This is a genomic window from Afifella sp. H1R, from assembly GCF_021462425.1.
Taxonomy (GTDB): domain Bacteria; phylum Pseudomonadota; class Alphaproteobacteria; order Rhizobiales; family Afifellaceae; genus Afifella; species Afifella aestuarii.
The window spans coordinates 1865912-1980574 of the sequence record NZ_JAKEDY010000001.1; the positions used below are offsets into that span (position 1 = coordinate 1865912).

At 63.5% G+C, this 114663-nt stretch carries 103 protein-coding genes (2 of these 103 only partly in view); 41 read left to right on the top strand and 62 right to left on the bottom strand.

Going from position 1 to position 114663, the window contains the following annotated elements; translation table 11 throughout:
- From L0F51_RS08920 to L0F51_RS08980, 13 genes are all read right to left on the bottom strand, one after another.
- Positions 1–1133 carry the 5' portion of a glycerophosphodiester phosphodiesterase family protein gene (locus L0F51_RS08920; protein ID WP_234628838.1) on the bottom strand. 136 nt of this gene lie to the left of the window's left edge, so the window shows 1133 of its 1269 coding nt (coding positions 1–1133); it begins with the start codon at positions 1131–1133; the stop codon falls past the left edge of the window.
- 141 nt (positions 1134–1274) lie between these two features.
- On the bottom strand, positions 1275–1577 hold the full coding sequence (locus L0F51_RS08925) for a cytochrome C oxidase subunit IV family protein (RefSeq protein ID WP_234628839.1): 303 nt from the start codon (positions 1575–1577) through the stop codon (positions 1275–1277).
- On the bottom strand, positions 1574–2218 hold the full coding sequence (locus L0F51_RS08930; RefSeq protein ID WP_234628840.1) for a cytochrome c oxidase subunit 3: 645 nt from the start codon (positions 2216–2218) through the stop codon (positions 1574–1576). The genes L0F51_RS08925 and L0F51_RS08930 overlap by 4 nt, the downstream gene beginning before the upstream one ends.
- Positions 2211–3872, bottom strand: coding sequence for a cytochrome c oxidase subunit I (ctaD, locus tag L0F51_RS08935; protein WP_234628841.1), 1662 nt, complete (start codon positions 3870–3872; stop codon positions 2211–2213). Before ctaD ends, L0F51_RS08930 begins: the two co-directional genes overlap by 8 nt.
- Positions 3865–4812: a cytochrome c oxidase subunit II gene (gene coxB / locus L0F51_RS08940; protein WP_234628842.1), complete on the bottom strand. Its 948-nt coding sequence runs from the start codon at positions 4810–4812 to the stop codon at positions 3865–3867. The genes ctaD and coxB overlap by 8 nt, the downstream gene beginning before the upstream one ends.
- Entirely contained in the window at positions 4809–5603 is a 795-nt protein-coding gene (locus tag L0F51_RS08945; RefSeq protein WP_234628843.1) for a hypothetical protein, read from the bottom strand. The genes coxB and L0F51_RS08945 overlap by 4 nt, the downstream gene beginning before the upstream one ends.
- A complete protein-coding gene (locus L0F51_RS08950; protein WP_234628844.1) occupies positions 5600–5950 on the bottom strand; it encodes a hypothetical protein in 351 nt (116 codons plus the stop codon). Before L0F51_RS08950 ends, L0F51_RS08945 begins: the two co-directional genes overlap by 4 nt.
- Positions 5943–7001 (bottom strand): hypothetical protein, encoded by a 1059-nt coding sequence (locus L0F51_RS08955; RefSeq protein WP_234628845.1) that lies wholly within the window; start codon positions 6999–7001, stop codon positions 5943–5945. The genes L0F51_RS08950 and L0F51_RS08955 overlap by 8 nt, the downstream gene beginning before the upstream one ends.
- Positions 6998–7495: a cytochrome c gene (locus tag L0F51_RS08960; RefSeq protein ID WP_234628846.1), complete on the bottom strand. Its 498-nt coding sequence runs from the start codon at positions 7493–7495 to the stop codon at positions 6998–7000. Before L0F51_RS08960 ends, L0F51_RS08955 begins: the two co-directional genes overlap by 4 nt.
- Positions 7492–8010, bottom strand: coding sequence for a DUF3341 domain-containing protein (locus L0F51_RS08965; RefSeq protein WP_234628847.1), 519 nt, complete (start codon positions 8008–8010; stop codon positions 7492–7494). Before L0F51_RS08965 ends, L0F51_RS08960 begins: the two co-directional genes overlap by 4 nt.
- Positions 8007–9404, bottom strand: coding sequence for an NrfD/PsrC family molybdoenzyme membrane anchor subunit (gene nrfD / locus L0F51_RS08970; RefSeq protein WP_370642340.1), 1398 nt, complete (start codon positions 9402–9404; stop codon positions 8007–8009). The genes L0F51_RS08965 and nrfD overlap by 4 nt, the downstream gene beginning before the upstream one ends.
- Complete coding sequence (locus L0F51_RS08975; RefSeq protein WP_234628848.1) at positions 9401–12223, bottom strand: 4Fe-4S dicluster domain-containing protein; 2823 nt, start codon at positions 12221–12223, stop codon at positions 9401–9403. Before L0F51_RS08975 ends, nrfD begins: the two co-directional genes overlap by 4 nt.
- 176 nt (positions 12224–12399) lie before the next feature.
- Positions 12400–13053 (bottom strand): cytochrome c3 family protein, encoded by a 654-nt coding sequence (locus L0F51_RS08980; RefSeq protein WP_234628849.1) that lies wholly within the window; start codon positions 13051–13053, stop codon positions 12400–12402.
- 308 nt (positions 13054–13361) lie between these two features.
- On the opposite strand from L0F51_RS08980, the gene L0F51_RS08985 reads away from it, so the two are divergent.
- Together L0F51_RS08985 and galE are read left to right on the top strand one after the other, a co-directional pair.
- Positions 13362–14369, top strand: coding sequence for an SDR family oxidoreductase (locus L0F51_RS08985; protein WP_234628850.1), 1008 nt, complete (start codon positions 13362–13364; stop codon positions 14367–14369).
- Positions 14370–14493: 124 nt separating this feature from the next.
- A complete protein-coding gene (galE, locus tag L0F51_RS08990; protein WP_234628851.1) occupies positions 14494–15531 on the top strand; it encodes a UDP-glucose 4-epimerase GalE in 1038 nt (345 codons plus the stop codon).
- Between the two features lie 19 nt (positions 15532–15550).
- Here galE and L0F51_RS08995 read toward each other — a convergent pair whose 3' ends face one another.
- The 7 genes from L0F51_RS08995 to L0F51_RS09025 all read right to left on the bottom strand — a co-directional run bounded on the left by L0F51_RS08995 (position 15551) and on the right by L0F51_RS09025 (position 22956).
- Positions 15551–16450 (bottom strand): CehA/McbA family metallohydrolase, encoded by a 900-nt coding sequence (locus L0F51_RS08995; protein WP_234628852.1) that lies wholly within the window; start codon positions 16448–16450, stop codon positions 15551–15553.
- 113 nt (positions 16451–16563) lie between these two features.
- On the bottom strand, positions 16564–17397 hold the full coding sequence (locus L0F51_RS09000) for an IclR family transcriptional regulator (protein ID WP_234628853.1): 834 nt from the start codon (positions 17395–17397) through the stop codon (positions 16564–16566).
- A 281-nt stretch (positions 17398–17678) separates the two neighbouring features.
- Complete coding sequence (locus tag L0F51_RS09005; RefSeq protein ID WP_234628854.1) at positions 17679–18587, bottom strand: LysR family transcriptional regulator; 909 nt, start codon at positions 18585–18587, stop codon at positions 17679–17681.
- Positions 18588–18683: 96 nt separating this feature from the next.
- The gene (locus L0F51_RS09010; protein WP_234628855.1) at positions 18684–19802 is read right to left on the bottom strand and encodes an ABC transporter ATP-binding protein; all 1119 of its coding nucleotides are present in this window, start codon (positions 19800–19802) and stop codon (positions 18684–18686) included.
- A 2-nt stretch (positions 19803–19804) separates the two neighbouring features.
- Positions 19805–20689, bottom strand: a complete 885-nt coding sequence (locus tag L0F51_RS09015) for a carbohydrate ABC transporter permease (protein WP_092810207.1) — start codon at positions 20687–20689, stop codon at positions 19805–19807.
- Positions 20686–21585, bottom strand: coding sequence for a carbohydrate ABC transporter permease (locus tag L0F51_RS09020; RefSeq protein ID WP_234629386.1), 900 nt, complete (start codon positions 21583–21585; stop codon positions 20686–20688). The genes L0F51_RS09015 and L0F51_RS09020 overlap by 4 nt, the downstream gene beginning before the upstream one ends.
- A 108-nt stretch (positions 21586–21693) precedes the next feature.
- Positions 21694–22956 carry an ABC transporter substrate-binding protein gene (locus L0F51_RS09025; protein WP_234628856.1) on the bottom strand — a complete coding sequence of 421 codons (1263 nt, stop codon included), beginning with the start codon at positions 22954–22956 and terminating at the stop codon, positions 21694–21696.
- A 178-nt stretch (positions 22957–23134) separates the two neighbouring features.
- Here L0F51_RS09025 and L0F51_RS09030 point away from each other — a divergent pair, with 178 nt between their 5' ends.
- On the top strand, positions 23135–24217 hold the full coding sequence (locus L0F51_RS09030) for a LacI family transcriptional regulator (RefSeq protein WP_170130501.1): 1083 nt from the start codon (positions 23135–23137) through the stop codon (positions 24215–24217).
- Positions 24218–24247: 30 nt separating this feature from the next.
- The gene (locus L0F51_RS09035) at positions 24248–24964 is read left to right on the top strand and encodes a D-lyxose/D-mannose family sugar isomerase (RefSeq protein ID WP_234628857.1); all 717 of its coding nucleotides are present in this window, start codon (positions 24248–24250) and stop codon (positions 24962–24964) included.
- Positions 24965–24974: 10 nt separating this feature from the next.
- Here the strand turns inward: L0F51_RS09035 and mgrA are convergent, their stop codons facing one another.
- Positions 24975–26012 (bottom strand): L-glyceraldehyde 3-phosphate reductase, encoded by a 1038-nt coding sequence (gene mgrA / locus L0F51_RS09040; RefSeq protein ID WP_234628858.1) that lies wholly within the window; start codon positions 26010–26012, stop codon positions 24975–24977.
- A 259-nt stretch (positions 26013–26271) separates the two neighbouring features.
- Between mgrA and L0F51_RS09045 the strand changes: the two genes are divergently transcribed.
- Positions 26272–27843, top strand: a complete 1572-nt coding sequence (locus tag L0F51_RS09045) for a bifunctional aminoglycoside phosphotransferase/ATP-binding protein (protein ID WP_234628859.1) — start codon at positions 26272–26274, stop codon at positions 27841–27843.
- A gap of 8 nt (positions 27844–27851) precedes the next feature.
- Here L0F51_RS09045 and L0F51_RS09050 read toward each other — a convergent pair whose 3' ends face one another.
- The gene (locus L0F51_RS09050) at positions 27852–28835 is read right to left on the bottom strand and encodes a zinc-dependent alcohol dehydrogenase family protein (protein ID WP_234629387.1); all 984 of its coding nucleotides are present in this window, start codon (positions 28833–28835) and stop codon (positions 27852–27854) included.
- A gap of 149 nt (positions 28836–28984) precedes the next feature.
- Between L0F51_RS09050 and L0F51_RS09055 the strand changes: the two genes are divergently transcribed.
- Positions 28985–31744, top strand: a complete 2760-nt coding sequence (locus L0F51_RS09055; protein ID WP_234628860.1) for a bifunctional acetate--CoA ligase family protein/GNAT family N-acetyltransferase — start codon at positions 28985–28987, stop codon at positions 31742–31744.
- A gap of 97 nt (positions 31745–31841) precedes the next feature.
- On the opposite strand, the gene bchJ is transcribed toward L0F51_RS09055, so the two are convergent.
- Both bchJ and bchE read right to left on the bottom strand, forming a co-directional pair.
- Entirely contained in the window at positions 31842–32462 is a 621-nt protein-coding gene (gene bchJ / locus L0F51_RS09060; protein ID WP_234628861.1) for a bacteriochlorophyll 4-vinyl reductase, read from the bottom strand.
- A 57-nt stretch (positions 32463–32519) separates the two neighbouring features.
- Positions 32520–34289, bottom strand: coding sequence for a magnesium-protoporphyrin IX monomethyl ester anaerobic oxidative cyclase (bchE, locus tag L0F51_RS09065; protein ID WP_234628862.1), 1770 nt, complete (start codon positions 34287–34289; stop codon positions 32520–32522).
- 393 nt (positions 34290–34682) lie between these two features.
- Here bchE and L0F51_RS09070 point away from each other — a divergent pair, with 393 nt between their 5' ends.
- Positions 34683–35693: an NAD-dependent epimerase gene (locus L0F51_RS09070; protein WP_234628863.1), complete on the top strand. Its 1011-nt coding sequence runs from the start codon at positions 34683–34685 to the stop codon at positions 35691–35693.
- Positions 35694–35702: 9 nt separating this feature from the next.
- Here the strand turns inward: L0F51_RS09070 and L0F51_RS09075 are convergent, their stop codons facing one another.
- Complete coding sequence (locus tag L0F51_RS09075) at positions 35703–36419, bottom strand: fumarylacetoacetate hydrolase family protein (RefSeq protein ID WP_234628864.1); 717 nt, start codon at positions 36417–36419, stop codon at positions 35703–35705.
- 162 nt (positions 36420–36581) lie between these two features.
- Between L0F51_RS09075 and L0F51_RS09080 the strand changes: the two genes are divergently transcribed.
- The 4 genes from L0F51_RS09080 to L0F51_RS09095 all read left to right on the top strand — a co-directional run bounded on the left by L0F51_RS09080 (position 36582) and on the right by L0F51_RS09095 (position 42020).
- Positions 36582–38168, top strand: a complete 1587-nt coding sequence (locus L0F51_RS09080) for a peptide ABC transporter substrate-binding protein (protein ID WP_234628865.1) — start codon at positions 36582–36584, stop codon at positions 38166–38168.
- A 126-nt stretch (positions 38169–38294) separates the two neighbouring features.
- Positions 38295–39218: an oligopeptide ABC transporter permease OppB gene (oppB, locus tag L0F51_RS09085; RefSeq protein WP_234628866.1), complete on the top strand. Its 924-nt coding sequence runs from the start codon at positions 38295–38297 to the stop codon at positions 39216–39218.
- 8 nt (positions 39219–39226) lie between these two features.
- The gene (locus L0F51_RS09090; protein ID WP_128291136.1) at positions 39227–40360 is read left to right on the top strand and encodes an ABC transporter permease; all 1134 of its coding nucleotides are present in this window, start codon (positions 39227–39229) and stop codon (positions 40358–40360) included.
- 1 nt (position 40361) lies between these two features.
- Complete coding sequence (locus L0F51_RS09095) at positions 40362–42020, top strand: ABC transporter ATP-binding protein (RefSeq protein WP_234628867.1); 1659 nt, start codon at positions 40362–40364, stop codon at positions 42018–42020.
- A gap of 64 nt (positions 42021–42084) precedes the next feature.
- Here the strand turns inward: L0F51_RS09095 and L0F51_RS09100 are convergent, their stop codons facing one another.
- Complete coding sequence (locus L0F51_RS09100) at positions 42085–42756, bottom strand: class II aldolase/adducin family protein (RefSeq protein WP_128291134.1); 672 nt, start codon at positions 42754–42756, stop codon at positions 42085–42087.
- A gap of 141 nt (positions 42757–42897) precedes the next feature.
- Here L0F51_RS09100 and mtnA point away from each other — a divergent pair, with 141 nt between their 5' ends.
- A complete protein-coding gene (gene mtnA, locus L0F51_RS09105) occupies positions 42898–44004 on the top strand; it encodes an S-methyl-5-thioribose-1-phosphate isomerase (RefSeq protein ID WP_234628868.1) in 1107 nt (368 codons plus the stop codon).
- A 15-nt stretch (positions 44005–44019) separates the two neighbouring features.
- Here mtnA and L0F51_RS09110 read toward each other — a convergent pair whose 3' ends face one another.
- Positions 44020–44493 carry a MarR family winged helix-turn-helix transcriptional regulator gene (locus tag L0F51_RS09110; RefSeq protein WP_234628869.1) on the bottom strand — a complete coding sequence of 158 codons (474 nt, stop codon included), beginning with the start codon at positions 44491–44493 and terminating at the stop codon, positions 44020–44022.
- 69 nt (positions 44494–44562) lie between these two features.
- Between L0F51_RS09110 and L0F51_RS09115 the strand changes: the two genes are divergently transcribed.
- Entirely contained in the window at positions 44563–45294 is a 732-nt protein-coding gene (locus L0F51_RS09115; RefSeq protein ID WP_255701297.1) for an NAD(P)-dependent oxidoreductase, read from the top strand.
- A 136-nt stretch (positions 45295–45430) separates the two neighbouring features.
- Positions 45431–45796 (top strand): cupin domain-containing protein, encoded by a 366-nt coding sequence (locus L0F51_RS09120; RefSeq protein ID WP_234628871.1) that lies wholly within the window; start codon positions 45431–45433, stop codon positions 45794–45796.
- Positions 45797–45922: 126 nt separating this feature from the next.
- Here the strand turns inward: L0F51_RS09120 and mtnK are convergent, their stop codons facing one another.
- The 11 genes from mtnK to ccoN form a co-directional block, all read right to left on the bottom strand.
- Positions 45923–47218: an S-methyl-5-thioribose kinase gene (gene mtnK / locus L0F51_RS09125; protein WP_234628872.1), complete on the bottom strand. Its 1296-nt coding sequence runs from the start codon at positions 47216–47218 to the stop codon at positions 45923–45925.
- 92 nt (positions 47219–47310) lie between these two features.
- Entirely contained in the window at positions 47311–48003 is a 693-nt protein-coding gene (locus tag L0F51_RS09130; protein ID WP_234628873.1) for a glutathione S-transferase N-terminal domain-containing protein, read from the bottom strand.
- 138 nt (positions 48004–48141) lie between these two features.
- Entirely contained in the window at positions 48142–48573 is a 432-nt protein-coding gene (locus tag L0F51_RS09135; protein ID WP_234628874.1) for a hypothetical protein, read from the bottom strand.
- Positions 48566–48766, bottom strand: coding sequence for a cbb3-type cytochrome oxidase assembly protein CcoS (gene ccoS / locus L0F51_RS09140; RefSeq protein WP_128291128.1), 201 nt, complete (start codon positions 48764–48766; stop codon positions 48566–48568). Before ccoS ends, L0F51_RS09135 begins: the two co-directional genes overlap by 8 nt.
- Positions 48763–51069, bottom strand: coding sequence for a heavy metal translocating P-type ATPase (locus L0F51_RS09145; RefSeq protein ID WP_234628875.1), 2307 nt, complete (start codon positions 51067–51069; stop codon positions 48763–48765). Before L0F51_RS09145 ends, ccoS begins: the two co-directional genes overlap by 4 nt.
- Entirely contained in the window at positions 51066–51563 is a 498-nt protein-coding gene (locus L0F51_RS09150; RefSeq protein ID WP_234628876.1) for a FixH family protein, read from the bottom strand. Before L0F51_RS09150 ends, L0F51_RS09145 begins: the two co-directional genes overlap by 4 nt.
- Positions 51564–51571: 8 nt before the next feature.
- Positions 51572–53104, bottom strand: a complete 1533-nt coding sequence (gene ccoG / locus L0F51_RS09155; protein ID WP_234628877.1) for a cytochrome c oxidase accessory protein CcoG — start codon at positions 53102–53104, stop codon at positions 51572–51574.
- 355 nt (positions 53105–53459) lie between these two features.
- Complete coding sequence (gene ccoP / locus L0F51_RS09160; protein ID WP_234628878.1) at positions 53460–54392, bottom strand: cytochrome-c oxidase, cbb3-type subunit III; 933 nt, start codon at positions 54390–54392, stop codon at positions 53460–53462.
- A gap of 2 nt (positions 54393–54394) precedes the next feature.
- Positions 54395–54601, bottom strand: a complete 207-nt coding sequence (locus tag L0F51_RS09165) for a cbb3-type cytochrome c oxidase subunit 3 (protein ID WP_370642341.1) — start codon at positions 54599–54601, stop codon at positions 54395–54397.
- Positions 54602–54605: 4 nt separating this feature from the next.
- Positions 54606–55337, bottom strand: a complete 732-nt coding sequence (ccoO, locus tag L0F51_RS09170; protein WP_234629388.1) for a cytochrome-c oxidase, cbb3-type subunit II — start codon at positions 55335–55337, stop codon at positions 54606–54608.
- 37 nt (positions 55338–55374) lie between these two features.
- Positions 55375–56976 carry a cytochrome-c oxidase, cbb3-type subunit I gene (ccoN, locus tag L0F51_RS09175; RefSeq protein ID WP_234629389.1) on the bottom strand — a complete coding sequence of 534 codons (1602 nt, stop codon included), beginning with the start codon at positions 56974–56976 and terminating at the stop codon, positions 55375–55377.
- 175 nt (positions 56977–57151) lie between these two features.
- On the opposite strand from ccoN, the gene L0F51_RS09180 reads away from it, so the two are divergent.
- On the top strand, positions 57152–57808 hold the full coding sequence (locus L0F51_RS09180; RefSeq protein WP_234628879.1) for a hemerythrin domain-containing protein: 657 nt from the start codon (positions 57152–57154) through the stop codon (positions 57806–57808).
- Between the two features lie 158 nt (positions 57809–57966).
- On the opposite strand, the gene L0F51_RS09185 is transcribed toward L0F51_RS09180, so the two are convergent.
- A complete protein-coding gene (locus L0F51_RS09185; RefSeq protein WP_234628880.1) occupies positions 57967–58692 on the bottom strand; it encodes a Crp/Fnr family transcriptional regulator in 726 nt (241 codons plus the stop codon).
- A gap of 184 nt (positions 58693–58876) precedes the next feature.
- On the opposite strand from L0F51_RS09185, the gene L0F51_RS09190 reads away from it, so the two are divergent.
- The gene (locus L0F51_RS09190) at positions 58877–59686 is read left to right on the top strand and encodes a universal stress protein (protein WP_234628881.1); all 810 of its coding nucleotides are present in this window, start codon (positions 58877–58879) and stop codon (positions 59684–59686) included.
- 102 nt (positions 59687–59788) lie between these two features.
- Here the strand turns inward: L0F51_RS09190 and L0F51_RS09195 are convergent, their stop codons facing one another.
- From L0F51_RS09195 to L0F51_RS09210, 4 genes are all read right to left on the bottom strand, one after another.
- Positions 59789–62131, bottom strand: a complete 2343-nt coding sequence (locus tag L0F51_RS09195; protein ID WP_234628882.1) for a heavy metal translocating P-type ATPase — start codon at positions 62129–62131, stop codon at positions 59789–59791.
- A 559-nt stretch (positions 62132–62690) separates the two neighbouring features.
- Positions 62691–63845 carry an osmoprotectant NAGGN system M42 family peptidase gene (locus L0F51_RS09200; RefSeq protein ID WP_128291823.1) on the bottom strand — a complete coding sequence of 385 codons (1155 nt, stop codon included), beginning with the start codon at positions 63843–63845 and terminating at the stop codon, positions 62691–62693.
- Entirely contained in the window at positions 63845–65635 is a 1791-nt protein-coding gene (gene ngg, locus L0F51_RS09205) for an N-acetylglutaminylglutamine synthetase (RefSeq protein ID WP_234628883.1), read from the bottom strand. Before ngg ends, L0F51_RS09200 begins: the two co-directional genes overlap by 1 nt.
- A 13-nt stretch (positions 65636–65648) precedes the next feature.
- Entirely contained in the window at positions 65649–67424 is a 1776-nt protein-coding gene (locus L0F51_RS09210) for an N-acetylglutaminylglutamine amidotransferase (RefSeq protein WP_234628884.1), read from the bottom strand.
- 505 nt (positions 67425–67929) lie between these two features.
- Here L0F51_RS09210 and L0F51_RS09215 point away from each other — a divergent pair.
- A complete protein-coding gene (locus L0F51_RS09215; protein WP_234628885.1) occupies positions 67930–69084 on the top strand; it encodes a PQQ-dependent sugar dehydrogenase in 1155 nt (384 codons plus the stop codon).
- 101 nt (positions 69085–69185) lie between these two features.
- On the opposite strand, the gene L0F51_RS09220 is transcribed toward L0F51_RS09215, so the two are convergent.
- Positions 69186–69578, bottom strand: a complete 393-nt coding sequence (locus L0F51_RS09220) for a response regulator (protein WP_234628886.1) — start codon at positions 69576–69578, stop codon at positions 69186–69188.
- Between the two features lie 146 nt (positions 69579–69724).
- Positions 69725–71935: an HWE histidine kinase domain-containing protein gene (locus L0F51_RS09225; RefSeq protein WP_234628887.1), complete on the bottom strand. Its 2211-nt coding sequence runs from the start codon at positions 71933–71935 to the stop codon at positions 69725–69727.
- Between the two features lie 247 nt (positions 71936–72182).
- On the opposite strand from L0F51_RS09225, the gene L0F51_RS09230 reads away from it, so the two are divergent.
- The 3 genes from L0F51_RS09230 (at position 72183) to L0F51_RS09240 (ending at position 74141) form a co-directional block, all read left to right on the top strand.
- On the top strand, positions 72183–72917 hold the full coding sequence (locus tag L0F51_RS09230) for a Crp/Fnr family transcriptional regulator (protein ID WP_234628888.1): 735 nt from the start codon (positions 72183–72185) through the stop codon (positions 72915–72917).
- A gap of 102 nt (positions 72918–73019) precedes the next feature.
- Positions 73020–73529 carry a MarR family winged helix-turn-helix transcriptional regulator gene (locus L0F51_RS09235; protein ID WP_234628889.1) on the top strand — a complete coding sequence of 170 codons (510 nt, stop codon included), beginning with the start codon at positions 73020–73022 and terminating at the stop codon, positions 73527–73529.
- 135 nt (positions 73530–73664) lie between these two features.
- Positions 73665–74141, top strand: a complete 477-nt coding sequence (locus L0F51_RS09240) for an Rrf2 family transcriptional regulator (RefSeq protein ID WP_234628890.1) — start codon at positions 73665–73667, stop codon at positions 74139–74141.
- Positions 74142–74179: 38 nt separating this feature from the next.
- Here L0F51_RS09240 and L0F51_RS09245 read toward each other — a convergent pair whose 3' ends face one another.
- Positions 74180–77272, bottom strand: coding sequence for an efflux RND transporter permease subunit (locus L0F51_RS09245; protein ID WP_234628891.1), 3093 nt, complete (start codon positions 77270–77272; stop codon positions 74180–74182).
- Positions 77269–78369 (bottom strand): efflux RND transporter periplasmic adaptor subunit, encoded by a 1101-nt coding sequence (locus tag L0F51_RS09250; RefSeq protein ID WP_234629390.1) that lies wholly within the window; start codon positions 78367–78369, stop codon positions 77269–77271. Before L0F51_RS09250 ends, L0F51_RS09245 begins: the two co-directional genes overlap by 4 nt.
- Positions 78370–78638: 269 nt before the next feature.
- Between L0F51_RS09250 and L0F51_RS09255 the strand changes: the two genes are divergently transcribed.
- Complete coding sequence (locus L0F51_RS09255; protein WP_234628892.1) at positions 78639–79061, top strand: DUF1289 domain-containing protein; 423 nt, start codon at positions 78639–78641, stop codon at positions 79059–79061.
- 56 nt (positions 79062–79117) lie between these two features.
- On the opposite strand, the gene L0F51_RS09260 is transcribed toward L0F51_RS09255, so the two are convergent.
- The 7 genes from L0F51_RS09260 to mnmA form a co-directional block, all read right to left on the bottom strand.
- The gene (locus L0F51_RS09260) at positions 79118–79327 is read right to left on the bottom strand and encodes a hypothetical protein (protein WP_234628893.1); all 210 of its coding nucleotides are present in this window, start codon (positions 79325–79327) and stop codon (positions 79118–79120) included.
- A 119-nt stretch (positions 79328–79446) separates the two neighbouring features.
- Positions 79447–79926: a Dps family protein gene (locus L0F51_RS09265; RefSeq protein WP_234628894.1), complete on the bottom strand. Its 480-nt coding sequence runs from the start codon at positions 79924–79926 to the stop codon at positions 79447–79449.
- A 75-nt stretch (positions 79927–80001) separates the two neighbouring features.
- Complete coding sequence (locus L0F51_RS09270; protein WP_234628895.1) at positions 80002–80502, bottom strand: hypothetical protein; 501 nt, start codon at positions 80500–80502, stop codon at positions 80002–80004.
- A 347-nt stretch (positions 80503–80849) separates the two neighbouring features.
- A complete protein-coding gene (locus L0F51_RS09275; RefSeq protein ID WP_234628896.1) occupies positions 80850–81332 on the bottom strand; it encodes a PilZ domain-containing protein in 483 nt (160 codons plus the stop codon).
- A gap of 314 nt (positions 81333–81646) precedes the next feature.
- Positions 81647–82075: a phage holin family protein gene (locus tag L0F51_RS09280; protein WP_234628897.1), complete on the bottom strand. Its 429-nt coding sequence runs from the start codon at positions 82073–82075 to the stop codon at positions 81647–81649.
- A gap of 5 nt (positions 82076–82080) precedes the next feature.
- Entirely contained in the window at positions 82081–82446 is a 366-nt protein-coding gene (locus L0F51_RS09285; RefSeq protein ID WP_234628898.1) for a YqjD family protein, read from the bottom strand.
- Positions 82447–82580: 134 nt separating this feature from the next.
- Positions 82581–83732 carry a tRNA 2-thiouridine(34) synthase MnmA gene (gene mnmA / locus L0F51_RS09290; RefSeq protein WP_234628899.1) on the bottom strand — a complete coding sequence of 384 codons (1152 nt, stop codon included), beginning with the start codon at positions 83730–83732 and terminating at the stop codon, positions 82581–82583.
- 160 nt (positions 83733–83892) lie between these two features.
- Between mnmA and L0F51_RS09295 the strand changes: the two genes are divergently transcribed.
- From L0F51_RS09295 to L0F51_RS09305, 3 genes are all read left to right on the top strand, one after another.
- Positions 83893–84168, top strand: a complete 276-nt coding sequence (locus tag L0F51_RS09295; RefSeq protein ID WP_092815821.1) for a DUF1153 domain-containing protein — start codon at positions 83893–83895, stop codon at positions 84166–84168.
- Between the two features lie 106 nt (positions 84169–84274).
- Entirely contained in the window at positions 84275–85201 is a 927-nt protein-coding gene (locus tag L0F51_RS09300; RefSeq protein ID WP_234628900.1) for an aminotransferase class IV, read from the top strand.
- 215 nt (positions 85202–85416) lie between these two features.
- Positions 85417–86154 carry a hypothetical protein gene (locus tag L0F51_RS09305; protein ID WP_234628901.1) on the top strand — a complete coding sequence of 246 codons (738 nt, stop codon included), beginning with the start codon at positions 85417–85419 and terminating at the stop codon, positions 86152–86154.
- A gap of 51 nt (positions 86155–86205) precedes the next feature.
- Here L0F51_RS09305 and L0F51_RS09310 read toward each other — a convergent pair whose 3' ends face one another.
- Positions 86206–86616: a flagellar export protein FliJ gene (locus L0F51_RS09310; RefSeq protein ID WP_205649819.1), complete on the bottom strand. Its 411-nt coding sequence runs from the start codon at positions 86614–86616 to the stop codon at positions 86206–86208.
- A gap of 354 nt (positions 86617–86970) precedes the next feature.
- Between L0F51_RS09310 and ctrA the strand changes: the two genes are divergently transcribed.
- Positions 86971–87672: a response regulator transcription factor CtrA gene (ctrA, locus tag L0F51_RS09315; RefSeq protein WP_092815812.1), complete on the top strand. Its 702-nt coding sequence runs from the start codon at positions 86971–86973 to the stop codon at positions 87670–87672.
- A 104-nt stretch (positions 87673–87776) separates the two neighbouring features.
- Here the strand turns inward: ctrA and chpT are convergent, their stop codons facing one another.
- Positions 87777–88421, bottom strand: a complete 645-nt coding sequence (gene chpT, locus L0F51_RS09320; protein WP_234628902.1) for a histidine phosphotransferase ChpT — start codon at positions 88419–88421, stop codon at positions 87777–87779.
- A gap of 182 nt (positions 88422–88603) precedes the next feature.
- On the opposite strand from chpT, the gene L0F51_RS09325 reads away from it, so the two are divergent.
- From L0F51_RS09325 to L0F51_RS09340, 4 genes are all read left to right on the top strand, one after another.
- Positions 88604–89224 (top strand): DUF1134 domain-containing protein, encoded by a 621-nt coding sequence (locus tag L0F51_RS09325; protein WP_128291101.1) that lies wholly within the window; start codon positions 88604–88606, stop codon positions 89222–89224.
- Between the two features lie 139 nt (positions 89225–89363).
- Entirely contained in the window at positions 89364–90419 is a 1056-nt protein-coding gene (locus tag L0F51_RS09330) for a hypothetical protein (protein WP_234628903.1), read from the top strand.
- Positions 90420–90585: 166 nt separating this feature from the next.
- Complete coding sequence (locus L0F51_RS09335; protein WP_234628904.1) at positions 90586–92520, top strand: nucleoside-diphosphate sugar epimerase/dehydratase; 1935 nt, start codon at positions 90586–90588, stop codon at positions 92518–92520.
- A gap of 8 nt (positions 92521–92528) precedes the next feature.
- Positions 92529–93554 carry a glycosyltransferase family 4 protein gene (locus L0F51_RS09340; RefSeq protein WP_234628905.1) on the top strand — a complete coding sequence of 342 codons (1026 nt, stop codon included), beginning with the start codon at positions 92529–92531 and terminating at the stop codon, positions 93552–93554.
- Here the strand turns inward: L0F51_RS09340 and L0F51_RS09345 are convergent.
- The gene (locus L0F51_RS09345; protein ID WP_234628906.1) at positions 93481–94776 is read right to left on the bottom strand and encodes an O-antigen ligase; all 1296 of its coding nucleotides are present in this window, start codon (positions 94774–94776) and stop codon (positions 93481–93483) included. The genes L0F51_RS09340 and L0F51_RS09345 overlap by 74 nt on opposite strands.
- 478 nt (positions 94777–95254) lie before the next feature.
- Here L0F51_RS09345 and L0F51_RS09350 point away from each other — a divergent pair, with 478 nt between their 5' ends.
- The 5 genes from L0F51_RS09350 (at position 95255) to L0F51_RS09370 (ending at position 100089) form a co-directional block, all read left to right on the top strand.
- The gene (locus L0F51_RS09350; RefSeq protein WP_234628907.1) at positions 95255–96505 is read left to right on the top strand and encodes an NAD(P)/FAD-dependent oxidoreductase; all 1251 of its coding nucleotides are present in this window, start codon (positions 95255–95257) and stop codon (positions 96503–96505) included.
- Between the two features lie 297 nt (positions 96506–96802).
- Positions 96803–97279, top strand: coding sequence for a homoprotocatechuate degradation operon regulator HpaR (gene hpaR, locus L0F51_RS09355; RefSeq protein WP_234628908.1), 477 nt, complete (start codon positions 96803–96805; stop codon positions 97277–97279).
- 139 nt (positions 97280–97418) lie between these two features.
- Positions 97419–98345 (top strand): ABC transporter ATP-binding protein, encoded by a 927-nt coding sequence (locus tag L0F51_RS09360; protein ID WP_128291094.1) that lies wholly within the window; start codon positions 97419–97421, stop codon positions 98343–98345.
- Entirely contained in the window at positions 98342–99103 is a 762-nt protein-coding gene (locus L0F51_RS09365) for an ABC transporter permease (protein WP_128291093.1), read from the top strand. The genes L0F51_RS09360 and L0F51_RS09365 overlap by 4 nt, the downstream gene beginning before the upstream one ends.
- A gap of 224 nt (positions 99104–99327) precedes the next feature.
- Positions 99328–100089 carry an SDR family NAD(P)-dependent oxidoreductase gene (locus L0F51_RS09370; protein ID WP_234628909.1) on the top strand — a complete coding sequence of 254 codons (762 nt, stop codon included), beginning with the start codon at positions 99328–99330 and terminating at the stop codon, positions 100087–100089.
- A gap of 71 nt (positions 100090–100160) precedes the next feature.
- Here the strand turns inward: L0F51_RS09370 and L0F51_RS09375 are convergent, their stop codons facing one another.
- Genes L0F51_RS09375 through L0F51_RS09390 form a run of 4 tightly spaced genes read right to left on the bottom strand, consistent with a single transcriptional unit; the run spans position 100161 to position 104790 of the window.
- Entirely contained in the window at positions 100161–101036 is an 876-nt protein-coding gene (locus L0F51_RS09375; RefSeq protein WP_234628910.1) for a CoA ester lyase, read from the bottom strand.
- Positions 101026–102441 carry an MmgE/PrpD family protein gene (locus L0F51_RS09380; RefSeq protein WP_234628911.1) on the bottom strand — a complete coding sequence of 472 codons (1416 nt, stop codon included), beginning with the start codon at positions 102439–102441 and terminating at the stop codon, positions 101026–101028. Before L0F51_RS09380 ends, L0F51_RS09375 begins: the two co-directional genes overlap by 11 nt.
- An 8-nt stretch (positions 102442–102449) precedes the next feature.
- On the bottom strand, positions 102450–103610 hold the full coding sequence (locus L0F51_RS09385) for an acyl-CoA dehydrogenase family protein (protein ID WP_234628912.1): 1161 nt from the start codon (positions 103608–103610) through the stop codon (positions 102450–102452).
- Position 103611: 1 nt separating this feature from the next.
- A complete protein-coding gene (locus tag L0F51_RS09390) occupies positions 103612–104790 on the bottom strand; it encodes a CaiB/BaiF CoA-transferase family protein (protein WP_234628913.1) in 1179 nt (392 codons plus the stop codon).
- Between the two features lie 181 nt (positions 104791–104971).
- Here L0F51_RS09390 and L0F51_RS09395 point away from each other — a divergent pair, with 181 nt between their 5' ends.
- From L0F51_RS09395 to cydX, 7 genes are all read left to right on the top strand, one after another.
- A complete protein-coding gene (locus tag L0F51_RS09395; protein ID WP_234628914.1) occupies positions 104972–105925 on the top strand; it encodes a LysR substrate-binding domain-containing protein in 954 nt (317 codons plus the stop codon).
- A 320-nt stretch (positions 105926–106245) separates the two neighbouring features.
- Positions 106246–106770: a GbsR/MarR family transcriptional regulator gene (locus L0F51_RS09400; RefSeq protein WP_128291818.1), complete on the top strand. Its 525-nt coding sequence runs from the start codon at positions 106246–106248 to the stop codon at positions 106768–106770.
- 29 nt (positions 106771–106799) lie between these two features.
- Positions 106800–108530: a thiol reductant ABC exporter subunit CydD gene (gene cydD / locus L0F51_RS09405; RefSeq protein ID WP_234628915.1), complete on the top strand. Its 1731-nt coding sequence runs from the start codon at positions 106800–106802 to the stop codon at positions 108528–108530.
- Between the two features lie 10 nt (positions 108531–108540).
- Positions 108541–110238: an amino acid ABC transporter ATP-binding/permease protein gene (locus L0F51_RS09410; protein WP_234628916.1), complete on the top strand. Its 1698-nt coding sequence runs from the start codon at positions 108541–108543 to the stop codon at positions 110236–110238.
- Positions 110239–110319: 81 nt separating this feature from the next.
- A complete protein-coding gene (locus tag L0F51_RS09415; protein WP_234628917.1) occupies positions 110320–111897 on the top strand; it encodes a cytochrome ubiquinol oxidase subunit I in 1578 nt (525 codons plus the stop codon).
- A gap of 5 nt (positions 111898–111902) precedes the next feature.
- Positions 111903–113057 carry a cytochrome d ubiquinol oxidase subunit II gene (gene cydB / locus L0F51_RS09420; RefSeq protein WP_234628918.1) on the top strand — a complete coding sequence of 385 codons (1155 nt, stop codon included), beginning with the start codon at positions 111903–111905 and terminating at the stop codon, positions 113055–113057.
- Between the two features lie 19 nt (positions 113058–113076).
- Positions 113077–113226, top strand: coding sequence for a cytochrome bd-I oxidase subunit CydX (gene cydX / locus L0F51_RS09425; protein WP_234628919.1), 150 nt, complete (start codon positions 113077–113079; stop codon positions 113224–113226).
- Between the two features lie 153 nt (positions 113227–113379).
- Here cydX and L0F51_RS09430 read toward each other — a convergent pair whose 3' ends face one another.
- On the bottom strand, positions 113380–114663 hold the 3' portion of the coding sequence (locus L0F51_RS09430) for an HlyD family type I secretion periplasmic adaptor subunit (protein ID WP_234628920.1). It continues 60 nt past the right edge of the window; only the last 1284 of its 1344 coding nucleotides appear in the window; its start codon lies beyond the right edge, outside the window; the stop codon is at positions 113380–113382.

A 114663-nucleotide genomic window follows, 5' to 3' on the forward strand; every position in this document is an offset into this window, starting at 1 on the left:
ACCGACTGATAGTAGTAGCCGCCACCATCGGTGAGCGTGCCGGAGCGCTCGAGCGACCAGGTGATGATCTGGAGACCCGCCTCCTTCGCAGCCTTCGCATAGGCCGACGGCACGATCTCTCCCGCCTCGTCGAGGGTGAGGAGCATATGGCTCGGCGGCGCGATGATCTTCACGCCCTCGTCGGCAAGCTCCTGCATCGACGGCTCGAACGTCTCCGGATTGTTGGCATCAAAGCCTTCGAGCGTCTCGTCACGATCATCGAGGAAGACACCCTGCTTGCCGAACTCCGGATCGTTCTTGATCCAGTAGAGAATGTCGCGGAGCTGGAAGGATTGCGGATAGACGTCGCTCGGATCGATGCCCGCCTCCTTGTATTCGTCGATCATCTGCTCGGCGTAGTCATCCTGTGTGTATTCACCCTCGAACGGCATCTCCACGCTCGGCTCCTTGAGCTCGGGCGTGAACTTGACCCCGAGATCCTTGAAGAGCGCGATCGATTCCTTGTGAGACATCAACTCGCCGTTCGTGGCGTAGAGGTCGGTGCGCCAGGACGGCGTCGCATCCATGAATTCGGCAACGCTCGTCGCATCCGGATTGCCCGCATCCATTTTGCCCTTGAGCGACTTGAACTCCGCAAGCGTCAGATCGGACGTGCAGCACTTCACCTCAGCCTTCTTGTCGCCGGAGGCCGGGCTGAACGGGGTCGTGCATTTCGCAGCGAGATCGTCGTGGGCGAGAATATCGGTCGTCGTCGCGAGATCGCATTGCGAATGCCGGCAGACGAGCTCGCGATCCTTGGTGAAGGCGACGTCGCATTCGATGATGCCGGCCCCCATCGCGGCGGCCGCCTGATAGGACTGGCGGGTGTGTTCGGGAAACTGCATCGGCGCGCCGCGATGGCCGATGGAAAAAGTCGTGCGATAGAACGGCCCAGTCTCGCAGGCCTTCAGCGCATCCTTGAGCTCGCCCTCGTCTATGTCGTTGACGAGATAGAAAGGCCGCGGGCCGAGCTGCGCCTGCGGACGCGCATCCTGCGGGTGGGAATCCTGGGCGAGCGCATCGGCTGCAAAGCCGCAGACCACACCCAAAAGGGCGCCGGCCGCAAAGGCCGAACGAACGAGAACGTGCTTCATGGGCTAATCTTCCTCGATGGCAAAACGCGATGGCAAAGCGGACCGCACAGGGCCGAAACCTCGCATATACGCGGGGCGCAAACACGAAATGTCGCGCGGATGACGGGAAGATGAAGCATCGCAGGAAGAAGGGTCCCGGTGTCAGCGGGTAAGATAATCGCTGAAAGTCAGGACGAAGAGCGCGGTGAGCCACAGCCCGGAAGCGCCCGCGGCAAGGCGCAACAGCGCCCCGGATCGCGCCAGATGCATAAAGACCACTGAGGAAAGGCCAGCCATCACGACGGCGACCGCAAGATTGACGACCACCTTCCAGATGCCGATCGGCCAATAGGCGACCCACCAGGAGGCGAGGAAGAGCACCATCAGCGCCGCCCAGACGAACAACTCCGGAAAGAGAAGCTGCCGCAGGTCAGGCTCACGCCGATCGTTCCGCCCCACCATCATGATCGCCCCACGAGATAGAGAAGTGGGTAGAGAAAGATCCAGATCGTATCGACGAAGTGCCAGTAGAGGCCCACGACCTCGATTGTGCTGGTCTTGTCGGGCACGACGCGCCCGCGATGGACGAGGATCGCGACGACCGCCCAGGCCCCGAGCCCGATCGCCATATGGAGGGCATGGATGCCGGTCATCGCCCAGTAGAAGGAGACGAAGATCACGGCGTGTTCCGACAGGTCGAAAAGCGGATCGCCGGGCACGAAATGGCTCTCGATGTCGTGGTGATATTCGTAGCCCTTGAGCGCCAGGAAGAGGAGGCCGAGCGCAATCGTCGCCGCAATCAGCCTGACGACGAGGCGCGAACGCCCGAATTCCGCGGCCTTCACGGCAAGTGCGGCCGTCAGGCTCGAAATCAGGAGAATTGCCGTATTGGCACTGCCGATGAGGACGAGCGTCTCGCGTCCGGCCTCCTCGAACGCGGCCGGATAGGCCATGCGATAAAGCGTATAGCCGAGAAAGATCGCGCCGAAGAACAAGACCTCGGTGCCGAGGAAGATCCACATGCCGAACTCGGCCGCCTGCCGCTGCTGGCCACGGTCGTCGAACTGTTCGGCAACGATGCCAGCGAAGGGGCTGATCTCACGCATCCTTCGGTGTCCCCTCCGGGTGGTAATTGTAGGGATCCTCGCGGACGACCGGCGTGGAAAAGAAATTGTGCTGGGGCGGCGGAGAAGCCGTCGTCCATTCGAGCCCAGTCGCCTCCCAGGGATTGGCCGAGGCAACGCGCCCAAAGAAAAGCGACCAGCCGAGATAGAAGAGCGGCATCAGATAGGCGACGGCCAGAAGCACCGCGCCGAGCGTCGAGGCGACGTGGAACATCTGAAACTCCGGCGCATAGGCATGGTAGCGCCGCGGCATCCCGAGATAGCCGAGTATGTATTGCGGGAAAAAGGTGGTGTTGAAGCCGACGAACATCATGATCGCCGCCGCCTGCGCCCAGCGTTCCGGATAAAGCCGGCCGGTGATCTTCGGCCACCAGAAGTGCAGCCCCCCGAAGAAGGCCGAGACCATGCCGCCGACCATGATGTAGTGGAAGTGCGCCACGACGAAGTAGGTGTCGTGCACATGGAGATCGATCGGCACGGAGGCGAGAAAGAGCCCCGTCAGACCGCCCATGGTGAAGAGGCCGACGAAGCCGAGCGCATAGAGCATCGGCGCCTCGAAGGTGATGCGGCCCCGAAACAGCGTCGCCGTCCAGTTGAACACTTTGATCGCCGAGGGCACCGCCACCATGAAGGAGAGGAACGAGAAGACGAGGTTCGCATAGGACGACTGGCCCGAGACGAACATGTGGTGGCCCCAGACGAAGAAACCGATGACGGCGATCGCGAGGATCGCGAGGACCATCGCCGTGTAGCCGAAGACGCGGCGCCGCGCGAAGCAGGTGATGATCTCCGAGACGACGCCCATGCCCGGCAGGATCATGATGTAGACGGCCGGATGCGAGTAGAACCAGAAAAGATGCTGGAAGAGCAGCGGATCGCCGCCCCGCGTGGGATCGAAGATGGCAAGCCCGAACCAGCGTTCCCCCACGATCAGGAGGAGTGCCATGGCGAGCACCGGCGTCGCCAGGAGCATGATGAGGCTCGTCGCGTAATTCGCCCAAATGAAGAGCGGCAGACGGAACCAGGTGAGCCCAGGGCAGCGCATCGTATGCGTGGTGACGATGAAATTGAGCCCGGTCGCGATCGAGGAAAAGCCGGTCAGGAAGACGCCGAGGGCGGCGATCGAGACATAGGAATTGGAATAGAAGCTCGAGAACGGCGTGTAGAAGGTCCAGCCGGTATCGACACCGCCGAGGATGATCGCCGAGAGCGCCAGAAGACCGCCGCCGATGTTGAGGTACCAGGAGAAGAGATTGAGGCGCGGAAAGGCGAGATCACGCGCGCCGAGCATCAACGGTACGAGGAAATTGCCGAGCGTCGTCGGGATCACCGGCACGAGGAAGAACCAGATCATGGTAATCCCGTGCAGGGTAAAGAGCTTGTTGTAGGTGTCGTCGGCGACGAGATCGCCGGCCGGCGTCAGAAGCTCCAGGCGGATGAGCGTCGCCGCCGCCCCCCCGATGAAGAAGAACACGGTCGTCGAGATCGCATAGAGAATGGCGATCCGCTTGTGATCGATGGTGAAAAGCCACGAGGAAAGCGTCGACCCGGATTCGTTGAGATAGGAGCGCCCGAGCGCCTCATCCGTCGTTTCGGCCGTCTCCACGGCGCCGCTGTCTGCGGTCGTGTCAGTCATCACGGGCCTCTTGCTGTGGCTTCTTCTTCAGATAGGCGAGAAGCGCCAGAAGGTTCGCCTCCGAGACCCGTCCGGCAAAGCTCGGCATGATCGGCTTGAAACCGGCGACGACATCGCGCTTCGGCTGCAGGATGGAATCGCGCAAGTAAGCGTCATCCGCCTCCACGATCCGCCCGTCGGCAAGTGCCACCGGAGAGCCATAGACGTTCTCCAGTGGCGGGGCGCGGACATTGGCGCTGTTGCCGTGACACCCCGAACATCCGAGCGTCGTGAACAGCCGTTCGCCCTGGGCCGCGAGAGAATTGTCGGCCTCCTGGTGGGAAAGCCAGTCGGCGTAATCCTCTTCTTCCATGACGATGACTTTGCCGGTCATCTTGGAATGCTGCGTGCCGCAATATTCCGCGCATAAGAGCCCGTACGTGCCAGGCCTGTCGGCGACAAAGGCCATGGCTTCCGTATGGCCCGGCACCACATCCCGCTTGATGCGCAGGGCCGGCACGTAGAAGGAATGGATCACGTCCTGGGAGTTCATCGACAGGCGGATCGCCCGGTCCGCCGGCACATGCATCTCGTTGATCTCACGCTCGCCGCCGGCGTGCTCGATCTTCCACATCCACTGCTTGCCGACCACATTGATCTGCAGCGGCTCCCCCGCCGGCGTCATGGCGCCAAAACCCTGCGCCGCCGCCCAGCCAAAGATCGTCACGAAGAGAAGCAGGGTGGCGAGCGTCCAGCCGGTTTCGAACTCCCGCTGCAGCAGCGATGGCAATTCCGAGCGGTCGGCGGTGGAATTCTTCCGATAACGGATCGAAAGCCCGATAATCAGGCCAGCGACGAGAAGGATGATGAAGGCGGAGAGCGCGGTCGCCGAGAAAAACAGGAGATCGGTTTGACGCGCCCGTTCCGACGCCGCCGCGATAAAGCTGGAGAGACCATTCATGCGGCACTCTCCCGGCCCTTGCCGCGCCGCTCACGCCACAGAAGCGTCAGGACGAGCGTGGCGATCGCGGCCACGCTCAAGGCGGCAGAGATCGCGAGGATGCGGGCAATCAGAGGCGAATAGGTGCCGGTCGCAGGATTCCAGCCATAGCAGAGCAGAAACAACCGGTCGCCGAGCGATCCGACACTGCCGTCGCCGGCATCCGTTAAAGCAAGACGGAAATCGAGAGGTTCCGAGGCGAAGGGATCGACATAGCGACGGATCTCTCCGGTTTTGTCGAGCAGGACGGCAGCGGTCGGATGGGCGAACTGATCGCGCTCCTTGTCGTAGGAAATCCGGACACCCGCCGTATCGAGGAGATGCGCGATCTCACTCTTGTCGCCGCGCAGAACGCGCACCGCCTGCCAGCGCTCCGTCTTCGGGATGTGCTCCTCGGCAAAGGTTTTCGCCTCCGCCTGCCCGTCCTTTGGATCGAGACCGATGATGGAAAGATCGAAATCGTCACCAGGCTTCAGCGTCAGCCCCGACAGCCGCGACAGGAGCGCGTCGGCCGAGACGCCGCAGGAGGTCTCGCAGGTGAAATCGACGAAGAGGATGAGATCGGGCTTGTCGCCGGAAGCCGGCAGCGGCGCGGGCTCACCCTGAAGGTCGACGAGATGATCGGCCTTGAGCGGCGCGCCGATCCGCTTGGTGACGCCGACCGTGTCGATCTCGGATTTCGCGAGCCCCGCAAGAGCGACGCCTGGCATAGCGGCGAGACACAGGGAAAGAACGAGAACGAACGATCTCATCGCGTCTCCTCCGATTGTGGCCGCAGGAGTGGCGCGTAGGGGTCGACCCGCTCGACGACGGTCTTCATCGCCTCCTCGATCGGCACCGCCGCGGCGTCATTGAGGCGCCTTCCTTCGCGCGCCCGATAGGCCTGCAGATCGGCGACAGGATCGACCTGAAGAGCCGGCCCCGCCGGCCGCATCGGCCGCGGCAGGGTCTGTTCGATCGGTTGCCCGACGAAATTGAAGAGGAACGCCACGAGGCCGAGCGTAAAGACCATGAGACCGAGAAGAGCCGCGCCCGCCAGAAACACTTTCGTCCCCGGGACCTCGGCCGCTTCGTGGGCGCGCCAGCTTTGTTCAGGCATGACGCTCCTCCCCTTCGTGACGTGTGCCGAGGAGCAACACGACGATGGCGAGCCAGGCGCCGCCGAGAACAATGGTCAGCAAAAGCGCGAGCCAGGAGGCCACCGCCGGCAGTCCGGCAAGCCATGTGAGATGCAGATAGAGGCCGATGAGGCAGAAGAGGCCGGCAAGCCCCGTCCAGCGCGGGCTCTTCCGCACCGCAGAGAAGAGAAGCATCGAAAAGGGCAGGACCGAGCCGATGATGAAGGTGACGGCGACAAGCGTGGTGCCGGAGGGCGTAAGCCGTGCCACATACCATCCGACCTTCTCCGGTAGATTGCCGGACCACATGACCAGATACTGGATGAAGGCGAGATAGGTGACGCCGAGAATGGCCGCGATGAGGAGACCAGCAAAATCGCCGTTCCGAACCTCCTGACCGAAGACCGCACGCAGGACAGCGAGAAGCGCGAGCGCCGATCCTATCTGCGAGACGCTGAGGAGCGCCGGATAGGCGGTGGAGAACCATTTCGGGTCGAGCGACATCAGCCAGTCGATGCTGCCGAAACTGATGCTGAGGCCGTAAAGGAGGATGCCGACCGCTGACACAACCGGCCCGAGCGGGACGAGCGCCGCAAGGAGCGCAAGCACCGACCAGATCGCCAGAATGACGATGCTGCGCAGGAGGAAGGCGGGAACATTGAGATAGAGTTCTGCCACCGCACCATGCCGCACGGCCTCCGCATGACCGGCCCAGACATAGATATCGGGCAGCGCCAGCGCGATCGGCACGAAGGCGACGGCAAGGAGCGGCATCGTAAGCGCCATTGCTGCCAGGAAGGGCCGCGCGACAAATCCCCAATCACCGCCCGTCAGGCCGTGCGCGAGAAGAAGGACGAGACTTCCGGCCGGAAAACCGAGCAGGAACAGCCAGGCGATCAGCCAGGCACCTGAAAGCCCCGGCGGCATCAGGAAAACGGCGGCGACAACAAGCGCCACCAACACGATCGCCGCGAGGAGAAGACGCGGCATCCGCCGACGCTGCGGGCGCAGAGCGAGTGAGGGGGCTGTCATTGCCCGCCTCCTTTCTGCATCTGCGAGACCTGCAAGGCACGCAGATAAAGCGCAATCGCCCAGCGATCTTGGGGCGGGACGCGGTCGCCATAGGAATACATGACGCCATAGCCATGGGTAATGACGTCGAAGATGTGCTGCGCCGACGTCGCCCGGAGCCGGCTGGAATGAAATGATGGCGGCTGCGGGAAACCGCGCTCGACGATCATGCCGTCGCCATAACCGGCATAGCCGTGGCACGGCGCGCAGAAAATCTCGAAGCGCTCGCGCCCGCGCTGAACGAGCGCCAGCGTCGGCTTCGGCGGCGCCAGGGCCTGTTGCGGATCGACCGGATCGGAGCGCGCCACGACGCCCTCCGGCAGCGGCCTGGCGGCGCTGTGACCCGCAAAGGCCTCGGCAAAGGCATAAGTCTTCAGCTTCGGCTGCTTCGCCATTTCCTGCTCCTGACAGCCGGCGAGCAGGAGAAGAGCGGGAAAGAGGACGCGCCACCTCATGCCGGCACCTCGTCGATGACGATGGGTGAAAGCCCCTTGAGGAGATCGCGCGCGGTATCGGCGTCGCCATCCACCGTCACGCGCAGAAAGAAGAGATCATGCGAGGCACGATGGAAATTCGGCGCTGCAAAGAGCGGCTGATGAAGCTTTGTCAGCCCGGAGCGCAGGATGAAGGCCACGAAGCCGGCAACGACCGCGAACAGAACTGTGAGCTCGAAAGTCACAAGCATGAAGGCCGGCCAGGAGAACAACGGCCGTCCGCCGGAATTGATCGGGTAAGCGACCATGGCGCTCCACGCCTGCAGGCCGAAGCCGCAGGCAGCGCCGATCACGCCGGCGACGGCCATGACGAGGCGGATGCGCGTCGGGCGATGGCCGAGCACTTCGGCCACCCCCTCGATCGCAAAGGGCGAATAGGCTTCGAGATCGGAGAAGCCCGCCTCCCGCGCCTCCTTGATCGCGTCCATCAGCTCGCCGGGCTCGGCGAAACCGGCAAGCAGATGATGCCCGCTCATGCGCGCCTCCTCTGCCAGTCGAACTGCTTCACCTCATGCAGCGAGATGAAAGGAACGAGCCGCACGAAGATGAGGAAGAGAAGCGTGAAGAAGCCGAGCGTGCCGAACCACAAAGTCCAGTCCCAGATGGTCGGCGTGTAGATCTGCCAGCTCGACGGCAGATGCCCGTGCGAGGGCGTCGTCGTGGTGATCAGGATGCGTTCAAGCCACATCCCGAGATTGATGGCGAGCGCCACCGCCAGGATGAGCTTCGGCGTGCGCCGCACCGCGGGCACCCAGAGGGCGAGCGGGATGACGCAATTGCAGGCGAGCATCAGCCAGTAATAGGGCGCGTAGGCGCCGAAGAACTTGAAGAGGATGAGATCGCGCTCCGCCTCCGAGCCCGCATACCAGGCCATGAACCATTCCGTGGCGTAGGAGATGGACATGATGAGCGACAGGAAGAGGAGCATCTTGCCCATCACGTTGAGATGGCTTCGGGTGACGAGCCCCTGCAGGTTGAAGGCCCAGCGGATCGGGATTGCGAGCGTCACCACCATGGCAAAGCCTGAATAGGCCGCACCAAAGACGAAATAAGGCGGGAAGATCGTCTCCGCCCAGCCGGGTGCGAGACCGGCCGCGAAGTCGAGCCCGACGACGGAATGGACGGAGAAGACGAGCGGCACGGCCATCGCCGCCGCCGTCTTGTAAAAGCTCTCGAGCCGCAGCCAGTCGGAGGCGGAGCCCGTCCAGCCAAAGGACATGAAGCCGTAGAGCGCCCGCCGGAGCCCCGGAGCCGCCCTGTCGCGCGCGGTCGCGAGATCGGGAATGAGGCCCGTGTACCAGAAGAGCAGCGAAAAAATCAGGTAGCTCGCAATGGCGAAGAAGTCCCAGACGAGCGGGCTGCGCCATTGCGGCCAGACGCCCATCGTATTGGGATAGGGCATGAGCCAGTAGAAGAACCACGGCCGTCCGAGATGCAGGATCGGGTAGAGCCCGGCAATGGCGGCGGCGAACAAGGTCATCGCCTCGGCGAACCGGTTGACGGAGGCACGCCATCGCTGCCGCGTCAAAAGCAGCATCGAGGAGATGAGCGTGCCGGCATTGCCGATGCCGATCCACCAGACGTAATTGGCGATCGCGAAGCCCCAGATGTTCGACTGGTTGAGGCCCCACACCCCGATCCCGTTGGCGAAGAGCCAGAGGATCGACACGACCATCATCACCGTCAGCGCCAGACTGACGAGGAGCGAGATCCACCAGATGCGCCCGACCCGTGTCATCAACAGCGGGTTCATGACCTCGCTGGTGATCGCCTCATAGCTCATCGGCTCCGGCAGGTATTGGGCCGGGCCATGCAAGGGCTTTGGCCGCACTTCGGCCGTCTCCGGCGTCGTCGAGGCGCTGGCACTCATGCGCCCTCTCCCGGCCCGGATCCGGCGCTTGCCGCCTCGGCACGGATGCGCGCCAGATAAGAGGTGCGCGGCCTCGTCCCGAGCTCGCCGAGAAGGTCGTATTCATGCCGGGCGCCCTTCAGCTGCGAGACGAGACTGTCCTTGCGATTGATGTCGCCGAAGACGATCGCCTGCGTCGGGCAGGCATTCTGGCAGGCGGTGCGCACCTCCCCTTCCTGGAGCTCCCGCCCCTCTCGGTCGGCGCGCTGCTGCGCCCGGCTGATGCGCTGCACGCAATAAGTGCACTTCTCCATGACGCCGCGGCTTCTGACCGACACATCCGGATTGGCGGCCGCGTGATAGAGCGGGTCGTCGAGATTCTCGTAGGCCTGCTCGTCGCCATAGCCATAGAAGTTGAAACGACGAACCTTGTAGGGGCAGTTGGCCTGGCAGAAGCGGGTGCCGATGCAGCGATTGTAGACCTGGACATTGAGGCCTTCGCGATCGTGAACCGAGGCCTCGACCGGGCAGACCGGTTCGCAAGGCGCCTTCTCGCAATGCATGCATGGCACAGGCTGGAAGAGCACCTCCGCCGCGTCCGGATCTCCGCGGAAATAGCGGTCGATCCGGATCCAGTGCATCTCGCGGCCGCGCTCCACCTCCTCCGGCCCGACGACGGGGATGTTGTTCTCCGACTGACAGGCGGTCACGCAGGCGCTGCAGCCGATGCACACTGACTGGTCGATCACCATGCCCCAGGCTGCATCGGGATAGTCCCAATCGGGATAGAGCGAGGGCGGCGCCTCCTCGTCTTTCTCCTCCGTGCCATGCAGGAAATCGGCGAAGCTGAGATCGCGGATGATCTCGCGCCCCTCCATGTCGGAATGCTCCTGTGTGCGGATGAGACGACCCGTATCACTCGTCGCGCGAAGCTCAGCCCCGCTCGCATGCCACAACGCATCGAGGCGGCGCAGCGGATTGACGTCGACGCCGACCGCGGAACCGATGACCCCGGCCTCCGGCCGCCCGTAGCCGAGCGCGAGCCCGATCACCCCGTCCGCCTGGCCGACGGCCACCATCGCCGGCAGCATCAGCCGGCTCTCGCCGAGGCTGATGTCCAGAAGGTTCCCGTCTTCGAGCCCGAGATTGCGCGCATCGCGCGGCGAGACGAGCGCCGCATTGCCCCAGACGAGCTTGGTCACAGGATCCGGCAGTTCCTGCAGCCAGGCATTGTTGGCAACATCGCCGTCCCAGAGTTTCGCGTCGGGGCGGAAGACGAGTTCATAGCCATCGTCCTCCACCGCCGGTGCAACAGGTTTGGGCACAGCCGCCGCGCTCGGGCGCACGCTCTGCGGCGCCGAGCCTTCCACGAAGCCAGCACGCAGGCTCTTTCGCCACCAGGTCTCGAAATCGCCGGCACCGTTCGCGCGCCGCCAGTGTGCGCGCAGCACCTCGCGATCATCCGCATCGAGTTCGCCGAAGAAGGCGCCGAGCACGGAAAAGAGCGAGCGGCCACGAAACAGCGGCGTGATCAGCGGCTGGAGCAAGGTGACGGTGCCGTCGGCTGCGCGCGCATCGCTCCAGGCTTCGAGGTCGTGCAGCGCCGGCAGATGCCAGGTCGTGCGCGCCGCCGTCTCGTTGCGGTAAAGCCCGTGATGCACCGAGAACGGCACCTTGCCGAGGAGGTCGGCGAGATCGAAATCCCCCGGCGCGCTGTAGACGGGATTGGTGCCGGAGATCAGGAGGGTTTCGACGTTGCCCGCATCAATCTCTTCGACAAGCTCACGCAAGCCCAGGTGAGACGGCGCCTCATTGTCGACAGGCAGAAACTCGACCGTCTCGCCAAGGCCACCGAGCTGTGCGTTGAGCCAATGGGCGAGCGCATGCACCTCCGCCGGCTGTGCAGCCCCGGCGACGACGAGCGCCTGGCCGCGATGGGCCGAAAGCTCCCGCACCAGGCGCTCGACGAAGACCCGGGCATTTTCATCGACCCTGCCCTCCGGCAGGTTGTCCGCGCCAAACCGGGCGGCGATCATCTGCGCAAGCTCTTCGACCCGCCCGCGTCGCACGGCAAGCCGGTGATCCGCATTGGAGCCAGTGAGGCTCAGAACCGGCTCGATGACATGAAGCCGAAGGAAGCCTTCCGGCTTATCACCCCAGACCCGCCGCGCCGCGCCGAAGCGCGCCGCATTGAGCGTCTGTTCGGGCCCGGCACCAAGAAAATCCGCGTCGAGTGACAGGACGCACCGGGCGCGATCGAAGCGATAGACGGGTTTCAAGCGCCGCCCGAAGGCGAGCTCGGTCCCGGCCAGGACATTCTCCTCGCCGAGCGGTTCCCATTGATGCCAGCGCGCCTCCGGGAAGCGATCGAGCAGCGTCGAGATCTGGTCGAAAAAGGTCGGCGAGGTACTGGGGCCGGTCAGGATCCTGAGCCCCTCTCCCCGCTTGGCGCGATGGCCCTCGATGCGCGGCAGGAATTCGGCGGCAAATCCGTCCCACGAGGCGGTGTCGGCTCCCTTGCGCACCGCCTTCGAGCGATCCGGATCGTAAAGCGACAGGATCGCGGCCTGAGTAAAGGCGTCGCTGCCGGACGCGGCCGGGTGATCGACATTGGGCTCGAGCTTGGTCGGCTTTCCGTCAAATGTCTGGCCGATCACTGGCTGGGCGATGCCGGCAAGCGTCACGGCGGTCGCAAAGGCCAGTGGCTCGCCCGGCACCAGCCGCTCCGGCATGTTCACATAGGGAACGATCGCCTCCGGCTGACGGCCGCAGGCACCGGCCGAAACGGCCGCGCTCGCCGCCATCAGCTTCAGGGCGGTGCGCCGATCGACCGGGCCCATACGAATGCCATCCGGAAATTCTTTCGTGGTCTCCGCCGCCCGGTCTCCGGCCCTCTGCTCTTTAGCCACCCCCGCTGGCGAGGAGCGATCGCGCGCGGAGAGCGAACGCCACAAGCGCTCAGGCCCGCCGCCACTCCCGCAGCTGCCGCCGCAACATCCAGGATCTTGAGGCGGTTTCAGCGATGACATGTGGAGCAATCTGTCAGTTTTGCAGGATCGATGCCGTAGCGCTTCAGCCGTTCATGGCCGTGGATCTTACCGTCGGCGGAGTTCCAATTGGTGGCGAAGACATCTTCGGGGGCGCGCAGGTTCTTCGCCGGATCGCGGTGGCAGTCGAGACACCATTGCATGGTCATCGGCTCGGCCTTCTGCATGAGCGGCATCTTGTCGACAGAGCCGTGGCACGTGGTGCAGCCGACGCCGTTTTCGACATGAACGGAATGGTTGAAATAGACGTAGTCCGGCAGGTTGGTGACGCGGTTCCAGGCAATCGGCTCATCCTTGGCGAGGCTCTCGCGGATGGGGCGGAGCATCTCGGCATTGGTCCAGAGCTGCGAATGGCAGGTCATGCAGGTGTGCGTCGGCGGCACGCCGGCGAAGGCCGCCTCTTCCACCCCCGTATGGCAGTAGCGGCAATCCAGACCGAGACCGCCGACATGATGCTGGTGGCTGAACGGAACCGGCTGTTCGGGGGTGAGGCCGATGTCGTTGGTATAACGCGAGCGTGCCATCACCCCTGCAAAGACAAGAGCGGCGACAGGCACGAAAACGACAGCGACAAGCGCGACCTTGACGATGGCGTTGCTGCGACGGCGGAAAATCTGGGCCATGGATCAGCTCAGACTGACCCGGGCTGCAGAGACAATGCAACCGCAGGCGCTGAAGAAAGTCGTGGAAGGTCCCCCAGACTGCATAAAGCGCAGCCCCCTTTTATTTGACCACGTCGCGCGGTCCGGCCCCGCATTGCGCGGTGATCCGTCCCGCCGTCACCTCTGGGGACGCCGAGAAGTGGATTTCTTCGATGCGGACATGCCCCGTCACGAAGATCACCCGGAACGGAGGCCAGTTCCCGCGTCGAACCTTTTTTCTCGCGACGTGTTGAAGGTGCGGGACCAATCACGACAACGAGGAAAGAAAGTTGGCCAGAACCGAGAAGACTGTCGTCATCACGGGCGCCTCGGCCGGTGTCGGCCGCGCCGTGACGCGGCGTTTCGCACGAGATGCCGCGCGGCTCGGGCTCATCGCGCGCGACCGCCGACGTCTGGAAGAGACAGCGGAAGAGGTCCGCGCCCTCGGCGGCGAGGCGATCATCTTTCCAATCGACGTTGCGGATGCGGAGAAGGTCGACATCGCCGCGGAAGAGGTCGAGCAGCGCTTCGGTCCGATCGACATCTGGATCAACGTGGCGATGGTGACGGTTCTGGCACCGGTCGCAAGGACGACACCCGAAGAATTCCGCCGGGTGACCGAAGTCACCTATCTCGGCTGCGTGCACGGAACGCTCGCCGCCTTAAAGCGCATGCAGCCACGCAATTACGGCACCATCGTCCAGACGGGCTCTGCCCTCGCCTATCGCTCGATTCCGTTGCAGGCGCCTTATTGCGCCGCCAAGCACGCAATCGTCGGCTTCACGGATTCGCTGCGCTGCGAGCTCATCCACGACAATTCCGCGATCAAGCTCACGGTCGTGCATCTGCCCGGTTTGAACACGCCGCAATTCGACTGGGCGCGCAACAAGATGCCGCGTCGGGCGCAGCCGCTACCGCCGATTTTCCAGCCCGAAGTCGCCGCCGACGGCATCTATTTCGCTGCCCATCATCCGCGTCGCGAACTCTGGGTCGGCCGCTCCGCCTATCAGGCGATCCTGGGCCAGAAGGTGGCGCCCGGCCTTCTCGACAAGATGATGGCTGGAAAGGCCTATGACGGGCAGATGGCCGCCGAGGCAGAGATCGAGCGACCGGACAATCTCTTCGAGCCCGTCGCCGGCTCCTATGCCGCGCATGGCCGCTTCGACGTCAAAGCCCAGAACACGGCACCGGCCCTCTGGGCAACGGAGCACCGCGAGGCGATCGGCAAGGGGGCGGGCATCGCCGCCGCGGGAGCACTCGGCTGGTTCATCGGCCGAATGCTGTCGTCGAGGCGGTGACAAGTGGTGCGTCGCGCAGATGGTTCAAATGGTGCATGGCGAGCTTTAAGACGGCACGAAATGAAATTCTAAGCGTTTGCTATTAGGAAAAGCGCCGGAAGAAAAGGCTTCTGAGGGAGGGCGCATGCAGGCCACCGTTCTGGTTGCCGGCGGCAACGGCTACATCGGCAGCCATGTCGTGGTCGAGCTGGCACGGGCGGGCTATCGGCCCGTCATCGTCGACAATCTCGCCAATTCGCATCCCGAGGCTGCGCGCCGGGTCGGCCAGATCGCCGGGGCAGAGATCCCGCTCCTCGTCGGTGACATTCGCGACGCCGCCTTTCTCGACCGGGTTTTCATTGAGAACGCGATCGACGTCGTCATCCATCTCGCGGGCCTCAAGGCCGTGGGCGAGTCCGTCGAGAAGCCGCTCGCCTACTACGATGTGAATGTCGGGGGTGCCGTCTCGCTGTTTGAGGCGATGGCCCGCCACGCGGCGACACGGCTCGTCTTTTCGTCCTCGGCCACCGTCTATGGGGAACCGCAAACCGTGCCGATCGACGAGAGCTTTCCGGTGGGTGGGGTCACCAACCCCTATGGTCGAACCAAGATGATGATCGAGGAGATCATCACCGATACGGTCGCCGCCGACATGGCCTGGCAGGCGATCAGCCTGCGTTATTTCAATCCCGTCGGCGCCCATGAGAGCGCACTCATCGGCGAAGATCCGATGGGCATTCCGAACAATCTCTTTCCCTATATCGCCCAGGTCGCGGTTGGGCGGCGGGACCATCTGCGCGTCTTCGGCGGCGATTATCCGACCCACGACGGTACCGGTGTGCGCGATTACATCCATGTCGTCGATCTCGCCCGGGCTCATGTGAAGGCGACGGAAGCGCTTCTTTCCGGCGGGGTGGCGTCCGGCACGCACCGGCCGATCAATCTCGGCACCGGCCGGGGCTACAGCGTCCTCGACACCGTGAAGGCCTGGCGGCGAGCCACCAACCGGTCGATCCCTTACGAGATCGTGGAGCGCCGCGCCGGCGACATCGCCACCTGCTACGCCGACCCGAAGCTCGCAGCCGAACTTCTCGGCTGGCAGGCCGATCTCGACCTCGACGCCATGTGCCGCGATCACTGGCGGTGGCAGAGCGAGAACCCGAACGGCTACACCGGAGATTGAGCCCGAGCCTCAGAGAGCCTCAGTCGAGCCGGACCGGGTTTGACCACGCAAGACGCCCGGCCGCATCGGCAACGATGAGGCGGAACCAATCACCTTCGAAACGCTCGCTCGACAGGCGTACGCGCGTCAGGTCCCGCCCCCATTGGTTCTCCGATTTCGCGCCACGACCGACAAGGGCGACATTGACCGCCGGCGAGCATTCCACCAGCACCTCGCCATCGGCGATGGAAAACCCTTCGATCACTGGACCCTGGCTGGAATAGAAAAGGCCGGCCTTGAGCGCCTCCAAGAGCGCTTCGGGCGTGTTCTCCGCAGCCTTCACCATCACCCAGGCTGCGAGCCCTTCCTCATATTTGAAATGCGTATCGTCGGACGCAAAGGCGGAGAGCGCATAGCCTTCGTTCAGGAGCTCATCGAGAAGATAGGTCCCGTCGGCACGCGCGGTTTCGAGATCGCAGGTGTAATTGTAGATCTCGACGGAATGGGCATGCGCCGCCATCGCACGGCCGTCTTCGATCGTGAGACCGGACCATTGCGGATGGGCGATCCCGACGAAGGCGCCCGCCTCACGCGCCCGCTTCGCGAGCGCGAGCCCGTCCTCGGCCTTGCCGGTCGCCTCGAAATCTTCAGGCAGCCCGGCGGCCAGAATATGCCACAGCTCGCCATGGCTGGTCGCATCGGCATGAAGTTCGGCACCGAGAAGCGTCGTGAAGCCCGTGCTGCGAAACGGCCGCGTATCCGTGACCGGAAAATCGAAGCGGCTGAGAAAATGATCCGACAGGCAGAGAAAATCGTAGCCGGCGTCGCGGTAATGGGCGCAGACCGCCTCAGGCGACAGCCCCCCGTCCGAGCGGTCGGAATGTGTGTGAAGATTGCCGCGCCAGAAACGGCCCGGCGCCTGAAATGCCCGCATACCCATGGAGAAGCCCCTCACTCAACCGAGGAGAAGCGATATGACGCCTCCATGGCAAGGCAATGACAGAAGGAAGGATGAGCGCGCGTGCGATCGAAACTGGTTTCGACGAACGTCCTTCAGGCGGCTTCGCTCGTCAAATTCCAGCCGAGCTGGCTCGAAATCTGCCGGGCAGCCGCCATGTTGCGCTGGATGATGGCGGCGAACGCGGCACCGCGCGCATCCATGCCGGCGACCGAAACGCCGAGCCCGCCAAGCACATTGCCGCTCGCATCCCGGATCGGCGCGGCTGTGCACACCGTCGCCGGGCGAAATTCGCGGTCGTCGACGGCATAGCCCTGCACGGCAACGGCAGCGATCTCCCGGCGCAATCTCGCCTCGTCCGTGATGGTATTGTCCGTGTAGGAACGGATTTCCACTCGCGCCAGAAGCGCATCGAGAGCAGCCGGTGACAGTCCCGCGAGGAGAACCTTGCCGAGCGCGGTGCAATGGGCGGGACGATGGCTCAGAGTATGAGACGGAAGGCGGCCCTGGGGCTCGGCCTTTTCCAGATAGCAGATCTGGCCGTCGACGAGCGTCGCGATTTGGACGGTCTGGCCGATGGTGGCGCACAAATCCCGCATGATGGGACGCGCGAGGCTCGTGAGCTCGCCGCGCGATTGCGCACCGGGCTGCAGACGCGCGAGGCTCGGACCGATGCTCCAGGTGCGCGTCTTCGGCCGCCAAAGCGCATAGCCGCCATCCGCCAAACTGCGCAAAATGCGCAAAACAGTACTTTTATGCAGGCCGACGCTGCGACTGACTTCCGTCAGGGAAAGCGGTTCCTCGGCCGCGGCCAGAACTTCCAGGATGCCGAGCGAACGATGCAGCACCTGGATGGAAGATCCAGACGAAGCGCGCGCATTTCCTGCACTTTCGTCGCCATTTGGTTGATCCACCGTGACACCGCTCATCTTCTTAATCCCGACACGTGCCGCAGGAAATCGGCACCTCATAGGCCAATCATCGCGCCGTCCATGCAGTCTCGCACGACCGACTGCACCCACATTCGCCTCTGCAAAGGCAGCCACAAAGCCAAGCCACCAGCAAAGGCGAGGAGGAATGAGCCATTCTTCTGATCAAATTTCAAGTATCATATGATGAAATTGATGCAATCTGGCTTGGGCGAGGCTGACCTTAAGGTTAGATTGTCGCTCCAGCGCCGCGGCAGACGCGCGTTTTCACCCAAAATTGCTCAAACGTGCGACAAAAGAACATCCCCGTTCTGATCGGTCAATCGACCAATCAGAGCCCGCGCCGCGCTGCTGGCATAACGGTCAGGATGGCGCAGCAGGGAAAAATCCCGGCGCGGCAGATCGACGGGGACGGATTGAAGCCGGCCGGAATCGATCGCTGCCGCGACCACATGCTCGGAAATGATGGTTGCGCCGGCACCCGCCTCGACGGCCTCGCGCACGGCCTCGTTGCTCGGCAGAACGAGCGAGATCACCAGATCGTCGACTTTGATTCCGTCCCGCGAGGCGAGTTCTTCAAGCACGGCACGCGTTCCCGACCCGGCCTCCCGGATGACCCAGGACAGCGATGTGAGATCGACCCCGCCCGCCTCGCTCGCCACGGGCAGGGCGCGCCCCGCGGCAACCACGAGCACCAGCCTGTCGCGGTCGACGAGGCGACGGAGGAGCTCCGTATGTCGAATGGGTCCTTCAACGAGACCGAGATCCGCCCGCCCTTCGGCGACGGCATCCTCCACCTGGCGGGTATTGCCGATAACGACATCCAGGCCCACGCCCGGAAAAGCTTCGTGAAAGGCCGCAAGGCGGCGCGGCAGCCAGTAATTGGCGATCGTCTGGCTGGCCGCGATGGCGACGCTGCCGCGGGCGGGATCCGCGATGTCCTCGAGAACATTCTGCGCCGAGGCCACCCGCTTGAGGACAGCGCGTGCCTCCGGCAGGAAGCGCTCGCCCGTCTCCGTCAGTTCGATGCCCCGCCCCACCCGGTCGAACAGGCGGGCGCCATAGCGTTTTTCCAGCGCGGCGATCGCCGCGGAAGCGGCCGACTGTGTGAGGCCGAGCGCCGCTGCCGCCCGGGTGACGTGCCGCCGCTCGGCGACGGCCACGAAGACGCGCAATTGATCGAGGGTCATGCCGCAATGATCGACGCAAATGTTCGATCAGACAATACGCATGCGGAGGTCCGATGAATCCGAGTTTCGGCGCGCAGCGCCTCAAGCGGCTCCTTGTCAGGCGATGCGGGTACCGTCCTGCGGATCGAAAAACACGGAACGCATCATGTTGAAGGCGAGCTTCACCTGTCCGTCTTCTTCGATCGGGCTGTTGGCCCGAAGCCGCGCTGTGAACTCCTTGCCGCCGAGATGCGTGACGACATAGGTGTCGGCGCCCGTCGGCTCCACTATCTCCGCCCGGCAGGTCGCCTCCACGAGGTGGCCCGCCTTCTGGTCGGCAGCATCCGGATCCGTCACCGCTTCCGGACGGATCCCGAAAGTGATGGTGCGGCCCACCCAATCTCCGAGCTGATCGGCCAAGCCTTCCCGCACCGGCAGGAAGAGCGCGCCGTTTGAGCGCTGCTTCAACGCGACACCGATCGCCCCGTCCTGCTTCTGCACTTCGGCGGGAACGAGGTTCATCGCCGGCGAGCCCATAAAATCCGCCACGAAGAGATTGGACGGATTGTTGTAGACTTCTTCCGGCGAGCCGAATTGCTGCAACACGCCATCCTTCAGGATTGCAATCGTGCTCGCGAGTGTCATCGCCTCGATCTGATCGTGGGTCACGTAGACGATGGTGGTCCCGAGCGTCGCATGGAGCCGTTTGATCTCCATGCGCATGTCGACGCGCAGCTTGGCGTCGAGGTTCGACAGCGGCTCGTCGAACAGGAAGACCTGCGGTTTGCGCACCAGCGCCCGCCCCATGGCGACGCGCTGGCGCTGGCCGCCGGAAAGCTGGCCCGGACGGCGATTGAGAAGCTTCTCGATCTGCAGCATCTCCGCCACTTCCTGGATCGCCCGGTCCCGCTCGTCTTTGGGGACGCCCCGCATTTCCAGGCCGAAGGCAAGGTTTTTTGCCACCGACATGTTCGGGTAGAGCGCATAGGACTGGAACACCATGGCGATGTCCCGCTCCGACGGTTTGAGCTCGTTGACACGCTCGCCGGCGATGCGGATCTCGCCCTTCGTCACGCTTTCGAGCCCCGCAATCGTATTGAGGAGCGTCGACTTTCCGCAGCCGGAGGGACCGACGAGCACGAGGAAGTCCCCCTCCTCCACGGCAAGATCGATGCCCTTCAGAACGTCGGTCTGGCCGAAGGATTTATAGAGACCGTCGATTTCAAGAAACGCCATGTTCAGCCCTTCACAGCGCCGGCCATCAGCCCGCGCACGAAATAACGCCCCGACACGATGTAGACCACGAGCGTCGGCAGAGCGGCCAGCACGGCTCCGGCGAAGTGAACGTTGTATTCCTTCACGCCGGTGGACGAGCTGACGAGGTTGTTGAGCGCCACCGTCATCGGTTGCGAATCGAAGTCAGAGAACGAGGCTCCGAAGAGGAAGTCGTTCCAGATATTGGTGAATTGCCAGATGATCGTAACGACGATGATCGGCCCGGAACTCGGCAAGAGAATGCGCCAGAAGATACGGAAGAAGCCCGCCCCGTCGACCTGAGCGGAGCGGATGAGCTCCGTTGGGAACGCCGCGTAATAATTCCGGAAGAAGAGCGTCGTGAAGCCGAGCCCGTAAACCACATGCACGAGGACGAGACCCGGAACCGTGCCGGCTATGCCGAGCGTGCCGAGCACCTTCGCCATCGGAATGAGCACGATCTGGAACGGGATGAAGCAGGAGAAAAGTATCAGCCCGAAGACGATGGAATCGCCCTTGAACCGGTACTTGGTCAAGACGTAGCCGTTGATCGCACCGAGAACCATCGAGATGGTAACGGCCGGAATCACCATCAGGAACGAATTGACGAAATAGGGTTTGAGCCCGGTCGCCTGCACGCCCACCTGCGCCTCGCTCCATGCCGAAAGCCAGGGTTGAAGCGTCCAGTGCTGCGGCGGAGCGATGAGATTGCCGGAGCGGATCTCATCGAGCGGCTTGACCGAATTCAAAAGCATGATGACGAGCGGCAGGAGATAATAGACCGCAAAGACGATCAGCACCGCGTAGAGGATCGCCCGTCCGAAGACAGAGCCCGACCCCAGCTGCGGGCCTTCGGTTGCCGTGCTCATTGCTCTCGCTCCGTCGACAGCTCGCTGTAGAGGTAAGGCACGATGATGGACGCGACCATCATCAGCATCACCACCGCGGAGGCCGCACCGACGGCCATCTGGCTGCGCGTGAAGGTGTAGGAATACATGAACGTCGCAGGCAGCTCGGTCGCACGCCCTGGCCCGCCATTGGTGAGCGCGATGACGAGGTCGTAGGATTTGATCGCCATATGGGCGAGGACGACGAAGGCCGACAGAAAGGCCGGCCGCAGCATCGGAATGATGATCCTCCGATAGAGCTGCCAGGGCCCCGCCCCGTCGATCTGGGCGGCACGCATGATTTCCGTGTCGATCCCCCGAAGGCCCGCCAGGAACATCGCCATGACGAAGCCCGACGATTGCCAGACGGCCGCAATCACGACGGTGTAGATCGCCATTTCACGGTCTTTGATCCAGCCGAAATGGAAACTCGTCCAGCCGAGCGCATGCATGGTGTGGTCGAGCCCGATGCCGGGATCGAGGAACCATTTCCACGCTGTGCCGGTGACGATGAAGGAGAGCGCCATCGGATAGAGATAGATCGGCCGCAAAACGCCCTCGCCGCGGATCTTCTGGTCGAGAAGAATGGCGAGCAGCAGGCCGAGTACGCAGCAGATGACGATGTAGAGAGACCCGAAGATCGCGAGATTCTTGAGCGCGATCCACCAGTTCGGCAGGTCGAAGAGTTTGACGTAATTGCCGAGGCCGATGAAGTCGAAGCGCGGCAGAAGCGTCGAGCTCGTCATCGACAGATAGATGGTGAAGATGATGAAGCCGTAGACGAAGAGAACGATGACGGCAAAGCTCGGCGCGAGAACGATGCGCGGCAGCCAGTCCTGCAGCCCGCGCCGGAACGCGCTCGATCGGCGCGGACGCACAAGCGGCTCCGTGGCGGTGGTAGAAGTCGCGGTCACTGGGGCGCCCTCAACGCTGAAGATGATGGGAAGCCCCGGCCTGAGCCGGCCGGGGCGAAATCATCAGAAGCGTCAGCGGGCCGACGCAACGGCGTCGACGAGAGCTTGAACGGCCTCCTCGGACGTATACTCGCCGTTGAAATGTGCCGTGACGACGTCGAAGACGGCGTTCTTCACAGCAGACGGCGCGCCATAGCCATGCGCGAGCGAACCATAGAGGTGGTTGTTCTCATTGGCCTCGGCGAGCTGCTTCATGCCTTTCTGAGCGCAGGCATCGAACTCGTCCGGCGCCACGTCGGTGCGCGCCGGCACGGAACCCTTCACCTTGTTGAAGGCGATCTGGAATTCCGGCGACATGACGGCGGAAGCGAGCTTCAGCTGCGCGTCGCGCTTGTCTTCGCCCACCTTGAACATCACGAACTGGTCGGAATTGAATAGAACCGAGCCTTCCGTTCCCGGGAAGCGCTGGCAGAGGAAATCCTCACCCGGCTTCATGTCGGCGCGCAGGAACTCGCCCTTCGCCCAGTCGCCCATGAACTGCACCGCGGCCTTGCCGTTGATGACCATGGCGGTGGCGAGGTTCCAGTCGCGACCGGAGAAGTTCGGATCGACATAGTCGTGAAGCTTCGTCATCCGGTCGAAGACCTGCTTCATCGTATCGGAGCCGAGCGTCTCTTCGTCGAAATCGTTGAGCGCTTTCTTGTAGAAGTCCGGACCGCCGGTGGCGAGCACGACGGCCTCGAACACGGTCGCGTCCTGCCAGGGCTGACCGCCATAAGCCACCGGCGTGTAGCCGGCTTCCTTGATCTTATCGAGAACCTCGATCAGCTGATCCCAGTCCTTGATGTCGCCTTCGACGCCGACTTCGTCGAAGATCTTCTTGTTGGCCCACATCCAGTTCGTCGAATGCACGTCGACCGGGGCGGCGATCCACTGGCCTTCGCTGTTCTTGGAGAATTTCTGCAGAGCGGTCGGAACGACGTTGTCCCAGTTTTCCTTCGACGCGAGATCGGAAAGGTCCGCGACCACGCCCTGGTCGGCCCATTCGGTGATGTCGTAGCCAAGCATCTGCACGGCGGTCGGGGCATTGCCCGAAGTGACGCGCGAGCGCAGCACGGTCATCGCCTGGACACCCGAGCCGCCGGCCACAGGCATGTCTTCCCAGGTGACGCCTTCTTCTTCGAGCTGTTTCTTCAGAACGTTGAGCGCTGCAGCTTCACCGCCGGCGGTCCACCAATGCAGCACTTCCACGGTCTCTTGGGCCGCAGCACTTCCGACAAACAACGCCGCGCCAGTGGCAAGGCCAGCGAACGTCGATACGAATTTCTTGTACATGAGTTGGAAAACCTCCCGAATAATCCACCGTCGTGTGGCTTCCGGCCGATTGCTCGAACCGACCGCGGCGGTAGTCCAATCTGTAACGTTACAGATCGCCGCAAGTCAAACGCTACAAGCCGTTTGCAGAAGCGGGAATGCGCGGCATAGGATGCCACCCCCATCAGGAGGCGAAGACATGCCGCCGAAGCGGCCCGAGTTCCGAAAGATCAGCGATAACAAGAAACAAGACAGCTTTGCGCGCCCCACTTTGCGCACTTTGGCGGAGCTGACAGGGCTTGGTGTCACGACGGTTTCGCGCGCCTTGAAGGATGCTCCGGAACTTTCGGTTGAGACCAAAGCCAGAGTGCGCGCTCTGGCTGAGGAGATCGGCTACAGACCCGACCGGGCGGGGATCCGTCTGCGCACCGGCAAGACCCTCGTCATCGCTCTCGTCCTCGATCAAAGCGACGCGATCGCCGAGTTCGCCCGCCGCATGATCTTCGGCATTTCGGAGATTTTGCGCGACACGCCCTACCATCTCGTCGTCTTTCCACAGGTGATGGGCAGCGACCCGATGGAGCCGATCACCTATATCGCGGAGACGGCAGCCGCAGATGGCGTGATCTTCACCCATACGCGGCCGCAGGATCCGCGCGTGAAGCTCCTTTTGGAGCGCGGCATGCCTTTCGTCACGCACGGCAGGACTCGGCTCGGCCATCCGCATCCCTTCCATGATTTCGACAACGAGACTTTTGCACGGCTCGCCGTGGAGCACCTCGTCGCGCGCGGCCGCAAGCGACTTGCGCTCGTCACGCCGCGCCCGGAATTCACCTATGCGGAGTTCATGCTGAAAGGCTTCCGGGAAGCGGCAGATCGCGCCCGAGTCCAGCATGACCTGATGCCGGGTCTTGATCTCGATTCAAGGTCGCAGGCGTTCCGCAAGGCGGCAATGCGGCTTGGCGAGGCGGAGAACCCCTTCGACGGCTTCATCTGCGCCAGCGAAACCCGCTCGGTTGCGCTGATGGCGGGCCTCAACGACGCCGGCCGCGTCGTCGGGCGCGACGTCGATGTGGTCGCCAAGGAAACCTCGGATCTCCTCGACAACGTCTGGCCGCCGATCGATTCCTTTTGCGAAGACCTGGTCCTCGCCGGCAAGGAGCTTGCGAGCTTCCTGCTCGCACGCATGCGCGGAGCGCCGGTGGACACCCTCACCTCGCTTGCCACTCCGGGCTTCCGCCAGCGCACCGGCCGGCCCTGTGCCGGAAAGCACACCCTTTGATCAAAGCCTAAGCACTCCTCAGAGGCACCCATGCGACGCTCAGACATCAACGCCATCATCAGGCAGTCGGACGAATTCATCCGCTCTTTCGGCTTTCTGCTGCCGCCCTTTGCCTATTGGCGCCCGAAGGAAATGCAGGCGCGCTTGAGCGAGATCGAAGGCATCGTCTCCGGCCGGCTCGGCTGGGACATCACCGATTATGGCGGCGGCGATTTCGACAAGCTCGGGCTTTTCCTCTTCACCGTCAGAAACGGCGATACGGCCGATCTCGCCCGCGGCCGCGGCATGCTCTATGCGGAAAAGATCATGATCTCGCGGCGCGATCAGATCTCTCCGATGCATCGCCACGTGATCAAGGCGGAAGACATCATCAACCGCGGCGGCGGCACGCTGGCACTCGAGCTGTTTGCCTCCGATCCGGACGGCGACATCGACCAGGAAGCCGAAGTGCTGGTCGCCACCGACGGGCTCTGGCGACGCCTGCCGGCGGGCGGCACATTGCTGCTGCAACCGGGAGAAAGCGTCACTTTGCGGCCAGGCATGTGGCACGCCTTCTGGGCGGAAGGCAAAGACACGCTCATCGGCGAAGTCTCGACCGTCAACGACGACCTGACGGACAATATTTTTCGCGATCCCGTCAGCCGCTTTTCAACGATCGAGGAGGACGAGGAGCCGTTGCACCTCCTCGTCTCCGATTATCCGGCGTGGCTGGAAAACGCCTCGGGCCGGGCGGTCGCCGGCTCGTAAGCGCGGTCTCTCACCGCTCCGCCGAGCGCGCCCAAAGATTGACCCCGCCTTCGACGGCATAGCGGTCGATGTCGGCGAGCTCCTGCTGTGAGAATTTGCGTTTTTCGAGCGCGTCGACGAGCTCGCTCACCTGTTCGGGCCGGCTCGCGCCGATCAGCGCCGTCGTCACCCGCGGGTCGCGCAAAACCCAGGAGATCGCCATCTGCGCCAGGCTCTGGCCGCGACGCTGGGCGATCTCGTTGAGGCCGCGGATACGGCTCAGATTGTCGTCGCTCAAGAAGTCTGAGGAGAGGGTCTTGTCTTGTGCGGCACGGCTCTCCTTCGGCACCCCGCCGAGATATTTGTTGGTCAGCATGCCCTGAGCGAGCGGCGAGAAGACGATCGTACCCATGCCCTCTCCCTGCAGCGTATCGAGAAGCCCATCCTCCTCGATCCAGCGGTTGATGAGCGAGTAGCTCGGCTGATGGATGAGGCAGGGCACGCGCATCTCGCGCAGGATCGCGACAGCCTCGCGCGTTCGCTCCGAATTGTAAGAGGACAGCCCGACATAAAGCGCCTTGCCCTGCTGGACGGCCGAGGCGAGCGCTCCCATCGTTTCCTCCAGCGGCGTTTCCGGATCGAAACGGTGCGAGTAGAAGATATCGACATAGTCGAGCCCGAGGCGCTTCAGGCTCTGATCGAGGCTCGACAGAAGGTATTTGCGGCTTCCCCATTCGCCATAGGGCCCGGGCCACATGCGGTAGCCCGCCTTTGTGGAGATGATGAGCTCGTGGCGGTGCGCAGCGAAATCGCTTTTCAGCATCCGCCCGAAGAACACTTCCGCAGCACCCGGCGGCGGGCCGTAATTGTTGGCGAGGTCGAAATGGGTGATGCCCTGATCGAAGGCCGTCCGGCAGATCGCCCGCGCCACGTCCTCGCGCGCGTCTTCACCAAAATTGTGCCAAAGGCCGAGCGACAGGGCCGGCAAAAGAAGCCCGCTCTTGCCGCAGCGGTTATATGTCATGTCTTCGTAGCGGTTCGGCGCGGGCCGGTAGCTTGCGCTCGTCATCACCTCTCCCCTCGTGTCTCCAGTCGACGCGGGCCCCTGAAAAACCTCTTCGGCTTGGAGCCCCGTCGCGATCGTCGTGAAGGACATAGCGCATGGTCGGAGCGGACAACACCCGCAGCACGTCCAAGGCGCGGCCATAGCTTCCTTACGAAATTGAGACGCGAAAAGGATGACCCTGCGAAAGCCCCGCGATATGAGGGGCCGGGATGATCGGCGCCTGACGGGCTGCGCCGGCTGGAACGCAAAGAGCGGGAACGGAATGAACAAGAACAGCGACTTGCCGGCACATGTCGTGGAAGATCAAAGCGCCGTCTTCGCCTTCCTTGCCGATCCCGCGACCCACGGCCTTGAAAACGAGATCAAGCGCATCGACACGCATGGCGCGGTCGTTTTCCTTGCCGGCGACGACGTCTACAAGCTGAAGCGCGCCGTCAAATTCCCCTTCATGGATTACTCCACGCTCGCATTGCGCAAGACCGCCTGCGAGCGGGAAATCGCCGTCAACAAGGAAGCCGCACCGGACATCTATCTCGGCATCGTGGCGATCACCCGCGATGGCGACGCGCTAACGCTCGGAGGCGACGGCGAGCCCATTGAATGGGCGGTCCATATGCGCCGCTTCGACGAGACGAAGACCCTCGATCTCATCACCGAAAAGGAGGGACTCCCCCAGGAGCTGTTGAAGTCTCTCGTCAGAGAAATCCTCGCCGCCCATGAGCGCGCGCCCAGGCGCGACACCGGTCCGGCGATCGCCTCCCTCGCCTCCTATCTCGAGCAGAACAGCGAGGCCTATGCCGAAAATCCCGAGCTCTCTCCGCAGGACCGCGCCGCCGCTCTGACCGAGGCCTCGAAAATGGCTCTCGCCGCGCTCACGCCACTCCTCCAGGCACGCGGAGAGGCCGGCTTCGTGCGCCGCTGTCACGGCGATCTGCATCTGCGCAACATCGTCCTGATTGCGGACAAGCCGACGATCTTCGACGCGGTCGAATTCGACGAAGCGATCGCAACAGGCGACGTCCTCTACGACCTCGCCTTCCTCCTCATGGATTTGTGGGAGCGCGGCCTCCGCCGCGAAGCGAACACCGTCATGAACCGCTATCTGTGGGGCAGCGATGCGTCCGAGATCGACGGGCTCGCGGCCCTGCCCTTGTTTCTCTCCATCCGTGCCACCATCCGCTCCAAGGTCATCGCCGCCGCGCTTCCTCACCTCGACGGGGAGGAAAAAGCGGCAAAGGCAGCCGAAGCGCACCGGTATTTTGCTGCCGCAGAAGCATTCCTTCAGCCGGTACGGCCACGCCTCGTGGCGATCGGCGGGCTTTCAGGCTCCGGCAAAACGACGCTTGCCGCGCGCATCGCGCCGCAATTCGGCCACGCGCCGGGCGCGGTGCATCTTCGAAGCGATATCGAGCGCAAGCGCCTCGCCGGCGTCGGCGAGACGGAACGTCTGCCGGACAGCGCGTATGCGTCGGATTTCACCGCCCGCGTCTTCGACACGCTCTGGCACAAGGCGGAGCGTGCCTTGAAGGCCGGCGCGAGCGTCATCGTCGATGCCGTCCATGCGACACCGGAGGAGCGGCGACAGGTGGAGATCGTCGCCCGGGACAATGGCGCCGATTTCGCGGGCCTTTGGCTCGAGGCACCCATCGAGACCCTGATCGACCGCGTCCGCCATCGCAGCAACGACGCTTCCGACGCCACGGCCGAAATCGTCCGCCGCCAGACGGGCTACGAGATCGGCGAGATCGCCTGGCCGCGCCTCACCGTGACGGGAAGCGTGGACGATTCCGTTGCCCGAGCCCTGAAAACTCTCGGCTTCTCCGCCGATCGATGACGCGCCGCTCAAGGGATCAGGACGGCGGCCCCGGTGAGTGCCCCCGATCGTAAGTCCGCAAGAGCGTCATTGGCTCTGTCCAACGGATAGGAAACCGTCGTCGTTCGCACCGGCACTTCGGGCGCCAGCGCCAGGAATTCATCGCCGTCGGCACGTGTGAGATTGGCGACCGAGCGGACGACACGCTCGCCCCACAAGAGTTCGTAGGGAAAGCTCGGAATGTCGCTCATATGGATGCCGCCGCAGACGACGACCCCACCTTTCTTCACCGCCTTCAAGGCTGCAGGAACGAGCGCGCCAACCGGGGCGAAGATGATGGCCGCATCGAGTTCGTCCGGGGGCTGATCGGAGGAATCACCGGCCCACACGGCACCGAGCTCGCGCGCAAAAGCCTGCGCTTTGAGGTCCCCCCGTCGGGTGAAGGCATAGACCGAGCGTCCCTGGTGGCGGGCCACCTGCGCCACGATATGCGCGGCCGCGCCAAAGCCATAAAGGCCGAGACGTTCGGCCTCTCCCGCCATCCTGAGGCAGCGATGACCGATGAGCCCGGCGCACAGAAGCGGCGCCATCTCTGCATCCGCTCCCCTCTCGCCGAGAGGAAAGACGAAATGCGCATCGGCCACGCAGAACTCGGCATAACCGCCATCGATCGTGTAGCCGGTGAAGCCCGGACGGTCGCAGAGGTTCTCCTGTCCCGAACGACAATAGACGCAAGTTCCGCAGGTGTGGCCGAGCCAGGGAACACCGACGCGATCACCCTCTTTGAACCCGCTGACATTCCCCCCGCACGCCGCCACACGGCCAACGATTTCGTGACCGGGAATGAGCGTCAGTTTGGGGTTTTGGAGCTCCCCATCGACCACATGCAGATCGGTTCGGCACACCCCGCAGGCGGAAATCTCAATCAGCACCTCGCCGGGTCCTGGCCTTGGGCGGGCAAGATCCTTTAAAAGGAGAGGAGCGCCGGGCCGCTCCAAAACCATTGCGCGCATCGTCGCCGTCATGATCACCCTCCGCCATCCGGTGGAAAATGCTGCACCGCGGTAAATTTCACGTTGTTGCCACTCTCTGGCTTGACGCCGGTCAAAGCCGCGCCTCGTTAGGAGCATAGAACGGCAGCGCATCCGCAAGGAACATTTCCATGACCATCCGCAACCTGGACAAGGCCTTCGCACCGACTTCGGTCGCTCTTATCGGTGCAACGCCCCGCCCTGGCTCCGTCGGAGCCAAAGTGCTCGCCAATCTCCACAGCGCTGGCTTCAAGGGCCCGATCTGGACCGTCAATCCGAAATATCCCTCGATCGACGGCGAACGCTGCTTCCCCTCGATCAAGGATCTGCCCGACGCGCCCGACCTCGCCATCATCGCAACGCCGCCGGAGGCCGTGCCCGGCCTGATCACAGAGCTCGGCGAAAAGGGCACCCGCGCCGCCGTCGTGCTGACGGCCGGCATCGAGGAAGGCAACGGCCTGATGCAGGCCATGCTCGACGCGGCCCGGCCTTACACTCTGCGCATCATCGGCCCGAACTGCTTCGGCATCTTCCTGCCGCATATCGGGCTCAACGCCAGCTTCTCGCACATTTCGCCGCGTCCAGGCCGCCTTGCTCTATTGTCGCAATCCGGCGCCATCGCCTCCTCGATCATCGACTGGGCGGGCAACCACGCCATCGGCTTCTCGAAGATCATCACGCTCGGCAATATGGGCGACGTCGATGTCGGCGACTGCCTCAACCAGCTCGCGACGGATCGCGATACGACGGCGATCCTGATGTATCTGGAAACCGTCCCGCACGGTCGGAAATTCATGTCCGCCGCCCGCGCCGCCTCGCGCGCCAAGCCGATCGTCGTCGTCAAGGCCGGCCGCCACGCGGCCGCCGCCAAGGCTGCCCTCACCCACACCGGAGCGATCTCCGGCGCCGATGCGGTTGCCGACGCCGCCTTCCGCCGCGCCGGTCTTTTGCGGGTCGGGCAGATCGAACAGCTCTTCGACGCCGCAGAAACCCTGACGCGCCTCAAACCAACCAAGAGCCGGCGTGTCGCCATCGTCACCAATGGTGGCGGCGTGGGCGTGCTCGCCGTCGACCAGCTGATGGATGAGGGTGGCGTCCTCGCCGAATTGTCTCCGGAGACGATCGAGGAACTCGACAAGGTGATGCCGCCGACCTGGTCGCGCACCAACCCGATGGACCTGATCGGCGACGCCCCTCCCGAGCGCTATGTGGCAGCGACGGAAGCAGCACTGGCCGACCCGAACGTCGATGCGCTTCTCGTACTCAATTGCCCGACCGCACTTTCCTCCGCCGATGGCGCGGCCGAAGCCGTCATCTCGACCGTCAAAGCCGACCGTGCCCGGCATCCCTATCCCAAGCCGGTTCTGACCTGCTGGCTCGGGGGCGAGACAGTGATGAAGGCACGCGAGAGGCTGCGGGCAGCAGGTGTCGCGACCTTCCTCAGCCCCTCGGATGCGATCCGCAGCGTCGGTTACCTGACCGACTGGCACAAGGCTCAGGCCCTGTTGATGCGCACGCCGCCGAGCTTGCCTGATGATTTCACCTGGGACGCCGAGCGCGCCCGGGCCGTCATGGTGAAGGCGGCGGAAGAAGGCCGCAGCGTCCTGACTGAGCCGGAAGCCAAGGAGGTTCTCGCGGCCTTCGGCATTCCGATCGTCAAGACGGTGATCGCCCGCACGATCGAAGAGGTCGAAGAGACGGCGCGGGAGCTCCTGCGCGATCACAAGGCGGTCGTCGTGAAGCTCCTGTCTGCGGAAATCACACACAAATCCGATGTCGGCGGCGTCGTCCTCAACCTTTCGACGCCCGAAGAAGCCGTCAACGCCGTGCGCATCATCACCAAGCGGGTCGAACGCAGCCGGCCCGACGCGCATATCGAAGGCTTCACGGTGCAGCCGATGATCCGTCGCACGGCGGCCCATGAGCTGATCGTCGGCATCGGCAACGACCCGTTGTTCGGCCCGACGATCGTCTTCGGCGCTGGCGGAACGGCCGTCGAAGTCATTGCCGACAGCGCCACCGGCCTGCCACCGCTCGATCGCAACCTTGCCCGCGATCTCATCGAGCAGACCCGCATCTCGCGCCTTCTCGACGGCTACCGGGACATTCCCCCCGCCGACATGAATGCGCTGGAGCTGAGCCTCATCCGCCTCTCGCAGATGGCGGTCGACCTGCCTTCGATCACGTCGCTCGACATCAACCCGCTTCTCGCTTCGAGCGACGGGGTGGTGGCGCTCGATGCGCGCGTCGCCTTCGATCCGAAGCAGGTGCACAAATCCGGGCCCAACCGCGACATGGCGATCCGGCCGTATCCGAGCGGCTGGGACAGCACGGCGGATCTCGCCAGCGGCGCCAGCGTGATCCTGCGGCCTCTGATGCCGACGGACGTGCATCTCTACCCGGAATTCCTCGGCAAATTGTCGCCCGAGGACATCCGCATGCGCTTCCTCGCGCCGCTGAAGACGCTGCCGGAAGAGATGGTCGCAAGGCTCACCCAGATCGACTATGCGCGCGACATGGCCTTCGTCGCACTCGATCCGGAATCGGGCGAGCTTCTCGGCGTCTCGCGACTTGCCGCAGATCCCGATCATGTCGAGGCCGAATATGCGGTGACCGTCCGAAGCGACATGAAGGGCCGCGGCATCGGCTGGCTGTTGATGAAGCAGATCATCGAATATGCGGCAGCCGATGGCATCGAGCGGCTTTACGGCGTCATCCTGCCGGAGAACCACACGATGCTGTCGATGTGTCGGGAGCTTGGCTTCGTCGCCGTCTCGAGCCCCGAAGCCGACGGCCTGCGCCATGTGGTCATTCATCTTGAGGCCCCTGCCTCCGAGGAAGAGGCGGAAGCCTCCGTCGGATCGCAGCGCCCGCGGCTGATCCCGTCCTAAACGGCTTTTCAAAGCCGAACGGAAACGGGCGCCTCGAGGGGGCGCCCGTTTTCATTTTGCCCGATCGGATTTTTCCGCCCGAGGTGATCTCGGCGGCTTAGCGCCAGCGCAAGTCGAAGACGACGCGCGGCTGGAAGCCCTCGCCCTCGCGCCGCACGACAGCCCGCGTTCCGCGGTGGACGAGGCTGCGGAAAAGCTCCTGGAAACAGCCACTGTAATAGGCAAGGAGTACGGCGTCGGTCGGCGTTCCCCGCACCGGCCCGCCTGCGATCGACACAACGACCGGATGGCTCGGCACGAAGGTGACGGCACCGCTGCCGACGAAGGTCCACGCATGGCGCCGGATCGCCGCCAGGAATAGCCGTGCCCTGAGCCAGGGCGGCAGAAACGGCATGATGCGCTGGAAAGGCTTCGGAATGCGGCGCGCCAGGAGATAGGTCGCGGTCAATTCTCCGGCGCGGAAGGCGGCGTCCTCGGCCTCTTGCGGGGCGAGAACGGCGAGCGCCGCATCATGGAGGCGCATCACCTCCCGCTCATCGACCATTTCGGTCGGCTGAGCGTCGAGATAATGCAAAAGGCCCGCCTGAGCGAACACGCTCTGGCAGGCCTCTCGCCCCACAATGGCGTTCAACGCCTCATCCATGCGGATGATGGCATTGGGTCCAATTCGCGCGGCCGGTTGAGACGGGACGTGATCCGCAGCCGAAACCGCGCTCACGTCCCGCTCTCGCCCCCCGACTCGCGTCGGCTCGTCGGTCACGGCCATAGCCGCGCCCTAATGCACTGTCGCCCGCGGCTTCTCCACCTCGGCCGGAGCGGGATTGGATGAGGTGATCGCCTCATCGTAATCGTCTCCATCCTCCGGCAATCCCTTCGGAGCACCGCAAGCGCTGACGGCGGCCGGCGTCATCACCGCCTCGTCGTACTGATCGCCCTCGTCGATCTCCTCGGCATGACCGTTGGCACCATTGGCGCCGTTCACACCGTTGGCGGCAACCTCTGCAGGAACCCGCTTCTTCTTCAGTTTGCGCGGCGGCGGCGCGCTCTTCAGATCGGCAAGCTGGCGCCGATCGAGCGTGCGGGTCTCGTCGAAACCGAAATCGACTTTCTTCTTCGACTGCGGACCCCAGTAATTCACACGACCGAGATCGTAGAACTCACGCCGCATGCCCGACCGCATGAAGGCCTTCAGGCAGCCCATCATGTAACGCCGCAAGGTCTTGTCGCGGATCCACGGATAGTGGAACAGCATCTTGCGCATGTAGAAGCGGCGGTAATTGTGCATGACACGATCGAGCAGGGTCGCCCGATCCATCGCCGCCGGCTTCACGATCGGCGTGACGAAGTTGTACTTCTCGTAGTCGAAGATCTCGACCTTATCGCCGAGTTCCTGGAAAAGATCGGCAAACGGCCACGGCGTGTACATGGACCAGTTGGCCATCTCCGCGCCCCAGTCGATCACCATGCGGTAGGTCTCTTCCAGCGTCTCCGGCGTCTCGTTGTCGAGACCGACGATGAACTGCGCCTCCGCCATGATGCCGTTCTTCTTGAGAAGCTGAACGGCACGCTTGTTCTGTGCGACCGTGGTCTCCTTATTGAAGAGATCGAGCTTCAGCTGCGCAGCGGCTTCCGTGCCGAGAGACACGTGGATGAGGCCGGCCTTGCGATAGAGCGGCAGAAGCTTCTCGTCGCGGATGACGTCGGTAACGCGCGTGTTGATGCCCCACAGAACCGGCAGGTCGCGCTTCACCATCTCTTCGCAGAAGCGGATGAACTTCTTGCGGTGAATGGTGGGCTCTTCGTCGGCCAGGATGAAGAATCCGACCCCGTGGTTGCGCACCAGATCCTCGATCTCGTCGACCACCTTGAGCGGGTCGCGGACACGGTAGTTGCGCCAGAATTTCCACTGCGAGCAGAACGAGCAGGTGAAGGGGCAGCCGCGCGCAAAGTTCGGCACGGCGACGCGCGTGTTGAGCGGGATATAGATATACTTTTCCCAGTCGAGCACGCTCCAATCCGGCTTGATCGTGTCGACATCGGCGATCGGCGGCTCGGCCGGCGTCGCGACGACCTGATCGCCGTCGCTATAGGCGATGCCGAGAACCTTCGACCGCGCTTCGGTCCAGTCGCCGCTTTGAAGCGCCTTCATCACATTGACGATGACGGCCTCGCCCTCGCCCCGGATGATGGCGTCGATCCACGGCGCCTCGGTCAGGACCTGGCGATACATGAAGCTCGCATGCACGCCGCCGATGATGGTCAACGCGTTCGGATGCTCTTCCTTCGCGATCTGAAGGACACGCTCGGCCTTATAGATGGACGGCGTGATCGAGGTGGCGCCGACGACATCCGGCTTCTCCTCGCGGATGATACGTCTGAGCTCCTCATCCTCGATACGGTCGGTCATCGCATCAATGAAACGGATATCGGTAAAACCGGCCGTTTTCAGAGCGCCCGCCAGATAAGCAACCCATGCGGGTGGCCAGTTACCTGCGATCTCCGCGCCACCAGAATGGTAGTTCGGATGAATCATGAGAATGCGCATCGATTCCGTCTCCGGGAGAGGTCGCTTGACAGTTTCCATTGTAAGGTCTGCGTGACACTTCACTTTGATGTCGATCAAATGACACGCAGAGCGGGCTTTCTTGCACCCACTTGAAGGTCGGTCTGGACGTGGTCGCACGTATCTGTCGCGCGGAATTGACACTGTTTCGGCGGCGGCGCGAGAGGCGGAAGCGCCGCAGCCTTGCGGTAAGTCGCCGCGCATCGAGACCTCTTCGGACCCAGTGGCTCTTTGCCTGCCGCACGCCCGGTGTTAGGAGCCGGAGCTCCGGCACCCGCGATCGAAGACCCGTCCCATGCTTTCCTGTGCCCCGGCCCAAGGCCGCGCTTTCGCAGTTCCGCTCGCCGTCCCCGCCGTGAGACGGGGGTGTGTACGATGAAAGTGCTCGTGACCGGCGCCGCCGGCTTCATCGGCTTCCACACGGCGCAGCGTCTTCTCGCCCGCGGCGATACGGTGATCGGCGTCGACAATCTCAACGATTATTACGACGTGACCTTGAAAGAAGCGCGGCTTGCCCGGCTTGAGGCCGAGCCCGGCTTTAGCTTTTTCCGCCTCGATCTTGCCGATCGCGAAGGCAGCGCCACGCTCTTCGCCGAGGAGCAGCCGGACCGCGTCGTCCATCTGGCGGCGCAGGCGGGCGTGCGATACGGCCTCACCAATCCGCACGCCTATGCGGACGCCAATCTCGTCGGCTTCCTCAACGTCCTCGAAGGCTGCCGCCACAATGGCGTCGTCCATCTCGCCTTCGCCTCGTCGAGCTCCGTCTATGGCGCCAACACGGCGATGCCGTTCAGCGTCGCCCAGAACGTCGATCATCCGCTCAGCCTGTATGCCGCGACGAAGAAGGCGAATGAGCTGATGGCGCATTCCTATGCGCATCTCTACCGCCTGCCGGTGACCGGCTTGCGCTTCTTCACCGTCTACGGCCCATGGGGCCGCCCGGATATGTCGCTCTTCCTGTTCACGCGAAAAATCCTCGCCGGCGAGCCGATCGAGATCTTCAACAACGGCCACCATTCCCGCGATTTCACCTATATCGACGACATCGTCGAAGGCGTGGTGCGGGTGCTCGATCATGCGGCCGAGCCGGACGGGCAATGGGACGGCGCCGCGCCGAACCCCGCCTCCTCCTCGGCACCCTACCGGCTCTACAACATCGGCAACAATCAGCCGGTCGAGCTCATGGATTTCATCGCCGCGATCGAAGAGGCGCTCGGCCGCAAGGCGGAAAAGATCTTCCTGCCGATGCAGCCTGGCGATGTGCCGACCACTTACGCCGATATCGAGGCGCTCGCCGACGATCTCGGCTATCGGCCGCAGACGCCGATCAAGGAAGGCATCGCCCGCTTCATCGCCTGGTACCGGGATTTTTACGGCCAAGCCTGAGCGGCGTGGTCACTCCGCCGGCCCGATCGCGATGCTGAGCTCCTCGAGCCCCTCGATCTGAACGGACAATTTGTCGCCCGGCTTCACCGCCCCGACACCGGCGGGCGTGCCCGTATAGAGGAGATCGCCGGGCTTCAGGTGATAATAGCGTGACAGATGGGCGATCAGCTCCGGCACGCTCCAGACCATATCGGACAGTCTCGCCTGCTGCCGCACCTCGCCATTGACGCGCGTTGTGAGCGTCTGCTCGCCGATCGCACCGAAATCGGATGCAGGCGTGATCGGCGCGATCAGGGCGGAATTCTCGAACGCCTTGCCGAGATCCCAGGGGCGGCCTTTGGTCTTTGCCGCGCCCTGCAGGTCGCGCCGCGTCAAATCGATGCCGGAGGCATAGCCGAAGACGCAACCCATCGCCTCATCCGGCGAAACTTGAAAGGCAGGACCGCCGAGCGCCACCACGAACTCTCCTTCGTAATGGCAATCCTGCGTGCCCGGCGGATAGGCGATCGTCGCCCCCGACAAAGCGACCGCATCGGCCGGCTTGGTGAAATAAAACGGTGCCTCGCGATCGACCTCGGCGCCCATTTCCCGCGCATGGTCGGCATAATTGCGACCGACGCAGAAGATCCGCCGCACCGGGAAAACCGCCGCAGCTGTCGCAATCGGCACGCCGACCGTGGGCGGCGGCGGGAAGACGAAAGCAGGCTTTTCCTCCGATGAGCTCATAAGCGCGCCTCCTTTGCGCGTGCGGCGACAGGCCTGTGGACACCGCGGCACAGGATTTCGACGCTTCCGTGGCGGCAAGTTGCCATACAATCGATTCCGCGCGTAGTGTCCCCGCACGTTAGGCTGGGCTTTTGAAGTCCGCCCTCTCAAGGAGGATCAGGAATGCGCAGATTGTTGTCCAGGTTCGTTCTGGGCGCAGCGGCGGTAGCATTGATGGCCGCGAGCGCCAGCGCCGAGGTCACTTATACACGCGGCAACGACGCCGACCCCGAGACGCTCGATCAGCACAAAACGTCGACCATTTCGGAAGCGAATGTCCTACGTGACCTTTATGAAGGCCTCGTCGTCTACAGCTCTTCAGCCAAAGTCGTTCCCGGCGTCGCGGAGAGCTGGGAGACATCGGATGACGGTCTGACCTGGACCTTCCACCTGCGCGACGATGCCAAATGGTCGAACGGTGAACCTCTGACGGCGGAAGATTTCGTCTTCTCGTATCAGAGGATCATCAACCCGGAGACCGGCGCCAAATACGCCAACATCCTCTATCCGATCAAAAACGCCGAAGCGGCCAATTCCGGCAAGGTTCCGCCCGAAGAGATTGGCGTCAAGGCGCTCGACGAGCACACACTCCAGTTCACCCTGGAAAACCAGACACCGTATTTCCTCGAGCTGCTGACCCATCAGACCAGCCTGCCCGTCTATCCGCCGGCGGTGAAGGAGTTCGGCACCGATTTCGTGCAGCCGGAGAACATGGTGTCGAACGGCGCCTATACGCTCCAGGAATTCACGCCGAATTCGCGTATCGTCCTCGTCAAGAACAAGAATTTCCATGATGCCGACAACGTTGCCATCGACAAGGTGATCTACATTCCCTTCGAGGATCGCTCAGCCTGCCTGCGGCGCTTCGAGGCCGGTGAAGTGCAATCCTGCTCCGACATTCCGACCGAGCAGATGAAGTATGTGAAAGACACGCTGGGCGACGAAGTCCATATCGTTCCGTATCTTGGCACCTATTATTACGCGGTGAAGGCCGACAAGGAGAAGCTTTCCGACGTGCGCGTTCGCCAGGCCCTGTCGATGGCGATCGATCGCGAATTCATCGCGGACGAGATCTGGGCCGGCGCCATGCTGCCCGCCTATTCGCTGATCCCCCCCGGCATCGGCAATTACGGCGAGCCGGCTTATGCCGATTACAAGGACATGGATCCGCTCGACCGCGAAGACAAAGCCATCGAGCTGCTCGAAGAGGCAGGGTACGGAAAAGACAACCCGCTGAGCGTCGAGATCCGCTACAACACTGGCGAAAACCACCAGAACACAGCGACGGCGATCGCCGATATGTGGAAGAATATCGGTGTGAAGACGACTTTCGTGACGGCGGATGGCGCCACCCACTACGCCTATCTGCGCGACCAGGGCGACTTCGACATCGCGCGCGCCGGCTGGATCGGCGATTATTCCGACCCGCAGAACTTCCTGTTCCTGGTGGAAAGCAACAATCCGGGCTTCAACTACGCCAACTACGACAACCCGGAATACGACGCGCTGATGGACAAGGCCGCAGAGACCAGCGACCTCGACGAGCGCGCCGAAGTCCTGAAGCAGGCCGAGACGATCTTCATGCGCGACCTGCCCTTCATCCCGATCCTTTATTACTCCTCCCTCAGCCTGGTTTCAGACAAGCTGCAAGGTTGGGAGGACAATCTCGTCAACGTCCACGGAACGCGGTGGATGTCCCTCGAGCAGTAATCGGGCTGACGCAGAGGTTCCCGCGCACAGGATGTGCGGGAACCTTGAGCCTCCTCTGGGTTTTTCTGCAATCATAGAAGCTGCCTAACTGATGGGCAGGCTTCGCCTTCCACCGACGGAGCGGCGATGCTGAGCTATGTTTTGCGCCGGATGGCGACGGCCATTCCGACGCTCTTTGTCATCATAACGATATCGTTTTTCCTGATGCGCGTGGCACCGGGCGGACCGTTCAATCTGGAACGTCCCCTCGAAGCCAAGGTGATGGAGAATTTGAACCGCATCTATCACCTCAACGAACCGCTCTGGCGGCAATATCTGCTCTACCTGAGCAACCTGCTGCACGGCGATCTCGGACCAAGCTTCGTCTACCGTGACTTCTCCGTGGGCGATCTTTTCGCCGCTGGCCTGCCGGTGTCGATTCAGCTTGGCGCATCGGCGCTCACGCTCGCCCTCATCATCGGCACGGTTTTGGGCTCGATCGCCGCTCTGAAGCAGAATTCCACGATCGATTATCTCGTCGTCGGCGTCGCCACGTTCGGCATCACCATTCCCCCCTTCGTCATCGCACCCGTGCTGTCCTTGATTTTCGGCGTGTCGCTCGGCTGGCTCCCCGCCGGCGGTTGGGGCAACGGCGCCCTTCCCAACAAGATCCTGCCCATTGTGACGCTCGCCCTGCCGCAGATCGCCATAGTCGCGCGCCTCATCCGCGGCGCCATGATCGAGGCCTTGCGCTCGGATCATGTGCGCACGGTGCGGGCCTATGGCTTGCCGACCCGTGTCGTCGTCATGGTGCATGCCCTGCGGGCGGCCATTCTGCCGGTCGTCTCCTATCTCGGACCTGCTGCAGCCGCGCTTCTGACCGGCTCGATCGTCGTTGAAACGATCTTCGGCATTCCGGGCGTCGGTCGCTATTTCGTCCAGGCGGCACTCAATCGCGACTACACGCTCGTCATGGGCACGGTCGTGGTCGTCTCCATCTTCGTGGTCGTGTTCAACATGATCGTCGACCTTGTCTATGCGTGGCTCGATCCGCGCGTCCGCTACGATTGAGCTCGAACATGTCGATCGCTGAAGAACCCATCACCCTCGACGAGCCGACGATCTCTGGCCGCTCGCTGTGGCAGGACGCGCTGGTACGCCTCAGGCGCAACAAGGCGGCGATGACGAGCCTGTTCATTCTCGTCGTCATGGCTGTCGCCTCGCTCGTCGGGCCTCTCGTATGGCCGCATCCTTATGACCGCGTCTATTCGGAGTATGTGCGCGTGCCGGCGAGCCTTGAGGCCTATCCGCACGAAGAGCGCATCGTGCCCGAAATGGAACGCTCGCTCTCCCGCGCCCGTGTCGACGTCGCTTCCGTCGAGGTCGAAGGCGATAAAGTGCGCGCCGAGATCACCGATGACGACGAGGTCGATCCGCGTATCACGCGCTATGTCGACCGCTCCGACCTCTTCTCCAACGCCAAGATCACGGAGACGTCGGCCGATGGCCGTTCTGCCGTGCTCGAAGCGGATGTCGCGCGGCTTTATTTCATAGCCGGCACCGACGGCAACGGGCGCGATCTCCTGGCGCGAATCTTCATGGCGATCCGCATCTCGCTCGCCATCGGACTTCTGGCGACGGTCGTCGCCCTGATGATCGGGGTCGCCTACGGCGCCACTGCCGGATATCTGGGCGGGCGCGTCGACAACGTCATGATGCGCCTCGTCGACGTGCTTTATTCGCTCCCGTTCATCTTCTTCGTCATTCTGCTCGTGGTCTTCTTCGGGCGCAATTTCGTGCTGATGTTCATCGCCGTCGGCGCCATCGAATGGCTCGACATGGCGCGTATCGTGCGTGGCCAAACCTTGAGCTTGAAGCGGCGTGAATTCGTCGAGGCGGCGGAGGCGTTGGGCGTCTCCAACGCAGGGATCGTGCGCCGTCACATCATTCCGAACGTCTTGGGCCCGGTCGCCGTCTACATGACGCTTCTGGTACCGAAGGTGATCCTCCTGGAAAGTTTCCTCTCCTTCCTCGGGCTCGGCGTCCAGGAACCCCTGACGAGCCTCGGCGTGCTCATTTCTGAAGGTGCCAAGAACATGCAGGGGGCCAGCTGGCTCCTGCTTTATCCCTCCATCGCTCTCGCCCTCATCCTGTTTTCGCTGAACTTCATTGGCGATGGCCTGCGCGACGCGCTCGATCCGAAGGACCGCTGACATGAGCACCCCCGAAAACGTGCTGTCCGTCCGCGATCTCAAGGTGAGTTTCACGCTCGCCGACGGTCAGGTCGATGCGGTCCGCGGCGTCAATTTCGATGTCGCCTCCGGCGAAACCGTCGCCATCGTCGGCGAATCCGGCTCCGGCAAGAGCCAGACGGTGATGTCGCTGATGGGGCTTCTGGCCTCCAACGGCCGTGCCAGCGGCGAGGCGCTCTATCGCGGCGACGACCTTCTGCGTCTCTCTCCGCGTCGGCTCAACCGCATCCGCGGCGACAAGATCACCATGATCTTCCAGGAGCCGATGTCTTCGCTCGACCCGCTCTACAGGATCGGCCGGCAGATCGCCGAACCGATGATCCATCACGGTGGGCTGAGCCCCAAGGCAGCGCGGGCAAAGGCGCTCGAACTTCTGAAGCTCGTGCGCATCCCCAATGCCGAGCGGCGTCTCGACGCCTACCCGCATGAGATGTCCGGCGGCCAGCGCCAGCGCGTCATGATCGCCATGGCGCTCGCCAACGATCCCGACATCCTCATCGCCGACGAACCGACGACGGCCCTCGACGTGACAATCCAGGCGGAAATCCTCAGGCTCCTGAAGGATCTCCAGGACCGGCTCGGCATGGCGATCGTCTTCATCACCCACGATCTCGGCATCGTTCGCCGTTTTGCGGACCGCGTCTATGTCATGCGCGCCGGCGAAGTGGTGGAACAAGGTGCCGTCAGCGAGATCTTCGTGCGCCCGCAGCACCCCTATACGAAGATGCTTCTGGCCGCCGAGCCGGAGGGACACAAGGAGCCGGTCCCAGAGACAGCTCCCGTGCTCCTTCAGGGGCGCGGCGTCTCCGTCTCCTTCAAGATCAAAGAGGGGCTCTTCGGCAAGAATTCCTTCGAATTGAAAGCCGTCGACAACCTCTCTTTGACGCTGAGGCAAGGCCAGACGATCGGCATCGTGGGCGAATCGGGCTCCGGCAAATCGACGCTCGGGCGCGCGCTGTTGCGCCTCATTTCAAGCCGCGGCGACATCATCTTCGAAGGTCAGGATCTGACCGGTGCGGATCTTCGCCGCGATCGCCCTCTGCGCCGGCAATTGCAGATCGTCTTCCAGGATCCCTACGGGTCGCTGTCGCCGCGCCTCACGGTCGGGCAGATCATCACCGAAGGGCTTCTCGTCCACGAGCCGGAGCTCGGCCGCAAGGAACGCGACCGCCGCGCCGTGGAGGCGCTCAAGGAGGTGCAGCTCGATCCGTCGATGCGCAACCGCTATCCGCACGAATTCTCAGGCGGCCAGCGGCAGAGGATCGCGATCGCCCGTGCCATGATCTTGAAGCCGAAAGTGCTCGTCCTCGACGAGCCCACATCGGCACTCGATCGCTCCGTGCAGAAGGAGATCGTCGACCTGTTGCGCAAATTGCAGCGCGAGCACAACCTCTCCTATCTCTTCATCAGCCACGACCTCTCGGTGGTGCGGGCACTTGCCGACACCGTCATCGTCATGAAGGAAGGCAAGGTCGTGGAAGAAGGGCTGACGGAAGATGTCTTCGCCCGTCCGCAGAAGGACTACACCAAAGAGCTGATGGCCGCCGCCTTCATGAGCCAGGAGGCCCGCAGAGAGGCCGAACAGGAAGCCGCTGCAACGCAAGAGGCGGAGGCGTCCTAAGCCTCCCGCGCCCTTGGCGTGCCACCTCTGGGCCTGGTTCCGTGAGTGAAATACGCGCGGCGTCTCAGGCGTCGCGCGCCTGCTCCACGGCAAGTCCGTAGCCGGACATGAGCTCGCCGGCTTCGGCAATCTCGTGTTCAGACAAAAGCACCGGACCACCGATCAGAAGCGCCTGGTAATAGTGGCGGGCGAGCGCTTCGAGCTCGACGGCAAGCCACATCGCCCGCTCCAGATCGGCGCCGATGGCGATCATGCCGTGATTGGCGAGAAGGCAGCCTTTTCGCCCCTGAAGGGCTTCGAGCGCGACCTCGGACAATTCCTTGGAGCCGAATTTGCGATAGGGGGCGCAGCGGATCTCCGCCCCGCCGAAGGCGGTCACCATGTAATGACAGGCCGGGATCTCGCGCCGCGCGATCGCGAGCGTCGTCGCATAGGGCGCATGCGTGTGGACGGTGGCGCCGATCTCCGGCCGCGCCTTGGCGATGTCGAGATGGAAGCGCCATTCGCTCGACGGCTTGTTCGGCCCCTCATAGGCGCCGTATTCGCCATTGAGCGGCAGGGCCGCGATCATCTCCGGCTCCAGCTCGTCATAGGGAATGCCGCTCGGCGTGATCAAAAGCCGGTCTTTGTAGCGCGCGGAGATGTTGCCCGCCGTGCCCTGATTGAGGCCGCTTGAATTCATCTCGCGACAGGCGGCGATGATCGCCTTCCTCAGCGCTTTCTCTGTCTTGCTCATGGCACTTCCTCCTGCCTCGGCGCTATCACGAAGCGGCACGTTCCGCCATGCGGCGCGCAGGGATGCACCTGGCCTTTGCGTCTCATTGACAGGACGGCGCGGCGCTCCGACCATGTTCGGTGTATTCTGCAGGAGGACGAGATGCAGGTCGATGGCACGCCCTATCGCACCATCTGGCTGGGGGACGACGGTGAGACCGTCGAGATCATCGACCAGACGAAGCTGCCGCATCGTTTCGAGATCGCACGCCTTGAGACGATGGAGGACGCGGCAACCGCCATCAAGGACATGCTGGTGCGCGGTGCGCCCCTGATCGGCGCCACCGCCGCCTACGGCATGGCGCTCGCCGCCCGCAGCGACCCCTCCAACGATGCCCTGTCCGCCGCCTACGACCATCTTCACGCCACCCGCCCGACGGCCATCAATCTCCGCTGGGCGCTCGACGAGATGATGCAGGCCCTGTCGCCACTGTCGCCGAGCGAGCGACCGGCGCGCGCCTATGAGCGTGCCGCCGAAATCGCCGACGAGGATGTCGAGATCAACCGCGGTATCGGTCGCGCCGGCCTTCCCATCATCGAGGCGATCTGCGCGGGCAAGCGGCCGGGCGAGACGGTCAACATCCTCACTCATTGCAATGCCGGCTGGCTCGCGACCGTCGATTGGGGCACCGCGACGGCGCCGATTTATATGGCGCATGAGGCGGGTATTCCCGTCCATGTCTGGGTCGACGAAACGCGGCCCCGCAACCAGGGCGCCTCGCTGACCGCCTGGGAACTCGGCCATCACGGCGTGCCGCATACGGTGATTGCCGACAACACCGGCGGCCATCTCATGCAGCATGGCATGGTCGACATGGTGATCGTCGGCACAGACCGCACCACAGCTTCCGGCGACGTCTGCAACAAGATCGGCACCTATTTGAAGGCGCTCGCGGCGCGCGACAATGCCGTGCCGTTCTATGTCGGCCTGCCCTCGCCGACGATCGATTTCCGCGTCCATGACGGTGTGAAAGAAATCCCGATCGAAGAGCGCTCCGGCGACGAAGTGGCGAAAATCACCGGCCGCACTTCATCCAGAGAGATCGAAACCGTCACCATCATCCCGGACGGCTCACCGGTCGCCAATTACGCCTTCGACGTCACACCTGCCCGCCTCGTCACCGGCCTCGTGACCGAACGCGGCGTCATCGAGCCGACACCCGAAGCAATCGCCGCAGCGTTCCCGGAAAGAGTGCGGGTGGCGGCTTGAGCGGCGATCCCACCGTTAGCCCGCATTCAGCCGCGATACGGCGACCAACCAGCGGCGGATTTCGGCTGTGGTTTCCTCGCTGAAGCCTTGAGCAAGTTCCGCCTCCACCGCCTGCACGCGCGAACGGCAAGCTTGCAGTAGGTCGTTCCCAGATGGGGTCAGGTCGATCCGCAGAATCCTGCGATGCACCTCGTGCGGCCGGCGCTGGATATGTCCGGCACGCTCCAGGTTCGCCACGATCACATTCGTCGTCTGGGGCGTAAGGAGGGCCATACGCGCGATGTCGGCGTTGGACTGACCCGGATACGCTTTCACCATCGTCATCACCGCAAATTGTGGCGGCGTGACCTCAAGGTCGGCCAGGGCGCGATCCATGCGCAGGCGATGGGCCGCAGCGGCCTGTCGCAGCAGATAACCAAGATATCCGCCCTCGCCGCGTTTGCCCTCACCAATCTCGGGCAATTTCGTCTGATCGGCACTCTTGCTCATTATCAGCACCCTGATATGTTATCAGAACTATGATAAATAAAGTTCAGGTGACACGAAAGGGTGTGCGGTATGGCGGGAAAGGTTTTTGTGGCGGGAGCAAGCGGCGCGGTCGGCCGCCGACTGGTTCCGATGCTCATAGCCCAAGGTTGGCAGGTCGTCGGTCTGACACGCCATAAAGAGAAATGTGCAGAGCTTGCAGCACTTGGGGCTGAGCCTGTCGTCGGCGACGTGTTCGACGCGGCACGCCTCGAAGAAGCTGTTACGCACGCAAGACCCGACATCGTCATCCATCAACTGACCGACCTTCCGCCCGGCCTCGATCCGGCGGAGATGGAAGAGGCGACCGCACGAAATGCCCGTATCCGCGACGAGGGCACGTGCAATCTCGTCGCCGCCGCGATTGCGGGACACGTTCAGCGCTTCATCGCGCAAAGCGTGGCCTTCGCCTACGCAGATGGACCTTTGCCGCACCGGGAGGGCGATGCGCTCGCAATCGAGGCATCAGGCCGGGCGGGCATTTCCGCGCGCGGCGTGGCAAGTTTGGAAAGGCAGGTCCTCACGGGTCCGTTCGAAGGTGTGATCCTGCGCTACGGTCGGCTTTACGGACCCGGAACCGGCTTCGCCAAAGCGGCCGGGGCAGCGCCCGTGCATGTCGACGCGGCGGCATATGCGGCTGTTCTCGCCGCCAAGAGCGGCAAAGCAGGCGTCTACAACATAGCCGAGGACGACGGCACGGTTCTGAGCGAAAAGGCGAGACATGACCTCGGCTGGTCGGCCGACTGGCGGATGGTTGAACCCTGAAATGAGCCTGATGCTCCGCTCCCATCACCGCCCATGGCAGCGCTCGGCTTTGCGGCGCTGGGGCTGGGCCATACTCCTTGTCACCGCTGCGGGCACAGCCTCACTCTATCCGCCGCTCCACTCCAGATTTTACGAGATGAGCGACGCGGACGGTTCCGATGCGGCGGCACGGCCCCAAACATCGATGAGGATCTTGGCTTGCACACCGTTGCCGGACGTGGAGAGCAAGTCGATCACGACAGCGTTGGTGCACTTTCCCCCGGACGCCTTCACGCCGGAGCATCGGCACCCCGGCTCGGTCACGGCCTATGTTCTTGACGGCACCATTCGTTCCCAACTGGCCGGCGAAAGAACTGGCACCTACGTCGCCGGCGGGACTTGGTTCGAGCCGCCAGGTGCAGTCCATCTTTTCGCGGAGAATGCCAGTTCGACGGAAGCAGCCGATCTGTTGGCGATCTTTGTTGCAGACGACAATTGCGGTCCGCTGACGATTTTCAAATAGCCGCCCTTCGATGGGAAGGCGACCGGACGACCGCAATCTGCATGAAGACTGGCTCATCTGGCGCCTTCTCGAAATGGCGAGGCGAGCACAGCCAATTGGCGTGCTCGCACGTCATCGACACACGCCTTATCCCCCGAGTTTCGGCTCACAGCCGTTGAGCCGCTCGGCCTGGCCGCAGACGGCCTCGATCGAGCCATAGGCGCCCGTATTCACCATCATGTCGCGGGCGAGCCGCAGGCAGCGAGCCTCGGCGGTGGCACGCACCTTTTCGTCCGCGATCTTTTCCAGATCGATGTTGTGGGCGAGACCCAGAATGCGGCGGATCATCTTGGCGGCGGCAAAGCCGAGCGTGTCGGCGAAAAGCCGATCGAGATAGGCCTCACGCTCCGCCGCGAGACGCGTCTTCCCCGCCTCGGAGGCGAACAGCGGCGTGGGATAGGCGTCGCCCGTGCCGTTCTCTTCCCAGAGCTTTTTGAACTTGGCGCGAAAGCCGTTCCAGAACTCGGTCGTCGCCTGAAGCACCCAGGCGCGATAGGCGTCGCGTCCGCCCGGCGCGCTCTCGTGGCCCACCTGCGAGAAATAGGCGATCAGGAGGTTCGCGATCACCGCACCGGTATCGAAGCCCATCGGCCCCATGAAGGCGAATTCCGGATCGATGACGCGCGTCTCCTCCGGCGTCAGCATGACGGACCCGGTGTGGAGATCGCCATGCAGCATCGCCTCCGCATCGCACATGAACTTGAGCTTCAGGCGTGAGACCGCGACCTTGAGGTCTCCATCCTCGCGGATCGAGGCGGCGAGCGGGTCGAGATAGGGCGCCGTCCAGCGGTTGCGCTCTGCCACCATATAGGGCTCGGTAAAAATCAGGTCCTCGGTGATCTTGCAGAGCTCGGTGTTGCCGGCAAAGGCGCCGACCATCGCCTTCTTCTCCGCGGCCTTGAGCGCGAGATCGGAGGTGAAGAACAGCGTGTTGGCGGCGAAAGTGGAGAGATCGTCGGCGAATTTCGGATAGACCGTACCGGCGATCATGCCATGCCGCATGATGATATGCGGCTCCAGAAGCTCCATGGCGATGAGCGCCAGCGTCTCGTCGTAATGGTAGATCTCCGGAACGAGGCCCGGCGCATGCTGCGCTTCGCGGCTGAGCGCCATATGTTCGAAATGCGCACGCTCCAGCGGCAGCGGCCAGCCCTCGCCGACGAGGCGGAGATAGGGCAGCGCCTGCTTGACCGCGACGCCGCTTTCAGACCCCCGCACCTTGAAGACGAGATTGAGATTGCCGTCTCCGACCTCCTCGATCGTCCACGCGGCGGGATCGCCGCCGAGCCGGTCACGCACGGCGGAAATCTCGGCGAGATAGCCGCGCAGGCTTTCCGGATCATGGGCGCGGTAGCCCGGCGGGACTTGCAAGGGTGCGGTCATCTCATCCTCCCCGCCCCCGCGTGCCGGGGGCTTGACCTCATGTCAGGAGATGCAACGCCCTTGCGGCTCGTCCCGCAAGACCGCGCGTTGCCTCAGGCGGCGAAGCGTGCGCCGCGCGCCAGACCATCATGGAGATCGAGGCAGCGTCCGAACCAGTCGGCGACGGCATCATCGGGATCGATCGGCAACCCGCCATGGATGACGGCCAGCCACATCAGCGTTCCGAATGGGATATAATCGACAAATCCCGGCTGCTCACCGGCGAGCCAGGGATGGAATTCCAGCGTCCGGCGGAGCGGCGCCAGTGCCTTGTCGAGTTCGGGGCTGACGAGCCCGACATCCTGCTGCGCTTCTTCGAGAGGCAGGCCGAGACGGCTCTCCCGGCTCTCGCGGAAATACTCTTGATCGGCATCGTCGAGCTGATCGTGGATATCCTTCACGATCATGCGCAGGATCGGCGGATGCAGCGTGGCGAATGTGGCGCTTTCCATGAAACGCGCGGCCGCGATCCCGTCCGCGGCGGCAAAGAGCGGCGCCCGGTCCGGATAGGCATGTTCCAGATGCACTGCGATCTCGAAGGAATCGCGCACCCTGACGCCATGGTCGTCGAGCACAGGCACCGTGCGCACGACATCGGGTTCGATCGCCGCGACACCGAGAAACGGCGTCGGCACGGTCTCGAATTCGAGCCCCTTATGAGCAAGTGCCATTTTGGCGCGCCAGCAATACGGGCTGAAGCGCAGATTGCGGTCTCGCCCGCACAAATCGAAAAGCCTTCGCGTCATTGTTCCCCCTCGAAAACCGGCGCGTTGGAAAGCCGGCGAAGGTTAACGTCGTTCCGATTTTCTAGGAAGCCGGACGCAACGCCGCGAGGAGGCGGCGAGACGCGACGGGGTTACTTCGAAGGCGTTACTTCAAGGGCGCTACTGCGACGGCGTGAAGGAGATCACCGCAAAGCAGATGGAGAGAAGCGCCGACAGCCAGACGATCGAGACATAGCGCTCGATGATCCTGCGGCCTTCGACCGTGATGCCGCGCATGCCGCCGGCGGTGACCCGCTGGGCGATATGGGCACCGGTCAAAACGATGACGAAGAGGATCTTCACATAGAACCAGGCGCTCACCTCCCTCTCCGTCATGCCGTAATGGCTCCACAGAAGCAGGACGCCGGTCAACCAGACGAAGGCGAGAACCATGGTGGTGAAATTGCCGAGCGTGCGTCGGGCGAGCGCCAGAGCCCGCCCGCCTTCACCCTCACGGCCGGCGCTGGCGCGCAGCATAACGTAATGCGAGACGGCCATGCCGGTGACCATCGCGATCATGATCAGATGCGCCATGCGCAGAATTTCATACATGTTGGGCTGCGTCCTCTTCCTCGCGCGCCTCGTTCCGGCGCTTCCCATCCGCAGGCTCGTCGTCGAGGAGAATGCGGGCGGCGGCACCGTCGAGGTCGTCGTATTGTCCGCTCTTTAGAGACCATAGAAACGCGGCAAGGCCAAGCGCGCCCAAAAACAACGCCGCCGGAATGAGAATGACGAGGATGGTCACGCCGCTGCTTCCCGGCCGGTATCGGCGAGCGCATTGCGCGGCTGCTGCTTTGCGGTCGCCCGCTTGCCAGCGCCGAGAGACAGGCGAAGCGCATTCGCCGTCACCAGGATGGAGGAGCTCGACATGGCGACCGCGGCGATGAGCGGGGTCGCAAAACCGGCGAGCGCCACCGGCACGGCGATCGCATTGTAGGCGAGCGCGATCGCAAAATTCTCCAGGATGACGCGCCTTGCCCGGCGCGCGACGGCGATGCCTTCCGCGACCGGTGCCAGCGCACCGGACGAGAGGACGAAATCGGCCGCGACCTGCGAAATGTCGGAACCGGTCGCGGGCGAAATCGAAGCCGCCGCAGCCGCGAGCGCCGGCGCATCGTTGATGCCGTCGCCGACCATCAGGACATGCCGGCCCTCTCTCTGCAACCGCTCCACTTCCGCGACCTTGTCGGCGGGCGTCACCCCGCCCTTCCATTCGGCAATGCCGAGGCCGCGAGCGGCTGCTGCGACCGCCTCCGGCCGATCGCCCGAGAGAAGATGCACGCCGAACCCCATCTCCTTGAGACGCGCGACGAGCGGCGCCGCATCGGGCCGCAACCGATCGACGAAACGGAAGGCCTTGGGCGCCGCGCCCGGGATCTCGAGCCAGATTTCCGAAAAAGCCCCGCCGCTCTCGGCCGGGTCTGTCTCGGCAACCCATTCCCGCCGTCCGAGACGCACGCGACGGCCTTCGAAACGCGCTTCCATGCCCGCTCCGGGCTCTTCGCGCACATCCTCCACGGAGAGAGGCGTAACCCCGCGGTCTTGAGCCGCCGCGGCCAGCGCTTTGGCGAGCGGATGGCGGCTCTTGCTGGCCAGCGCCGCGGCCAGCGCCCAGGTCCTGTCGTCCACCTCCGGCTCCTCGGCAAGACGGGGATCCCCGCCGGTCAAGGTCCCGGTCTTATCGAAGACGACCGTATCGACGCCGGCAAGGCGTTCGAGGGCCGCGCCGTCCTTGACGATGATGCCTTCCTTCAGAAGCCGCCCGCTCGCCACGATCTGTGTCGCAGGCACCGCCAGGCCGAGCGCGCAAGGGCAGGTGATGATGAGAACGGCGATGGCGATCATCAAGGAATCGTGCCAGCCGATGCCGACGAGAAACCAGCCGACGAAAGCGAGAGCCGCCAGGATATGGACGGCGGGCGCATAGATGCGTGCAGCACGGTCGGCGAGACCGACAAAGCGGCCACGGCCCGCTTCCGCGCCTTCCATCAGGCGGATGATGTCGGCGAGGAGACTGTCGCCCGCCCCCTTCTCCACCTTGAGACGGATCGGGCCGGTGACGTTGAGAGTTCCAGCGAAGACGGCACAGCCATCCCGAACCGCCTCGGGCAAGGGTTCGCCCGTCAACGGCGATTTGTCGATGTCGCTCCAGCCCGAAATGACCGTTCCGTCGAGCGGCACACGCTCCCCGGCCGCCACTTCGACGACATCTCCAGGTTTCACCGCCCCCGCGCGCACGAGGCTGATACGGCCATCCTCGCCGACGAGCCGCGCGCTGTCGGCCGACAACGACAACAGCCGCGTCGCGGCGGCCCGCGCCACCCCCCGCATACGGAAATCGAGCACCCGCCCGATCAGCAGAAAGAAGAGGAGCGTAATCGAGGCATCGAACCAGGCATGCCGCGCGCCGATGATGGTCTCGTGCAGGCTCATCAAGGCGGCCAGCACGACGGCAAGTGAGATCGGCACATCCATATTGAGGCTGCGGGCGGAAAGCGCCCGCGCCGCGGATCGGAAGAAAGGCCGCCCGGCATAGGCGATCGCCGGCAGCGCGATCATCGCCGAAATCCAGTGAAAAAGGTTTCGCGTCGCTTCGTCGGCACCGGACCAGACGGAAACCGACAAGAGCATGACATTGCCGGCGGCAAATCCGGCCACGGCAAGCGAGCGCAACAGCTCCGCTCCAGCCTCTTCGTCGGCGACATTGTTGAACACGGCGGGATCGACCGGCCTTGCCGCGTAGCCGACACCGCGGACGGCCGCGATCAGCTCTTCGGCTTCTGCCGTCTGCGGATCGAAACCGACCACCGCCTTGTGGGCCGTCAGATTGGCGCGCGCCCGCGACACACCCGCGACCGAGAGAAGGGCCCGCTCCACCTTCGCGAGGCAGCCGGCACAATGCATGTCCGGCACGATCAGCGTCAGCTCGGTTGCGCCGTCCTTCGCTTCGCGCAGGAAGGCCGGATCGACGTGATCATCAACAGGGTCGGGTTGCGATCGGGCAAGCTCGATCGCGGCAAGCGAGGCGCCTTCCCCGCAGCAGCTCATGAGGCTGGTCCGCTATCGACCATCACCGGCTCGGTCGTGCGAAAGACCAGATCCTCGCCGGAGCGGACCTTGAGCTCCACCATCCAGCGCCCCGGCCCCAACGGATCATCGGCGCGATAGCCGTCGGCAACCTGCTGCAACATCACGAGACGATCCTCGTTCCAGTCCGAAGCACGCCCGATGATGGCGGAGACATCGAGACCCGTAATCGGCGCCCCGCTCTTGTCGCGCAGATCGACGGTCAGAATACCGCCGGTCGTGTCGAACTTCGCATCCCAGCCGCGCGCGTCCTGCGCCCGGCTCGCCGCCAGCCATTTGTTGTAATTCTGGCTCGCGACGTAGGAGTTCTCGACGATGAGCCCCGGGAAGGTCGATGTCGCAAAGAAGGCCATCGTGAAATTCACGATGATGATGGTGCCGAAAAACAGCGAGATAATGCCGAAGAAATGCCAGCCGTTGAGGGGATTTTCCTCGCTTGGCCAGAAAGCACTCATCACCCGTCTCATCGCGTCGGCCCGTGGAATTGCGCATCAGCCGAAGAAGTCTGACCCGTCTCGGGATCGGTGACAACAAAATCGAAATCCTGAGACCCGCGGGCCCCTTCCGGCATCACCACGAACACCCTGAGATCGCGCACGCGATCCGGCTGCACCTCGACGATCAGGTTCCGGCTCTTTTCCTCTTCCGCGCCAGCGTACCACATCTCCGCCCCAGGCAGCCCGTCGAGCGTCACCGAGAACGTCTTGAGCTCCGGCAGCATGTTGAGGAGCTTCACCGTATAGGTGTTGCGCACCGACCCGTCGGAGAGCGTCACGAAGAGCGGATTGCGCTCATGCAGGACGTTGATGTCGAGACGGTCGCGCATGGCGAGCGTAACGAGCATGGCAACGCCGATGAGCGACCAGAGCGTGAAGTAGATGACCGTGCGCGGACGCACGATGTGGGACACGGAAAAGCGGCGCTGCTCTTCCTTCGCCACTTCGCGGCCCTTGCTCGCCGCCGCAGCGGCATGGACCTGATAATCCTGCAGCGTTGAGTAGGAAATCAGCCCGCGCGGCTTGTTCACCTTGTCCATGATGTTGTTGCAGGCATCGATGCACAGAGCGCAGGTGATGCATTCCAGCTGCTGGCCGTCGCGAATGTCGATGCCCATGGGGCAGACCGCGACGCAGGCGTTGCAATCGACACAATCGCCGGTGTCCAGCCCCTGCTGCTCGCTCTTCTTGCGATGCCGCGCGCGCGGCTCGCCCCGCCAGTCGTTGTAGGTGACGATGAGCGAATCTTCATCGAGCATGGCGCCCTGAATGCGCGGCCACGGGCACATATAGGTGCACACCTGCTCGCGCATGAAGCCGGCGAAGACATAGGTCGTAAAAGTCAGGACCGCGATCGTCACATAGGCGGCAGGAGGCGCCTTCAGCGTCACGAGATCGACGGCGAGCCCCGGAGCGTCGGCGAAATAGAACACCCAGGCGCCGCCGGTCGCGATCGCGATGAGGAGCCAGATCGCATGCACGGTGGCGATCTTGCGGATCTTGGCGAAGCCCCAGGGCGCCTTGTCGAGGCGCATCTGGGCGTTTCGGTCACCGATAATCCGTCGTTCGACCGCCATATAGAGGTCGGTCCACACTGTCTGCGGACAGGTGTAGCCGCACCAGGCCCGGCCGACGACCGAGGTGATCAGGAAGAGGCCGAGGCCCGCCATGATGAGCAGGCCGGCCACATAGTAGAATTCCTGCGGCCAGATCTCGATCGAGAAGAAATAGAAGCGGCGACTGGCGAGGTCGACGAGCACCGCCTGGTCGGGCGCGTTCGGCCCCCGCTCCCAGCGGATCCATGGCGTCACCCAGTAAATGCCCAGGGTGACGAACATGATCAGCCATTTCAGCCGCCGGAAGGCACCGGAGACTTTCTGAGGAAAAATTTTGAGACGCGCCGCGTAAAGCGACCGTTCGTTACGGCTATTGACCGGATCGGCCTCGACCTGGTCGACAACCCCGCCCCCCGCGTAGGTGTCCTGATTCATCTTGGCCATTTAGATTCCATTGCTGCCGCGACAGCATGCGCGTGGATAGCTTGGAAACGGTCTAATCCGTTTGACCCAAGTCAATCCAGCTCGCCGGGACGGACTGAGCGCATTCGCCGCATGCGACAAGAAACAGCTCAGACGACAAAGCGCCACGCGACGCAACCAGGCGCGCGGTCCGGCCGGCTCAACCCAGCAGATTGCGGTTACGACAGAACATGGATGCCAGAAAGTCCTGCCTTCGTCGACGACGAACGGACCGGCGAGCCGGCCGCTTCGGACAATCATATCAGGAAAGCACGATATAAAGAAACGGGCAGCCATCGGCCGCCCGTTTTAAAACCTCAGATCGGAGAGACGCGCCTCAGTTCGCGGCGGTCGCATCCACGTTCTGACCACCGCCCAGCGACCACACGTAAAGTGCCAGCTGCTTGATGGTGACTTCGTCGAGGCGCCCGGACCAGGCCGGCATGACGCCGTGCTTGGGACTGTTCACCTGCGATTCGATCTGCTCGAGGTCCGGGCTGTAGAGCCACACCTGATCGTTGAGCGCAGGCGCACCCAGCATCTGCTGGCCCTGTCCGCTCTCACCATGGCACACGGCGCAATTGTCGGCGAAGACCTGTGCGCCCTCCTCGGCGAGAGCCCCGTCATGTTCGAGGCCGGACAGCGAGCGGACGTAATTCGCCACCTGCTCGATCTGGCTCGAATCCAACAGGCCGTCGCGGCCGAACGCCGGCATCTCGGAGATCCGCGTTTCATCGTCCTGTTCGTAGCGGACGCCGTGCTGCAGCGTGGTGTGGATATCTTCGAGCGTTCCGCCCCATATCCAGGCATCGTCATTGAGGTTCGGATAGCCATAGCCGCCCTCGGCACCGGAGCCGTGGCACTGGACGCAATTGACCTTGAACGCCGATTCACCGCCCCGGAAGGCAACCTGCATCAGCTCGTCGTTGGTGCGGATCTCCTCCAGCGGCGTGTCGCGGATCTGGTTCATCACCGCCTGGCGGCCTTCCTCGACGGCGGTCAGCTCACGCGCAATTGCTGAGCGGGAATGCCAGCCGAGAACTCCGTCGGTACCGGTTTTGATCAGCGGGATCGCTGGATAGAGCACGACATAGACGAGAGCGAAGATCGTGCAGCCGTAGAAAATGTACAGCCACCACTGCGGCAGGGGATTGTTGAGCTCCTTGATCCCGTCCCATTCATGACCGGTCGTTTCCGTCCCGGTGACCTTGTCGATCTCGACGCCATGGCCTCGCGGCTCGTTCGAAGCGCCATCTTTATTGGTGGCCATCATTACTCTCCACGTCCAGGAGTCTGGTCACGCGGTGGCTGCTCTTGAGCCGACCGCTCGTCATGTTTGAAGGGAATATCGCCTTGGGCGCGGTAAGAAGCACGGGCGCCCGGACGATAGACCCACAGAACCGCCGCGGCGAAGACCAGGAGCATGAAGAGAAGCCCCCATTTGTCCGCGAAGTGGCGCAGGGTATCGTAGGTGCTCATCGCCTCACCTGAGATTGTCTTCGGCGAGCGGCTCGTAGGTAGTGAAGTCCACCAGCGTGCCGAGCATTTGAAGATAGGCCACCAGAGCGTCCATCTCCGTGATCTCTGACGGATTGCCGTCGAAGTCGCGCACGTTCACCTTCGGGTAGCGCTCTTCCAGACCGCTCGGATCGCCGTTGGGATCGACCTGCGCCCGCAGATCCGCCTGCGCATTGGCGATCATGTCCTCAGAATAGGGCACACCGACAACCGCGTTCACTTTGAGATGCTCGGCGATGTCGTCGGCCTTGAGCGGCGTTTTCTTGAGGAAGCTGTAGGTGGGCATGATCGATTCCGGCACCACGGAACGCGGATCGGTCAAATGCTCGACGTGCCACGCATCGGAATAACGCCCGCCGACGCGCGCCAGATCAGGCCCCGTCCGCTTCGACCCCCATTGGAAGGGGTGGTCGTACATGGATTCCGCGGCAAGCGAGTAATGGCCGTACCGCTCGACTTCGTCGCGCATCGGGCGGATCATCTGCGAGTGGCACAGATAGCACCCCTCGCGGATGTAGATGTTGCGACCGGCAAGCTCCAGCGGCGTGTAGGGCCGCATCCCTTCGACCTTCTCGATCGTGTTCTGCACGTAAAACAGAGGCACGATTTCGACGAGGCCGCCGATCGAGACGACGATGAAGGAGAGCACGAACAGAACGGTGATGTTCCGTTCCACCCTGTCATGGTTGCGCAGGATGAATTTCGTAAACGGGTCGAGCACGTTGTGTCTCCTATCACTCGGCCGGTTCGACGGCAGCGCCGATCGGGGTCTCCTGACGGAGATCACCACGGATCGTCTTGTAGATGTTGAACGCCATGATCAGCCCGCCGGCGAGGTAGAGCGTGCCGCCGAGAGCGCGGATGATGTAGTAGGGATGCATGGCCGCAACGGTTTCCACGAAGGAGTAAACGAGGAAGCCTTCCTGGTTGTACTCACGCCACATCAGGCCCTGCATGATGCCCGACACCCACATGGAGGCGGCGTAGAGAACGATGCCGATCGTGGCGAGCCAGAAGTGCCAGGACACGAGCCGCACCGAGTAGAGCCGCGGCCGGAACCACAGCTTCGGCACCAGGTAGTAGATCGCGCCGAAGGAGATCATCCCGACCCAGCCGAGCGCACCGGAATGCACGTGACCGATGGTCCAGTCCGTGTAGTGGCTGAGCGAGTTCACCGCCTTCACCGACATCATCGGCCCTTCGAAGGTGGACATGCCGTAGAAGGCGACGGCGATCACCATCATGCGGATGATCGGATCGGTCCTGAGCTTGTCCCAGGCGCCCGACAGCGTCATCAGGCCATTGATCATGCCACCCCAGGACGGCATCCACAGCATCACCGAGAACACCATGCCGAGCGTCTGCGCCCAGTCGGGCAGCGCCGTGTAGTGCAGGTGGTGCGGGCCGGCCCAGATGTAGAGGAAGATCAGCGACCAGAAATGGACGATCGAGAGCCGGTAGGAATAGACCGGGCGTTCGGCCTGCTTCGGAATGAAATAATACATCATGCCGAGGAAGCCGGCGGTGAGGAAGAAGCCGACCGCGTTATGGCCGTACCACCACTGCGTCAGGGCATCCTGGACGCCGGAGAAGGCCGAGTAGCTCTTGGACCCGAGGAAGGAGACCGGCACGGCGAGGTTGTTGATGACGTGCAGCATCGCGATCGTCACGATGAACGCCAGATAGAACCAGTTCGCCACATAGATGTGGGGCTCTTTGCGCTTGGCGATGGTGCCGACGAAGACCACGAGATAGGCGACCCAGACGATCGTCAGCCACAGGTCGATGTACCATTCCGGCTCGGCATATTCCTTCGACTGCGTGACACCGAGGAGATAGCCGGTGGCAGCAAGCACGATGAAAAGCTGATAGCCCCAGAAGACGAACCACGGCAGACCTCCGCCGAAGAGGCGGGCACCGGTCGTCCGCTGCACGACGTAGAACGAGGTGCAGATGAGCGCATTGCCGCCAAAGGCGAAAATCACCGCCGAGGTGTGCAGCGGCCGCAAACGCGCGAAATTGAAATATGGCTCGATATTAAGGTGGGGAAAGGCAAGCTGGAACGCGATCAACACGCCGACCATGAAGCCGACGACGCCCCAACCCACAGTCGCCACGGCGCCATAGCGAATCACTTCGTCCATGTAGCCATCCGGACGCTCGCGCAGCGGGATGTTCTTCCCAGAGACATCCATGGTGCGCAGCCGCCAGATGGCAGCGCCGAGTGCGATCAAGGCAACCAGTCCCATATGGACCGCGAACTGCATGTCATGAGCCTTCACAGAGGCTATGACGGCAACCAGCGCGATCAGGAACAGGATGCCGGCTTGTGCCATCCCCATGGCCATCTCCTATAAACTCGCCAAGTGCGCCCAAGCGACGCGCTAGAAGGCTTCCAAAGTAGCTATCGACTTTAGGGGAAACTGATCCTTGATTCAGATCAAGTTGGAAAGGGGGGAGTTCCGGCACACTTAGTAAATCAAGGGGAACGATTGGGAAGGATTTCCCAAGATGCGGCCGCAGAGACGCCATCTTGAGGCGCTGCTCGCCTGCGCGGCGGACGCGCCCACGGCAGAAATGATTCGGGAAGACCCCTTCCAGCTGATCGCTTACGAGCATGCCCTGCAGGAGCGTCTGTGCGATCTTCTGGAAGCGATCGCCGATGCCCTTCCAAGAGACGTCATCCAGGAGACGGCGCGTGCTGCGGCGTTGACGCTGCGCTTCTACTTCCCCGCCCATATCCGGCTGGAAAACGACATCCTGTTTCCCGCTCTCGCCGCGCCCTGCCGCGCCGATCGCGGCATCCGCGAGGCGATCGCCCTCGCCCGCTCCGAACATGACGCCGATGAACAGGCCGCGCTGGAGCTGGCCGACGCCCTCGATGCCCATGACGAGGAAGGCAGCTACCGCGAAGCCGAGGCTCTCGGTTATCTCCTGCGTGCGTTCTTCGAATCGCAGCGCCGGCATATCGCCTGGGAGGAGACGGTGGTGTTCCCCATGGCCCGCTCCTGCTTCTCGCCATCGGCACGGGCGGATCTCGCAGCCGCACTCCTGCGCCACCGCATGCGCTGCGACAGCCAGCCTCTCGCCATCCTATTGGCAAGCGAGGTTCGGATCGTCGGGAGACATTCTCTCCGCAAGGACGGGCGTCAGGCACAGGCCGGCTGACGGATGGTTCTTCCCGCCCCGAAGAAGGCCGCGCACGTCCCGAAAGAGCCCAGAAAGGGCACTCCCAAAAAAGCACTCACAGGCACTCACTCAAAGGCACTCTGAGAAGCGCGCCTGCGCGGTTCTGGGGACGCAGCGAGACTGACGAAAGCCTAAGCTCAGTCGCCCGTCTCGGCTTCCAGGAGCTCCATATCGGGGACACGAATGCGCCGATTCTGCTCCACCCGGATCACGTCGGAGCCCTTCAGCTTGGTCAATTGCCGGCTTACGGTTTCGATGGTGAGCCCGAGGAAGTCGGCGATTTCGGCACGCGTCAGCGGCAGTTCGAAACCGGTGCCACCCGCATCATTGTCATCGGCATGCGGAGAATGGCGCGCAATCATCAGAAGGAACGTCGCGACCCGCTCCCGCGCCGTCTTGCGGCCGAGCGTGAGGAGAAGATCGCGCGCATCATCGAGCTCATCGAGCGCCTGAAGATAGAGCTTGTGCTCCAGCTCGGGTGATTCGCTGATCATCCGCTCCAGAAGCTGCCGCGGGAAGGTGCACAGAACCGTGCTCGTCACCGCTTCGGCCTTGAGCGAACTCTCCGGCGAGAACGGGCGGCCGACGAAATCTGGCGCAAACTGAAGACCGACGATCTGCTGCCGACCGTCCGGCAACATCTTCGACAGCTTCACGACGCCCGCGAGCACATTGGAATAGTTGGATGTCGGCTGCTCGGCATCAAGCAGGGTCTTGCCCGGCTCGACCACCTGCCTGTGGGCGCGGCGGGTCAGCTCCGACAGCTGCGATGCGTTGAGCGCGCCGCAGATCCCCCTGTTTCGAGCCTTGCATGCCCGACAAAGATCGGGCACGGGATCCGTCTCAAGGGGGGCGATTGGCACCAGCTTCATCATACCGCAGTCTTAGCGATGAAAAGGCGTCACTTCCAGGGGGGCTTGATCCTGATCAACGCGGCAATTCGGCGCGAGGTTCTATAATGGACTGTTGGTTAAACCCTGCCCCTGCCTTCCTCCACGCGTTTGAAAGGAAAGAGCCGTGAGCAGCCGTTATCCTCTCGGAACGATTATGATCCACCTTCCGACGGTGGATGTCATCCCGCGCCTCATGAATGTCGCGGTGCCGATTGCGCGCGATCATTCTGCTCACATCGTCGGCCTGCATTTGATCCCGCGCATTCCGCCAGACGTCGTCGACCCGCTCGGCGGAGAATGGTTGTCCATGCAGATGGAGCGCGACAACCAGCTGGCGGAAGAGATCGGGGCGGCCTTCAACCGCGCAGCCGCGGCGGAAACGATCTCGAATTCCTGGCTTCAGCTCGATGCGCGCGACGTCAACGCAACCCAGCTCGCCTGCCGCACCTGCCGCAATGCAGATCTCGTGGTGACGGCACAGGCGGCCGAAGAGCTCCCCTCCTACTATCGTCCGGAGGATCTGGTGCTCGGTGCCGGCCGGCCCGTCCTGGTGGTCCCCACCTCAGGCGACTACACCGATGTCGGGCATACGGTCCTCATCGCCTGGAACGGCAGTCGCGAGGCAGCCCGCGCGGCTTTCGACGCTCTTCCGCTCATCCAGAAGGGTGCCAAGGTCCACATCCTTTGCGTCGAGGCCGGCCACAATGAGCCGGGCAAGGGATTGGTGCCGGGAGACGCCCTCGCGCGCACCCTTTCGCGCCACGGGCTCGACGTGGAAAACATGACCTCTCGGCCGGACCGCACCTCGGTCGGCGGAGAAATCCTGAACCGCGCCTCCGACCTCGGCGCGGATCTGATCGTCATGGGCTGCTACGGCCATTCGCGCCTGCGCGAGACGGTCTTCGGCGGCGCCACCCAGTCGATCATGGACCAGATGACGGTTCCGATCTTGATGTCGCACTGAATCTGCGAGGTTGAGGGCGCGCCCCGCTTGTGCGGGGCGTCTGAGGAGCGGGCAGCCGGCACCAGAACCGGCGCCCGCCTTTTTGTGAGAGCTTCACGTTCGTCAGAGCTTCACGCCCCTCAACCGGAGCGCATTGCCGACGACGGAGACCGACGAGAGGCTCATCGCCAGCGCCGCAATCACCGGCGACAGAAGCACGCCGAAGACGGGGTAGAGAACGCCCGCGGCAATCGGCACACCGAGCGTATTGTAGCCGAAGGCGAAGACGAGGTTCTGGCGGATATTGCCGAGCGTCGCATCCGCCAATCTGCGGGCTTTGACGACGCCGCTGAGATCGCCGCTCATCAGCGTCATGCCGGCGCTTTCAACCGCAACATCCGCGCCCGCCCCCATGGCGATGCCGACATCGGCCTCCGCCAGCGCCGGAGCGTCATTGATGCCGTCGCCCGCCATGGCGACTTTGTGGCCGTCTTTCTTCAGCTCCGTGATGATGCGCTTTTTGTCTTCCGGCATCACCTCCGCATGCACGTCGTCGATGCCGAGCTTCTCTGCCACGGCCTTCGCCGTCGTCGGATTGTCACCCGTCGCCATCACCACTTTCAGGCCCTCGCCGTGCAGCGCCTTGATCGCGGCGGCACTTGTCTCCTTGATCGGATCGGCGACCGCGATGAAGCCGAGCAGGCGATTATCGGCAGCGGCGAACATCACCGTCTCGCCCTCGCGCCGGCGGGCCTCCGCCTCCTCGCGCAGAGAGCCCGCATCGATGCCGGCATCCTCCATCATCCGGACATTGCCGAGAAGCATCCGGCGTCCATCGACTGAGCCGGTGACGCCCTTGCCTGTGACCGCGTCGAAATCGACCGCCTTCGACAAAGTGAGGTCCTTTTCCTTGGCTCCCGCCACGATCGCCTCGGCGAGCGGGTGTTCGCTCGCAGCCTCGAGCGAGGCGGAAAGCTGCAGAAGATCATCGGAAGAGATGTCGTCCGCCGGCTCCACCGCGACGAGCCGCGGCCTGCCCTCGGTCAAGGTTCCGGTCTTGTCGACGACGACCGTATCGACATGGCTCATCGTCTCCAGCGCCTCGGCGTTCTTGATCAGGATACCGGCCTGGGCGCCACGTCCCGTCGCCACCATCACCGAAATCGGCGTCGCCAGGCCGAGCGCGCAGGGGCAGGCAATGATCAACACGCTGACGGCAGCGACGAGGCCATAGGCGAGCTGCGGCGACGGCCCGAAGACGAACCAGCCGATAAAGGCGAGGACCGCGACCGCCACCACCGTCGGCACGAAATAACTGGCGACGCGATCGGCGAGGCCCTGGATGGGCGCCCGCGAACGCTGCGCCTCGGCCACCATGGTCACCACCTGCGACAGCGTCGTTTCCGCCCCCGTTCGGTCGACCTTCATGTCGAAACTGCCACGCGTATTGCTGGTGCCGCCCGTAACGCGATCGCCCTCGGTCTTTTCGACCGGCACGGATTCGCCCGTCAGCATCGATTCGTCGACCGAGCTGCGACCGGACACCACCACGCCGTCGATCGGCACGGCATCGCCAGGACGCACGCGCAAGATGTCGCCCTTGGCAACCTCGGAGAGCGGCACCTCGTCCGTGCTGTCGTCCTCGTTCACGCGCATCGCCTGTTTCGGCGCGAGATCCATCAGTGCTCTGATCGCGCCTCCGGTGCGCTCACGCGCCCGCAATTCCAGCACCTGGCCGAAGAGAACGAGGACGACGATCACCGCCGCAGCCTCGAAATAGACCGGCACGACACCCTCGTCATGCATGGCCGGAGGGAAAACACCGGGCAGGAAGACGGCGACGAGGGAGTAGAGAAACGCCGCCCCCGTCCCGAGCGCGATCAGGGTGAACATGTTCAGATTGCCGGTCACGACCGAGCGCCAACCGCGCTCGAAGAACGGCAGGCCGCAATAAAGCACCACCGGGGCAGCAAGCACGAGCTGCAGCCACTGCTCCGCCCGCTCGGACAGGAATGGCAGGACATCGACACCGAGAAGATGCCCGCCCATCTCGATGATCAAAAGGGCAATCGCGAGCGGCGCGCCGATCCACAGACGACGCGTAAAATCGACGAGTTCTGGATTGGGCCCATCAACTGGCGCCCCCATCGGCTCCAACGCCATGCCGCAAATCGGGCAGGTGCCGGGTCCCTCCTGCACGATTTCCGAATGCATCGGGCAGGTGTAGAGCGTGCCGGCCGGCACCTCCTCATCGCGCGTCTCGCCGGAAAGATATCGCGCAGGATCCGCCACGAATTTGTCGTGGCAGCTCTCGCTGCAGAAATAATAGACCTGCCCGTCATGCCTGGCCGTGGGCTTGTCCGCGCTCGTGTCGACCTTCATGCCGCAGACGGGATCGACCGCGGTATTTGCCCCGTTCGGGGCCGAGTGGCTCTCACCCGCCGGGTGGTGTGACGTCTCTGGCATTTCGTGCCCTCTATCTGATTTCAACAGATATGGGCGTTCCAGTCACTGGAAGGTCAAGGGACGCACAAGTCCGACGAAGAGCATGCGCCTCGACGCCAGATCGGTCACGCAGAACGTAAAAAAGCGGGCTGCCGGTACGTGAACCGGCACCCGCCTTTTCAATCGTCTTTAGGACGCCGTCTCAGAATGCGGCGTCCTCACCCAGTTCAGGCTTCGCGCGGAGTGATAAGCCCGCCTTAGTGATCGCCGCCGCAGCCGCAACCGCCCTCGCCCGACCCATGCGCGTGCTTATGGCCGTGGCCGCCACAGCCGCACGAGCCGTGCGTGTGCTCCCCGTGCTCCCCGTGCTTGTGCTTGCCGTGGCCTTTGCCACCACAGCCGCAGCCTTCATGCTCACCGGCAGCCTGGTCCTGGCAGCAGCGCTCCGCGGCAGCCTCCGCTTCATGAGATTTCTCTGTCATGTCGCATCCCTTCCTAAAGAACGCGATATCGCGCCTTCACGGGGAAGCGGGTCAAGCGCCACGGGACGATCGACGAAGCCGCCTGCCGGCGCAAAGTGTCACAGCACGACAGGTTCGTCCTTCGCCTCCTCGGCCGCCTCGTCCTCGGTCGGCTGGGTGGTGAAGCCCTGGAGGCTGCCGAGCTCTTTGCTGTCGCGCTGGATCTCGACGGGGCTCGTCACATAGGCAGTGATGAGTTCTGCGAGGGACCGCAGCGCATGCATATGGATGCGCTCGTAGCCGTGGCTCGCATCGACGCCGAAGGTGATGAGCGCCGTGCGCACATCGGCGCCCGATTCGATCGCAGAGGCCGAATCGGAGCGGTAATGGCGGAAAACGTCCTTCTGGTAGCGGATGTCGTTTTCCAGGCAGAGACGCGCGAGCTTGCGCGTCAGATGGTAGTCGAACGGGCCGGTCTGGTCGGCCATGGCGACGGTGACGCCGAATTCCGACGAGTTCTGGCCGGGAGCCGTGGTTCCGTTGTCGACCGCCACCATCGAGGCGACGTCATGGGAGAGGATGGCAGAGGCGCCGACGCCCACCTCTTCGGCAATGGTCAAGAGGAAGTGGATGTCGACCGGCGTGATCGCATCTTCCTTCACCATCGCTTCGAGCGCCGCGAACATGACCGCAACGCCCGCCTTGTTGTCGAGATGACGCGAAACGATGAAGCCGTTTTCGACGAATTCCGGTTGCGGATCGATCGCCACCATATCGCCGACCTCCACACCGAGTTTTTCAAGCGACGGCTTGTCGGTCGCCGGCGCGTCGATGCGAAGCTCCACGTAATCCCAGCCGACCGGCAGGGTGTCGACCTCATCGGCGAAGGTATGCCCCGAGGCTTTCAGCGGCAGAATCGTGCCGCGATAGGAACCGTGATCGGTAAAAATCGTCGCCCGCGCCCCTTCGGCAAACCGCGCCGACCAATGGCCGACCGGCACGAGTTCCAGACGTCCGTTCTCCTTGAGCCCCTTCACCTGCGCGCCGAGCGTATCGAGATGGGCAACAATCGCGCGGGCCGCCTTGCGGCGGGAGCCCTGATAGATGGCACGAATGGCGCCCCGGCGCGTGATCTCGTAGCCGACGCCGAGCCTCTCCAGCTCCGCACAGCAATCGCGCACGATCGTGTCGGTGTATCCGGTCGGGCTCGGCGTCGCGAGAAGCCGCGCCAGCCAATCGGCCAGGTAGTCCGTATCGATCGCAAGCCGCGTCATCATCCCTTCCTTTCCTGCGCCATTCTGACGGAGGCGGGCATTGAGAGCGGAAACAGGAGATCGACGAAGCGCTGCGCGGTCGGCTGCGGTTCGTGATTGGCAAGGCCCGGTCGCTCATTCGCCTCGATGAAGACATATTCCGGCAGATGCGGCGCCGTCACCATCAGATCGATGCCGACCACAGGAATGTCGATGGCACGGGCGGCCGAAATCGCGGCCTCGACGAGCGTCGGATGCACGGCCGCCGTCACGTCGTGAATGGTGCCTCCGGTGTGGAGATTGGCGGATTTCCGCACCTGCAGCGTCTCGCCCTCCGGCAGGACGGACCCGAGAGAAAAGCCATTGCGGGCGATGCAGCGTTCCGTCTCGCCGTCGAGCGGGATCTTCGATTCTCCGCCAGTCGCCGCTTCACGCCGTCGGCTCTGCTTGACGATCAGGTCGCGCACGCTGCTCTTGCCGTCGCCCACCACCTGCGCGGGCACGCGAATTGCTGCGGCCACGAGCCGAAAATTGATGACGATCAGCCGGAGATCGGTGCCGGAGAAGTAAGATTCCAGCACCACCCGGTCGGCGGATTTCTTCGCCTCTTCGATCGCGGCCTTCACGTCATCGAGCGTGTCGAGATCGACGGCGACGCCCCGCCCCTGTTCGCCACGCGCCGGCTTGACGACGACGCTCTTGTGCTCGGCGACGAAGGCTTCGAGCTCCTTCTCCTCGCCGGCCTCCATCTGGGCTGGCACCTTCACCCCGGCCTTTTCCACGATCCGGCGCGTCGCCGACTTGTCATCGCAAAGCGACATGGAGACCGCGCTCGTGAGCTCTGACAGGCTTTCGCGACAACGCACGGATCGCCCACCGGATGAAAGGCGGAAGAAGCCCGCCTGATCGTCGATCACCTCGACATCGATGCCTCGTCGCCGCGCTTCATCGACGATGATCCGGGCATAGGGGTTGAGGTTCTCGGCCGGGTCGGGGCCGGAAAAGAGCTTCTCGTTGATCGGATTCTTGCGCTTCACCGCAAAGATCGGGATGCGCCGAAAACCGAGCTTGTCGTAGAGATTGATCGCCTTGTCGTTGTCGTGCAGGACGGAGAGATCCATGAAGGCCGCCCCGCGTGCCTGATAGTGCTCCGCGAGCCGCCGCACCATCGCCTCGCCGATGCCCGGATAAGGCGCCTGAGGATCGACGGCGAGACACCACAGCGAGGAGCCCCGCTCCGGATCGTTGAAGGCCCGCTGGTGATCGACGCCGGTGACGGTGGCGATCACCTCGCCCGTTGTCTCGTCCTCCGCGACGAAATAGGTGAGCGCGCGGCTGTCGCGGTTCGACCAGAAAAATTCCGGGTCCACCTGCACCATATTGCGGCTCGCATAGATGCGGTTGACCGTCTCCGCATCGGCCAGCGAGGTCAGCCGCCGCACGAAAAAACCGGGCAGCTTGCGCCATTTCGCCCGGTAGGTGGTGAGATCGAGCCGGTAGGTGTGCGAGGGATCGAGGAAGAGCTCGTTCGGGGCCGCGGCCAGCACGACATGCGGGTCGCGCACGTAAAAGGCGATGTCGCGCCGGTCCGGGCCCTCGGCCCCGAGCTTGTCGATCATCGCCTCGTTGGTCTCGAATGTCTGCGTAAAAAGGATGCGCCCCCAGCCGCAATCGATCACCGCATTGGGATGCGGCCGCTCGCTATCCTGCTCGAGATGCGGCCGCGTGCCCTGCTCGCGCATGCGCAAGAGCCTGTGGCCAACGACATTGGCGCGTTTGCCCTGGCCCTTCTTGTCCGGTCGGCGTGACATCGCAGCCCCCCTGTTAAAGCTCGTGGTTCTGCAACCAGAGCTCCAGGAGCCCCACCTGCCATAGCTCCGACCCACGCAACGGCGTGATATGGGCACTCGGATCATCGAAGAGCGCGTTGAGATAATCGCTGCGGAAAAGACCGCGCTCACGCGCGGCCTGGCTCGTCAGCGTGTCGCGCACCATGTCGAGCGTATCGCCGGCGATATATTTGAGCGCCGGAACCGGGAAATAACCCTTTTCGCGATCGACCACCTCTTTCGGCACCACCTCACGCGCCACGGCCTTGAGGATGCCTTTGCCGCCATCGGCCAGCTTGTGCTCCGGCGGAATGCGCGCAGCGAGTTCCGCAAGCTCGTGGTCGAGGAAGGGAACGCGAGCCTCCAGCCCCCAGGCCATCGTCATGTTGTCGACCCGCTTCACCGGATCGTCGACGAGCATGATGGTGGAATCGAGCCGAAGCGCCTTGTCGACGGGATCTTCCGCCCCGGCCTTGTTGAAATGCGCCTCCACAAAGGCACGTGCCTCGTCCTTGGCTGCCATCCAATCGGGCGACAGATGCTGGCCCAGCTTGTCGTGGTCGCGGTCGAAGAAGACCTTAGCGTAATCGGCGGCCGGATTGTTCGAATGCGCGAGCGGCGGGTACCAGTGATAGCCGCCAAAGATCTCGTCGGCGCCCTGTCCGGATTGCACGACCTTGATGTGCTTCGCGACCTCCCGCGACAGGAGGTAGAAGCCGATGTTGTCGTAGGAGACCATCGGTTCCGACATCGCCGAAATCGCGCCCGGCAGCTCTTTCAACAGGTCGGAGGACGGCACGAAGAGCTTGTGATGATCGGTGTTGAAATGCTTGGCGATGATGTCGGAGTAGACAAATTCGTCGCCCTTCTCGCCGTGCGCCTCCTCAAAGCCGATCGAAAAAGTCATCAGATCCTTCTGCCCGGCCTCGGCGAGAAGCCCGACGATCAGCGAGGAATCGACGCCGCCCGAAAGCAGCACGCCGACAGGCACGTCGGCGACCATGCGGCGGTCGACGGCCGTCCGCAGCGCATCGAGCACCATCTCCTGCCATTCTCCGAACGAGCGCGTCACCTCTTCGCTGGAGCGTTCGTAGCGCGGATCCCAATAGACCTTCTCGCGGCTCGTCCCGTCAGCCTCGATCACGCGGATCGTGGCAGGCGCGAGTTTCCGCACGCCCTTGAGGATGGTGTAGGGCGCGGGCACGACCGCATGGAACGACATGTAGAATTGCAGCGCCACGGGATCGATCGTTGTATCGACACCACCCGCCTTGACGAGCGCCGGCAGCGACGAGGCGAAACGCAGCGTGCCGTTCGTCTGCGAAAGATAGAGCGGCTTGATGCCGAAACGGTCGCGCGCCAGCACCACCCGGCCGCTTTCGCGCTCGTGAATGGCGAAGGCGAACATGCCGTGGAAGCGGTTGACGCAGTCCTCGCCCCAGGCATGCCAGGCCTTGAGGATCACTTCCGTGTCGCCAGAGGAGAAAAACCGATAGCCCTTCGCCTGCAGCTCGGTGCGCAGCTCCTGATAATTGTAGATGCAGCCGTTGAAGACGATCGACAGACCTAGATCGGAATCGACGAGCGGCTGTTCGGAGCGCGCCGACAGATCGATGATCTGGAGCCGGCGATGCCCGAGGCCGACACGGCCCCGGATGACAGCCCCGGAGGAATCGGGGCCGCGGGCGGAGAGGACGTCGAGCATACGCCCGATCGCTGAGGGATCGGCCTGCGAGCCGGTGAAGCTCACTTCGCCGCAAATGCCGCACATGAAATTATCTCTGCTGGTTGAGGAATGAGAATGAAGCGTTGCCTCTGGTTTTAGAGAACCTGGCGCAAAGGTCAAAAACCCAGCGACGAAGCCTCGCCCGACCGTCTTCCTTCAGGCGTCGATCCGCTTGTCCGATCGTCCGCCCAGAATGCTTTCCGATCACGTCCCAGAAGCGTTCGAAATTCACTTGGAGGCAGCCGGAAATTCTTTTGCGTTCCACAGAGATACGTCCGGCTCTCAGATCCTCCCTCGCCGACGCGGGCGCTGCCGGCACGGGGACGGCGCGAGAGAGCGAGAGACGCCGGCCAATCCGCGACGTCGTTGCACATCCCGGTGGATCTTCGACGGGCAGGCGCCCGCAAAATCGCAAAACACAGCGCTTCTCTCATGATTTTCAAGCGAACGTTATCCCGTCCTCGCCCTGCAACGGGAACTGCGCCCCCCTCTGCCGATTGGTTCGCAAAGGCGGGTCCGAGTCCGCCGGAGCAGCTTTCGGAGGATCATCATGACCAGAGGTATGTTCTTGCGAACAGGCGGAGTTCTCGCAGCGACGCTCCTCGCCAGCACCAGCCTTGCCCAGGAAGCGATCTCGACGGAGGGACCGAACATCGCTGTAGAGACCGTTGCGGAGGGCCTGTCCCATCCCTGGGGCCTCGCTTTCCTGCCCGATGGTTCGATGCTGGTGACGGAGCGCTCCGGAAACCTGCGCCATGTCACGCCCACCGGAGACGTATCGGAGCCGATTTCTGGCCTGCCTGAGGTCGACAATCGCAGCCAGGGAGGGCTTCTCGACATCGCCCTCGATCCCGACTTTGAAGAAAACCGCCTCGTCTATTGGAGCTATGCCGAACCCGGTGACGGCGGCACGACCTCGACGGCCGTCGCCCGCGGCAAACTCTCCGACGACGGAACGGAGATGCAGGATGTGCAGGTGATCTTCTCGCAAGAGCCCAAGGTCGCAAGCACCGCACATTATGGCTCGCGCCTCGTCTTCGACCGCGAGGGCCACCTCTTCGTGACACTCGGAGAGCGCTTCTCGGAGGCTCTCCGCGGGCAGGCGCAGGAGCTCGATTCCGATCTCGGCAAGATCGTGCGCCTCAACCCGGACGGCTCGATTCCGGACGACAACCCTTATGTCGGCCGCGAGGATGCACGCCCGGAGATCTGGTCGTACGGGCATCGCAACGTCCAGGCGGCCGCGCTCAATCCAGAGACGGGCGAGCTGTGGGAGATCGAGCACGGCCCGAAGGGCGGCGACGAGCTCAACATTGCCCGCCCCGGCGAGAATTACGGCTGGCCCGTCATCTCCTATGGCGTCAATTACAACGGCACACCCGTCGGCTCCGGCAAGGCGCAGGCGGAAGGCATGGTCGATCCGCTTTATCAATGGACACCGGTGATCGCCCCCTCCGGCATGATCTTTTACGAGGGGGACATGTTTCCCGAATGGCAAGGGGACATTTTCGTCGGGGGCCTCGCCTCACAAGCCCTCGTTCGCCTCGAGCTGGACGGCGAGAAAGTGACCCACGAGGAACGTCTCCTGCACGAACGTGCCCAACGCATCCGGGATGTCGTCGAAGGTCCGGATGGCGCGATCTACCTCCTGACCGACGAAGCGAACGGAGCCATTTGGCGGGTACACGCAGCCAAGGCCAGTTGAAGAGAGTGAGAAGAAACGCGACGGCGGGCTAAAAGGACTGGCCGCTCAATCGCGGCTCAAGGGAACGGCGCGTGGGGAATGGCGCCTGGGGGGATGGCGCCTCAAGGAAGAAGCGCAGCGAGTGCACAAACGAGCTGGCGCCCGATGATCGGCTTGTTCAGCACCGGCGCGTCCGGAAAGCGCGGCGCCACATCTTCGAGCTTGCCGTGCCCCGTGCAAAACAGGAAGGGCACGCCAGTCTCGGCAAGCCGTTCGGCAGCCGGATACACCTCTTCACCGCGCAGATTGATATCGAGAACCGCCGCAGAGTGGGGAGGATCGTTGCTGTTGGCGATGGCGAGCGCCTCCGCAAGCGTCGACGCGAAGGTAACCTCGGCCCCGGCCTTCTCGAGCTCGTAGGCAAGGTCCATCGCAACCAGAGCTTCGTCTTCTACCAGTAGGATCTGACAATCGCGGAGAGGCGCCGCTTTCTCTCCTGCACAAATGGCGGGCATACGAGCTATTTCTCCTGCAAAAACGTCTTCTGCTGGCAAACGGCAATACGCAGCCTGGATTTAACGCAACGGAACGAAAGTGGTTCCGACGAGAAGACATTTTTTTGGAAAACCGTTCTTCGTTGCACCCGCCAGAACGGGGTCGGTCACGCCTGAGCGCTCTCCTCGACGGCTGAGCCAGGGTAATCGGACACGACGATCGGCGCAATGGGGACTTCAAGTTCGAACACGAGGCCTTCCGGTTCGAAGCGGATCTCCGTACGGGCGCGAAGCTGCACCCGCAAGACATCGCTCAACAACCGTGAGCCGAAGCCGCGCCGCGTCGGAGAGACGGCGGGAGGCCCCCCGCTTTCGCGCCATTCCAGGAACAAAGTCCCGGGCGTGTCTCCGCTTTTGTCCTCCTCGACCCGCCAGACGACCGACAGCCGGCCCTCGGCCTTTGAAAGCCCACCATATTTGATCGCGTTGGTGGCAAGCTCGTGGATGGCCATGCCGATGGGAACGGCTTGTGCCGCCGCAAGCTCCAAATTCGGCCCGTCGAGGTGAACGCGCTCCGGATAGGGCTCGAGCTGCCCGCGGATGAGATCCCCGAGAGGCACTTTCTGCCAGGCCCATTCTGTCAAAAGGGTATGTGTGGAGGCGAGAGACGACAACCGCCCCGCGAAGGCATCGTTGAAGGCGCTCATATCCTCGGCCGAACGTGCCGTCATACCGGCGATCGCCTGGACGACCGCCAGGGTGTTCTTCACCCGGTGATGGAGCTCGCGGATCAGGAGCTCCTGCTTGACCTGGGTCTCCTTGCGGGCCACGATTTCCTTCTGGGCGGCCTCGAAGAGGTTGGCGTTGTCGATCGCAATCGCAGCCTGGGCGGCGAGCCCCACCGACAACCGTTCCGCCCGCGCCCCGAACGCATGCGGGTTCGAATGGGCCAAAAACAGCTCGCCATGCACTTCGCCCGAGCGGGAGATGATCGGCACGGCAAGAAAGCTGCCGACACCGGATGCCTCACGCTCCTGCGTCCACTCACCGGTTTCGTCGACCCGCAGGATATTGTGACCGGAACGCAGAAGCTCGCCCCGATGTTCGGAGACGAAACGCAGAAAACCGGGGCGAAAATCCTCGTTGCGGACGACGATACGGTCGCTTTCGCTTCTCTCCGCCCGCTTCTGATCGGCCGGCAGAAAGGCGCCGGCGCGCGCCCCGCTCATCACCACGCTCGCCTGCACGATGGTGCGGATTGCGCGCCCGGGGTCGAGTTCGGCAGAAAGGATGCGGCTTGCTCCGTTGAGCGCTTCCAGGGCCTGCGTTTCTTCCCGCAGCGCCACCGTTTGCCGCGCCACCTCGTCTTTCAGGAAGGCGCGGCTTTCATCCTCGCGCCGGGCCTGATGGCGAGCGAAGGCGGTCAGGGCGATCAGCGATAAAATCGCTGCAAGCGCGAAGAACGCATTCGGCTGGGCCTGCTCCAACCACAAGGAGAAGAGCGCCTGCCGCGGCACGCTGACACGGACGTACAATGGCAGATTGCCGACCTGATGATAGGAGCCGAACCGGACGTCCTTTTCCTGCGCGAGGTTGGTGTAGCTCCCCTCCTCCGGGTTTTCCGCAATCATCTCCTCGAGCGCCGCATTGAAGGGGACCGGCGCAGCCTCGGCCGGGGCTTGCGGGAAACGCGCCAGAACCGCCTGATCGCTCTTTCGGAAGAGCGCGATCCGGGCATCGGGCGGCAGCGGGATGCGTTTCCAGAAGGTGTTGAAATAGTCGAGCGCGAGGCTCGCCGAGACGATGCCTTTGAACTCATTCCCGCCGAGCCGGCGACTGACGAGAAAGGTCGGCCTGTCCGTCACCCGTCCGATGATCGGCTGGCCGACGAAGAGACCGGCGTCCTGCGCCTGGTGGGCCTGAAACACATCACGGTCGGAGAGATTGGCCTGCGGCGCGGGGAAACCAAAGGTGGTGAGCCGCAGCTCGCCGGTGCTGTCATTGACCCACAATTCATCGACATAAGGCAGATCGGCACGCAGCTCAGTCAGCTCGTCGAAAAGAGGTCGCGAGGCTTCGATCTCGTCCCAATCGCGCTCGCCGAGAGCGTCGGCCGCCTTCCTCAGCGCGAGATCGGAAACCTCAAAAAGCCTCGCCCCGTGGTCGGCCAGAAAGAACGCGGAGCTCGCGGTGGAGCTCCGCATGTTCTCCGTCAAGTCGCGCCACTGCAGGTAGGAGATCGAAGCGACGGCAGCGAGCACGATGAAGGCCCCGAGCATACCGACGAGCGCTGCCGAGCGGGCGAGCGAGGGGCTCGGCGGAGACGGCGGCGGTTCCTCGGAAGCCGGAGTTTCGTAAAGAAGCCTGGAAAGCGGCACGCTGGCGTCACCTATCGAACGGGCGGGACATGAAGGAGGAGATCCGCCGAGAATTGTACGATTGAGTGGCGAACATCAAACCGTGCTAGAAGAATCGACTATCGAATAGATCTAGGGTGTTTGTTCGCGTCTTTGAAGCATGCACGGCTCCGCGGACAAGGGCAGCATGACCAAGTTCATGTGAACGGCAAGCCTCACGGGCGTTCCCTTGTCTCAACAGCCTGGCAGCCAGAAGGGAATAGGGATCGTGCACGGGGACGAAAGCTGTCTGGTCCGCAAGATATCGCATTACGTCGCTCTCAGTGACGCCGAGAAACAGCTGCTCAGTGAATTGGAACGCGAAAGCCGCACGGTCCGGCGTCACGAGACACTGGTGGACGAAGGCGAGGCGAACCGTCTTTTCGTTCTGGACTCTGGCTGGGTCTACACCTTCATTCATACCCCCGACGGCCGCCGTCAGATCCTCGACCTGCATTTTCCGGGCGACGTCGTCGGCACCAACCAGATCGCCTTCGCCGAGAGCACCTATGGCATCGAGGCGGCCACCGATGCCATCATCTGTCCGTTCCCGAAATCGGGGCTCCGCGGCGTCTTTTCGAATTCTCCGAAGCTCACGGCACTCTTCTACACGTTCGCCATGATCGACCATGCCGCGGTTCTCGACCGCCTGCGAGCCACCGGTCGCATGCCTGCGGCCTCGCGGGTGCTTCTGGTTCTTCTGCAATGCCGGGCGCGGCTGCGGATCATGGATCCCGCATATTCCGACGAATTCGAGCTGCCGCTACAGCAGGAGGTCATCGGTGACCTCGTGGGCCTCAGCAATATTTCGGTCAGCAATGCGTTGAAACAGCTCAAGGAGGAAGGCCTCATCGCCCGTCAGGGTCGCTGGATCTCGTTCCCGAGCGAAGAGCGCGCAATGAAGCTGATCGATTTCGCGGACCATTATTACGAGATCGATACGAGCTGGTTTCCCGGCTCGTAGGGCTCGATCGGGGCGGAGCGCGAATTAAAGCACTTTAATGCGCGCCGGCCGCCACCGCGACATCACCCCGGATGAAGCGGCACTCTATCACCTCAGGCGTGAATGCAAGCATCCGATCATGACGGTCGTCCTCGGGAGACGGCTTCCAATTCCACCGCCACCATGGCGCCTGACGACCTCCGCGCCGAAGCGGTTCTGGCGCTGGTCGAGGCCGCCAAACTCTGCCGTGCCCTTCTCGGCATCGAATTGGCCGAGATCGGCATCCACCCCGGCCAGGACAAGCTGTTGCGCGCCCTTTATGGAAACGGCGAACACTCGCCCTCCTCGCTTTCCAAGGAGTTGCGCGTGCGCCCCCCTACCGTCAGCAAAATGCTTGAGCGGCTTGAGGCAGGCGGGCTGATCGAGCGCGACAGCCACCGTTCCGACCACCGCAGAAGCGTCGTGCGCTTGAGCCGCGACGGCGAAGCGACGCTCGGCGCCATCGATGCCGTCTGGAAGAGGCTCGCAGAGATCGCCACACGCGACTTCTCGCCGGAAACTCTCAAAAACGCCGCCACCGTTCTGGGACAGATGGAAGAGAACCTCGCGGCGGCGCTGCATCGCCTGCGTTAAAGCACGCTGTTTTCACAACTTATCGGCACGGTATTTTGACGCACCCGTTGACGCTCTTCGGGCCGAAGGCATATTGCAGGCAGGAGCATGTCCGTCCCGAATCCGGACGTGCCAAACATCTAGGAGCGCAATTCCATGCGGCTCACGAAACAGACCAGTCAGGCACTGCGGATTCTGCTGCACTGTGCGCGTCTCGGACGCCAGACGAATGCCGGAGAGATCGCGCGCGCGACGCTCATCACGGAGCACAATGTCGCCAAGCTCGTCGCGCTCCTGGTGCAGGGCGGCTTCTTGAAGACCATGCGCGGCCGCACAGGCGGCGTGCGTCTCGCCTGCACGCCGGCTGAGATCCATCTCGGCGACGTCGTGCGCCTCACCGAGGCGACGAGTGTCGAGGCGGATTGCTTCGGTGAAACGATCGACTGCTCGATCCGCCCGCTGTCGCCGGTCAACCGGATCTTCAGCCAGGCGCTCGGAGCCTTTACGGAAGTCCTTGACCAGCACACGCTGGAAGACCTGATGGTGCGCAATCCGGGGCAGAGCGGCGACGCGGGTGACGAGATCGATCGTTTGACGATGGGGGTCGATATCCCCCGCATGATGTCGACCTAGACCGGTCATTTCTCTCGATGAACGACTGCGAGCGGGCGTTACGTGCGGCGCCCGCCTGAGGGCAATTCGGCCGCGAGCCGTTTCTCGACCGCGCCCCTCGGCTCGGTGAACCACGCCAGAAGATCGTAGAGCACGGGCGTCACGACGAGCGTCAGAAGCGACGCGAGCATCAGCCCTCCGACGATGACGACGCCGATCGCGCTGCGGCTTTCGGCTCCGGCGCCTGAGGCCAGCACCAGAGGCACAGCCCCCAGCACCGTTGAAATCACGGTCATGATGATCGGGCGAAAGCGCAGGATCGACGCTTCGATCACCGCCTCGCGCACCTCCATCCCCTCGTCGCGCAGCTGATTGGCGAACTCGACGATCAGAATCCCGTTTTTCGCCATCAGCCCGACCAGCAGAATGATGCCGATCTGGCTGTAGATATTGAGCGAAAGCCCAGCGAAATAGAGCGCGTAGATCGCCCCGGCGAAGGCGAGCGGCACCGAGAGCATGATCACGAGCGGGTGGACGAAGCTCTCGAACTGTGCCGCCAAAACCAGAAACACGATGAGGATCGCGAGACCGAAGGTGACGGCAACGCCGCTCGATGTCTCGAGATATTGCTGCGACTGGCCGGCAAACGCGATCTGGGCTTCGGGCGGCAGGCTTTCCGCGGCCGCCTCGCGGATGAAATCGATGGCGGAGCCGAGATCGTAGTTTTCCGCGAGCGCCGCCTCCAATGTGATGGATGGCAGGCGATTGTAGCGGCGCAGCTCCGGTGCGGCCGCGGCTTCCTTGACGCTCACGACCGATGACAAGGGGAAGAGGTTCTCCCCGTCACCGGCGCGCATGAAGATGTTGCCGATATCGGAAGGCACACGGCGGTCTTCCTCGCGCGCCTGCAGGATCACGGGATATTCGCGCCCGCGGTCGACCCAGTCGGAGATTTCGCGCGAGGCGAACATGGTCTGCAGCGTCTGCGCGACCGTCTGCACGCTGACACCGAGATCATCCAGGCGCTCGCGGTCGATGCGAATGTCGGCCTGCGGCTGATTTTCTTCGAAATCGAGTTCGGCATTGCGCAGCCCTTCGTTCTGCCGTGCTTTGTCCAGGAGCGTATTGGCCCATTCCTTCACGCTCTCGAAGTCGGGGCCACCCACGACCACGCGCAGCGGCGTGCTGCTGCCGCGCAGACCGAGGCCCGCGGGCGTCACCGGAAATCCGGTCGCCCCGATCACCTTGCCGACAGCTGGAATGATGTCGCGCTGCACCTCCGCCTGGCCGCGCTCGCGCTCCTCCCAGGGTGCCAGACGGACCAGCACGAACGCACGATACGGGCGGCCCCAGGACCCGACGATCGAATAGACCGAGCGCACGTCGGCACCTTGAAGGAGCGGCTCGAGCTCCCGCTCCAAAACGCGCACTTCGCCGTCGGTATAGGCGGTGGTGGACCCCTGCGGCGTGGTCAGTGGAACGAAGATGACGCCGCGATCCTCTTTGGGTGTCAGCTCTCGCGGCAGCTCCTGATAGAGAAAGACACCCCCTCCCGCGACGACGAGAGCGACGGAGATCACGACGAGCGGCATACCGAGCGCCCGCCGCAGCAGACCTTCATAGCCACGCCTGAACTTCGAAGGCCGCCCGCTGTCATCCTGGCCCGCCGGATGCCGATGTCGCTTCAGGAGCCGCGAGGCGAGCACGGGGCACAGCGTCAAAGCAACGAAGGTGGAGATTGCCACGGCACTCGCCATGACGAAGCCGAATTCGGTGAAGAGCCGCCCCGCCTGCCCCTGCAAAAAGGAGATGGGGATGAAGACCGCGATCAACGTGAGCGAGGTCGCGAGAACGGCAAACGTCACCTGCCTTGAGCCCAGAAACGCCGCCACCATCGGCGTCTCGCCCTCGTCGATACGCCGCTGGATATTCTCCAAAACCACGATCGCGTCGTCGACGACGAGCCCGATCGCGAGAATGAGGGCGAGCAGCGTCAAGACGTTGATGGAAAAGCCGAGTGCCGAAATGAGAATGAAGCAGCCGATCAACGACACCGGAATGGTGACGGCCGGCACCAGTGTCGCGCGCACCGACACGAGGAATGCCAGAATGACCAGCACGACGAGGACGAGAGAGATCGCGAGCGCGATCAGAACCTCGCGGATCGACGCCTGAATGAAGACGGCATCGTCGGACCCGACGGTGATCTCCATCCCCTCCGGCAGCGTCGGGCGGATGCGCTCCAGCTCGGCGGCGACGGCCCGCGAGATGGCGATCGTATTGGCCTGGGATTGACGCGAAATGCCGAGACCGACCGCCTCCACGCCGTTGAGGCGCACGAGCGTCGTGTCATCTTCCACGCCGAGCTCGACTTTCGCGATATCCTTCAGCCGAACCGGGAAACCGGCAATGCGGTCGACGACGATGTTCGAGAAGGCGTCCACGCCGGCGACGCGACTGTCGACCCGCACGGCGAGCTGGCGACGCGAGGATTCCAGATCTCCCGCCGGCAATTCGACGTTGTTGCGGCGAATCGCATCTTCCACGTCGGCAACGGTGAGATTGCGCGCCGCCATCGCTTCGCGGTTGAGCCAGATGCGGATCGCATAGCTGCGCTCGCCGAAAATCTCGACATTGGCGACCCCGTCAAGCGTCGCCAGCCTGTCCACGAGATAGCGCTGCAGATAGTCGGTGATCTGCGCCGAAGACATATGGGGGTCGGTCACCGCAAGGCGGATGACGGGGTCGGCATCGGCGTCGTTCTTGACCACCTGCGGCTCGTCGACATCGTCCGGCAGGTCGCCACGCACGCGCGCCACCGCGCTCCGGACGTCGTTCGCCGCCTCGTCGATGTTGCGGCCGATGACGAATTCGATGGTGGTGCGGCTGCGGCCGCGCCGGCTTTCGGAGCTGATCGACTTGACGCCGCTGATGCCGGCGACGGCCCCTTCGATCGTCTCCGTGATATCCGTATCCACGATTTCGGGCGCCGCCCCGGCGTAAGACGTGGTGACGGTGACGACGGCGGTATCGACGTCGGGCAGTTCCCGGATCGGAATGCTCAAAATCGCCGCCAGCCCGAAGACCACGATCAGGATCGAGGCGACTGCGGCGAGAACCGGCCGCTTGATGCTGATATCGGAGAGAATCATCCGATGCCGTCAGCGTCCGCTGCCGCCTTGCCGTTCTCCGCATCTTCGACGATGCGGATTTGTGACCCATCGCGCAGGCGTTGCACGCCGCGCACGATGACGGCTTCGCCGTCCTCAAGACCCTTGGAGATTTCGACCGCTCCCCTTTGCCGCTGGCCCAGTTCGACGCCGCGCCGCCGCGCCGTCTCGCCATCCGCCACGAACAGATAGGCGCCGTCCCCCTCCACCATCACCGCTTCTTCCGGCACCATCACCCCGGTGCGCCGATCGAGGACCACCGAGAGCGTCATGAACATGCCGGCCGGCAGAACGAAATCTTCATTGGGGATGGACGCCCGGACTTTGAAGGCGCGCGAAGCCGGGTCGATCCGGCTGTCGATCGCGATGATCTTCCCCGAAAAGGTCTTGTTGGGGAACGCCGCGCTGCGCGCAAAAATCGGCATCCCGGCCTCGATCTCGCCAAACGCAGTTTCCGGCAGGGCGAATTCCACTTCGACCGACGAGAGATCATCGAGCGTGGTGATCACCGTCTGGTCGTCTGCACGCGCACCAAGGTCGATCCGGCGCAATCCGGCAATGCCGGAAAAGGGGGCCCGCACGGTGCGGTCCGCAAACCGGCGCCGGGCCCGCTCCAGCTCGGCCTCCGCGGTGACCCGCGCCGCCGTCAGCGTTTCGACGGTGGCGGCAGTGACCGTGTTCGACTGGTGCAGAGAGCGAGCCCGCTCCAATGCGAGTTCGGCCTCACGCAGTTTCGCTTCCGCCTCCTTGACGTCCGCCGCCTCGATATCGTCGTCGAGCGTCAACAGCGGCGCGCTGGCCTCGATCTTCTGGCCGGCTTCGAAGAAAAGCTCGGTGATCCGTCCTGACGCGAGGGGAACGATCTCGACGGAACGGCGGGCACGCGTGGAGCCCACCGCATCGAAGCTGCGCTCGATCGTCTCGGCCTTGGCACGTGCCACCTCGACTGCGATCGCCGCAGGGCCGCGCGCGGCCCGCGCCTCCTCGCTGCCGCGGCTCCCATTGAACCACGTGTCGAAGGCGGCATAACCCGCCAGCGCGGCCGCTCCGATCAAAGCGACGAAAATGACCTGCTTCACAAGGGACAAAGAGGCGCTCCGCTGTCGCGAACTTTCGGCAGCCGACGCGGGGGCCGACCAGGCACATCAAGAGATGTCATGTTACCGCGCCGCACACAGGAAGAGCGACTTAAATTTCTGTCAGACAGGTGCTGCCGGGCGCACTGCGACACCAAGCTCGGAGAGCTTTGCGGCCAAGGCACGACCATCATAAGGCTTCGAGACGACCCCGATCATTTGGTCGTGACGGTGACCTTCTCCAGCTCAGAGGAGGAACGGCCGGAGGCAAGATGATCGGCAGGCGCCAGGCCAGCCCGATGAAACGGGTTGTGCGGGACGACTTTCCCCACTTGACGTCGTCGGTCGTTCGACAAATGTTTCAGATTGCTCGCAGGATTGCGAGACGTCCCTCATTGACTGACCGAGACCGCCAGAGCCGCATGACCAAGACTTGGAAGAATGCACCCTCGCCGTGCATTGACGTGTGCAAATTCAAGCGAAAGGGCCGCTGCATCGGCTGCAGCATGTCGCGAGAGGACAAGGCCTCGTTCAAGCGGCTCGACAGCAAGGAAGACAAGAAGGCCTTCCTGAAGGCCTTGGTGGAGAGACTGAGGGAACAGGGCGGCCTTCCCTTTTGGGCGACCGCCTACCGTCGGAAATGCGAAAAGCAGGGCGTTCCCTGCCCGCTCGACAAGCTCACAGTAGACGCATGAAGGAAGGGCGCAGCGTTCGATCGCCTCGTCCTAAACCTGCGCCCGCGTCGTCGAAATCAATCCTCGTCGACCTCTTTGTGCGGCTGCGTCGGAGCCGGCGGGTCGCTTGCGGGGAATGATTCCTCAAGCCCTTCGTCGAGCTCGCGATCAAGCTTTTCCGCCGCGAGCCTTTCCGCGGCGAGCCGGTCCACATCGCTTTCTGGCGTCGTCTTGCTCGGTTCGGGTCTTGGCCGGCCGGCAGGTCCATGAAGCCCCTGACTGCTCATGCGAACACTCCTTCGCGTACATCATGGGATAACAACGCATCAGGGGCCGGCGCGTTCGCACCAGCCCCTGACGAAAATCGACGCATGAGGAGCCGAAAAGGCTCCCTCTTCAGAACCGATCAGGCGTTTTCGCCGAGATGAGCCCGCAGCATCCATGCGAACTTGTCGTGCGCGGCCACCCGCTCGGTGGCGAGATCATTGGTTGCCCAATCGCCGTGCTTTTCCGACACGCTGCACAGAGCCGACAGCGTGGAAGACAGCGTCTCCTGGTCGGCCAGGAGCGCGGCGACCATCTCGCGATCGCTCGCATGGCCGTCATGCTCTTCCACGGCACTGCGTTCCAGATACTTCGAGTAGCGGCCTTCCGCATGCTCATCGAGCGCCTTGATCCGCTCGGCGAGAACGTCCATCGCCTCGAAGTGATCTTCGTACATTTTCTGGAACAGCTCATGCAGCGGGCCAAAAGCCATGCCTGTGACGTTCCAGTGGAAATTCTGCGCCTTCGTCATTTCCACAGCCGTCTCAGCGAGACTCTGCGTGAGACCCGCCACGATGTCCTGTTTCGCGCTCGGTTCAATTTTTGCTGCCACCAGACCCATTGTGCCCTCCATCGGTGCGATTCGGCATCTGCCTAAATTAGAATACCTCTAAACTATGCCAGACGCGTTCCGGCTTCAAGGGGTTTCCGCAACGAGAGCAAATGCCAGCCCGCGCGACAAGAAACGCAGCCAGCGGTGCCCTTCCGGTTTGACCCTCCAGGCGATTAACGCGCGAACGCTCATTTCGTCGCCTGAGCGCCATGCCCCCATTAGTCGCAGAAGCCAGGCCTCGTCGGTGGAAAAATTGCGCGTACCCGGCCGGTAGAAAACGAGCTGGCGCCGCGCCTTGGACGACATCGCCCGGAAAAAGGCGATCGCGAACCGTTCGAGCGACGCGTCCGGTTCGGCGGCCAGCACGAAACAGGCGCGTTCGAGATCGGTTTGAGAGGACAGAAGGCTTTTGAGGACGAACCAACGCAGACGGTCGAGCTCGATCTCTTCCGCTTCCGTCAGACCGCGCGCATCCGAGGCCCTCGGGCCGAAGGCTTCGCAGGCGGGAAAGGCGACGACATTCGCCCCCCGGTCGGCGGAAATCATCTCCGCGGCTTCGCTACCCTGCCCATGCCTCAGTGCCATGAAACCTCTCTGCGCAAGCGCCTGACAATAGGATCGCACTTTTGAACGGACATAAAGTAGACAATAAGACTCCGATTTCAAAGGCCTTCGGCGATGCAGCGCGCTTCCCCGCACCGCCGCATGAGCGTGAGCATGCGAGCGTCTGGAGGGACGATCACCTCACCGAAAGCATGACGGAGAGAGAGATCAGACGCCGCTGTGCGCCACTTGGGCGAAGCAGAACGCGCGCAAGCCTGATGGGGAAATGACAGACGGACCCGGCCGCGGCCCCCGCTCTGCGGGCGGTGGGGGCGCAGCCGGCGGTTCTCTTGCCGGACGGGCGAACGCGTGCTCCGCGCTCGTCCGGGTCAGAGCTTCATCATCTCGGCGATCTTGTCGGCTGGAATCCGCCCACGGCAGAACTGAACGCCCATCCGGTTGCCGCGCCGCCAGGCGAGTTCGCAAACGATCGCGATATTCACCTGAGGCACGGCGAGGATCATCTCGCTCTCCGGCGTGATGCCCTCCTCGACCTCGAGCTGCGCTCCGGCGGTGGACAGATCGCGGATGATGCAGCGCGAGATTCTGTTTTCCGCGCCCACCAGATGGGCGTCGATCGCCGTCTGCAGCCGCACGGCACCCCGACGACGAAAGTCGAGAAGATCCGTCACCTTGTCGGCAATGGCATTGGGCGTCTCCGCGGCACGGGTTTCCGTGTCACGTGGCGCACCATCCTCCCGCTGCAATTGGGTGTGCCGCCCAAAGCGGGATCCTTCCGGCCGAGCATCGGCTGGATTTTCTGCGATTGGCACATCGGACGCGCTGCCAGGCAGCGCCTTCGAGTGAAGCATCGTATCCCCTCCGGACCGGCCTGAGCACGGCCTGCCGGAGAACTATAGTCGGAGAAAATGAGAGGAACGTTACCGCACCGACCCCGGCTATCTCGGAGCTGGCAAGAGATCGGAAAGCATTTTTCTGGCCCGCCTGAGACCCCTGTGCCGTTGGCGGATGAGTTTTCAGATCTGGGCGATCTTGTCCCGCGGCCACACCGCTCCTGAAGCCCTGGCGCGGACGCACGAACAAAAAGACCGCCCGCCTCGAAAAGAGACGGGCGGCCGAAACATGTCTCCGCGGCTCGGCACATGCCGGCACGATCACGCGACGATTAGCGGCGGCCGAGAAGGACGCCGATGATGAGGGCGATGCCCGCCGCCTGCACGACCGGATTGGCAAGAGGCGAACCGCTTTGGCGAAGCGAGCGCTGCACCCGGTCATAGGTGTCGTGCGCGGTGGCGCTCATCTGGCTGAGAGGCTGTTCGACGGAACGTGCCTGCTCGCGGTGAGGCCTCAGAGCCAGAAGCAGGACGATAAGCCCGATGACGAAAAGCACGGCACCGATCACGCCCGCGGACACCAGCGATCCCCACAGGCTGGAGAGCCAGATATGGAGCGTCACGAGCCCGAAACCGAGCGCGTAAAGCAGAATGACGGCGCCGATCGCCATGAGAATGGCCTGCCGCGCCATGACGCGGATACGGCGCCGCAGATTTGCGGCGCCGTAGGCAAAGCTGATCGAAGAAAGCAGCCTGAGCATGAAGACTAGCGCCGGGAAATGGCGCCGACGAGAAAGCCCAGCCCCAACGCCACGAGAACGGCAGTGAAGGGATTGCGACTGATCGACTGGCTCAGATCATCGGACAGAGCCTCAGCTTCGGACATGGCTGCATCGGCGCGCCTGCGGCCTTCGCGGCGGTAATAATCGGCACGTTCGTTCAACATGTCTTTTCCTTCGCGGGCGCCGGTGCGCAAAAGGTCTGAGATCCGGGTGCTGAGTTCGGCGACATCCGCCTTCAGAATCTCGAACTCGGCGTTGAGGTCGTGGCGAACGTCTTCGGCCTTCCGCTTGGTCTCATCGGCCTTGCGTTCCGTTTCGCTCTTGCCGCCGGGCACATTCGTGTCTGCCATGGGATGCCTCCTTCTATCGATTGGCTGGGTCGCTCAGGTAACGTGGCGCTGCGAGCGGAGTTCCAAGCAAAGGCGGGGGTTTTGCCGGTGCCGGCAAGCCTGTTGGACCAGCCTGGAGCCGCCGTGCGACTTGCTCAGGCGGCGCAGGCTTGTTCGCTCGTGGTCTCCTGAGCGATCACGCCACCGCCCAGAACACGCGCATCGGACGCGTCTCGATCGTAGAAGACGCAGGCCTGCCCCGGCGCCACGCCCATCTCGCTATCCTCGAGAATGACAGACGCTTCACCGGCTTGCACGGAAACTGATGCTTTGACCGGGGGACGCGTCGAGCGCACGCGAGCATAGACCTCCTGCCCTTCCGTCCAGGCGGAGGGATCGCCATCGCCGAGCCAGTTCAGATCGCGCAGCCGGAAACGGCGGGTCGCCAAAGCCTCGCGCGGACCGACGATAACGCGCTTTGCCGCGGCATCCAGCCGCACGACGAAGAGCGGCTCGGCGGCCGAAATCCCGAGCCCGCGCCGCTGGCCGACGGTGTAATGCATGATGCCCCGATGGCGACCGAGCACCCGCCCGTCGAGATGCACGATATCGCCCTCGTCGGCCGCATTGGGCTTCAGCTTTTCGATGACGTCGCTGTAGCGTCCCTGCGGCACGAAGCAGATATCCTGACTGTCGCTCTTCTCCGCAACGCTCAAACCGATCTCGGCCGCCAGCGTCCGCACCTCCGGCTTGGTGAAATCGCCGAGGGGAAAGCGCAGGAAGTCGAGCTGCTCGGCCGTCGTCGCATAAAGGAAGTAGCTCTGGTCGCGGTCTGCATCGACGGGCCGGAAAAGCGCACGCCGGCCTCCGACGGAGCGTGTGCGCACATAATGGCCGGTCACCATGGCGGCCGCCCCGAGCTGGCGGGCCGTATCGAGGAGATCGGAGAATTTCACCGACTGATTGCAGGCGACGCAGGGCACCGGCGTCTCGCCCGACAGATAGCTCGCCGCAAAAGGCTCGATCACCGCCTCGCGGAAACGGCTTTCGTAATCGAGAACATAATGGGCGATGCCGAGCGCCTGGGCGACACGTTTGGCGTCGTGAATGTCCTGCCCCGCACAGCAGGCCCCGGAGCGATGGATCGCCGCCCCATGATCATAGAGTTGCAGGGTCACGCCAATGGTTTCGTAGCCCGCCGCATTGACGAGCGCGGCAGCAACGGAGGAATCGACCCCGCCGGACATAGCGACGAGGACGCGGGCTTTGCTGCGCGGACCTGGCAGCTCAAGATCGATGTCCAGCATGGGCTTTGGTTGCAGTGCTTGCGACGTTCTGTCAAGCGCCCGCGGTTTCTAAAAAAATGCCCCGGTTGCGCTTAAGATTTCCGTTACGGATGGTTAGACGCTTGTTAAGCCGTGCCACCTTATAACGAGCTCAGTTGGTGAGTTTGTATAAGAGTCTGCCATGGCCGAGCATGTCCGACCGAGAGTGAAATACGTTATCGGACCGGATGGAAGCCCGCTCACGATTGCTGATCTTCCACCCCCCAATACCAAGCGCTGGGTGATCCGCCGCAAGGCTGAGGTTGTTGCTGCCGTCCGCGGCGGCTTATTGAGCCTCGATGAAGCTTGCTCGCGCTATACCCTGACTGTCGAGGAGTTCCTCTCCTGGCAGATGTCGATCGAGTCTCACGGCCTTGCGGGGCTGCGCACGACCCGAATTCAGCAATACCGCAATTGATGTCCCGCCTCTAGCGGGGCTTCGCCCGCACTTGCCCTTGACAGCCGCCCACACCCCGGCTTTGCCGGAATGGTTTCATTGAAATCTCCAGTGATCGGGCGGCGAAATGGCGACAGGCACCCACGAATACGAAGACGATCCGCGCAACGCCGAGATCCTGATCTCGGTCAACGGCGAACTCTTGCCGCGAGACAGGGCGGTCGTCTCCGTCTTCGATTCCGGTTTCATCCTGGGCGACGGCGTCTGGGAAGGCCTGCGCGTCACCGACGGGGGCATCGCCTTCCTCGACGAGCATCTCGACCGCCTGTTCGAAGGCGCTGCGGCGCTCGACATGGATATCGGGCTCGATCGCGCCGGCCTCACCGCCCGGGTGATGGAATGTCTCGCCGCCAACAACATGCGCGACGGCGTGCACGTGCGCCTGATGATCACGCGCGGCGTGAAGCGCACCCCTTATCAGGATCCGCGCATGACGATCGGCGCGCCCACGATCGTCGTCATTCCCGAATACAAGAACCCGAAGCCTGAAATCTCGAGTGAAGGCGTCACGCTTTTCACCGTCCATGTGCGGCGCACGGGGCCTGCCGAGCAGGACCAGAAGATCAATTCCCATTCCAAGCTCAACTGCATCCTCGCCTGCATTCAAGCCGCCAAGGCCGGCGCGGATGAAGGGCTGATGCTCGACCCGGCAGGCTTCGTCGCCACCTGCAATTCCACGCATTTCTTCATCGTCCGCAACGGCGAGGTCTGGACCTCGACGGGCGATTACTGCCTCGGCGGGGTCACCCGCGGACAGGTGCTGAAGGCCGCCCGAGAGGCCGGCATCCCGGCACATGAAAGGCGCTTTTCGCTGACCGACGTCTATGGGGCCGACGAGGCCTTTATCACAGGCACGTTCGCCGGGCTGGTCCCGGTCCGCTCCGTCGACGGACGGGCGATCGGCACGCTTCATCCCGACAGGCCGAAGCTCTTGCCGCGGCTGACGCAGCTCTACCGCGAGCGCATCGACGCCTTCGCCACCCCCTTGTCTTGAACCCTTCCTAAGGCAAAGATTAAGATTTTAACCACATCGGCACGTGATGGTTTTCTCACGCATTCGTGTTCGCCTAATCTCTCATCGACCTGATGGGGGAACGGGTACCCATTGGCGGTGCAGCGTCAAATATCTGCGGTTCGAGTCCGCGGTCAGGTCTCCATTTCTCCAGCATTCCCGGTGCCATGATGGTGTCTGAGAGACCCTCGCCCGCGATGAGCGACGAGACGATCCGCATCGCCATGTGGTCCGGCCCGCGCAACATCTCGACCGCGATGATGCGCGCCTTCGAAAACCGTCCCGACACCGAAGTGTGGGACGAGCCGTTCTATGCGGCATGGCTGAAGGTGACCGGCATCGATCATCCGATGCGCGAGGAGATCTGTGCCGCGCATGAAGCCGATTGGCAAAAGGTGGCGGAGCGCCTCGCGGGCGCGCCGCCCTTCGGCAGCCATATCTTCTACCAGAAGCACATGACGCACCACATGATCGCGGAGATCGGCCGCGATTGGATGCGCAGCTGTCGCCACGCATTCCTGATCCGTCATCCGGCACGCGTGCTCGTTTCCTATGCCCGCAAGCGCGCCGGCCCGAGCCTTTCAGATATCGGATTCGTCGAGCAGGATGAGCTCTTTCGCCTGGCGACGGAATTGGGCGGAAGGATCCCTCCTGTCATCGACGCCGACGATCTTCTCGCAGATCCGGAAGCCATGCTGCGTGCCCTTTGCGGGGCTCTCGAGATCGATTTTTCTCCGGCAATGCTCGCCTGGCCGGCCGGTCCCCGCGACAGCGACGGCGTTTGGGCCGCGCATTGGTATGATGCGGTGCATCGCTCGACGGGCTTTCAGCCGCCGGCTCCGCTGCCGGAGTTGGAAGATGACGGGCTCAGGGAAGTGGCGGCCGAGGCATTGCCGCTCTACGAGCAACTCGCCCGGCACAAGCTCAGGCCCTGATCGCCCACGTGATCGGCGCCCCCGGCCGGACCGAGGGCGCGGGATGAGATCTCAGCTTGCCAGACGACCGTGGCCGGACGGAGCTGTCCCGGGGTTTTCCCGGCCGAGCCGCCCTTCTTCGCGCTGAAGCTCGGCGCGCGCGGTTTCGAGCGCCGCCTGGGCGGCTTCGCGCTGCCGATTTAAATCATCAACCGAAGCGAGCAGGTTCTCGCGCCTCTGGCCGGCCGCACGTGCGAAGGTCGAATAGGCGAAATGCTTTTCGTCTTCGATCCCCGTCCGCCGCTTTTCAGCCGCTATCTCGTGTTCTAGATCGGCCGCCATCCGGCTGAATTCTTCGATCATGGCGTCGATCTGGCCGAGCCGCCGCTCGCAATCTTCAACTTTAAAGCGTTTTTGCCGGATGGATGCGTCTCGCGACTTCATACTCAATACTCCCCAGCCCCGAGGGTCCACCCGCTCCACATGACACCGGCAACGGGCGGCGGTAACCGTTCGTTTACGACTGGCGTTAATGATAGGGACGAGGACTTAAGGCACGGTAAATCGCTTGATGCCGTTTGCTTTGAGTTGGCCGGTCCGGCGCCGGCGCGAAGGCGTCCAGCCGCATCGGTACCACAACGTTTCTCGACGCAGGTGACCCAGCGGAATCGGAATGGAATCAAGACTCTATTTTAAGCAGCTGACGTTATGGGCTTGCTGCCGGGAGTCAGACTCTGTTAACCATTCCGACGTAAATGTGGCTGCGGTTTTGCCTGTTCAGTCGGCTCGAGCCACACGTCACTCGAGCGGCACGAAAAGGGCTAGGAGGGGATTGGCATGCGTGTTCTTCTGATCGAGGACGACAGCGCCACCGCACAGTCGATCGAATTGATGCTGAAGTCGGAAAGCTTCAACGTCTATACGACCGACCTCGGTGAGGAAGGTGTCGACCTCGGCAAGCTCTACGACTACGACATTATCCTTCTTGACCTCAACTTGCCGGATATGACCGGCTACGATGTCTTGAAGCAGCTGCGTGTCGCCAAGGTAAAGACACCGATCCTGATCCTTTCAGGCTTGGGCGGCATCGAAGACAAGGTCCGTGGCCTGGGCTTCGGCGCCGACGATTATATGACCAAGCCCTTCCACAAGGATGAGCTGGTCGCGCGCATCAACGCGGTCGTCCGTCGCTCCAAGGGACACGCGGAATCGGTCATCCAGACCGGCAATCTCCGGGTCAATCTCGACACCAAAACCGTCGAAGTGGCCGGACAGCGCGTGCATCTGACCGGCAAGGAGTACCAGATGCTGGAGCTCCTCTCCCTCAGAAAGGGCACGACGCTGACGAAGGAGATGTTCCTCAACCATCTCTACGGCGGCATGGACGAGCCTGAGCTCAAAATCATCGACGTGTTCATCTGCAAGCTCAGAAAGAAGCTGGCGGCTGCGACCGACGGCGAGAATTATATCGAGACGGTCTGGGGTCGCGGCTACGTGCTGCGCGAGCCCGATCAGGAAGAGTTCCGCGAAAGCGCCTGAAGCCTCTCTTCAATCCCCTTCGATAGCCCCGCACCGCAAGGTCGCGGGGCTTTTCGTTTTGGGCGCAAAGCGCGCCCGTCTCGGCGCGTGGGGATGGACCCGGCTCAGGCTTTCGGGCGGGCGAGGAAAGAGACCTTCCCTTCCTCTTCGGCGATCTCGAAGCCGAGGCCCACCTCTTCGGCGAGCATGACCGCATAAAGCGGCTGGACCGAATGCGCATCGAGCTGTTCCGGGACTTCGCCCGAAAGAAGCACCGTGCGGACGCTGTCAGAAAGGCGCGCGCGGTCGCCGGCAGCCACCACGCTGATCGTCACCCCGTTCTCGCCCTGCGTGGCGCCGACCGTCAGGGTGCCGCCCCGGGCGATCGTGTTGGCACCGAGAAGCAGGAGGTTGAGCAGGATCTTCGCCTCTGCTTTCGGCAGCATCTGCGCGTCGACCTGCCAGTCGAGATTGGCCTTCTCGCGCTCCAGGAACTCGCCCGCACACCGACCTGCATCGGCCATATCGATCTGCGCGCCCGCCCCGCCGGATGCGCCGAAGGCCAAACGCGAAAACTGCAATTTCACGGAGGCCTGACGGGCGCTCTTGCGGATGAGATCCATCGCGAAGTCGCGCATGCTCGGATCGGTTTCCTCATCGAGGACTTCGAGTCCGTTGGCAATGGCGCCGACAGGGCTGATGACGTCATGACAGACCCGGCTCGCGATCAAGGCGGCAAGGTCGACTGGCGCGATTTTAAGGCTGGTCATCGGCTGAAATCCGAAATTGGGACAGAAAGCGATTCGTCGCTCATGGTTGCTCCATCGTATCGAGCGAGCCTGCCGCGGACCAGCCGGAGCGCCCCATTTCTCGGGGGTTTACCCGACATTTACCATTCTGCCGTTTCCTGTGGACCAATCGAGTTCATCAACAAGCCGTCGCAGGAGGGCCCATGCCCATAGCCAGACTTCTTGCCGCCGGCGCGCTGGCAGTCCAGATCGCGGTCGCTCCGGCCGCCTTCGCCACTCAGGCGGGTGCGGTCCAGCCGGCTTCGGCTCAGGCCGGTGAACCCGGCAGCCTCAACTACACGGCGGCCGAGGTCGTCGAAGCGGGCCATCACGTCTTTGGAGCCGCATCCGGAGGCTTGGCCACGCTCGTGGAAAAGGCCATCCAGCGTTACGGCCTTCCCAACGGCTATATCATCGGCCAGGAGGGCTCCGGCGCCCTCATCGGCGGCCTGCGCTACGGCGAAGGCACGATCTATACCAAGCTCGCACCGCCCAGCCACATCTTCTGGCAGGGCCCTTCGGTCGGGTGGGATTTCGGCGGCGATGGCAATCGCACGATGATGCTCGTCTACAACCTGCCGAGCTACAATTCCATCTACCAGCGCTTCGCCGGCGTGAACGGTTCCGCTTATATGGTCGGCGGCCTCGGCATGACCGTGCTCTCGCACACCGGCGTGCACGACCCGATCTATGTCGTGCCGATCCGCACCGGCGTCGGCGCCCGGCTGGGCGTCAATCTCGGCTATCTCAAGTTCACCTCCAGACCGACCTGGAATCCGTTCTGAGCAAGCCCACGCAAAGCTTGAACAAGCCGTGACATTTTTGCGATAGTGTCGCGGACACGCGCACGCTCCGGCCAAGCTCTTGTTGCCGTCTGCGCAACCTGCCTCTATTTCTAAAGGCCTGCCGCGGACGGAGCCGGTGATGATACAAGCGGCTATGCTGTTCGCCCTTGGCGCATTTGCGAGCGGATTGTTCTGTCTTGCGTTTTTCACGGTCCTTGCTCGCCGCATCCGGCGCGTGACGGAACAGCGTCTGAAGGCGAGCCTGGCGATAACGAGAGCCGATTTCGATACGGAGCGCGACGAGATGCGCGCCCGCAATGCGATGGCCATGCGCCGGCTGGAGCGTGATGCGAGCACTTTTCGCGACCGCGTCACCGCCTACCGCCTCGATTCCGATCTCAAGACGCAGGAGATTGCCGCATTGCGCAGCGATCTCGCGTCCCGAGACGAAGAGATCGGCGAGCTCGGCACCCGCCTCGAACAGACGAACGCCGAACTCATCGAAACCAAGAAGCGTCTGGCCGAAACCGGCACGGCATTGCGCGCCGGCCGCAACGCGCTCGAAGCTGAGATGGAACGCCGGCTTGCCCTGCAAGATGAGATCCAGGACCTGAAGAGCCTGGCGGAGGACCGCCGCGTCGACCTGATCGGCATGCGCGCGGAAATCGACTACCTCCGCTCCGTCATGGGAAGCGCCGCCTCCGAGGAGGATTCGGAGGCCGGCAAACACGACCCGGCACCGGAGAAGGCCGGCGCTTCGGAAGAAGGCCAAAGGCCCAACCGGAAAGACGCGAAAGGCGCCCCGCGGCGCAGCGAGGCGCGGCGCGCGCCCGGCCACCGCACGCAGGCCGCCCGCCATCTTTCCCGCAATCACACTGCCAGAGACACGGCCAAAGACGTAGAGCCGATCGGTGCGGAGGAGATCGCGCGCATCAGCGAAGACATCCGCCGCATGTCGGCCGACCGGCCGATGCAGCCCGCCGGCGCCAATGGCTTCACAGACAAGAACGGTACACAGACGGACGGCAACACCGAGGCGAAGAACGGTCACGCCTCGGCCGGCGAAGAGGCTTCTTCAGTTGCCTCGAACGGGCCCGCACAGGACAAGTCGAGGGGGGCCGAAGACCGTTTCTTTCAAGCCCTTGCCGATATCCGCCAGTTGAAACAGCACTCGACCAAGACCCCGGCCGAGTAGCTTTCCGAGAGGGGGTGGCAAGAAACCGTATGCGCTTCTGCCATAGCTTTGACATAGCTGCGAGGTTGGATCGCCTGAGCGAGACCTCGCATGGGAACGCGCGACAGGGCAGCGGCTTTAGCCTGCGATCGCTTTTTGCGCCTCAGCATCAAACCGGGAGCCGGACGTGATCGATCAGGTGGTCAGACGCATCTCCCGGCGCATGCGCAGCTGGATTATCTACGGCTACGATTTTTCGGCCGCAGCGATCTCCCTCGGCCTTTCCTATTACCTGCGCACGGGGACGGAACCGACCTTCGCCCCCGGCGAGGTCGTGAGCCTCATTGGCATTTTCACGCTTGTCTGCGTGCTCGTCTTTCCGATCTTCCGGCTGCACAGCGGCTCCTGGCGCTACGCATCGGTGCGCGACATCTACGCGATCTCGAAGGCGGTCACCGCCTCCATCTTCATCTTTCTGCTCGTCATTTTCCTCATCCAGCGCGGCGGCGCCCTGCCCCGTTCGGTTCTTGTCATCGAATGGTTCGTTCTGACCGTCATGCTGGGCGCCCCGCGTATGGCCTACCGGCTTTATCGCGACAGCCTCATCGGCCGCTCCAGCCACGATCCGCGCAACCCGCTCGAGCCGGTGCTGCTTTTCGGCTTCAATGACGAGGCCGATGTCTTCATCCGCGCCGTCAAACGCGACCGCAAATCGCGCTTTCTCATCGTCGGCATCATCGAAACGAACCCGAGACACGTCGGGCGCCAGCTGCACGGCGTTCCGGTCTTGAGCACGATTGAAGGCATGGCGCGGCAGGTGACGCAGCTGAGGCGCACGTCGACGCCGCCGACCCAGATCATTGTCGCGCGCGTGAACACGCCCCGCGATGTCTTGAACGAGCTGGTCGATGCCGCCTCCCAGGTCGGGCTGACCGTCAACCGGCTACCGAACATCCAGGATCTGCAGGCATCTCAGCAGAACGTCGAGCCGGAAGCGGTCAAGATCGAAGACCTGCTCGGCCGCCAGCCCGTGGTGCTCGACGAGGAAGGCATCAACCGCCTGATCGCCGGGCGCAGCGTCCTCATCACGGGTGCCGGTGGTTCGGTCGGCTCCGAAATCGTCAAGCAGGTCGTGCGCTTCGGCGCTTCACGCCTCATCCTGCTGGAGAACAGCGAGCACAATCTCTATGAGATCGATCGCCGTATCCGGAAAAATCCGAGCATCCAGGCGCAGGTGGTGCCGATCCTCTGCGACATCCGCGACCGCGAAGCGCTGAAGGCGCTGTTCATGCGCGAACGGCCGGAACTCGTCTTCCATGCCGCGGCGCTGAAGCACGTGCCGATCGTGGAGAGAAACCCCGTCGAGGCGGTTCTTTCCAACGTCTTCGGCACCAAGAACGCCGCCGACGCCGCCTGCGCGTCGGGCGCCAGCGCCTTCATCATGATCTCGACCGACAAGGCCGCCAACGCCAAGAACGTCCTCGGTCTGACCAAGGGACTTGCCGAACGCTACTGCCAGAAGCTCGACCGCGAGCAGAAAGGCACCCGCTTCATGATCGTGCGCTTCGGCAACGTTCTGGGCTCGCGGGGCTCCGTCCTGCCGCTCTTCGAAGAGCAGCTCAAGAACGGCGGGCCTTTGACGGTCACCCATGCCGATGTCACGCGCTATTTCATGACGCCGAGCGAAGCGGCACAGCTCGTTCTGCAGGCGTCGGCCTATGGCGTCGCCCATCCCGAAGGCGGCGGCAAGATCTACCTCCTCGACATGGGCGAACCTGTGCGCATCGCCGATCTGGCCCGAAATCTCATTCGTCTTGCCGGACGGAAGCCGGACGTTGACGTGCCGGTGGTGTTCACCGGCCTGCGCCCGGGCGAGAAGCTGCATGAAGATCTCGTCAGCGAGAACGAGACGGTCACGCATACGCCCGTCGCGGGGGTCCTTCTCGCCAGCGCGCCCGCGATCCTGCCCGAGCGCCTCGACGTCTATTTGACTGATCTCCACATCGCCGCGATGCACGGCGACAATGCCGCCTGCGTCGGCCTCTTGCGCAGCGGCATCACTGAGCTCTGCGCCCGACCGACCAACAATGTGCGCTCTTTGATGGACAGAGCCCCCGGCTGAGCCGCGTGATGGATCAGGTCAATGCCTTGTGGCTGTCGGTTGCAGCCTTCGCTGTCACGTGGGTCGGCATTCGCAACCTCATCCCCGTACTCACCCGCCGCGCGCTTCTCGATTTGCCGGACGCACGTCGCAATCATGAAACACCCGTCCCCCGCGGCGCCGGGTTTGCGCTCGTGCCGGTCTCCGCGCTCTGCCTCGCCATCGGCCTCGTGCTTGGGATCCCGACCGGCCTGCCGGCAGCAAGCGAGGTTTCATTCCTCGCGATCGCCGTGGCGCTTGCACTCGTCTCCGCCTTCGACGATCTCGTCAGCCTGAGGGCCGCCACGCGCTTCATTGCCCAGGCAGGCCTCGTGGCGTTGGCCGTCGCGTCCCTGCCACTGTCGCTGAACCTCAGCCCTGCCCTGCCTTTTTTTGTCGAGCGCTTCGTCCTGTGGTTCTTCCTGCTCGGCTTCGTCAATGCCTACAACTTCATGGACGGCATCGACGGTATCACCGGCGTGACGACGATTGCGATCGCGATCGGCGTTCTGCTTGTCGCCACTCCCTTGGGCGACCTGCCGCTCCTGCCCTGCCTTCTCATCGCGGCGAGCCTCGGCTTTCTCCTCCACAACTGGCACCCGGCGCGAATTTTTCTGGGCGATGCCGGCAGCGTTTTCGTGGGCTTTTGTGTCGGCTCTCTTCTGGTCGCGCTCGCTCTTAAGGGAGAGATTGCTGCCGCCCTCATTCTGCCGGCCTATTATCTCACCGACACCGGCCTCACCCTTCTCATTCGCGCGCGCCGTGGCGAGCGCATCTGGCTCGCCCATAGCGAACATGCCTACCAGAAGGCCGTGCGGCGGGGCTGGAAGCACGATCAGGTGGTGCTCGCGCTCACCCTCAACAGCCTCTTCTGCATCGCGCTTGCCGTCATTTCGACGCGAGCCCCCTACGCGGCTGTCGTGGCGGCCTATGTGAGTTCGCTCACGTTTTGGGTGGCGTTGCGCCAGGGAATGGTGGATGCGCTGGCGTTTCGGCTTTCCGCCAAAAGGAAATAGCCTGGCCACCCGGCGTGCTACGCAGAAGCGTTGCGAAGACCAGCGACATCATCGCCAGCCACCATTCCTGCCAGGCGCCGTGGCTCACCATCCACACCGCAAAGACACCTGCGGTGATCGCGCTTGCGGCCGTCAGAACGGCCGTCTCCGCCTGCAAGAGACGCCGCAGCCAGGCGAAGCCGATGAGACCCGCCACGAAGACGCCCAGAAGACCGAAATCGACCCACAATTGGATCGCGACATCATGCGGATGGGCGCTGCCGATCACCGCGGATGCGGCGGGGCCGGCGAGCCCCTTGCTCATGGCGCGTTCGGCATAATAGCCCCAGCCGAGGAGAGGCTCGTGCGGGATGAGCTCGGCAAAATTCTCCCAGATGGAAAGGCGAATCTGCGCGCTCGTCGCATGCACGACATCTTCCGGAACCCCGCCGAGCAGGCGGCGCATCCAGGGCGTGTAGAGCATGGCGAAGAATGGAAAGAGGACGAGGCACGCAAAGGCTGTCGCGGTGACGGCGCGGGCTGTTGCCCTCGGAGCGTAGACGGCAAGCGGCCAGGCGATCACCACCACGCCCCAAAAAAGGACGGAGGACTGTGAGGAGGAGAGAACCGCAACGACGGCAGCGACAAGCGAGAGAAAAAGCGCCAGCCAGGACAGCCATTTCTCCGCACAAGCGAGGGCCAGAAAGAGCGCAGCCAGGATGCTCGTCACGAGAACCGCCCGGTTGAGAGATTCTGAGCCGAGCGTATCGGAGAAGGGTTGCCTGAGCTGGAAAGGCCCGTGCAGCTCGTTTGCCAGAAGCGGCAGGGTGATCACGAGCCCGACCAGCAGGAACGTCATGATGTGCCGTCGGTTCTGATCAGCAATGACGACGACGAAAGCGAAGCCCAGCAGACAGTTCCCCAACAGGCGAAACGCATATTGAAGGCTCATCAAAGGCTCGACCGACCATGAGACGCTCGCAAAGGCTGCAAGCACGAACGAGGCGATCGCAATCGCCAAGGGCTGCCGGGCCACTTCGGTGAAGCGTGCTGCGAAATCCCGCCACGTCTCAGCTCGCCAATAGGCGCCAAGGAGCAGAAACAGCGTCGCAAAGCTCAACACCGCCGGCGCTGACCGCGTCGACAGAAAGGTGATGAACGGCACGAAGACGAAAGCGAGAGCAAGACCGATAAAGGAAGCGATCGAAGGGAGGTTCGCGGCGAGGACACGTTTTCTTTGCAATCAAGGCCCCCTTCGGCCGCCAGGCTGCCGCGGCAAGATCCGCAGGCTCCCAAATCCATCATGCGATCCGGAGCCGATCCCGCAAGGGAGATGGCACAAACACAACCGGACCAGCAAGCTCTCGCCTTGCGCCACCGGAGGCTTCGGCTGCGGAATTCCAGATTATTTGTAGGAAAGCCGAGCGAAGATGGCGAAAGCGGGGCCCTTCACCGCCGATCATGTCGGCAGCTTCTTGCAGCAGAACCGGCAGTTTCGCCCCCTTCTTCCGCATCGCCTTTCTGCAAAAGCGCATCAGAGTGTGCCTTGAGGAAGCGATGCGCGCCATCGCCCGCGACACCGTATCGGTTCCCCCTGCCGCCGATCGGCCTTATGGCCGGCGATTGCCTCTCAGCCCTCTCTATCTGAGACGAGACGAGAACGGCATCGTTGCGCTTCGCCAGACGGTGCGCCAAAAGCAGCGCCGAAAGGAATGTTCGAAATGTCCGAAGAAACCCAGATCATCGTTGGTACCGGCCATGCGGGCGTGCAGCTCGCCGCCTCGCTGCGCGAGCTTGGCTTCACCGGGCGCATCGTTCTGATCGGCGAAGAAACTGATCTGCCCTATCAGCGGCCGCCCCTGTCGAAAGGCTATCTGATCGGCACCGTCAGCGCCGAAGGGCTGCTTCTCCGCGGCGAGAAATTCTATGAGGACCGCAACATCGAGCTCATTCTCGGCGAAGCGGTCACGACCATCGACCGGGCGGCCCGCGAGGTCGAGCTGCAGTCGGGACGTCGCCTGCGCTACGATCATCTGACATTGGCGCTCGGCGTCCGCAATCGTCCGCTGCCGGTGCCAGGCGCCGAGCTCGACGGCGTCTTCGCCGTCCGTGGGCTCGCCGATTCCAACCGGCTGCGTGAACGCATCGAGGCGGCATCCAGCCTCGTCGTCGTCGGTGGCGGGTTCATCGGCCTGGAGCTTGCCGCAGTTGCCGCCAAGCTCGGCAAGACCGTGACCGTTGTGGAACTGGCGCCGCGTGTCATGGCGCGCGTCGTGACGCCGAAGATGTCGGAATTCTTCGAAAATGCCCATCGTCGCCGCGGCGTCCACATCATCACAGATGCACGCGTGCAGCGGCTCGAAGGCGAAAACGATCACGTCACGGGCGTGGTGCTCGCCGATGGGCGCAACGTCGCCGCCGATCTCGTTCTCTATGGCATTGGCGTTCTCGCCAATTCCGAGCTCGCCGAAGCCGCTGGCCTGGAGGTCAAGGACGGCATCGTGGTCGACGAGTTTCTCGCCACGTCCGATCCGGCCATCTCGGCGATCGGCGACGTGGCCAATCACCCGAACGTCCAGGCAGGCAAGTCGATGCGGCTTGAATCGGTGCAAAACGCCGTCGACCAGGCCCGCTGCCTCGCCGCGCGCCTCGTGGGCAAACCGACCGCCTATTGCGACGTTCCCTGGTTCTGGAGCGATCAGTCGAACCTGAAGCTGCAGATGGTCGGACTTCCCTTTGGCACGGATCAGACGATCCTGCGCGGAGATCCCGAAGCGGAAACTTTTTCTGTCTTCTGTTTCAAGGAAGGACGCCTGATCGCGGTGGAATCCGTCAACCGACCGGCCGACCACATGGCGGTGCGGACCTTGATGAAACTCGGTGTCGAAATCCGCGCCCATCAGGTCGAAGATCCCGATTTCGATCTTCGTGCCTTCACCCAGGCTCAGCGCAAGGCGGCCGCGCAGGCCTGAGAGCGCCTCCAGCGACGCCTCTGCGGATATGCACCGACCCTTCAGAGGACGATTCTGGAGGGTCGCCGGCGGCAGATCACGCGGTGCAGCGATCCAGCCCGGGCAAGCCCTCAAAGCGGGCTCGGGCGAACGCTGACGCGTCGCAGCCGCAGAAGCGAACAATCTGATAGTATCTCGGCGGAACCGTCCGGTGCCCGGGCGCCTTGCCACCGGCAGAAGCCTGGGAAGGCCGCGTCTTTGGTCGAGGACGACTTCCCGCTACAATGCCTGACAGGATCGCCGGGAGACGTCGCCATCATGACCCTACGCCAGACAGGTCGTTCAGTGCCGGTGGCGCTTCTGCGCGCCCGCGAAGCCTTCATGATGCATCTGCGGCCGATCATCGCCGAATATGGCTGCACCGAACAGCAATGGCGCGTTCTCCGCATCTTGGACGAAGCCGGTCCTTCCGATGCCACGGCGCTGTCGGCCCGGGCGTGTCTTCTCACCCCCTCCATGACGCGCATCCTGAAAGCCCTGGAAGAGCGCGGCCTCATCACACGCGGTCAGGACGGCCAGGACAGCCGTCGCCTGAAGATCGACATTACGGAGAATGGCCGCAGTCTCATCCGCCTCGCCTCGCCTGCCATCGAAGACGTTTACAAGCGCATCGAGACAATCTTCGGCGAAGAGAGGATGGAAATGCTGCTCAGCATGCTGGAGGAACTCGCCATGGACGGGCATGCGGTCGAATTTCAGCAACGACCGGACGAACTGCGCAAGGCCGTCGCCTGAGGCAGCGTTTCGTCTCGGACGCCCCATGGCGTGGGGTGGATTGTCACGCACCGCCACTTTCTGCTCTGGCCCTTTTTTGCCGGCGGCCTAAATGCCGGCTTACCATTCCTTCCTTTCCGGATGTCGCCCGCACCCCACCATGTCGAACGTCCTTTCCGTTTCCGGCCTGTCCAAAACCTATGAGAGCGGCTTTCAGGCGCTGAAAAACATCGATCTTGAGATCGAAAAGGGAGAGCTGTTTGCGCTCCTCGGTCCCAACGGCGCTGGCAAGACGACGCTCATCGGCATCATTTGCGGCATCGTCAATCCAACCACGGGCACCGTGACCGTGGACGGTCACGACATCATCTCCGATTACCGCGCCGCCCGCTCCAAGATCGGGCTCGTGCCGCAGGAGCTTTCGACGGACGCCTTCGAAACTGTCTGGGCAACTGTCTCGTTCTCGCGCGGCCTTTTCGGAAAGAAGCCGAACCCGGCCCATCTGGAGAGCGTGCTGCGCGATCTGTCTCTCTGGGAGAAGCGCGATTCCAAGATTATCACGCTCTCGGGCGGTATGAAGCGACGGGTTCTGATCGCCAAGGCGCTCTCACATGAGCCTGAAATCCTCTTTCTCGACGAGCCGACGGCGGGCGTCGACGTGGAGCTGCGTCGCGACATGTGGCGACTGATCAGCTCCTTGAGGGAGACGGGCGTCACCGTCATCTTGACGACGCACTACATCGAAGAGGCCGAGGAGATGGCCGATCGGGTGGGCGTCATCAATCACGGCGAGATCGTTCTCGTGGAGGAAAAGAAAGAGCTGATGCGCAAACTTGGCCGCAAGCAGCTCCGCCTGTGCCTCCAGGAACCTCTCCACGCTGTGCCGGAATCGCTCGCATCGTACGAGCTGGAGCTTTCCGAAGACGGCACCTACCTCACCTACACCTACGAAACGGCGCAGAACCGCAAGGGGATCACCTCCCTTCTGCACGATCTGACCGAGGCAGGCATCCGTTTCAGCGACATCGAGACACGCGAGAGCACGCTCGAAGAAATCTTCGTCAGTCTGGTTCACGAGGCGGCATGAACATTTACGCCATTCGCGCCATCTACAAATTCGAGATGGCCCGCACCGCCCGCACGCTGATGCAGAGCATTCTGGCGCCGGTCTTGTCGACGACGCTCTATTTCGTCGTCTTCGGCTCCGCCATCGGCTCGCGCATCGACGAAGTGGGGGGCGTCAGCTACGGCGCTTTCATCGTCCCGGGCCTCGTCATGCTCTCGCTTCTGACGCAGAGCGTGACGAACGCCGCCTTCGGCATCTATTTTCCGAAGTTCACCGGAACGATCTTCGAGCACCTGTCCGCGCCGGTCTCCTTCCTCGAGATCGTCATTGCCTATGTCGGTGCTGCGGCCACGAAATCGGTCATCCTGGGGGTCATCATTCTCGCGACCGCCACGCTTTTCGTGCCGCTCAGGATCGAACATCCGCTGTGGATGGTGACGTTCCTGGTGCTGACCGCCGTCACTTTCTCGATGTTCGGCTTCATCATCGGCATCTGGGCCGATGGTTTCGAGAAGCTGCAGATCGTGCCGCTTCTCATCATCACGCCTCTGACCTTCCTCGGCGGCAGCTTCTATTCGATAGATATGCTGCCGCCCTTCTGGCAGAAGGTGACGCTGTTCAACCCCGTCGTCTATCTGATCTCAGGCTTCCGCTGGAGTTTTTACGGTCTGGCCGACGTCTCGGTCACCGTCAGCCTGATCATGACCGCGCTCTTCCTCATCATTTGCCTTGCGGCGATCTGGTGGATCTTCAAAACCGGTTGGCGCCTGAAGAGCTGACATTCTCTCCGGGCCCCCTCCGGAAACCAACTCTCCTCATCCACAGGGTTTCGAAGCAAGCCAGATCCGGCACTTGAGTCGACACCCAAGTCCCGACGCGTTCCAAAAGCCCCCTTCGGCAAAAACCGAGGATCGTCCGGGCGGCTGCCGCGTTGCTCCTTCATACAATCCGCACACAATGAAGATTGGCAGGCGCCTCGCGTCTGTCCGGAAGGAGTTGTTCCATGCACCGCTTTAACAACAAGGTCGTTCTCGTAACCGGCGCCGCCTCCGGCATGGGTGAGGCGACAGCCCGGCGCTTTTCCAGCGAGGGCGCCAATGTGGCGCTGGTCGACATCTCCGACAGGCTCGAGGAAGTGGCCGGCAGCCTGCCGACCGAACGGACCCTGTCGATCCGCGCCGACGTCTCCAAACGCGAGGAAGTCGACGGCGCCGTCCGCAAGACGATCGATCAGTTCGGCCGGCTCGACATCCTCGTCAACAATGCGGGCGTCCTGGAAAACGGCAACCCCGAAGACATCACGGACGAGCAGTGGCACAAGGTCATGAAGACGGATGTGGACGGGGTCTTTTACGGCAGCCGCGCCGCCATTCCGGAGCTGGAGAAGACCAAGGGGTCGATCATCAACACGGCATCCGTCTCCGGAACCGGGGGCGATTGGGGCATGAGCCCCTACAACGCCGCGAAGGGCGCAATCGTGAACTACACACGAGCGCTTGCACTCGATCTCGGCAAGCGCGGCATCCGCGTCAATTCCGTCTGCCCGAGCTTCACCAAGACCGGCCTGACCGAGGACATGCTGGACGATAAGGAACTCGTCGACGCCTTTCGCCGCCGCATTCCCCTCGGCCGCCCCTGCGAACCGGAGGAGGTGGCTGCCGTCATCGCCTTCCTCGCAAGCGACGACGCGAGCTTCATGACCGGTGCCAATGTCCCCGTCGATGGCGGTGTGTCGGCCTCGAATGGCCAGCCGGTTCAGGCCTGACCTGACGCCAGTCTGCATCAGAGAACAGAGGGCGGGGCGAAGGCTCCGCCCTTTTCGGCATCAGGGCGATTTCACGATCGAGCCCGTACCGCACCTTCCGCTTCGCCGTCCGTCTGCAAAGCCTGAAGCCGGAGCGCCCGCGATTTGACGGTCTGCGCCCATTTCACGACGGGAGCATCCACCATCGCTCCATCGAGAGACACAGCGCCCCCCTCCCTCTCCGTGAGAGCCGACAGGATCTTCTCCGCGCGGGCAACTTCTTCACCCGTCGGCGAAAAGCCGCGAATGGCGGGCGCGATCTGTGCCGGATGGATGAGAAGCTTGCCGCCGAAGCCGAGATCGGCCGCATAGGCGGCGTCATCAACGACCGCCTGCTCGTCGCGGTAGGTCGTGGTCACCCCGTCGATCGGGCCAGCCAGCCCCGCGCAGGCGGAGGCGAGGACGAGTTCCTGACGGGCCGCATCGAGCGCATGCCGGACATGGCGCGCCCCGATGGCGACGGCATAATCGAGCGAGCCAAAGGCGAGACGGTCTGCAACCTGCGCAAGCTCGCGGGCGCGCACGATGCCGAGCGGCGTTTCGACAAGGGCAATGACGCGGCCGTTCGCCCCGAGCGTTTCTCGGGCGATCCGCAGAATGGCGGGATCTTCCGCTTTTGGCAGAACGATGCCCGTCAGAGGCAAAGTCGCGACAGCTTCCAGGTCGTCGGCGAAATATCCCGTATCGGCACCATTGAGGCGAACATAGATCTCCGTCTCGCCCGGCTTGAGTCCCGCAAGGCCCTGCCCGAGCCCCTCCCGCGCCGCCTCCTTGGCGGGGGGTGCGACGGCATCTTCGAGATCGATGATGACGGCGTCGGCGCCGGACGCGGCAGCCTTGCCGAAACGCTCCGGCCTGTCGGCCGGCACGAAGAGCGGCAGGAACGGAAAACGCGTGTCACCCATCATCGCTTCTCCTTCGAGGAAGAAGAAAACCAATCTTCTCGGCCTCAGGGATGGACCAAAGCCGGTCCATGAGTGGGTCCAGCTCGCCCGGCTCAACCGCACCGGACGACAATGCCAGCGCCCGCGCCTTCCCGGTAATCTCGGCCCGGCTCAGCGTGTTGCCGGGGTCGCCTTTCGGCACGTCGACACGCCCTTCGAACCGCCGCCCATCGCCCGTCGTCACCGTGACCTTGCCGATCCAGCGTGCCGGATAGGCCTGATCGACTTCCGCATCGAGCGCCATGTCCACCTTGTCGAGGAAGGACAGCGCGACGCGATCGTCGAGCACGCCGGCAAACTCCGAAAGACCCGCTTTGCGATGCGTGGCGACGAGGCCGAGCGTGGCACCCATGGAAAACTTCGCCTGATGCACGCTCTGCGGCTGTGTGACGGCGCCCAGAACATCGACCGCGCCCTGATGCACGTGGGTTGTGACGGCAGCGATATCGCTTGCGGCAAGATCGTGCTCCATCACCACCTTCAGCAGCGCGTCGGCCGCCGGATGCGTGTGCCGGCACGAGGCGTGAAACTTGAACGATGTCTCGGCGAGCGCCCAGCGTTCACCGAGCCGGTCGACAAGCTTTGCGGGATCGGCATCTGATGATGTCCCGGCAGCTAGCCCCTGCTTTCCTTCCAGGATCCGTTTTGCCCCGGTGAAGCCATCGCGCGCCAGATAGGCGGCTATCAGACCGTTCTCCGCCGCTTTCGCCGTATGCAGTTGCTTGGAATCGGCGGCATCGCGCAGGAATTCCCAAAGCCCGGCCGATTGCGTGCCGGCGGAGCCGAAGGCCTCACCCATCTCTCCGGCGGAAAGCCCGAGAAGACGGCCGACGGCCGCTGCCGCCGCAAACGTCCCCGCCGTGCCGGTCGTGTGAAAGACCGTGTAATGCGAGCGGCCGAGAAATTCGCCGACCCGGATACCGACCTCATAGCCGGCGATTGCGGCCGCCAGGAAATCGCGGCCTGACGCGCCGACCGTCTGCGCCACGGCCAGAGCCGGCGAGAAGACGACGGTCGCCGGGTGGAAGACGGAGCCGTTGTGAACGTCGTCCTGCTCGGAGATATGGCTCGCGGCCGCATTCACGATCGCGGCGAAGACGGGCGAGGTGGCGCGTCGATTGGTGAGGATTTCAGCCCCCCCATCGGCGGGCCCCATCGTCTCGGCATAGCTCTCCAGAACGCCGATGGCGCGATGCCCGCGGCCGGAGAGAGCCGAACCCGCCCAGTCGACGAAGAAATCGACGGCCCGTGCCACCACCTCTTCGGGCACGGCGTCGAGATCGAGGGCGGCAGCGAAGGCCGCGAGCTCGGCGCTTTCCCGGCCTGTCGTCTGCATCAAAAGCGGGTTGCGCTGTCCGGCATCAGCCATACGGAACCTCAGAAGGAGCGCGGCAGGCCGAGAACATGCTCGGCGACATAGGAGAGGATGAAGTTGGTGGAGATCGGCGCCACCTGGTAAAGCCGTGTCTCCCGGAACTTGCGCTCCACGTCGTATTCCTCGGCGAAGCCGAAGCCACCAAACGTCTGCAGGCAGACATTCGCAGCCTTCCAGGAGGCGTCGGCGGCGAGAAGCTTCGCCATGTTCGCCTCTACGCCGCAATCGGCATGGGCATCGAACTTCCGCGCCGCCTTGAAGCGCATGAGATTGGCCGCCTCGATATCGACATAGGCGCGCGCGATCGGAAACTGCACGCCCTGGTTCTGACCGATCGGGCGTTCGAAGACGGTGCGCTCATTGGCATAGGCGACCATCTTGTCGACGAACCAATAGCCGTCGCCGATGCATTCGGCGGCGATCAGCGTGCGCTCGGCGTTGAGCCCGTCGAGGATATATTTGAAACCCCGGCCCTCTTCGCCGATGAGGCTTTCAGCCGGGATTTCCAGATCGTCGAAGAAGAGTTCGTTGGTCTCGTGGCCCACCATGTTGCGGATGGGCGTCACCGAGAGACCATTGCCGATCGCCTCCTTGAGATCGACCAGGAAGATCGACAACCCCTGCGATTTCCGCTGCACGTCGGCAAGCGGCGTGGTGCGGGCGAGCAGGATCATCAGGTCGGAATGCTGGATGCGCGAGATCCAGACCTTCTGGCCGTTGACGACATAACGGTCGCCTTTCTTGACCGCCGTCGTCTTCAGTTTCGTCGTGTCGGTGCCCGTCGTCGGCTCGGTCACGCCCATCGACTGCAGCCGGAGCTCGCCCGACGCGATCTTCGGCAGAAACTCTTTCTTCTGCGCCTCCGAACCGTGCCGCAACAGCGTGCCCATATTGTACATCTGGCCGTGGCAATGGCCGGCATTGCCGCCCGAGCGGTTGATCTCCTCCATGATGATGGAGGCCTCCGTCAGGCCAAGTCCTGATCCGCCATATTCCTCAGGGATCATGGCGGCGAGCCAGCCTGCCTCCGTCAGAGCCGTGATGAACTCTTCCGGGTAGGTTTCCGCAGCCCCGTGCTTGCGGTGGTATTCGGCCGGGAATTCGGCGCACAGCGCGCGAAGCGCGTCGCGGAGATCGCGGTGGTCTTCCTCGTCTGCAATCATGTCACTCGTCTTTTCCGGAAGCTGCGAGCGCTGCAGCCTCCTCTTGCGTGATCTCAAGTTCGTCCAGGATGGCGCGTGTGTGCTCACCGAGCGCCGGCACCGGATCGAGCCGTGGCTGCCAGGCCGCGCCGGAGATCGGACGAAGGGCCGGAATCGTCCCCGTCGGAATGGCGATTTCCTGCCAGCGATTGCGGGCGGCAAGCTGCGGATGCGCCCAGAGCGCGGCCATGTCGTTGAGGCTCGCCGTGCCGATATTGGCTTTCTCGAGCCGCGCCATCGCCTCGGCAGTGGTCAGCGTGGAAAGGACGCCGTTGATGGCCTCGTTGATCTCATCCATATGCGCCGCGCGCCCGGCATTGCCCTTGAAGCGCGCATCGCCGGCGAGATCGTCCCGCTCCAGCACCGTCTGGCAGAAGGCCGCCCATTCGCGGTCGTTCTGCAGGCCGAAAATCACCGTGCCGTCGGCCGTGCGATAGGGCCCATAAGGGAAGATCGTGGCATGTCCGGCGCCCGCGAGCGGCGGTGGCGGTGCCCCATCGGTCGCAAAATACATCGGATAGCCCATCCATTCGGCCATCGCCTCCAGCATGGAGATCTCGATATGGTCGCCCCGCGCCGTTTTGTGGCGGTTGAGAAGCGCGGCGAGGATGGTGTTGTAGGCGGAGACGCCCGCGGCGATATCGGCGATCGAGATCCCGGCCTTGGCCGGCTGGCCGGGCGAACCGGTCACCGAGACGAAGCCGGCCTCGGCCTGGATCAGAAGATCATAGGCCTTCTTCTTGCCGTAAGGCCCGCCCTCGCCGTAGCCCGAAATCGCGCAAGTGATCAGCTTTTCGTTGTCTGCCCGCAGCGTCTTCTCTCCGAGACCGAGCCGCTCGGCGGCACCAGGCGCGAGATTCTGCACGAAGACGTCGGCCTTCTTCAAAAGCCGCTTCAGGATCGCGACGCCCTCTTCCCGCTTCAGATCGAGCGTGAGGCTTTCCTTGGAACGGTTCGTCCAGACGAAATGGCTCGCCATGTCGCGCGCCCGCTTGTCGTATTCGCGCGCGAAATCGCCGCCGTCCGGCCGCTCCACCTTGATGACGCGCGCCCCGAGATCGGCCAGAAGCCGCGTCGCATAGGGCGCGGCGATCGCTTGCTCGATGCTGACGACGAGAATTCCATCGAGGGGCCTCGTCACGGCGTCGCCTCGCCTCTCATACGCAGCCTCTCATGGTTCGCTCTCCTCTCTCCTCGCGGGTTCGCTACGGGCCCACATTCTGCGGCGGGCTTCGAAGACGATCCATGCCGCCTACGACAGGAAAGAGCTTGCGGACCAGTCGTATTCTCTGGATGCTGCTTTCGGCAATGGAGAAAGCTGGATGCATTTCGACCTGACCGATCTCAGGCTCTTCGTGGCGGTGAGCGAGCTCGGCAGCATGGCGGAGGCGGCACGTCTCCATCACATCTCCGTCTCCGCTCTGCACGAGCGCATGAAGATCCTGGAAAGCCGCGCCGGCGTGCCTTTGCTGGAGCGCACCGCCAGAGGCTCCAAACCGACGCGCGCGGGCCTCATGGTCGCGGGCCATGCCCGCGCCGTCCTCTTGCAGGCGGAGCGCCTCGACGGCGCGGTGGAGGCCTGGAAGCAGCGCGAAAGCGGTCTCATCAAGCTGCGCGCCAATTCGAACGCCATCACCAGCTTTCTTCCCGACGTGCTGGCGAGCTTTCTGGCCCGCCACCCGGACGTGATCGTCGATCTGGAGGAAGACACCTCCGATGAGATCGCCACCGCCGTGCGCTCCGGCGACGCCGACATCGGCATTGCGGCGGAAAACGCTCAGCTCGACGGCATCGAGACCATTCCGATCCTCTCCGACCGCCTTGTCTTCATCGCCCCGGCCGGGCATCCGCTGGCGCAGCGCAGCGCCGTCACCTTCACGGATCTCCTCGACGAGAGCTTCATCACACTCGACACCCGCTCGGCGATTTCCGCACATCTGAAAAAGCACGCACACCGGCTCGGCCGCGAATTGACCATCCGCATCCGGGTCAGAAGCTTCGGCAGCGTCTGCCGCATGGTGGCCGCCGGCGCCGGCGTGTCGATCGTGCCGGCGAGCGTCATCCCGGCGGAAACCTTGGAAAAGGGCGCCAAGGTCATCGCCATCTCCGACGACTGGTCGCAGCGCGATCTCGTCATCTGCCTGCCGCGTGATCGGCCCGTATCGAACCTCGTTCGGCGGCTCGCCGATGCGGTCGCCTCACCGCAGGAAAACCGCCTGGCTGCCTGGCGGGCAGGTCAGGCGCGCCCGCATCCCGCATCGCCCGCCAGGACCTGAGACGCCGGCAGAAGCCGCCGCATTTCGTTTGCCGCCTCATATCAGACCATAGCTTTTCGCATAGCTCTTCCAAGGCGGCTCTCGCACAGCCTGGCGCGACAAGCTGAAGCCGTTCTAATATTTGCAGCTTTCCGACTGCCCGGGGCTTGATCGGCCGGGCAGACGCCCAATGATCCCCATATCCCCTTCGTTCTGCCCGCGTTGCCCCCGAACGAATTCGTCTTTATGAATTTCAAAGATTTCTGAACTAACTGGAGAAATCACTCTTGCGCCCAGATCTTCCGCCCCCGGTCCAGTCCTTCATCCTGCATTTTGGCGAGATGGGCAGCCGGTGGGGTATCAACCGGACGGTCGGGCAGATCTACGCGCTTCTCTACATCTCGCCGCGACCGCTCTGCGCCGACGACATCGTCGATGCTCTCGGCGTTTCGCGCTCCAACGTCTCCATGAGCCTGCGCGAATTGCAGAGCTGGAACCTCGTCCTGCTGCGCCATCTGCCGGACGACCGCCGCGATTTCTTCACGACGCCGGACGATGTCTGGGAGATCCTCAGAACCCTGGCCGAAGGCCGCAAGCGGCGGGAGATCGATCCCACCCTGACCTTTCTGCGCGAGGCATTGATGGAGCCGCCCGCCAACGAGGCGGAAGCGCATGCCCAGGCGAAAATGCGCGATATGCATGCCCTCATCGAGCAGCTCACCGGCTGGTACGACGACGTGAAGACGCTTGAAACGGAGCGTCTCGCAACGTTGCTCGCGCTCGGCGCCCGGGTCACGAAATTGTTGGAGACCAAGGACAAGATTGTCGCCCTCGGCTCCTCTAAAAGGAATGGCCGGAAGACGTGATCCGCCAGGCGACATACGAAAGCCCGCAGATGCGAGAGAGCTCGGTCGCAAGAAGCCCACGCTCCCGCCGCCGCAAGGCGCGCACCGAACCTCTGCCGCCCATGCGCCTGGGTGCGGGCTTGCAAGTGCTCGCTGCTCTTCTTTGGCTCCCGCAGGCCGCGTTGATCGCCCTCGTCATCGGCGATCTGGCCGGTCAGGGCCCCGCGCCTGAGGATTTCAGGCTCAACGTCGCAACGGCCGCTTTGGCCGTCGCCACACTCGGCATCGTCCGAGCACTTCTCGATGGCTATGCCGGCCGCCTCTGCTTCCGGCACGCCCGCCAGATCCTCTCCGAGCGGCGGGCCAAGGCCGCAAAAGCCCTCGCCGCACGCTCGCCCCTCGATTCCGGGCGTCCCGCCTCAGGCGTGGCGGCCAGCATTCTCGGCGAACAGGGCGAGGCGATCGTGCCCTACCTCTCCCGCTATCGTCCCGCACGCCTCAAGGCCGTGATCGTGCCGCTCGCGATCGTCCTCACCGTCTTCCCGGTCTCATGGGCGGCAGCGATCGTCCTTCTGATCGCTGCCCCTCTCATTCCGGTCTTCATGGCGTTGATCGGCTGGCGCGCCCAGGCCGCGAGCGAAGCGCAGCTTGCCGGGCTCGGCGACATGAACGGCTTTCTCCTCGACCGTCTGCGCGGCCTTGCAACCATCCGCGCGATGGGCGCAGTCGATGCCACGGCCAGGCGCCTGCGCCAGGAGGCGGAAACCCTGCGGGCGCGCACCATGGCGGTTCTCAGGATCGCGTTTCTTTCCTCCGCCGTTCTGGAGCTCTTCGCCGCGCTCGGCGTCGCCATGGTGGCGGTCTATATCGGCTTCCACCTGCTCGGCCAGCTTCCCTTCGGCGCCTGGGGCGGCCGGCTCAGCCTCGGCGAAGGACTCTTCATCCTTCTTCTGGCTCCCGCCTTCTTTGAGCCTTTGCGGGATCTGTCCAGCATCTGGCACGACCGGGCTGCGGGCGAGGCCGCCCTGAAGGCGCTCGACGATCTCTCCGCAATGGACCTCACCCTCCTGGATGCGGATACCGATGACGCAGACGGCGATCAGCGAGACGGCGCGCGCGCACCCGCACCGGCCGTGCGTCTTGAAAATCTCTCCTTCGCCCATGCCGGAGCGGAGCAGGCGGCGATCGAGGACTTCTCTCTCTCAGTCGCGGCGGGCGAAAAGATCGCCCTCTTCGGGCCGAGCGGCTCCGGCAAGTCGACACTTCTTGCTCTGATCGCCGGGCTTGCACCCGCGGATGGCGGCTGCGTCCGCATCGCAGAGCAACCTCTGGACAAGACCAACGCCGGATCGCTGCGCCGTCAGATCGCCTGGATCGGCCAGACACCGCACATTTTCGCCGGCAACCTCGTTTCCAATGTCACGCTTCACCGTCCCTGGATCGGTGGCAACGAGGCGCGCGGGGCTCTCGCCGCGGCCGGCCTCTCCCACATCCTTGAAGGCCGCGACGGCCATCTCGGCGAAGGCGGCTCAGGCCTCTCCGGCGGAGAGGCCCTGCGTGTGGCACTGGCAAGGCTGACGGCGGATCCCGGCATCTCGCTCGTTCTCGCCGATGAGCCGACCGCCCATCTCGACAGCGAAACCGCCGAAAACATCGCCAACCATCTCCTCGCCTTCGCCAAAGGCCGCACCCTGATCGTGGCGACCCACGACCCGCTTCTGGCGCACCGCATGGACCGCATCGTCTATCTGCCGAAACAGGCCATGAGGGCAGTGGCATGAAGGTCGTGGCATGAGAGCGGCCTGGACCGATCTTCGTCCCGTTCTCGCGGTGCTCCTCGCCGAGCGCCGGCCCATGCTGGCGGCGGGCGCTGCCCTTGCCGCCGTGACGGTTCTCGCCGGCGTCGGCCTTCTCGGCCTTTCCGGCTGGTTCATCACGGCAACGGCGATCGCCGGCCTCTCGACGGCCACAGCCCTCGCTTTCGATGTCTTCGCCCCCGCCGCCGCCATCCGCTTCCTGGCGATCGCCCGCACGGCCGGCCGCTACGGCGAGCGGCTGACCACCCATGAAGCGACCCTGAGCGCGCTCGCCGCCTTGCGCGAAAAACTCTTCCGCGGCTGGGCCCCGGCCGGCGCGGCACGGCACCTTCTGGAACGCCCGGCACGGCTTCTTTTCCGCCTGACGGTCGACATCGACGCGCTCGATTCCGTTTATTTGCGCATCCTAGTGCCGTTCCTGGCGGCGTTCGCCGCGGCAGCTGCCACCGGCCTCGTTCTCGCCGCGCTCAACCCCTGGCTCGGCCTCGCCGCCTTTCTCTGGCTTGCCGTCCTCGGCCTCGTCATTCCCCTCAGAACGGCCGCAGCCGCGCTCCCTCCTGGGCTGCAACGTGCGCATCTCACGGAAGCTCTGCGAGCGCGCACCATCGATCTCGTCGCCGGCCAGACCGAACTCGCAATGGCCGCGCGGCTCACTGCCCAACGCCGGACCATCGAACGCACAGATGAACGTCTTGTCTCAACCGATGAGCGTCTGAACCGCATCGAGACGAGCGCCTCAGCCGCTTTCGGCATTGCCGGCGCCCTGCTTCTTGCCGGCACGCTCTATGGCGCGGCGCGCCTTGCCGAGGCGAACGAGATCGGCGCGCCAGCGGCAGCCCTTGCGATCCTCGTCGTCTTTGCGGCCGTCGAACCTTTTGCCGCCCTCAAACGCGGCGCCGTCGAGCTCGGTCGCACACGGCTTGCGGCACGCCGTCTTGCACCGCGCCTCGAGACAGATCCCGCAGCGCCGGCACGATCGACATCCATGCCGCAGAAGGGGGAAGCGGCGCGCCTGAAGTCCGTCGATTTCCGTTACCCCGGCGCGAAAAGGCTTTGCCTGAGCGACATCTCGCTTGCCCTCGCGGAAGGCGAAACCCTCGCGATCGTGGGGCCGAGCGGCGCCGGCAAATCGACGTTGCTCGCGCTCCTCGCCGATGAAGCCACACCTGAAGCGGGCGACATCGCGCATCTTCCCGCCACGCTTTTGACGCAGCGCACGGAGCTTTTTCAGGACACCCTCGCCGGCAATCTTCAGATCGCCGATCCTGACGCGAACGAGGCGAGGCTTGGGCGCACACTCGAGGCCGCTGGCCTTCGAGCGGATGTCGAAGCTCTCCCCTCAGGTCTCGAAACCCGGCTCGGCGAAGGCGGGCTCGGCCTTTCCGGCGGCCAGGCACGGCGCCTCTCGCTGGCGCGTCTTTTCCTGCGCGACACACCTCTTTGGCTTCTCGACGAGCCGACCGAAGGTCTCGATGGCCCGACCGCGCGCGAAATCATGCGGCGCCTCAACGGCCAGAGACGCGGCCGCAGCCTCGTCATCAGCACACATTTGCGGCGGGAGGCGGAGATCGCCGACCGTCTCGTCATCCTGGAACAGGGGCAGATCGTTGCGGCCCCGCGGCGCAACGAACCGGGTTTCGAGCAGGCGCTCGAAGCCCTCCGTCCCGATTAGGAGCGACGCGGGATCAACCGCCGGCCTCGCACCCGATGGAGGCCGGCAGAGAAAGGAGACCGGGCAAACCGGTTACCGCCGATGGAACTCGACATTGTAGATCTATCGCGCCTGCAATTTGCGTTGACGGCGCTTTACCACTTCCTTTTCGTGCCCCTGACCCTCGGCCTCTCCATCATGCTTGCCATCATGGAGACGGTCTACGTCATGACCGACCGCCCGATCTGGCGGCAGATGACGAAGTTCTGGGGCGTGCTCTTCGGCATCAACTTCGTCGTCGGCGTCGCGACCGGCATCGTCATGGAATTCCAGTTCGGCATGAACTGGAGCTATTACAGCCACTATGTCGGCGACATCTTTGGCGCGCCTCTCGCCATCGAAGGTTTGATGGCGTTCTTCCTGGAAGCGACCTTCGTCGGCCTCTTCTTCTTCGGCTGGGACAAGATGTCGAAGCGCGGCCACCTCACCGCGACCTGGGCGGTGGCCATCGGCTCCAACCTCTCCGCCTTGTGGATCCTCATCGCCAATGGCTGGATGCAGAACCCGGTGGGTTCGGCCTTCAACTTCGACACGATGCGCATGGAAGTGACGGATTTCTACGCCGTCCTTTTCAACCCGGTGGCGCAGGCGAAATTCGTCCACACCGTCTCCGCCGGCTATGTGACGGCCGCCGTCTTCGTGCTCGGTGTCTCCGCCTGGTATCTCTTGAAGGGGCGCAATATCGCGCTGGCCAAGCGCTCCATGGCGGTCGCGGCCTCCTTCGGCCTCGCCTCGGCCCTTTCCGTCGTCGTCCTTGGCGACGAGAGCGGCTACCTGTCGACCGAGCATCAGAAAATGAAGCTCGCGGCGATCGAGGGCATGTGGAAGACCGAACCCGCTCCCGCGGCCTTTACGGTCGTCGGCATCCCCGACCAGGAAGACCGCGAGACGCATTACGCCGTGCATATTCCCTGGGTGATGGGTCTCATCGGCACGCGCTCGATCAACACCGAGATCCCCGGGATCGAGGAGCTCGTCGAACTCGCAAAGGTCCGCATCCGGCAAGGCATTACGGCCTTCGACGCCTTGCAGCAGATCCGCAGCCTGCCACCGGGTGACACGGTTCCGGGCAACCTCCGCAAAACCTTCGAGGACAACGGCCAGGAGCTTGGCTACGCCCTTCTTCTGAAGCGCTACGTCGAAGATCCGCGCAATGCCAGCGAGGAAGAGATCACCAAGGCGGCGTGGGACACGGTCCCGGGCGTCCTGCCGCTCTTTTGGACCTTCCGCATCATGGTGGGCCTCGGCTTCTTCTTCATCCTGCTGATGGGCGTCTTCTTCGTCTTGTCGGCCCGGCACACGCTGGACAAGCGCCGCTGGCTCCTCTGGGTGGCGGTCTTTTCCATCCCGCTGCCCTGGATCGCGGCCGAAAGCGGCTGGTTCGTCGCCGAATTCGGGCGTCAGCCTTGGATCATCGAAGGCGTATTGCCGACCGCCGCGGCCGTCTCGGACCTCGGCGCCAGCACGGTCTTGATGACCATCATCGGCTTCGTCCTCATCTACACCACCCTCTTCATCATCGAGATGGGCTTGATGCTGGCGGCGATCCGCAAAGGGCCAGATTCTGAGGAAGAGCCTGAGAGCCCGGCCATCTCCTCCCACGCCGTACCGGCGGAGTGACAGCTATGATCCTTCACGAACTCATCTCCTACGATGTCCTTCGCCTCATCTGGTGGGGGCTCCTCGGCATCCTATTGATCGGCTTTGCCGTCACCGACGGCTTCGATCTCGGCACGGGCACGTTGCTGCCTTTCGTGGCCAGGAACGATCTGGAACGACGCGTCGTCATCAACTCCGTCGGCCCGGTCTGGGAAGGCAACCAGGTCTGGCTGATCCTCGGAGGCGGCGCGATCTTCGCCGCCTGGCCGCCGCTTTATGCGGTGTCCTTCTCCGGCTTCTATCTCGCCATGTTCGCGATCCTGTTCGCGCTCATCTTGCGGCCGGTCGGCTTCAAATACCGCTCCAAACGCGAGAGCCCCGCATGGCGGCGGAACTGGGATTGGGCGCTCTTCATCGGCTCGTTCGTACCGGCGCTCATCTTCGGCGTCGCAGTCGGCAACGTCCTTCAGGGCGTTCCCTTCCGCTTCAACAGCGATCTGCGCATCTTCTACGAAGGGACATTTTTCGGGCTGCTCAATCCTTTTGCGCTTTTGTGCGGTCTCGTCTCCGTCTCGATGCTCATCATGCATGGCGGCGCCTGGCTCGTCTTGAAGACGCAAGGTGACGTGCGTGAGCGCGCCCGCAACTATGGAAGCATCGCCGCAATCGCGACGATCGCCCTCTTCGTGCTTGCCGGCGCCTATATCTGGGCATTCGTCGACGGCTACCGGATCGTCGGCTCGATCGATCCGACCGGTCCTTCAAACCCGCTCGTCAAATCGGTCGAGATGGGAGACGGGATCTGGCTCGGCAATTACGAGACCTATCCCTGGATGATGGCGGCGCCGATCCTCGGCATCGTCGCGGCCTTCCTGGCGCTCATCCTGCTCAGGATCCGCCTGGAAGGTCTCACCGTGATCGTCAGCGGCCTTTCGATCGTCGGCATCATTTCGACCGTCGGCGCGTCGATGTTTCCCTTCATCCTGCCATCGTCGCTCATGCCGAAGGCGAGCCTCACCGTCTGGGATGCCTCGTCGAGCCACCTCACGCTCTTCATCATGCTCGTCGTCACGGCGATCTTCGTGCCGATCATCCTTGTCTACACCACCTGGGTCTACCGGGTGCTGTGGGGCAAGGTCGATGAGGACGAAATCAGCGGTGGCAAGAGCCACGCCTACTAAGCGACAGGAGGAGATTGAGATGTGGTATTTCGCCTGGCTTCTCGGCCTGCCGTTGGCCGCGGCCTTCGCCGTCCTCAACGCCATGTGGTTCGAACTCATGGAAGAGGATGAGCGCCACGAGGCGCATTCGCCCCAAAAACCGGCCGCCGAGCGACCGACCCAAGCCTGAAAGCGTGTCCTCCCGGCGGCGAACCGCCGGGAGGACACTCGCGCCTGCCGGCCATCATCCCGAAACGCTCGCGCCCGATCCCCCTTTTGAGAAGACGCTTGCGTAAGGAACCGCCGGCTCAGCCCGCCCGGCGGCGGCTCGGCTTTCCCGGGCTCAGCTTTCCCGGAAGGCGCGGCCCATACTGTCTCTCACCGGCTTCGTGATGTAATCGAGGAACGTGCGCGAGGCCGTCTCGATGAAGATCTCCGCCGGCATGCCCGGCGTGATGTGCAGCTCCTGCGCCTGTGCCAGATGCTTGTCGTCGAGCAGAACGCGGACAAGATAAACGTCCTTGGGATTGTCCCGATCTTTGCCGCGGATCGTATCGGCGGAGACATAGATCACCGTGCCGGTGAACGCCGGCGTCGTTCTCCGATTGAAGCTCGTCAGGTTGACGGTCGCGGCTTGCCCGAGCGCCACATCGTCGATGTCCGACGGCTTCACCGGCGCCTCGATGATGAGATCCTCGTTCTCCGGCAGGATCTCCAGAATGTCTTTGCCGCTCTCGATGACGCCGCCGATCGTATTGTAGTTGAACTTGACGATGATACCGGCGACCGGCGAGCGGATCTCGACGCGGCCGAGAACGTCCGAGGCTGCGGCCAGCTGCTCGCGGATATCGTCGAGGTCGCTGTTGACGGTCTGCAATTCGTCGCCGGCCCGCTGCCGCGTTTCCTGGCGAAGCTGGGCGATTTCCGCCTGATGGCGGGCAATCTGGCTTTTAAAATCGCCTTCGTCGCCCTCGAGTTTGCCGACCATGCCCCGCGCTTCGGCGATCACCCTGTCCATTTCGAACAGACGGCTCAGCGGCAACAGGCCTTTCTCCTGAAGCGTGGCCTTGCCTTCGCGCTCCTTGAGGATGAGACGGAGCTGCTCGGAAACGGCGGCCTTCTGGGCTTCCACACCCTTCAGCCTTTCGCGCAGCGCCTGAATGCTGCCTTCGACGATGTGCTCATTGCCCTTCAGCTGCGCCAGCGCGGCATCGAAGAGGCGCCTTTGCATATCCTGGATCTGCTCGATCTCTTCGCGATCCGCGTCGTTCAAACGGACATCGCGGAAAACCAGCGCCTCGCGCCCGGCCGCCTGTGCCGAGAGCCGGTCGCTCGCCGCCTGCAGACGCGCCAGCCGGATCGACAGGCGCCGCGCATTGGCCCGCGGAGCAACGGAATCGAGAACGAGCAGGGTCTGGCCGGCATCGACCCGGTCACCCTCCCGCGCCCGGATTTCGCGAATGATCCCGCCTTCGAGATGCTGCACCAGCTTGTTCTGGCCGGTGGACACGAAGGTGCCGCTCGCCACGACGGCAGCGGCGAGCGGTGCCGTCGCCGCCCAGCCCCCGAAGCCCGCAAACGCGAGCCCGATCACAAGGGCGCCGGCAAGAGAGGCCGACGCGATGGA

What these genes read in the sequence shown, in the direction of transcription:
- L0F51_RS08925 (WP_234628839.1), bottom strand. Translation starts at nt 1,577, where the DNA reads ATGATGGTGGGGCGGAACGATCGGCGTGAGCCTGACCTGCGGCAGCTT.
- L0F51_RS08930 (WP_234628840.1), bottom strand. Translation starts at nt 2,218, where the DNA reads ATGCGTGAGATCAGCCCCTTCGCTGGCATCGTTGCCGAACAGTTCGAC.
- ctaD (WP_234628841.1), bottom strand. Translation starts at nt 3,872, where the DNA reads ATGACTGACACGACCGCAGACAGCGGCGCCGTGGAGACGGCCGAAACG.
- coxB (WP_234628842.1), bottom strand. Translation starts at nt 4,812, where the DNA reads ATGAATGGTCTCTCCAGCTTTATCGCGGCGGCGTCGGAACGGGCGCGT.
- L0F51_RS08945 (WP_234628843.1), bottom strand. Translation starts at nt 5,603, where the DNA reads ATGAGATCGTTCGTTCTCGTTCTTTCCCTGTGTCTCGCCGCTATGCCA.
- L0F51_RS08950 (WP_234628844.1), bottom strand. Translation starts at nt 5,950, where the DNA reads ATGCCTGAACAAAGCTGGCGCGCCCACGAAGCGGCCGAGGTCCCGGGG.
- L0F51_RS08955 (WP_234628845.1), bottom strand. Translation starts at nt 7,001, where the DNA reads ATGACAGCCCCCTCACTCGCTCTGCGCCCGCAGCGTCGGCGGATGCCG.
- L0F51_RS08960 (WP_234628846.1), bottom strand. Translation starts at nt 7,495, where the DNA reads ATGAGGTGGCGCGTCCTCTTTCCCGCTCTTCTCCTGCTCGCCGGCTGT.
- L0F51_RS08965 (WP_234628847.1), bottom strand. Translation starts at nt 8,010, where the DNA reads ATGAGCGGGCATCATCTGCTTGCCGGTTTCGCCGAGCCCGGCGAGCTG.
- nrfD (WP_370642340.1), bottom strand. Translation starts at nt 9,404, where the DNA reads ATGAGTGCCAGCGCCTCGACGACGCCGGAGACGGCCGAAGTGCGGCCA.
- L0F51_RS08975 (WP_234628848.1), bottom strand. Translation starts at nt 12,223, where the DNA reads ATGGGCCCGGTCGATCGGCGCACCGCCCTGAAGCTGATGGCGGCGAGC.
- L0F51_RS08980 (WP_234628849.1), bottom strand. Translation starts at nt 13,053, where the DNA reads ATGGCCCAGATTTTCCGCCGTCGCAGCAACGCCATCGTCAAGGTCGCG.
- galE (WP_234628851.1), top strand. Translation starts at nt 14,494, where the DNA reads ATGCAGGCCACCGTTCTGGTTGCCGGCGGCAACGGCTACATCGGCAGC.
- L0F51_RS08995 (WP_234628852.1), bottom strand. Translation starts at nt 16,450, where the DNA reads ATGGGTATGCGGGCATTTCAGGCGCCGGGCCGTTTCTGGCGCGGCAAT.
- L0F51_RS09000 (WP_234628853.1), bottom strand. Translation starts at nt 17,397, where the DNA reads ATGAGCGGTGTCACGGTGGATCAACCAAATGGCGACGAAAGTGCAGGA.
- L0F51_RS09005 (WP_234628854.1), bottom strand. Translation starts at nt 18,587, where the DNA reads ATGACCCTCGATCAATTGCGCGTCTTCGTGGCCGTCGCCGAGCGGCGG.
- L0F51_RS09010 (WP_234628855.1), bottom strand. Translation starts at nt 19,802, where the DNA reads ATGGCGTTTCTTGAAATCGACGGTCTCTATAAATCCTTCGGCCAGACC.
- L0F51_RS09015 (WP_092810207.1), bottom strand. Translation starts at nt 20,689, where the DNA reads ATGAGCACGGCAACCGAAGGCCCGCAGCTGGGGTCGGGCTCTGTCTTC.
- L0F51_RS09025 (WP_234628856.1), bottom strand. Translation starts at nt 22,956, where the DNA reads ATGTACAAGAAATTCGTATCGACGTTCGCTGGCCTTGCCACTGGCGCG.
- L0F51_RS09030 (WP_170130501.1), top strand. Translation starts at nt 23,135, where the DNA reads ATGCCGCCGAAGCGGCCCGAGTTCCGAAAGATCAGCGATAACAAGAAA.
- L0F51_RS09035 (WP_234628857.1), top strand. Translation starts at nt 24,248, where the DNA reads ATGCGACGCTCAGACATCAACGCCATCATCAGGCAGTCGGACGAATTC.
- mgrA (WP_234628858.1), bottom strand. Translation starts at nt 26,012, where the DNA reads ATGACGAGCGCAAGCTACCGGCCCGCGCCGAACCGCTACGAAGACATG.
- L0F51_RS09045 (WP_234628859.1), top strand. Translation starts at nt 26,272, where the DNA reads ATGAACAAGAACAGCGACTTGCCGGCACATGTCGTGGAAGATCAAAGC.
- L0F51_RS09050 (WP_234629387.1), bottom strand. Translation starts at nt 28,835, where the DNA reads ATGCGCGCAATGGTTTTGGAGCGGCCCGGCGCTCCTCTCCTTTTAAAG.
- L0F51_RS09055 (WP_234628860.1), top strand. Translation starts at nt 28,985, where the DNA reads ATGACCATCCGCAACCTGGACAAGGCCTTCGCACCGACTTCGGTCGCT.
- bchE (WP_234628862.1), bottom strand. Translation starts at nt 34,289, where the DNA reads ATGCGCATTCTCATGATTCATCCGAACTACCATTCTGGTGGCGCGGAG.
- L0F51_RS09070 (WP_234628863.1), top strand. Translation starts at nt 34,683, where the DNA reads ATGAAAGTGCTCGTGACCGGCGCCGCCGGCTTCATCGGCTTCCACACG.
- L0F51_RS09075 (WP_234628864.1), bottom strand. Translation starts at nt 36,419, where the DNA reads ATGAGCTCATCGGAGGAAAAGCCTGCTTTCGTCTTCCCGCCGCCGCCC.
- L0F51_RS09080 (WP_234628865.1), top strand. Translation starts at nt 36,582, where the DNA reads ATGCGCAGATTGTTGTCCAGGTTCGTTCTGGGCGCAGCGGCGGTAGCA.
- oppB (WP_234628866.1), top strand. Translation starts at nt 38,295, where the DNA reads ATGCTGAGCTATGTTTTGCGCCGGATGGCGACGGCCATTCCGACGCTC.
- L0F51_RS09090 (WP_128291136.1), top strand. Translation starts at nt 39,227, where the DNA reads ATGTCGATCGCTGAAGAACCCATCACCCTCGACGAGCCGACGATCTCT.
- L0F51_RS09095 (WP_234628867.1), top strand. Translation starts at nt 40,362, where the DNA reads ATGAGCACCCCCGAAAACGTGCTGTCCGTCCGCGATCTCAAGGTGAGT.
- L0F51_RS09100 (WP_128291134.1), bottom strand. Translation starts at nt 42,756, where the DNA reads ATGAGCAAGACAGAGAAAGCGCTGAGGAAGGCGATCATCGCCGCCTGT.
- mtnA (WP_234628868.1), top strand. Translation starts at nt 42,898, where the DNA reads ATGCAGGTCGATGGCACGCCCTATCGCACCATCTGGCTGGGGGACGAC.
- L0F51_RS09110 (WP_234628869.1), bottom strand. Translation starts at nt 44,493, where the DNA reads ATGAGCAAGAGTGCCGATCAGACGAAATTGCCCGAGATTGGTGAGGGC.
- L0F51_RS09115 (WP_255701297.1), top strand. Translation starts at nt 44,563, where the DNA reads ATGGCGGGAAAGGTTTTTGTGGCGGGAGCAAGCGGCGCGGTCGGCCGC.
- L0F51_RS09120 (WP_234628871.1), top strand. Translation starts at nt 45,431, where the DNA reads ATGAGCGACGCGGACGGTTCCGATGCGGCGGCACGGCCCCAAACATCG.
- mtnK (WP_234628872.1), bottom strand. Translation starts at nt 47,218, where the DNA reads ATGACCGCACCCTTGCAAGTCCCGCCGGGCTACCGCGCCCATGATCCG.
- L0F51_RS09130 (WP_234628873.1), bottom strand. Translation starts at nt 48,003, where the DNA reads ATGACGCGAAGGCTTTTCGATTTGTGCGGGCGAGACCGCAATCTGCGC.
- L0F51_RS09135 (WP_234628874.1), bottom strand. Translation starts at nt 48,573, where the DNA reads ATGTATGAAATTCTGCGCATGGCGCATCTGATCATGATCGCGATGGTC.
- L0F51_RS09145 (WP_234628875.1), bottom strand. Translation starts at nt 51,069, where the DNA reads ATGAGCTGCTGCGGGGAAGGCGCCTCGCTTGCCGCGATCGAGCTTGCC.
- L0F51_RS09150 (WP_234628876.1), bottom strand. Translation starts at nt 51,563, where the DNA reads ATGAGTGCTTTCTGGCCAAGCGAGGAAAATCCCCTCAACGGCTGGCAT.
- ccoG (WP_234628877.1), bottom strand. Translation starts at nt 53,104, where the DNA reads ATGGCCAAGATGAATCAGGACACCTACGCGGGGGGCGGGGTTGTCGAC.
- ccoP (WP_234628878.1), bottom strand. Translation starts at nt 54,392, where the DNA reads ATGGCCACCAATAAAGATGGCGCTTCGAACGAGCCGCGAGGCCATGGC.
- L0F51_RS09165 (WP_370642341.1), bottom strand. Translation starts at nt 54,601, where the DNA reads ATGAGCACCTACGATACCCTGCGCCACTTCGCGGACAAATGGGGGCTT.
- ccoN (WP_234629389.1), bottom strand. Translation starts at nt 56,976, where the DNA reads ATGGCACAAGCCGGCATCCTGTTCCTGATCGCGCTGGTTGCCGTCATA.
- L0F51_RS09180 (WP_234628879.1), top strand. Translation starts at nt 57,152, where the DNA reads ATGCGGCCGCAGAGACGCCATCTTGAGGCGCTGCTCGCCTGCGCGGCG.
- L0F51_RS09190 (WP_234628881.1), top strand. Translation starts at nt 58,877, where the DNA reads ATGATCCACCTTCCGACGGTGGATGTCATCCCGCGCCTCATGAATGTC.
- L0F51_RS09195 (WP_234628882.1), bottom strand. Translation starts at nt 62,131, where the DNA reads ATGCCAGAGACGTCACACCACCCGGCGGGTGAGAGCCACTCGGCCCCG.
- L0F51_RS09200 (WP_128291823.1), bottom strand. Translation starts at nt 63,845, where the DNA reads ATGACGCGGCTTGCGATCGATACGGACTACCTGGCCGATTGGCTGGCG.
- ngg (WP_234628883.1), bottom strand. Translation starts at nt 65,635, where the DNA reads ATGTCACGCCGACCGGACAAGAAGGGCCAGGGCAAACGCGCCAATGTC.
- L0F51_RS09210 (WP_234628884.1), bottom strand. Translation starts at nt 67,424, where the DNA reads ATGTGCGGCATTTGCGGCGAAGTGAGCTTCACCGGCTCGCAGGCCGAT.
- L0F51_RS09215 (WP_234628885.1), top strand. Translation starts at nt 67,930, where the DNA reads ATGACCAGAGGTATGTTCTTGCGAACAGGCGGAGTTCTCGCAGCGACG.
- L0F51_RS09220 (WP_234628886.1), bottom strand. Translation starts at nt 69,578, where the DNA reads ATGCCCGCCATTTGTGCAGGAGAGAAAGCGGCGCCTCTCCGCGATTGT.
- L0F51_RS09235 (WP_234628889.1), top strand. Translation starts at nt 73,020, where the DNA reads ATGCAAGCATCCGATCATGACGGTCGTCCTCGGGAGACGGCTTCCAAT.
- L0F51_RS09240 (WP_234628890.1), top strand. Translation starts at nt 73,665, where the DNA reads ATGCGGCTCACGAAACAGACCAGTCAGGCACTGCGGATTCTGCTGCAC.
- L0F51_RS09245 (WP_234628891.1), bottom strand. Translation starts at nt 77,272, where the DNA reads ATGATTCTCTCCGATATCAGCATCAAGCGGCCGGTTCTCGCCGCAGTC.
- L0F51_RS09255 (WP_234628892.1), top strand. Translation starts at nt 78,639, where the DNA reads ATGATCGGCAGGCGCCAGGCCAGCCCGATGAAACGGGTTGTGCGGGAC.
- L0F51_RS09260 (WP_234628893.1), bottom strand. Translation starts at nt 79,327, where the DNA reads ATGAGCAGTCAGGGGCTTCATGGACCTGCCGGCCGGCCAAGACCCGAA.
- L0F51_RS09265 (WP_234628894.1), bottom strand. Translation starts at nt 79,926, where the DNA reads ATGGGTCTGGTGGCAGCAAAAATTGAACCGAGCGCGAAACAGGACATC.
- L0F51_RS09270 (WP_234628895.1), bottom strand. Translation starts at nt 80,502, where the DNA reads ATGGCACTGAGGCATGGGCAGGGTAGCGAAGCCGCGGAGATGATTTCC.
- L0F51_RS09275 (WP_234628896.1), bottom strand. Translation starts at nt 81,332, where the DNA reads ATGCTTCACTCGAAGGCGCTGCCTGGCAGCGCGTCCGATGTGCCAATC.
- L0F51_RS09280 (WP_234628897.1), bottom strand. Translation starts at nt 82,075, where the DNA reads ATGCTCAGGCTGCTTTCTTCGATCAGCTTTGCCTACGGCGCCGCAAAT.
- L0F51_RS09285 (WP_234628898.1), bottom strand. Translation starts at nt 82,446, where the DNA reads ATGGCAGACACGAATGTGCCCGGCGGCAAGAGCGAAACGGAACGCAAG.
- mnmA (WP_234628899.1), bottom strand. Translation starts at nt 83,732, where the DNA reads ATGCTGGACATCGATCTTGAGCTGCCAGGTCCGCGCAGCAAAGCCCGC.
- L0F51_RS09295 (WP_092815821.1), top strand. Translation starts at nt 83,893, where the DNA reads ATGGCCGAGCATGTCCGACCGAGAGTGAAATACGTTATCGGACCGGAT.
- L0F51_RS09300 (WP_234628900.1), top strand. Translation starts at nt 84,275, where the DNA reads ATGGCGACAGGCACCCACGAATACGAAGACGATCCGCGCAACGCCGAG.
- L0F51_RS09305 (WP_234628901.1), top strand. Translation starts at nt 85,417, where the DNA reads ATGAGCGACGAGACGATCCGCATCGCCATGTGGTCCGGCCCGCGCAAC.
- ctrA (WP_092815812.1), top strand. Translation starts at nt 86,971, where the DNA reads ATGCGTGTTCTTCTGATCGAGGACGACAGCGCCACCGCACAGTCGATC.
- chpT (WP_234628902.1), bottom strand. Translation starts at nt 88,421, where the DNA reads ATGACCAGCCTTAAAATCGCGCCAGTCGACCTTGCCGCCTTGATCGCG.
- L0F51_RS09325 (WP_128291101.1), top strand. Translation starts at nt 88,604, where the DNA reads ATGCCCATAGCCAGACTTCTTGCCGCCGGCGCGCTGGCAGTCCAGATC.
- L0F51_RS09330 (WP_234628903.1), top strand. Translation starts at nt 89,364, where the DNA reads ATGATACAAGCGGCTATGCTGTTCGCCCTTGGCGCATTTGCGAGCGGA.
- L0F51_RS09340 (WP_234628905.1), top strand. Translation starts at nt 92,529, where the DNA reads ATGGATCAGGTCAATGCCTTGTGGCTGTCGGTTGCAGCCTTCGCTGTC.
- L0F51_RS09350 (WP_234628907.1), top strand. Translation starts at nt 95,255, where the DNA reads ATGTCCGAAGAAACCCAGATCATCGTTGGTACCGGCCATGCGGGCGTG.
- hpaR (WP_234628908.1), top strand. Translation starts at nt 96,803, where the DNA reads ATGACCCTACGCCAGACAGGTCGTTCAGTGCCGGTGGCGCTTCTGCGC.
- L0F51_RS09360 (WP_128291094.1), top strand. Translation starts at nt 97,419, where the DNA reads ATGTCGAACGTCCTTTCCGTTTCCGGCCTGTCCAAAACCTATGAGAGC.
- L0F51_RS09365 (WP_128291093.1), top strand. Translation starts at nt 98,342, where the DNA reads ATGAACATTTACGCCATTCGCGCCATCTACAAATTCGAGATGGCCCGC.
- L0F51_RS09370 (WP_234628909.1), top strand. Translation starts at nt 99,328, where the DNA reads ATGCACCGCTTTAACAACAAGGTCGTTCTCGTAACCGGCGCCGCCTCC.
- L0F51_RS09375 (WP_234628910.1), bottom strand. Translation starts at nt 101,036, where the DNA reads ATGATGGGTGACACGCGTTTTCCGTTCCTGCCGCTCTTCGTGCCGGCC.
- L0F51_RS09380 (WP_234628911.1), bottom strand. Translation starts at nt 102,441, where the DNA reads ATGGCTGATGCCGGACAGCGCAACCCGCTTTTGATGCAGACGACAGGC.
- L0F51_RS09385 (WP_234628912.1), bottom strand. Translation starts at nt 103,610, where the DNA reads ATGATTGCAGACGAGGAAGACCACCGCGATCTCCGCGACGCGCTTCGC.
- L0F51_RS09395 (WP_234628914.1), top strand. Translation starts at nt 104,972, where the DNA reads ATGCATTTCGACCTGACCGATCTCAGGCTCTTCGTGGCGGTGAGCGAG.
- L0F51_RS09400 (WP_128291818.1), top strand. Translation starts at nt 106,246, where the DNA reads ATGGGCAGCCGGTGGGGTATCAACCGGACGGTCGGGCAGATCTACGCG.
- cydD (WP_234628915.1), top strand. Translation starts at nt 106,800, where the DNA reads ATGCGAGAGAGCTCGGTCGCAAGAAGCCCACGCTCCCGCCGCCGCAAG.
- L0F51_RS09410 (WP_234628916.1), top strand. Translation starts at nt 108,541, where the DNA reads ATGAGAGCGGCCTGGACCGATCTTCGTCCCGTTCTCGCGGTGCTCCTC.
- L0F51_RS09415 (WP_234628917.1), top strand. Translation starts at nt 110,320, where the DNA reads ATGGAACTCGACATTGTAGATCTATCGCGCCTGCAATTTGCGTTGACG.
- cydB (WP_234628918.1), top strand. Translation starts at nt 111,903, where the DNA reads ATGATCCTTCACGAACTCATCTCCTACGATGTCCTTCGCCTCATCTGG.
- cydX (WP_234628919.1), top strand. Translation starts at nt 113,077, where the DNA reads ATGTGGTATTTCGCCTGGCTTCTCGGCCTGCCGTTGGCCGCGGCCTTC.